At 66.4% G+C, this 111,037-nt stretch carries 112 protein-coding genes (2 of these 112 running past the window's edge); 58 read left to right on the top strand and 54 right to left on the bottom strand.

Annotated elements, in window-relative coordinates:
- The 3 genes from plsX to KAK09_RS02280 form a co-directional block, all read right to left on the bottom strand.
- A protein-coding gene (gene plsX / locus KAK09_RS02290; RefSeq protein WP_210877206.1) for a phosphate acyltransferase PlsX crosses the window boundary here: on the bottom strand, window positions 1-32 show its 5' portion. It extends 1,075 nt beyond the left edge of the window; 32 of the gene's 1,107 nt are visible here — the first part of the coding sequence; its start codon is at window positions 30-32; the stop codon falls past the left edge of the window.
- 25 nt (window positions 33-57) lie between these two features.
- On the bottom strand, window positions 58-264 hold the full coding sequence (gene rpmF / locus KAK09_RS02285; protein ID WP_210877205.1) for a 50S ribosomal protein L32: 207 nt from the start codon (window positions 262-264) through the stop codon (window positions 58-60).
- Between the two features lie 154 nt (window positions 265-418).
- Entirely contained in the window at window positions 419-1,009 is a 591-nt protein-coding gene (locus KAK09_RS02280) for a YceD family protein (RefSeq protein WP_210877204.1), read from the bottom strand.
- Window positions 1,010-1,096: 87 nt separating this feature from the next.
- On the opposite strand from KAK09_RS02280, the gene KAK09_RS02275 reads away from it, so the two are divergent.
- The 4 genes from KAK09_RS02275 (at window position 1,097) to KAK09_RS02260 (ending at window position 5,682) form a co-directional block, all read left to right on the top strand.
- Window positions 1,097-1,555 (top strand): outer membrane protein assembly factor BamE, encoded by a 459-nt coding sequence (locus KAK09_RS02275; RefSeq protein WP_210877203.1) that lies wholly within the window; start codon window positions 1,097-1,099, stop codon window positions 1,553-1,555.
- Window positions 1,556-1,622: 67 nt separating this feature from the next.
- A complete protein-coding gene (locus KAK09_RS02270; protein WP_210877202.1) occupies window positions 1,623-2,360 on the top strand; it encodes a GNAT family N-acetyltransferase in 738 nt (245 codons plus the stop codon).
- A 38-nt stretch (window positions 2,361-2,398) separates the two neighbouring features.
- On the top strand, window positions 2,399-4,213 hold the full coding sequence (locus KAK09_RS02265) for an ABC-F family ATP-binding cassette domain-containing protein (protein ID WP_210877201.1): 1,815 nt from the start codon (window positions 2,399-2,401) through the stop codon (window positions 4,211-4,213).
- 62 nt (window positions 4,214-4,275) lie between these two features.
- Entirely contained in the window at window positions 4,276-5,682 is a 1,407-nt protein-coding gene (locus tag KAK09_RS02260; RefSeq protein WP_210877200.1) for a PIG-L family deacetylase, read from the top strand.
- On the opposite strand, the gene KAK09_RS02255 is transcribed toward KAK09_RS02260, so the two are convergent.
- Window positions 5,669-6,424 carry an SDR family NAD(P)-dependent oxidoreductase gene (locus KAK09_RS02255; RefSeq protein WP_210877199.1) on the bottom strand — a complete coding sequence of 252 codons (756 nt, stop codon included), beginning with the start codon at window positions 6,422-6,424 and terminating at the stop codon, window positions 5,669-5,671. The two genes, KAK09_RS02260 and KAK09_RS02255, sit on opposite strands and share 14 nt — an antisense overlap.
- 176 nt (window positions 6,425-6,600) lie before the next feature.
- On the opposite strand from KAK09_RS02255, the gene KAK09_RS02250 reads away from it, so the two are divergent.
- From KAK09_RS02250 to KAK09_RS02195, 12 genes are all read left to right on the top strand, one after another.
- Window positions 6,601-7,554 (top strand): AAA family ATPase, encoded by a 954-nt coding sequence (locus KAK09_RS02250; RefSeq protein ID WP_210877198.1) that lies wholly within the window; start codon window positions 6,601-6,603, stop codon window positions 7,552-7,554.
- Complete coding sequence (locus KAK09_RS02245; protein WP_210877197.1) at window positions 7,551-8,447, top strand: DUF58 domain-containing protein; 897 nt, start codon at window positions 7,551-7,553, stop codon at window positions 8,445-8,447. Before KAK09_RS02250 ends, KAK09_RS02245 begins: the two co-directional genes overlap by 4 nt.
- Window positions 8,444-8,812, top strand: coding sequence for a hypothetical protein (locus tag KAK09_RS02240; RefSeq protein ID WP_210877196.1), 369 nt, complete (start codon window positions 8,444-8,446; stop codon window positions 8,810-8,812). Before KAK09_RS02245 ends, KAK09_RS02240 begins: the two co-directional genes overlap by 4 nt.
- On the top strand, window positions 8,805-9,758 hold the full coding sequence (locus tag KAK09_RS02235; RefSeq protein WP_210877195.1) for a VWA domain-containing protein: 954 nt from the start codon (window positions 8,805-8,807) through the stop codon (window positions 9,756-9,758). The genes KAK09_RS02240 and KAK09_RS02235 overlap by 8 nt, the downstream gene beginning before the upstream one ends.
- A complete protein-coding gene (locus KAK09_RS02230; RefSeq protein ID WP_210877194.1) occupies window positions 9,755-10,645 on the top strand; it encodes a VWA domain-containing protein in 891 nt (296 codons plus the stop codon). The genes KAK09_RS02235 and KAK09_RS02230 overlap by 4 nt, the downstream gene beginning before the upstream one ends.
- Window positions 10,642-11,292: a hypothetical protein gene (locus KAK09_RS02225; protein WP_272491238.1), complete on the top strand. Its 651-nt coding sequence runs from the start codon at window positions 10,642-10,644 to the stop codon at window positions 11,290-11,292. The genes KAK09_RS02230 and KAK09_RS02225 overlap by 4 nt, the downstream gene beginning before the upstream one ends.
- A complete protein-coding gene (locus KAK09_RS02220; RefSeq protein ID WP_210877193.1) occupies window positions 11,289-12,449 on the top strand; it encodes a BatD family protein in 1,161 nt (386 codons plus the stop codon). The genes KAK09_RS02225 and KAK09_RS02220 overlap by 4 nt, the downstream gene beginning before the upstream one ends.
- Window positions 12,450-12,533: 84 nt before the next feature.
- Window positions 12,534-13,244 (top strand): LuxR C-terminal-related transcriptional regulator, encoded by a 711-nt coding sequence (locus KAK09_RS02215; protein ID WP_210877192.1) that lies wholly within the window; start codon window positions 12,534-12,536, stop codon window positions 13,242-13,244.
- A 2-nt stretch (window positions 13,245-13,246) separates the two neighbouring features.
- Complete coding sequence (locus tag KAK09_RS02210) at window positions 13,247-14,410, top strand: FIST N-terminal domain-containing protein (protein ID WP_210877191.1); 1,164 nt, start codon at window positions 13,247-13,249, stop codon at window positions 14,408-14,410.
- Window positions 14,407-16,650, top strand: a complete 2,244-nt coding sequence (locus KAK09_RS02205) for a hybrid sensor histidine kinase/response regulator (RefSeq protein WP_210877190.1) — start codon at window positions 14,407-14,409, stop codon at window positions 16,648-16,650. Before KAK09_RS02210 ends, KAK09_RS02205 begins: the two co-directional genes overlap by 4 nt.
- A gap of 47 nt (window positions 16,651-16,697) precedes the next feature.
- Window positions 16,698-17,345: a hypothetical protein gene (locus tag KAK09_RS02200; RefSeq protein ID WP_210877189.1), complete on the top strand. Its 648-nt coding sequence runs from the start codon at window positions 16,698-16,700 to the stop codon at window positions 17,343-17,345.
- On the top strand, window positions 17,342-17,683 hold the full coding sequence (locus tag KAK09_RS02195; protein WP_210877188.1) for a hypothetical protein: 342 nt from the start codon (window positions 17,342-17,344) through the stop codon (window positions 17,681-17,683). The genes KAK09_RS02200 and KAK09_RS02195 overlap by 4 nt, the downstream gene beginning before the upstream one ends.
- Window positions 17,684-17,724: 41 nt before the next feature.
- Here KAK09_RS02195 and grxD read toward each other — a convergent pair whose 3' ends face one another.
- The 4 genes from grxD to KAK09_RS02175 all read right to left on the bottom strand — a co-directional run bounded on the left by grxD (window position 17,725) and on the right by KAK09_RS02175 (window position 19,160).
- Window positions 17,725-18,087: a Grx4 family monothiol glutaredoxin gene (grxD, locus tag KAK09_RS02190; protein ID WP_210877187.1), complete on the bottom strand. Its 363-nt coding sequence runs from the start codon at window positions 18,085-18,087 to the stop codon at window positions 17,725-17,727.
- Entirely contained in the window at window positions 18,084-18,332 is a 249-nt protein-coding gene (locus tag KAK09_RS02185) for a hypothetical protein (RefSeq protein WP_210877186.1), read from the bottom strand. The genes grxD and KAK09_RS02185 overlap by 4 nt, the downstream gene beginning before the upstream one ends.
- Complete coding sequence (locus KAK09_RS02180; RefSeq protein ID WP_210877185.1) at window positions 18,332-18,568, bottom strand: BolA/IbaG family iron-sulfur metabolism protein; 237 nt, start codon at window positions 18,566-18,568, stop codon at window positions 18,332-18,334. The genes KAK09_RS02185 and KAK09_RS02180 overlap by 1 nt, the downstream gene beginning before the upstream one ends.
- Window positions 18,569-18,635: 67 nt before the next feature.
- Window positions 18,636-19,160, bottom strand: coding sequence for a type III secretion system chaperone (locus KAK09_RS02175; RefSeq protein ID WP_210877184.1), 525 nt, complete (start codon window positions 19,158-19,160; stop codon window positions 18,636-18,638).
- 176 nt (window positions 19,161-19,336) lie between these two features.
- On the opposite strand from KAK09_RS02175, the gene rarD reads away from it, so the two are divergent.
- On the top strand, window positions 19,337-20,233 hold the full coding sequence (gene rarD / locus KAK09_RS02170) for an EamA family transporter RarD (RefSeq protein WP_210877183.1): 897 nt from the start codon (window positions 19,337-19,339) through the stop codon (window positions 20,231-20,233).
- On the opposite strand, the gene KAK09_RS02165 is transcribed toward rarD, so the two are convergent.
- The gene (locus tag KAK09_RS02165) at window positions 20,194-20,745 is read right to left on the bottom strand and encodes a TIGR00730 family Rossman fold protein (protein ID WP_210877182.1); all 552 of its coding nucleotides are present in this window, start codon (window positions 20,743-20,745) and stop codon (window positions 20,194-20,196) included. The genes rarD and KAK09_RS02165 overlap by 40 nt on opposite strands.
- Before the next feature lie 100 nt (window positions 20,746-20,845).
- Here KAK09_RS02165 and KAK09_RS02160 point away from each other — a divergent pair, with 100 nt between their 5' ends.
- On the top strand, window positions 20,846-22,141 hold the full coding sequence (locus tag KAK09_RS02160) for a LysM peptidoglycan-binding domain-containing protein (protein ID WP_210877181.1): 1,296 nt from the start codon (window positions 20,846-20,848) through the stop codon (window positions 22,139-22,141).
- A gap of 32 nt (window positions 22,142-22,173) precedes the next feature.
- On the opposite strand, the gene typA is transcribed toward KAK09_RS02160, so the two are convergent.
- Both typA and ssb read right to left on the bottom strand, forming a co-directional pair.
- Window positions 22,174-23,994, bottom strand: coding sequence for a translational GTPase TypA (gene typA / locus KAK09_RS02155; RefSeq protein ID WP_210877180.1), 1,821 nt, complete (start codon window positions 23,992-23,994; stop codon window positions 22,174-22,176).
- Window positions 23,995-24,077: 83 nt separating this feature from the next.
- Window positions 24,078-24,575, bottom strand: a complete 498-nt coding sequence (ssb, locus tag KAK09_RS02150; protein ID WP_210877179.1) for a single-stranded DNA-binding protein — start codon at window positions 24,573-24,575, stop codon at window positions 24,078-24,080.
- Between the two features lie 200 nt (window positions 24,576-24,775).
- Between ssb and KAK09_RS02145 the strand changes: the two genes are divergently transcribed.
- The gene (locus KAK09_RS02145; protein WP_210877178.1) at window positions 24,776-25,369 is read left to right on the top strand and encodes a lytic transglycosylase domain-containing protein; all 594 of its coding nucleotides are present in this window, start codon (window positions 24,776-24,778) and stop codon (window positions 25,367-25,369) included.
- A gap of 6 nt (window positions 25,370-25,375) precedes the next feature.
- Here the strand turns inward: KAK09_RS02145 and KAK09_RS02140 are convergent, their stop codons facing one another.
- The 3 genes from KAK09_RS02140 to KAK09_RS02130 form a co-directional block, all read right to left on the bottom strand.
- Complete coding sequence (locus KAK09_RS02140; protein WP_210877177.1) at window positions 25,376-27,031, bottom strand: ABC transporter substrate-binding protein; 1,656 nt, start codon at window positions 27,029-27,031, stop codon at window positions 25,376-25,378.
- A gap of 71 nt (window positions 27,032-27,102) precedes the next feature.
- A complete protein-coding gene (locus tag KAK09_RS02135; RefSeq protein WP_210877176.1) occupies window positions 27,103-27,909 on the bottom strand; it encodes a helix-turn-helix domain-containing protein in 807 nt (268 codons plus the stop codon).
- A gap of 93 nt (window positions 27,910-28,002) precedes the next feature.
- Window positions 28,003-28,842 (bottom strand): AAA family ATPase, encoded by an 840-nt coding sequence (locus tag KAK09_RS02130; protein ID WP_210877175.1) that lies wholly within the window; start codon window positions 28,840-28,842, stop codon window positions 28,003-28,005.
- 157 nt (window positions 28,843-28,999) lie between these two features.
- On the opposite strand from KAK09_RS02130, the gene dksA reads away from it, so the two are divergent.
- Together dksA and KAK09_RS02120 are read left to right on the top strand one after the other, a co-directional pair.
- The gene (dksA, locus tag KAK09_RS02125) at window positions 29,000-29,455 is read left to right on the top strand and encodes an RNA polymerase-binding protein DksA (RefSeq protein WP_210877174.1); all 456 of its coding nucleotides are present in this window, start codon (window positions 29,000-29,002) and stop codon (window positions 29,453-29,455) included.
- A 79-nt stretch (window positions 29,456-29,534) separates the two neighbouring features.
- Complete coding sequence (locus KAK09_RS02120) at window positions 29,535-30,701, top strand: FAD-dependent oxidoreductase (RefSeq protein ID WP_210877173.1); 1,167 nt, start codon at window positions 29,535-29,537, stop codon at window positions 30,699-30,701.
- 6 nt (window positions 30,702-30,707) lie between these two features.
- Here KAK09_RS02120 and KAK09_RS02115 read toward each other — a convergent pair whose 3' ends face one another.
- From KAK09_RS02115 to KAK09_RS02055, 13 genes are all read right to left on the bottom strand, one after another.
- Window positions 30,708-31,253, bottom strand: coding sequence for a pseudouridine synthase (locus KAK09_RS02115; protein ID WP_210877172.1), 546 nt, complete (start codon window positions 31,251-31,253; stop codon window positions 30,708-30,710).
- 38 nt (window positions 31,254-31,291) lie between these two features.
- A complete protein-coding gene (locus tag KAK09_RS02110) occupies window positions 31,292-31,900 on the bottom strand; it encodes a rhodanese-like domain-containing protein (RefSeq protein WP_210877171.1) in 609 nt (202 codons plus the stop codon).
- A 167-nt stretch (window positions 31,901-32,067) separates the two neighbouring features.
- Window positions 32,068-33,579: an anthranilate synthase component I gene (gene trpE, locus KAK09_RS02105; RefSeq protein WP_210877170.1), complete on the bottom strand. Its 1,512-nt coding sequence runs from the start codon at window positions 33,577-33,579 to the stop codon at window positions 32,068-32,070.
- Between the two features lie 12 nt (window positions 33,580-33,591).
- The gene (locus tag KAK09_RS02100; RefSeq protein ID WP_210877169.1) at window positions 33,592-35,430 is read right to left on the bottom strand and encodes a peptidyl-prolyl cis-trans isomerase; all 1,839 of its coding nucleotides are present in this window, start codon (window positions 35,428-35,430) and stop codon (window positions 33,592-33,594) included.
- Between the two features lie 90 nt (window positions 35,431-35,520).
- Complete coding sequence (locus KAK09_RS02095; RefSeq protein WP_210877168.1) at window positions 35,521-35,784, bottom strand: hypothetical protein; 264 nt, start codon at window positions 35,782-35,784, stop codon at window positions 35,521-35,523.
- 129 nt (window positions 35,785-35,913) lie between these two features.
- On the bottom strand, window positions 35,914-37,371 hold the full coding sequence (purF, locus tag KAK09_RS02090) for an amidophosphoribosyltransferase (RefSeq protein ID WP_210877365.1): 1,458 nt from the start codon (window positions 37,369-37,371) through the stop codon (window positions 35,914-35,916).
- Between the two features lie 129 nt (window positions 37,372-37,500).
- Window positions 37,501-38,064, bottom strand: a complete 564-nt coding sequence (locus tag KAK09_RS02085) for a CvpA family protein (protein WP_210877167.1) — start codon at window positions 38,062-38,064, stop codon at window positions 37,501-37,503.
- A gap of 25 nt (window positions 38,065-38,089) precedes the next feature.
- Entirely contained in the window at window positions 38,090-39,454 is a 1,365-nt protein-coding gene (radA, locus tag KAK09_RS02080) for a DNA repair protein RadA (RefSeq protein ID WP_210877166.1), read from the bottom strand.
- A gap of 54 nt (window positions 39,455-39,508) precedes the next feature.
- A complete protein-coding gene (locus KAK09_RS02075) occupies window positions 39,509-40,255 on the bottom strand; it encodes an ABC transporter ATP-binding protein (protein ID WP_210877165.1) in 747 nt (248 codons plus the stop codon).
- A complete protein-coding gene (locus tag KAK09_RS02070) occupies window positions 40,252-41,037 on the bottom strand; it encodes an MlaE family ABC transporter permease (protein ID WP_210877164.1) in 786 nt (261 codons plus the stop codon). Before KAK09_RS02070 ends, KAK09_RS02075 begins: the two co-directional genes overlap by 4 nt.
- A complete protein-coding gene (alr, locus tag KAK09_RS02065) occupies window positions 41,034-42,071 on the bottom strand; it encodes an alanine racemase (RefSeq protein WP_210877163.1) in 1,038 nt (345 codons plus the stop codon). The genes KAK09_RS02070 and alr overlap by 4 nt, the downstream gene beginning before the upstream one ends.
- Window positions 42,072-42,282: 211 nt before the next feature.
- The gene (locus KAK09_RS02060; RefSeq protein WP_210877162.1) at window positions 42,283-42,405 is read right to left on the bottom strand and encodes an entericidin, EcnA/B family; all 123 of its coding nucleotides are present in this window, start codon (window positions 42,403-42,405) and stop codon (window positions 42,283-42,285) included.
- A gap of 43 nt (window positions 42,406-42,448) precedes the next feature.
- Window positions 42,449-44,278: an extracellular solute-binding protein gene (locus KAK09_RS02055; protein ID WP_210877161.1), complete on the bottom strand. Its 1,830-nt coding sequence runs from the start codon at window positions 44,276-44,278 to the stop codon at window positions 42,449-42,451.
- Between the two features lie 282 nt (window positions 44,279-44,560).
- On the opposite strand from KAK09_RS02055, the gene KAK09_RS02050 reads away from it, so the two are divergent.
- From KAK09_RS02050 to KAK09_RS02015, 8 genes are all read left to right on the top strand, one after another.
- Window positions 44,561-45,334, top strand: a complete 774-nt coding sequence (locus KAK09_RS02050) for a 3-hydroxybutyrate dehydrogenase (RefSeq protein WP_210877160.1) — start codon at window positions 44,561-44,563, stop codon at window positions 45,332-45,334.
- Window positions 45,335-45,373: 39 nt separating this feature from the next.
- Window positions 45,374-45,811 (top strand): tellurite resistance TerB family protein, encoded by a 438-nt coding sequence (locus KAK09_RS02045; protein ID WP_210877159.1) that lies wholly within the window; start codon window positions 45,374-45,376, stop codon window positions 45,809-45,811.
- Window positions 45,808-46,557 carry a phosphate/phosphite/phosphonate ABC transporter substrate-binding protein gene (locus tag KAK09_RS02040; RefSeq protein ID WP_210877158.1) on the top strand — a complete coding sequence of 250 codons (750 nt, stop codon included), beginning with the start codon at window positions 45,808-45,810 and terminating at the stop codon, window positions 46,555-46,557. Before KAK09_RS02045 ends, KAK09_RS02040 begins: the two co-directional genes overlap by 4 nt.
- Before the next feature lie 119 nt (window positions 46,558-46,676).
- Complete coding sequence (locus tag KAK09_RS02035) at window positions 46,677-47,450, top strand: ABC transporter ATP-binding protein (RefSeq protein ID WP_336244404.1); 774 nt, start codon at window positions 46,677-46,679, stop codon at window positions 47,448-47,450.
- A 28-nt stretch (window positions 47,451-47,478) separates the two neighbouring features.
- Window positions 47,479-48,198 (top strand): transporter substrate-binding domain-containing protein, encoded by a 720-nt coding sequence (locus KAK09_RS02030; RefSeq protein ID WP_210877156.1) that lies wholly within the window; start codon window positions 47,479-47,481, stop codon window positions 48,196-48,198.
- 57 nt (window positions 48,199-48,255) lie between these two features.
- Window positions 48,256-49,140 carry an ABC transporter permease subunit gene (locus tag KAK09_RS02025; protein WP_210877364.1) on the top strand — a complete coding sequence of 295 codons (885 nt, stop codon included), beginning with the start codon at window positions 48,256-48,258 and terminating at the stop codon, window positions 49,138-49,140.
- A complete protein-coding gene (locus KAK09_RS02020; RefSeq protein ID WP_210877155.1) occupies window positions 49,137-49,943 on the top strand; it encodes an ABC transporter permease in 807 nt (268 codons plus the stop codon). The genes KAK09_RS02025 and KAK09_RS02020 overlap by 4 nt, the downstream gene beginning before the upstream one ends.
- The gene (locus KAK09_RS02015; protein WP_210877154.1) at window positions 49,944-50,525 is read left to right on the top strand and encodes a nucleotidyltransferase family protein; all 582 of its coding nucleotides are present in this window, start codon (window positions 49,944-49,946) and stop codon (window positions 50,523-50,525) included.
- Between the two features lie 69 nt (window positions 50,526-50,594).
- On the opposite strand, the gene KAK09_RS02010 is transcribed toward KAK09_RS02015, so the two are convergent.
- From KAK09_RS02010 to KAK09_RS01985, 6 genes are all read right to left on the bottom strand, one after another.
- Complete coding sequence (locus tag KAK09_RS02010; RefSeq protein ID WP_210877153.1) at window positions 50,595-54,830, bottom strand: translocation/assembly module TamB domain-containing protein; 4,236 nt, start codon at window positions 54,828-54,830, stop codon at window positions 50,595-50,597.
- A gap of 1 nt (window position 54,831) precedes the next feature.
- Complete coding sequence (locus tag KAK09_RS02005) at window positions 54,832-56,637, bottom strand: autotransporter assembly complex protein TamA (protein ID WP_210877152.1); 1,806 nt, start codon at window positions 56,635-56,637, stop codon at window positions 54,832-54,834.
- Between the two features lie 84 nt (window positions 56,638-56,721).
- On the bottom strand, window positions 56,722-59,823 hold the full coding sequence (locus KAK09_RS02000; RefSeq protein WP_210877151.1) for an efflux RND transporter permease subunit: 3,102 nt from the start codon (window positions 59,821-59,823) through the stop codon (window positions 56,722-56,724).
- Window positions 59,820-60,932, bottom strand: coding sequence for an efflux RND transporter periplasmic adaptor subunit (locus KAK09_RS01995; RefSeq protein ID WP_210877150.1), 1,113 nt, complete (start codon window positions 60,930-60,932; stop codon window positions 59,820-59,822). Before KAK09_RS01995 ends, KAK09_RS02000 begins: the two co-directional genes overlap by 4 nt.
- An 87-nt stretch (window positions 60,933-61,019) precedes the next feature.
- Window positions 61,020-63,146: a hybrid sensor histidine kinase/response regulator gene (locus tag KAK09_RS01990; RefSeq protein ID WP_210877149.1), complete on the bottom strand. Its 2,127-nt coding sequence runs from the start codon at window positions 63,144-63,146 to the stop codon at window positions 61,020-61,022.
- A gap of 11 nt (window positions 63,147-63,157) precedes the next feature.
- A complete protein-coding gene (locus KAK09_RS01985; protein WP_210877148.1) occupies window positions 63,158-63,676 on the bottom strand; it encodes a putative pterin-binding protein in 519 nt (172 codons plus the stop codon).
- 179 nt (window positions 63,677-63,855) lie between these two features.
- On the opposite strand from KAK09_RS01985, the gene KAK09_RS01980 reads away from it, so the two are divergent.
- From KAK09_RS01980 to eno, 3 genes are all read left to right on the top strand, one after another.
- Window positions 63,856-64,467, top strand: a complete 612-nt coding sequence (locus KAK09_RS01980; RefSeq protein WP_210877147.1) for a response regulator transcription factor — start codon at window positions 63,856-63,858, stop codon at window positions 64,465-64,467.
- Window positions 64,468-64,566: 99 nt separating this feature from the next.
- Window positions 64,567-65,436, top strand: a complete 870-nt coding sequence (locus KAK09_RS01975; RefSeq protein ID WP_210877146.1) for a DMT family transporter — start codon at window positions 64,567-64,569, stop codon at window positions 65,434-65,436.
- A 78-nt stretch (window positions 65,437-65,514) separates the two neighbouring features.
- On the top strand, window positions 65,515-66,789 hold the full coding sequence (gene eno, locus KAK09_RS01970) for a phosphopyruvate hydratase (protein ID WP_210877145.1): 1,275 nt from the start codon (window positions 65,515-65,517) through the stop codon (window positions 66,787-66,789).
- Window positions 66,790-66,838: 49 nt separating this feature from the next.
- On the opposite strand, the gene KAK09_RS01965 is transcribed toward eno, so the two are convergent.
- From KAK09_RS01965 to ihfB, 6 genes are all read right to left on the bottom strand, one after another.
- Entirely contained in the window at window positions 66,839-68,260 is a 1,422-nt protein-coding gene (locus KAK09_RS01965; protein WP_210877144.1) for a protein adenylyltransferase SelO, read from the bottom strand.
- Window positions 68,261-68,401: 141 nt separating this feature from the next.
- Entirely contained in the window at window positions 68,402-68,962 is a 561-nt protein-coding gene (ilvN, locus tag KAK09_RS01960) for an acetolactate synthase small subunit (protein ID WP_210877143.1), read from the bottom strand.
- 102 nt (window positions 68,963-69,064) lie between these two features.
- Window positions 69,065-70,819: an acetolactate synthase 3 large subunit gene (locus KAK09_RS01955; RefSeq protein WP_210877142.1), complete on the bottom strand. Its 1,755-nt coding sequence runs from the start codon at window positions 70,817-70,819 to the stop codon at window positions 69,065-69,067.
- A gap of 274 nt (window positions 70,820-71,093) precedes the next feature.
- Entirely contained in the window at window positions 71,094-71,744 is a 651-nt protein-coding gene (locus tag KAK09_RS01950) for a phosphoribosylanthranilate isomerase (RefSeq protein WP_210877141.1), read from the bottom strand.
- 6 nt (window positions 71,745-71,750) lie between these two features.
- Entirely contained in the window at window positions 71,751-72,101 is a 351-nt protein-coding gene (locus KAK09_RS01945) for a LapA family protein (RefSeq protein WP_210877140.1), read from the bottom strand.
- A gap of 3 nt (window positions 72,102-72,104) precedes the next feature.
- Window positions 72,105-72,620, bottom strand: coding sequence for an integration host factor subunit beta (ihfB, locus tag KAK09_RS19190; RefSeq protein WP_272491237.1), 516 nt, complete (start codon window positions 72,618-72,620; stop codon window positions 72,105-72,107).
- A 32-nt stretch (window positions 72,621-72,652) separates the two neighbouring features.
- Between ihfB and KAK09_RS01935 the strand changes: the two genes are divergently transcribed.
- The 5 genes from KAK09_RS01935 to KAK09_RS01915 all read left to right on the top strand — a co-directional run bounded on the left by KAK09_RS01935 (window position 72,653) and on the right by KAK09_RS01915 (window position 77,218).
- On the top strand, window positions 72,653-73,585 hold the full coding sequence (locus KAK09_RS01935; protein WP_210877138.1) for a nucleoside hydrolase: 933 nt from the start codon (window positions 72,653-72,655) through the stop codon (window positions 73,583-73,585).
- On the top strand, window positions 73,582-74,049 hold the full coding sequence (locus KAK09_RS01930) for a GNAT family N-acetyltransferase (protein ID WP_210877137.1): 468 nt from the start codon (window positions 73,582-73,584) through the stop codon (window positions 74,047-74,049). The genes KAK09_RS01935 and KAK09_RS01930 overlap by 4 nt, the downstream gene beginning before the upstream one ends.
- Before the next feature lie 89 nt (window positions 74,050-74,138).
- Window positions 74,139-74,792: a protein-L-isoaspartate O-methyltransferase family protein gene (locus KAK09_RS01925; RefSeq protein ID WP_210877136.1), complete on the top strand. Its 654-nt coding sequence runs from the start codon at window positions 74,139-74,141 to the stop codon at window positions 74,790-74,792.
- 59 nt (window positions 74,793-74,851) lie between these two features.
- The gene (locus tag KAK09_RS01920; protein WP_210877363.1) at window positions 74,852-76,249 is read left to right on the top strand and encodes a TolC family outer membrane protein; all 1,398 of its coding nucleotides are present in this window, start codon (window positions 74,852-74,854) and stop codon (window positions 76,247-76,249) included.
- 72 nt (window positions 76,250-76,321) lie between these two features.
- Window positions 76,322-77,218 carry a hypothetical protein gene (locus tag KAK09_RS01915; protein WP_210877135.1) on the top strand — a complete coding sequence of 299 codons (897 nt, stop codon included), beginning with the start codon at window positions 76,322-76,324 and terminating at the stop codon, window positions 77,216-77,218.
- Here the strand turns inward: KAK09_RS01915 and KAK09_RS01910 are convergent.
- Both KAK09_RS01910 and KAK09_RS01905 read right to left on the bottom strand, forming a co-directional pair.
- Window positions 77,203-78,669: a cobyric acid synthase gene (locus KAK09_RS01910; RefSeq protein ID WP_210877134.1), complete on the bottom strand. Its 1,467-nt coding sequence runs from the start codon at window positions 78,667-78,669 to the stop codon at window positions 77,203-77,205. The two genes, KAK09_RS01915 and KAK09_RS01910, sit on opposite strands and share 16 nt — an antisense overlap.
- 69 nt (window positions 78,670-78,738) lie before the next feature.
- A complete protein-coding gene (locus KAK09_RS01905; protein ID WP_210877133.1) occupies window positions 78,739-79,065 on the bottom strand; it encodes a DUF6280 family protein in 327 nt (108 codons plus the stop codon).
- A 215-nt stretch (window positions 79,066-79,280) separates the two neighbouring features.
- Between KAK09_RS01905 and efp the strand changes: the two genes are divergently transcribed.
- Complete coding sequence (efp, locus tag KAK09_RS01900) at window positions 79,281-79,844, top strand: elongation factor P (protein WP_210877132.1); 564 nt, start codon at window positions 79,281-79,283, stop codon at window positions 79,842-79,844.
- Window positions 79,845-79,850: 6 nt separating this feature from the next.
- Here the strand turns inward: efp and ygfZ are convergent, their stop codons facing one another.
- Window positions 79,851-80,588 (bottom strand): CAF17-like 4Fe-4S cluster assembly/insertion protein YgfZ, encoded by a 738-nt coding sequence (gene ygfZ / locus KAK09_RS01895; protein WP_210877131.1) that lies wholly within the window; start codon window positions 80,586-80,588, stop codon window positions 79,851-79,853.
- Window positions 80,589-80,655: 67 nt separating this feature from the next.
- On the opposite strand from ygfZ, the gene KAK09_RS01890 reads away from it, so the two are divergent.
- The 5 genes from KAK09_RS01890 (at window position 80,656) to KAK09_RS01870 (ending at window position 85,259) form a co-directional block, all read left to right on the top strand.
- Window positions 80,656-81,336: a TIGR04283 family arsenosugar biosynthesis glycosyltransferase gene (locus KAK09_RS01890; RefSeq protein WP_210877362.1), complete on the top strand. Its 681-nt coding sequence runs from the start codon at window positions 80,656-80,658 to the stop codon at window positions 81,334-81,336.
- 92 nt (window positions 81,337-81,428) lie between these two features.
- Window positions 81,429-82,292, top strand: a complete 864-nt coding sequence (locus KAK09_RS01885; protein ID WP_210877130.1) for an FAD binding domain-containing protein — start codon at window positions 81,429-81,431, stop codon at window positions 82,290-82,292.
- Window positions 82,289-82,768, top strand: a complete 480-nt coding sequence (locus KAK09_RS01880) for a (2Fe-2S)-binding protein (RefSeq protein ID WP_210877129.1) — start codon at window positions 82,289-82,291, stop codon at window positions 82,766-82,768. The genes KAK09_RS01885 and KAK09_RS01880 overlap by 4 nt, the downstream gene beginning before the upstream one ends.
- The gene (locus KAK09_RS01875; protein ID WP_210877128.1) at window positions 82,768-85,014 is read left to right on the top strand and encodes a xanthine dehydrogenase family protein molybdopterin-binding subunit; all 2,247 of its coding nucleotides are present in this window, start codon (window positions 82,768-82,770) and stop codon (window positions 85,012-85,014) included. The genes KAK09_RS01880 and KAK09_RS01875 overlap by 1 nt, the downstream gene beginning before the upstream one ends.
- Window positions 85,014-85,259 carry a MoaD/ThiS family protein gene (locus tag KAK09_RS01870; RefSeq protein ID WP_210877127.1) on the top strand — a complete coding sequence of 82 codons (246 nt, stop codon included), beginning with the start codon at window positions 85,014-85,016 and terminating at the stop codon, window positions 85,257-85,259. The genes KAK09_RS01875 and KAK09_RS01870 overlap by 1 nt, the downstream gene beginning before the upstream one ends.
- A 3-nt stretch (window positions 85,260-85,262) precedes the next feature.
- Here the strand turns inward: KAK09_RS01870 and KAK09_RS01865 are convergent, their stop codons facing one another.
- Together KAK09_RS01865 and KAK09_RS01860 are read right to left on the bottom strand one after the other, a co-directional pair.
- Window positions 85,263-86,156, bottom strand: coding sequence for a fructose bisphosphate aldolase (locus KAK09_RS01865; protein WP_210877126.1), 894 nt, complete (start codon window positions 86,154-86,156; stop codon window positions 85,263-85,265).
- Window positions 86,157-86,394: 238 nt separating this feature from the next.
- Window positions 86,395-87,582 (bottom strand): phosphoglycerate kinase, encoded by a 1,188-nt coding sequence (locus tag KAK09_RS01860; RefSeq protein WP_210877361.1) that lies wholly within the window; start codon window positions 87,580-87,582, stop codon window positions 86,395-86,397.
- A gap of 127 nt (window positions 87,583-87,709) precedes the next feature.
- Between KAK09_RS01860 and KAK09_RS01855 the strand changes: the two genes are divergently transcribed.
- The 4 genes from KAK09_RS01855 (at window position 87,710) to KAK09_RS01840 (ending at window position 90,517) form a co-directional block, all read left to right on the top strand.
- Window positions 87,710-88,216, top strand: a complete 507-nt coding sequence (locus tag KAK09_RS01855) for a peptidylprolyl isomerase (protein ID WP_210877125.1) — start codon at window positions 87,710-87,712, stop codon at window positions 88,214-88,216.
- Window positions 88,209-88,757, top strand: a complete 549-nt coding sequence (locus KAK09_RS01850) for a peptidylprolyl isomerase (protein ID WP_210877124.1) — start codon at window positions 88,209-88,211, stop codon at window positions 88,755-88,757. The genes KAK09_RS01855 and KAK09_RS01850 overlap by 8 nt, the downstream gene beginning before the upstream one ends.
- A 4-nt stretch (window positions 88,758-88,761) precedes the next feature.
- Entirely contained in the window at window positions 88,762-89,463 is a 702-nt protein-coding gene (locus KAK09_RS01845; protein WP_210877123.1) for a DUF4336 domain-containing protein, read from the top strand.
- Between the two features lie 88 nt (window positions 89,464-89,551).
- Complete coding sequence (locus KAK09_RS01840) at window positions 89,552-90,517, top strand: DUF3179 domain-containing protein (protein ID WP_210877122.1); 966 nt, start codon at window positions 89,552-89,554, stop codon at window positions 90,515-90,517.
- Between the two features lie 195 nt (window positions 90,518-90,712).
- Here KAK09_RS01840 and KAK09_RS01835 read toward each other — a convergent pair whose 3' ends face one another.
- The 7 genes from KAK09_RS01835 to KAK09_RS01805 all read right to left on the bottom strand — a co-directional run bounded on the left by KAK09_RS01835 (window position 90,713) and on the right by KAK09_RS01805 (window position 96,653).
- Window positions 90,713-91,774, bottom strand: a complete 1,062-nt coding sequence (locus KAK09_RS01835; RefSeq protein ID WP_210877121.1) for a dihydropteroate synthase — start codon at window positions 91,772-91,774, stop codon at window positions 90,713-90,715.
- A 3-nt stretch (window positions 91,775-91,777) separates the two neighbouring features.
- On the bottom strand, window positions 91,778-92,704 hold the full coding sequence (locus KAK09_RS01830) for a methylenetetrahydrofolate reductase (protein ID WP_210877120.1): 927 nt from the start codon (window positions 92,702-92,704) through the stop codon (window positions 91,778-91,780).
- Between the two features lie 30 nt (window positions 92,705-92,734).
- Window positions 92,735-93,031 carry a virulence factor gene (locus tag KAK09_RS01825; RefSeq protein ID WP_210877119.1) on the bottom strand — a complete coding sequence of 99 codons (297 nt, stop codon included), beginning with the start codon at window positions 93,029-93,031 and terminating at the stop codon, window positions 92,735-92,737.
- Window positions 93,032-93,271: 240 nt separating this feature from the next.
- A complete protein-coding gene (locus KAK09_RS01820; RefSeq protein ID WP_210877118.1) occupies window positions 93,272-93,898 on the bottom strand; it encodes a 50S ribosomal protein L25/general stress protein Ctc in 627 nt (208 codons plus the stop codon).
- Window positions 93,899-94,055: 157 nt separating this feature from the next.
- Window positions 94,056-94,997, bottom strand: coding sequence for a site-specific tyrosine recombinase XerD (locus tag KAK09_RS01815; RefSeq protein WP_210877117.1), 942 nt, complete (start codon window positions 94,995-94,997; stop codon window positions 94,056-94,058).
- Window positions 94,994-96,526, bottom strand: coding sequence for a hypothetical protein (locus tag KAK09_RS01810; RefSeq protein ID WP_210877116.1), 1,533 nt, complete (start codon window positions 96,524-96,526; stop codon window positions 94,994-94,996). Before KAK09_RS01810 ends, KAK09_RS01815 begins: the two co-directional genes overlap by 4 nt.
- Window positions 96,504-96,653, bottom strand: coding sequence for a hypothetical protein (locus KAK09_RS01805; RefSeq protein ID WP_210877115.1), 150 nt, complete (start codon window positions 96,651-96,653; stop codon window positions 96,504-96,506). Before KAK09_RS01805 ends, KAK09_RS01810 begins: the two co-directional genes overlap by 23 nt.
- Window positions 96,654-96,764: 111 nt before the next feature.
- Between KAK09_RS01805 and KAK09_RS01800 the strand changes: the two genes are divergently transcribed.
- Both KAK09_RS01800 and aroB read left to right on the top strand, forming a co-directional pair.
- Entirely contained in the window at window positions 96,765-97,325 is a 561-nt protein-coding gene (locus KAK09_RS01800; RefSeq protein WP_336244403.1) for a shikimate kinase, read from the top strand.
- On the top strand, window positions 97,322-98,449 hold the full coding sequence (gene aroB, locus KAK09_RS01795) for a 3-dehydroquinate synthase (protein WP_210877114.1): 1,128 nt from the start codon (window positions 97,322-97,324) through the stop codon (window positions 98,447-98,449). The genes KAK09_RS01800 and aroB overlap by 4 nt, the downstream gene beginning before the upstream one ends.
- Before the next feature lie 35 nt (window positions 98,450-98,484).
- Here aroB and tyrS read toward each other — a convergent pair whose 3' ends face one another.
- Entirely contained in the window at window positions 98,485-99,732 is a 1,248-nt protein-coding gene (tyrS, locus tag KAK09_RS01790) for a tyrosine--tRNA ligase (RefSeq protein ID WP_210877113.1), read from the bottom strand.
- A gap of 63 nt (window positions 99,733-99,795) precedes the next feature.
- Here tyrS and KAK09_RS01785 point away from each other — a divergent pair, with 63 nt between their 5' ends.
- The 4 genes from KAK09_RS01785 to preA all read left to right on the top strand — a co-directional run bounded on the left by KAK09_RS01785 (window position 99,796) and on the right by preA (window position 104,790).
- Window positions 99,796-100,908, top strand: a complete 1,113-nt coding sequence (locus tag KAK09_RS01785; protein WP_210877112.1) for an anhydro-N-acetylmuramic acid kinase — start codon at window positions 99,796-99,798, stop codon at window positions 100,906-100,908.
- A complete protein-coding gene (locus KAK09_RS01780) occupies window positions 100,905-102,047 on the top strand; it encodes a trans-sulfuration enzyme family protein (protein WP_210877111.1) in 1,143 nt (380 codons plus the stop codon). The genes KAK09_RS01785 and KAK09_RS01780 overlap by 4 nt, the downstream gene beginning before the upstream one ends.
- A 106-nt stretch (window positions 102,048-102,153) precedes the next feature.
- The gene (locus KAK09_RS01775) at window positions 102,154-103,482 is read left to right on the top strand and encodes an NAD(P)-dependent oxidoreductase (RefSeq protein WP_210877110.1); all 1,329 of its coding nucleotides are present in this window, start codon (window positions 102,154-102,156) and stop codon (window positions 103,480-103,482) included.
- Window positions 103,483-103,485: 3 nt separating this feature from the next.
- Window positions 103,486-104,790 carry an NAD-dependent dihydropyrimidine dehydrogenase subunit PreA gene (preA, locus tag KAK09_RS01770; RefSeq protein WP_210877109.1) on the top strand — a complete coding sequence of 435 codons (1,305 nt, stop codon included), beginning with the start codon at window positions 103,486-103,488 and terminating at the stop codon, window positions 104,788-104,790.
- A 72-nt stretch (window positions 104,791-104,862) separates the two neighbouring features.
- Here preA and KAK09_RS01765 read toward each other — a convergent pair whose 3' ends face one another.
- Complete coding sequence (locus KAK09_RS01765) at window positions 104,863-105,099, bottom strand: hypothetical protein (protein ID WP_210877108.1); 237 nt, start codon at window positions 105,097-105,099, stop codon at window positions 104,863-104,865.
- Between the two features lie 35 nt (window positions 105,100-105,134).
- Entirely contained in the window at window positions 105,135-105,752 is a 618-nt protein-coding gene (locus KAK09_RS01760; RefSeq protein ID WP_418895509.1) for a TetR family transcriptional regulator C-terminal domain-containing protein, read from the bottom strand.
- A 146-nt stretch (window positions 105,753-105,898) separates the two neighbouring features.
- Between KAK09_RS01760 and KAK09_RS01755 the strand changes: the two genes are divergently transcribed.
- The 5 genes from KAK09_RS01755 to KAK09_RS01735 form a co-directional block, all read left to right on the top strand.
- Window positions 105,899-107,149, top strand: a complete 1,251-nt coding sequence (locus KAK09_RS01755; RefSeq protein ID WP_210877106.1) for a Zn-dependent hydrolase — start codon at window positions 105,899-105,901, stop codon at window positions 107,147-107,149.
- Window positions 107,150-107,207: 58 nt separating this feature from the next.
- A complete protein-coding gene (gene hydA / locus KAK09_RS01750; protein WP_210877105.1) occupies window positions 107,208-108,662 on the top strand; it encodes a dihydropyrimidinase in 1,455 nt (484 codons plus the stop codon).
- Window positions 108,663-108,664: 2 nt separating this feature from the next.
- Window positions 108,665-109,504: an ABC transporter ATP-binding protein gene (locus KAK09_RS01745; protein ID WP_210877104.1), complete on the top strand. Its 840-nt coding sequence runs from the start codon at window positions 108,665-108,667 to the stop codon at window positions 109,502-109,504.
- Between the two features lie 243 nt (window positions 109,505-109,747).
- Window positions 109,748-110,611 carry an ABC transporter permease gene (locus KAK09_RS01740; RefSeq protein WP_210877103.1) on the top strand — a complete coding sequence of 288 codons (864 nt, stop codon included), beginning with the start codon at window positions 109,748-109,750 and terminating at the stop codon, window positions 110,609-110,611.
- Window positions 110,611-111,037, top strand: partial view of an ABC transporter permease gene (locus tag KAK09_RS01735; RefSeq protein ID WP_210877102.1) — the 5' portion only. It continues 422 nt past the right edge of the window; the window shows 427 of its 849 coding nt (coding positions 1-427); the start codon lies at window positions 110,611-110,613; the stop codon falls past the right edge of the window. The genes KAK09_RS01740 and KAK09_RS01735 overlap by 1 nt, the downstream gene beginning before the upstream one ends.

Genomic DNA, 111,037 nt, shown 5'->3' with positions numbered 1-111,037 from the left:
CCGGTTCCGCTGTGATGGCTCAGAGCGCCCATTCAGCCGCTGCCCCCGGTCCGTGTCTCAGGCGGCGTCGTCTTCCAGGTCGATTTCCTCAACCATGGCCACGACTTCGCGCTCGGCATAGTGGCCACAGGCGGCACAGACGTGGTGCGGACGCTTGAGTTCGCCGCAGTTGGGGCATTCGTTCGGATTGCCTGCAACGAGCGAATCATGAGCGCGGCGCATGTTGCGGCGCGATTTCGAGACTTTGTTCTGTTGGACGGCCATGTCGCAACCTCAATTCCTGGGGGCCGGCATGGCCCTGTTTCACGGGTGTTCGCGGCTCTTAATCCTGAGCGAGCCGCCGGTTCAACCCCAAATTCCGGTGAGAGCGCGAAAATACAGAGATTTGATGTGGGGGCAAGCGATTCTTGGCGCGTGTTCAGCCCTCACGGGTGTCCTCATCCTTGTTCGCGTCCTCATCTTCCGTCTTGCCCGCAAGCCTGTCGCGCAGGTCGGCAAGTCCGGCAAAGGGGCGGGTATCTTCGTCCGCGAGCGGGCGGATGCCGTCGGGGGCGGCGCGCGTGGTGCCAAGTGCGGCTCCCGCGCTGCGCGGCCAGACCGGCAGGGCCAGTGCCAGTGCCTCGGCGAGAAGCGCGTTGAGATCAAGCACATCGGGCAAGGGTTCGAGCGTGTCGTCCTCGGGTATCTCGACCTCGTCGCTCTGCGCGGGCTCGGGCGTGTCGGGCGAATAGCGGCGTGTCACCGTCTCGTCGATGCGCGTGGTGACCGGATCGAGCGTCACCACGCAGGGCTGCACCACGGTCGCGCCAAGCGTTGCGGTCAGGAGCCAGTCGCGCCCGCCCTCGGCGGTGATCCGCCCGGCCAGGCGTAACTTGCGCAGATCGAGCAACCCCAGATCGTTGGCCAGCGCGGTTCGTGCGGCGGCGTCGGGCACGATATCGAAGGCAGTGGTCTGCCGTTTCAGTTGTGCGAGGCGCAGAAGGCCGCTTGGGGCTATGTCTTGGGGCATGGCGGCGATGCTTCCATTCTTGAACCCGAGGGGCGCATTGATGTAAGCGGGATAAAAGCCGCGCGCGGCCATGACAAGAGGGCAGTGATGACAGCGTTCCCAACCCGTTTCATGCGCAGCCTTGCCTTGTGCGCGCTGCTGGGGGTGGCGTCCTGTGCGGCAACCTACAAGAATCACGGCTACATGCCGCTTGACGAGGATCTCCAGAACCTGATCGTGGGCGTGGACAGTCGTGCCACCGTGGACGATCTGATCGGCGCGCCCGCCCTCTCGGGGATCTCGGGCGAGGGCGATTATTATTATGTGCGCTCGCGCAAGCGCACCTTCGGCATGTTCCGCCCTCAGGAGGTGGAGCGCGAGGTGCTGGCGATCTCGTTCAACGCGGACGACACGATCGCCAATATCGAGAGGTTCGGGCTTGAGGATGGGCAGATCGTGCCGCTGGCGCGCCGTGTGACCGACAATTCGGTGGTCAAGGCGGGCTTCCTGCGGCAGCTTCTGAGCAATATCGGCGCGTTGAACCCGGCGGACGCGTTCGGCGGCTAGGGTCATCGCCGTGTCACGGCGCCGGTGTAATCTCGAGCCTGTGCAGGTTGTCGCGGAAGGCGGTGCCATGGACGACATTCGGCAAGGCTGCTATCTGGCCCGACTGGCGCGCGATCCGGCTGATATTATCCGCGCGCAGGCGCTGCGGGCGCGTGCCTTTCTGGGGCAGGAGGGCGGGCTTGACGCGGACGCGCATGACGCGGCCTGCCTGCATGTCCTGGTCGAGGAAGAGACAAGCGGTGATCTGGTCTGCTGTTTCCGGGTGCTCATGCTCGGAGGCGGAAGCGAGATTGCCCGCAGCTATTCGGCGCAGTTCTACGACTTGTCGGCGCTGGCCGGATTCGAGGGGCGCATGGCCGAGATCGGGCGATTCTGTCTCGCGCCCGACCGGCACGACCCCGATATCCTGCGTCTGGCCTGGGCGGCGATGACACGGCTTGTGGATGCCCACGGGGTCGTGCTGTTGTTTGGCTGCTCCTCGTTCAAGGGGGTGGAGACCGAACCCTATCTTGACGCCTTTGCCATGCTGGGCAAGCACCACCTCGCGCCGCGCCGCTGGTGGCCGCGTGTCAAAGCCCCGAGTGTGTTCCGATTTGCGCAGCGCCTCAGGCTGCACAAGCCGGATCTCAATGCGGCGATGCGGCATATGCCGCCGCTTCTGCGCACCTATCTGATGATGGGTGGATGGGTCAGTGATCATGCGGTGATCGACCGGCAGATGGGCACGCTGCATGTCTTTACCGGCGTCGAGATCTGCGCCATTCCGGCGGCGCGGCAGCGTCTGTTGCGGGCGCTTGCGGGCTGAGGCTTGACGCCGCGCGGGGGCCGGGATAGCCCCCGCCCATGGCACGCGCACCGCTTCTCCAACTTACCGGAATATCGCTCACCTTCGGGGGGGAGCCGGTCTTTGACGACCTGTCGCTGATCGTGCAGCCGGGTGATCGGGTGGCGCTGGTGGGGCGCAACGGCTCGGGTAAATCGACATTGTTGAAGGTCATGGCCGGTCTGGTGGAGCCGGACCGGGGCGAGCGCATCGTCTCGCCCGGTGTGCGCGTGGGTTACATGGAGCAGGAGCCTGACATGGCGGGCTTTGCCACGCTCGGCGATTATGCCACCTCGAACCTTGAGCCGGGCGAGATGTATCGCGTCGAGATGGCGGGTGAGGGTCTCAAATTCGATCCAGAACGCCCGGTCGCGACCGCCTCGGGGGGCGAGCGGCGCCGCGCCGCGCTGGCGAAACTGATGGCCGAAGCGCCGGAACTGATGCTGCTCGACGAGCCGACCAACCATCTCGATATCGAGGCGATCGGCTGGCTGGAAGAGGCGCTGCGCACCACCCGCCGCGCCTATGTGGTGATCAGCCACGACCGCGCATTCCTGCGCGAACTTACCCGCGCAACCCTTTGGATCGACAGGGGAATGGTGCGGCGTCAGGAGGAAGGATTCGGCGGTTTCGAGGCGTGGCGCGACAAGCTGTGGGAAGAAGAGGACATGCAGCGCCACAAGCTTGATCGCAAGATCAAGGCCGAGGCGAGATGGGCCGTCGAGGGCATCAGCGCCAGGCGCAAGCGCAATCAGGGCCGGGTGCGTGCGCTTCAGGCGTTGCGCGCCGAGCGCAGCGCGCAGATCAAGCGGCAGGGCACAGCGGCGATGGCGCTCGAGTCTGGCCCGACCTCGGGGCGCAAGGTCTTCGAGGTGAAGGACATTACAAAGGCTTACGGGGATAACCTCATCTTACGCCCGTTCAGCCTGCGGGTCATGCGCGGCGAGCGGGTGGCCTTTGTCGGACCCAATGGCGTGGGCAAGACGACGCTCTTGAAGATCCTGATGGGAGAGGTCGTGCCCGACAGCGGCACCGTCACCCATGGCACCAACCTCGTTCCGGCGGTATTCGATCAGGCGCGCACGCGGCTCGACCCGGAGATGACCCTGTGGGAAAGCCTGACGGGCGACGCCGACATGCGCGTCTCGGGGCAGGCGGATCAGGTGCTGGTGCGCGGTCAGCCGCGCCATGTGGTGGGCTACCTAAAGGATTTCCTGTTCGACGAGCGGCAGGCAAGAGCGCCTGTCAAGTCTTTGTCGGGTGGGGAAAAAGCGCGGTTGCTTCTGGCCCGGATCATGGCGCGCGAAAGCAATGTTCTGGTGCTCGACGAGCCGACCAACGATCTCGATATCGAGACGCTCGACCTGTTGCAGGAGTTGCTCGACGATTACGACGGCACGGTGCTTCTGGTCAGCCACGATCGTGATTTCCTTGACCGCGTGGCGACCACGACCATCGCGATGGAGGGTGACGGACGCGCGGTGGCCTATGCCGGGGGCTGGACCGATTATCAGGCGCAGCGCGCTGCGACCATACCGGATGCGGCGAAAAACACTTTGAAAGCAGAGGTTAAAAAAGCGGAGTTGACGTCTGAAAAACCCACTGCGTCGCGCCTCAGCTTTACCGAGAAGCACCGGCTGGAGGAGTTGCCAGGTGTGATCGCGCGGCTCGAGTCGGAAATCGGCAAGCTGGGAGGGCTGCTGGCCGATCCCGAGTTGTTCAGCCGCGAGCCGGTCAAGTTTCGCCGCGCGACAGAGGCCCTTACCCAGCGTCAGACGGCGCTGGCCGAGGCCGAGGAGGAGTGGCTCGCCCTGGCCGAAAAGGCCGAGGGCTGAGCCTTGTCGCGGGCGCGGCTCTGCGGCTAGACTGCGCTCGACGGGCAGGAGGGCCGCGCATCATGGGATATGTCGAACCGCGACGCGGGTCGGACTGCGAGGAGATACTGTCCTCCGAGGCGTTCCTGAGCGATCTGGCCGGGCTTGACGGGGCCATCATCGCGGCACTCGAGGCGGCGGGCGAGCCTGCGGTCATCAATGGCAACGTGCTTTACGCCAACAAGGTCGAGAATTTCCAGAAGGCCGCCTTTTCGGCGGAAATGGCCGCCAAGCGTCGGGCGCTGGTGGCGATGGCACAACGCGCGCGCGTCTTTGTCGAGGTGGGCGTGGCGGGAGGGCATGCCGTCTTGCTGGCGCTTCACGCCAATCCCGATCTGCGGGTGGTGGGCATTGATCTGGCGCGGCGGCTGCGCCCGTTCTGGCCGCCGGTGGAGGTCTTCGTTCCGGCGGCGGCGGCCTGGCTCGAGGCGCGCTTTCCAGACCGGTTCCGGCTGATCGTGGCTGATGCGCTTGATGGGTTGCGCGAGGTGGCGCAAACGCGCCCCTTCGGTCTTGTGGACATGGTGCATCTTGACGGGGGCAAGGCGGGGCGGCTGGAGGAACTGGCCGCGCTCTGGCCCGCCATCGCCCCGCGCGCATGGCTCATGCAGGGTGATTACGCCCATGGTCTCGTGCGCGAAGCGACGCGCGAAATGCTTGCGCGCGGGCTTGCGCGCGATCCCTCCGATGGGGTCTTTGCCGAGGCGCGCGACAAGCGGTTTCGCGTGCTGGAGACGGGCCCCGCGATCGCCGCCGAGTGCCCGGACCTCGCGGATTTCGACGGCAAGCGCGTGCTTTTCTGCACTGCGCACCAGGATGACGAGGTGCTGTTCGCGGGCGGATTGCTCGCCGAGATCGCGCCGCGCGCAGACGTGACGGTGGCCTGTTTCTTTCGCCCCGCCGAGGGGCGGGCGGATACCATGACACGCACGGCCGCGATGGCGCGGGTCTGCGCGGCGCTCGGGGTGAGCCATGTGCAGTATCCGTTCGCCATCGAGGGTGGGCCGCGCGCGTTGCGCCGCTTCATTTCTTTGCCCTCGGAGCCGGAGGAACTGCGCGCGCGGCCTCGCCGCGCGCTGGCGCGCCATCCGCTTTTCCCGGTGCTCTGCACCACGGCGGAAGGGGCGATGCGCCTCTATACGCCCGATATCGTCATCACCCACAACGAGGCGGGCGAATATGGCCACCGCGAGCATGTGTTGCTGCACCATGCGGTGCGCGCGGCGGCGGCGCGGGCGGGCGTGCGCACGCTTCTGACCTTCGGCGAGGGCATGGCGGGCACGGGGCTGACCGTAACCCCCGACCCCGAAGCCAAGCGCACGCTCTTTGCGCCCTACCTGCCACAGTGGGATGGGGTCGCGCGCTACGATTTTGCGCTCGGCCCCGAGCGGTTCCTGCGCGTGCCGCTGTTGCCGGTCACTGCATCCTGAGCGCGCCGTCGAGGCGGATCACCTCGCCGTTGAGATAACCGCATTCGACGATGAAGGCCGCCAGCCGCGCATATTCCGCCGGATCGCCGAGGCGTTTTGGAAATGTCACCTCGGCGGCAAGACTTTCCTGCACCTCCTGCGGCAGGCCGCGCATCATCGGCGTGGCGAAGATCCCCGGCGCGATGGCCATCACCCGGATGCCCTCGCGCGAAAGATCGCGCGCCATGGGCAGCGACAGACCCACGATCCCGCCCTTGGAGGCGGCATAGGCGGCTTGGCCCTTCTGCCCGTCGAAGGCGGCAACCGAGGCTGTGTTGACGATTACGCCGCGCGCCCCGTCCGCATCGGGCGCGTTCCCGGCCATCTCGGCCGCGGCGAGGCGCGCCACGTTGAACGTGCCGACAAGGTTGATGTCGATGGTCCGGCGGAAAGCATCCAGAGGGTGCGGCCCGTCGCGCCCGATGGTCTTGGCTCCCGTCGCGATCCCCGCGCAGTTGATCGCCGCAGTGATCCGGCCCATGGCCGCCTTGGCCGTCGCGATGGCGGTGGCGACCGAGCCCTCGTCGGTCACATCCGTCTCGGCGAAGGTGGCGCCGATCTCTGCGGCGACGCTTGCGCCGCGTTCTGCGTCCCGGTCAAACAGCGTGACCTCTGCGCCAAGCGCGCGAAAGTGCCGCGCCGTCGCCTCGCCAAGACCCGAGGCCCCGCCGGTGATGATCGCTGCGGTATCGGTGATGCGCATGGGTGCCTCCTTTAAATGAACAAATGTTCAATACCGCGCGCGGACCACGCCTGTCAAACCAAGTTTGGTGGCGGGGGCCGCGCGGGCTAAGACCAAGGGCTGTCTTTCCCGAGCCATGAATTTGGCGCTAGCCTGACCGGGCCGGCCCTGCATGGGCCCCAATCGGGAGAAGGTGCATGGCGTCTGAGGCACAGGAACGGATGGCCGCGCTCGAGGGCGCGCTCGCGGCGGCGCTGGCGGGGCAGGAGCGGCTGATCGAGCGGCTGATGATCGCGCTCGTGGCGGGCGGGCATCTGCTGATCGAGGGACCGCCCGGCGTGGCCAAGACCCGCGCGGTCAAGGCGCTGGCGGCGGGCGTCTCGGGCCGCTTCGCGCGCATCCAGTGCACGCCCGATCTTGTGCCCTCGGACCTCACCGGCACGCCGGTTTACCACCCCCATGACGGCACGACCGAATTTCTGCCCGGCCCCGTCTTCAGCAATCTGGTGCTGGTGGACGAGATCAACCGCGCCCCCCCCAAGGTGCAATCGGCGCTTCTGGAATCGATGGCCGAGGGGCAGGTGACGGCGGGCGGCGAGACGCATCCCTTGCCCGCGCCTTTCCTTGTGGTGGCGACCCAGAACCCGATCGAGCATGAAGGCACATTCCCGCTGCCCGAGGCGCAGCTTGATCGCTTCCTGCTATATACCGTGCTGCACCTGCCCGACGAGGCGACCGAGCGGCGGATTCTCGATCTGGTGGAGGCCGAGAGCCGCGCGGGCAGGACCGCCGCCAAAGCGCCCGTGCTCGACCCCGGCACGCTGGCGGCGGCGCAGCGCGAGGTGGCGGCGGTGCATCTGGCGCCCGAGTTGTGCGATTACATCGTGCGGATGGTGATGGCCACGCGCGAGGGGCCGCTTGCCGCCGGGATCGAACACGCGGTCTCGCCGCGCGGCTCGCTGGCGCTGGCGGCGGCGGCACGGGCGCGCGCCTGGCTCCGGGGCCGCGATCACGCGCTGCCCGAGGATGTGGCCGAGCTTGCGCCGGACGCGCTTGCGCACCGGATGGTGCTGCGCTGGTCGGCGGTGGCCGAGGGGCGAGCGCCGCGCGCGGTGGTGGCCGATCTTCTGGCCCGGGTGGACCCCTTATGAGCGCGCCGCTCGACCCCCCCGGCGTGGCGCTTCGGGCCGAGGCGCTGATCGCGCTGCGCCACGAGGCGCTGGCGGCGCGACGTGTGCCGGTGGCGGCGGCGCTCCCCGGCGGCGTGGCCACACGCGCGCGCGGGCAGGGGCTCGAGATGTCGGGAACGCGCGCCTATGTTCCCGGCGATGACATCCGCCGGATCGACCGGGGCACGAGTGCGCGCACCGGGCGGCTTCATCTGCGCGAGTTCAGTGCCGAGCGCGACCGCGTGGCCCTTCTGGTGGCGGATTTCCGGCCGTCGATGTTCTGGGGGGTCGGGCGCGCCTTTCTGTCGGTCGCCGCCGCCGAGGTGCTGGCGCTGGTCGGCTGGCGGCTGATCGAGGAGGGCGGGCGCGCGGGGCTGCTGGCGCTGAGCGCCGCAGGCGCGGAGGTGGTGCGCCCGAGGGGACGCGCGCGCGGGATGCTGGAGGTGATCGGCGCCATGGTGCGCGCCCATGCGGCGGGGCTTGCTGCGGCGCGCGGCGGTGCGGTCGATCCGCCGCTCGACACGGCGCTGGAGCAGGCGGCGCGGCTGGTGCCCGCGGGGGCCGAGATCGTGCTTGTCTCGGGGTTCGAGACACCGGGCGACGCGCTCGCTGACCGGCTTGGCGGGCTTGGCCGCAGGCGCGCGCTGCGGCTCATCCTTGTGACCGAGGCGCTGGCCGGGCGCTTGCCCGCCGGGCGCTATCCGATCCGGCCCATGGGCGGCGCGCCCGTCACGCTGCACCTTGGCGGGCCGGGTGAGGCCGCACCGCTGCCCGAGCGCGCAGAGATTGCAGGACACAGCGCGCTGGTGCTCGACGCGGCAGAGCCGCCCGCGCTTGTCGCGCGGCGGCTGGCGGCAGAGGCGCACCAGCCATGAGCAGGGCAACGCACGAGTCGGCGATGCTGGCCGCGCTCCAAGATATCCGCTTGCCCGAGGTGGCGGAGGGCGGCGCGCCCGCTGATCTGGCGGCAGCGGTGGCGCTTGGGGCCGTGCTGGCGCTCGGGGCGGCGGGGCTGGTGCGGCTGCTGTTACGGCGGCGGCGGGCCCGGCGCGCGCCCACGCTCTCCGACCGGCTCGACGCGCTTGGCGGACAGGAGGCGGCGGTGCGGCGCGTGGGGCTTTTGCATCTGGCGCGCGATCACCTGCCCGCGCATTACACAGCCGTCAAGCCGGATCTATACCGACGCGATACAGACCTCGATCTCGACGCACTCGAAGCGACGCTGCGACGCCATGTTTGATCTGGCTGCGCCCTGGGCGCTGGCCCTCCTGCCGCTGCCCTGGCTGCTTGGCCGGCTGCTGCCGCCGCGCGCGGGCGGTGATGGCTGGCTCATGGTGCCGGGGCGCATCGGGGCTGATCTGGCACGTGCGGCACGGGGCGCAGGCGGCACGCGCGGCGGCGCGGTTTTCCCGTGGCTAGTCTGGGGCTTGGTGGTGCTGGCGCTGTCGGGGCCGCGCGATCTTGACCCGGTGCGCGCGCTCAAGCTGAGCGGGCGTGATCTGGCGGTGGTGTTCGATCTATCCGGCTCGATGGTGCGGACGGATTTCTACCTTGACGGCACCGAGATCAGCCGCCTCGACGCGGTCCGCAAGGTCGGGGCCGAGTTCGTTCGGCGGCGCGGCGGCGACCGTCTAGCCCTTGTTCTGTTCGGCTCCGAAGCCTACGTCGCCGCCCCCTTCACCCATGATGTCGAGGCGGTGGCGCGGCGTATCGAGCAGGCGGAAATCGGTCTTTCCGGGCGGGCGACCAATATCTCGGACGGTCTCGGTCTCGCGCTCAAGCGGATGGAGGGATCGGAGGCGAAATCGCGCGTGGTGATCCTGATGTCGGATGGCGAGAACAATGCCGGGCAGACCGATCCGCGCGGCGTGGCGGCGCTTGCGGCGGGGATGGGGGTGCGGGTGCATACCATCGCGCTTGGCCCCAAGGACATCGAGAGCGCCGAGGCGGGCGAGCGCGGCGTGGTCGATGCGGCGACCCTGCGCGCCATCGCCGAGGTCTCGGGCGGGAGCTATTTCCGGGTGCGCGACATGGCGGATCTGGAAGCGGTCGGCGCGGCGCTTGACCGGTTGGAGGCGACCGAGAGCGCGGGGCTTGCCGCCGAGATCCACCGCGACTGGTGGCGTTGGCCCGCAGGTGCTGCGCTGCTGCTCACGCTGGCGATGCTGTGGCGGGGGCCGGGATGAGCGCGCTGGCGATCACGGTATTGCGGCCCGAGTGGCTTCTTGCCCTGACGTTGCCGGGGCTTCTGGCGCTCTGGCTCTGGCGGGGGCGGGGAGCGGCGGGTGACTGGGGGCGCGTGGCCGATCCCGGCCTGATGGCGGCGATGGCGGAGATGGGGCGCGTGGCGGGCGGTGCGGGGCGCGGCGGGGCCTTGGGCGCGGCGCTGGCCCTGGCCGTGTTTCTGGTGCTGGCGCTGGCGGGACCGGCGGTAGAGCGGCGCGATGCGGTCTCGTATCGCAATCTCGACGGTGTGCTCTTTGTGGTCGATCTTTCGGCGGGCTTTGCGGACGGGCCCGGCTGGCCCGACATGCTGGGCGCGGCGCAACTGGCGGTGACGGGGCTGGGCGCGCGGCCCGCGGGCCTGATCGTCTATGCGGGCGACGCCTACACGGCGCTCGACATGAGCGCGGATCACCGTGAACTGGCGCAGACGCTTCTGGTGCTCGACGCCGCAACGGTGCCCGATGAGGGCGCGGCCCCGGCGCTGGCGCTGGCGCTGGCGCATGAGCGGTTGCGGCTGGCCGAGGTGCTGGCGGGCGACGTGGTGCTGCTGACCGGTGGCGCGGGCGCAGACGCGGCGACGCAGGCGGAGGCGGCGCGCATCGCGCAAGCGGGCGCACGGGTCTCGGTCGTGACGGACGCACCGCAAGGCGCGGCGCTGGCGGCGGGCGGGGGCCGGGTTTTCGCGCCACAGGAGGCGGGGGCGCTGGCGGCGTGGCTCTCGGATGGCGCGCGGCCACGGCTGGAGCGGCAGGGCTACCGGCTTCTGTTCTGGCACGATCTGGGGCGGTATCTGCTGGCGCTGGCGCTGGTGCCGTTGCTGGTCCTCTTTCGGCGGGCGGGGACATGAGGGCGCTGGCGCTTGTGGCCGTGCTGGCGGGGGCCGTCGCGCTGGTGCTGGGCGGGGCGGCGCCCTTTGGCCGGGTGGCGCTGGCGCTTGGGCTGCCGCGGATGGCGGCGGCGCTTTTCGACGATCCGGGCTGGCGCGGGGTGGCGTGGTATCGGGCCGGCGAGATGGGCCGCGCGGCGGAGGATTTCGCGGCGGCGGGGGCGCTGCTGAACCTCGGTAATTCGGAGGTGCGGCGAGGGCGTTACGCGGCGGCGCTGGAAGCCTATGACCGCGGGCGTGCGGCGGGCGATTCGCAGGCGACGGCGAATTTCGATCTGGTTGCAGCGTTTTACGCGGGAACGGCGCTTGATCCGGAGACGATTGCGGCTTTTCCGCAACGCGGCGAGGGGCCGGAGGTGGCCGCCCCTATCGGGCGCGGCGACGGGCGCGCCTCGGGCACCGGCGAGGACAGCACCAATAGCGGCGCGAGCGTGGGGCAGGCCAATCTGCGCAGCACCGGGCCGCTGTCGGTGCGACGGGTCTTTGCCGACAGCCATGTGGCCGCCGATGCGCGCTGGCTGCGGCAATTGCGCGACGTGCCGGGCGATTACCTCAAGGCGCGGATCGCGCAGGAGCACAAACGCCGAAAGCGGGAGATCAAGCAATGAGAGCATTGATTCTTTTGCTTTATTTATGGCCTCAAGCGGCCTGGGCGCAGACGCGCGAGGTGCATTCTGGCGAGTTGAGCCTGACGGTGACGGTGGAAGAGAGCGCGCATCTGCCCCATGCGGGCGAGATGATCCTTGTCACCATAGTGGGCCGTTACCGCCGCCATATCACGCTGGAAAAGCTGGAACAGCCCGCGCTCGACGGCTTTGGCTGGACGCAGCTTGGCCCCGATAGCTGGCATGAGGAGCGTGAGCGGGGGCAGCCGGTCAAGGTTTTTACCCGGCGCATGGCGCTCTTTCCCGAGGCGGCGGGGGAGCTGGAGATTGCGCCCTTTGCCCATCGGCTGACGCTTACGGATGAGGGCGATAACTGGTTTGAGCACAGGGTGTACTCGGAAGCGGTACGCGTCGCGGTGCGGCCCGCGCCGGTGCGCCTGTCCGAGTGGTTCCCGGTGCGCGAGTTGCGGATCAGAGACGAGTGGTCGAACGCGCCCGATCAGCTTGCCCCCGGCGAGGGTGTGCTGCGGGTGATCCGGCTGGAGGCGCTTGGTGCGCTGCCCGGCATGATTCCGCCCATGCCCGAGATGCGCTCGCCCTCGGGAGGAGTGTTTGCCCATCCGGTCAGACACCTGGTGGACCTGACCTCGCGCGGGCCGGTCACGGTCACGTTCTGGCGCTGGACGATCCGGCCCGGCAACGGCGTCTCGGCCATCGTCGAACCGGTGGGGTTCGACTATTTCGACAGTGAGGGCCGAGTGGCGCGGCGGGTGGAGATCGGCGCGCAACGCGTGGCTTATGGCGAGGTCGTGCCAATCCGGGCGCAGCGCGTTCCCCACCCGTCTGCGCGCTTGCCGGGCTGGGGCGAAGCCCTTCTGGCACTGGCGGTTTTTGGTGGTGGCCTGATCGGGGCGCTGGCGGGTTGGCAGCCCGGCGGATGGCGCTTTCGGCTGGTCGATCCGCTGGCGCGAGAGGTGCGGCGCGCGGCCCGGACGGGCGATTTGCGAGCGATGCGCCGGGCCACGGTGGCGTTGCTTGCGCGCGACGGCGATGACGACGGGAGGCGGGCGGCGCTTGCGCAACTGGACCGGGCGATCTTCGGGCGCGCGCAGGTCCTACCCGATCTCACGAACCTGTCGCGAGGGATCACATCAAGGTGAGGTTCGCGTCATGGGGGAAACTTGCGCATCTGGCACTTGCAAATCGTGTGCGACCGGATAAAATTTTTCAGGGGAGGAAACGCGATGGTTACAAGAGACGAAATCCGGTCGGGTTTCGCCACGGGATCTGTTTTGATCGTGGATGATCACCCGCTGTACAGCGATGCTCTGGCGGCGGCGATCTGCCTTGTCTATCCGTCCTGCACGGTGGTGCAAACCTCAAGCCTGCGCGAAACGCTGGCGCAGCTTGACGCGGGGCTGGTTCCCGATCTGGTGATGTTTGATCTGCGGTTGCCCGATGTGGCTGGCATCTCGGGCTTTGTGAGCCTGCGCGAGAGGCTGGGGGGCGTGCCGGTGCTGGTCATTTCGGCGCTTGCCTCGGCGGAGCTGGTGCGGGCGCTGATGCGTGAGGGGGCGGCAGGTTATCTGCCCAAGGAGGCCTCGGCGCAGGAGTTGCGCCGCGCCATCGCGCAGGTGGGGGCGGGCCGTTGCTATGTGCCGCAGGCAATGGTGGAGGCGCTGCATGCCCGGCCCGATGAGACCACCGAAGCCGACCGGGCGCTGGCCAACCTGACCCCGCAGCAGCAGAAGATCATGCGTCTGATCTGCGCGGGCAAGGCCAACAAGCAGATTGCCTATGAGCTGTCGCTGGCTGAGGCGACGGTAAAGGCGCATATCACCGCGCTGCTCAACCGGCTGGGCGTGAAGAACCGCACACAGGCGGCGGTTCTGGTCAACAACGCCCGCGCGCAAGGCTCGGGCGATCCCGAGACGCGCGCCTATCTCAACGGTTGAGGATGCGCGACGCCGCCACCAGAACGGGGCCGAAGCATGTCCATGTCGCCGCCTCAGAGGCGGCGGAGGCGGGTGCGGCAGTGGCCGAGGTGGTGGCGCGGGTGGACCTCGCGGCCACCTCTTTCGCGCTGGTCTTCATCCCGAAAAGCCTTGATCCGGGTGCGGTTGCACGTGCCCTCGACGTACATCTGGACGGGGTTCCGGTCTTTGGCTGCACCTCGGCGGGGCAGATCACGCCCGAGGGCTATGCCTCGGAGGCGCTGTTGCTCATGGCGTTTCCGCGCGCGTATTTCCGCTGTGCCTCGGTGCTGATCGATCGGCTGCGCCCGTTCTCGATCTCGGAGATTGCCGCGCGGGTGGAGCGGCTGGATGCGCAGTTTCGCCACACGCCCGGCTGGAACCGGCTGGCCCTGCTTTTTGCCGACGGGATGTCCAAGCAGGAGGATCTGCTGATCTCGACGCTGGAGGCGGTGTTGCCTGACACGCCTGTTTTCGGCGGCTCGGCGGGGGACGGGCTTGAATTCAACGAGACCTTCGTGCTCCATGGCGGGCGGCTGATCAAGGGGGGCGCGGTTGTTCTCATGGTCGAGACGGCGCTGAACTTTCAGGGGGTGAATTTCGACCATTTCCAGCCGACCGGCGAGCAACTGATCATCACCGGGGCGGACCCTGAGGATCGCCTTGTCTTCGAGATCAACGGTGCGCCCGCGGCGCCGGAATATGCGCGGATCGTGGGCTGTGCGCGCGGGGATCTGTCGCCGCGCATCTTCGCAGAGAACCCGATCCTCGTGCATCACCGGGGGCGATATTACGTGCGCGCCATCGCGGACGCGACCGAGACCGACGCGCTGTCGTTCATGGCGGCGATCGACGACGGGGTGATCATGACGCTGGGGCGCGGGCGCGGCATGATCGAGAGCCTGCGCGCGGGGCTTGATCTGAGCGATGCCGAGGGTGCGCCGCCCGATTTCATCCTTGGCTTTGACTGCGTGCTGCGCCGCCTGGAGGCCGAGCAGAAACAGATCGCGCGCGAGGTCTCGGACGTGTTTCGCGCGCGCCGGGTTCTGGGCTTCAACACCTATGGCGAGCAGCATGGCGGCGTCCACATGAACCAGACTTTTGTCGGCGTGGCGTTCTTCGGGCCCGCGCGGGGCGGGCCGGTATGAGCGTGATCGACGCGTCACAGCCGCCCGAGGTGCGGCTGGAGCGGCAGGAGCGGATCATCGCCGCGCTGATGCGGCGGGCCGACCGACAGAACGAGCTGAGCCTTTCGGCCTATAGCGCCTTTCAGTCGGCCATCGAGTTGCAGGCGCAGGTGGCCGCCAAGACCCGCGATCTGGAACGCGCGGCGAGCGAGCTTGAGTCCATGCGCGGCGACCGCGAGCGCACGCGGCGCAACCTGCACGAGGCGCTGTCGGCCATGCACGAGGGCTTTGCCCTGTTCACCGAGGGCAGGCTTGATATCTGCAACGATCTGTTCCGCAACCTGCTGCCCGATATCGCCGAGCGGGTGAAGATGGGGCTGAGCCTGGATGGTTATTTCGAACTGATGGTGCAGAGCCGTTACCTTGTCTCGACCGACCGCAAGATTCACCGCCCGGCGGTGCCGATGGGGGACGACAGCGAGGCGGGGATCGTCATGTCGATCCTGATCGAGATTTCGGGCGATATCTGGTATCAGCTTGGCCTTCAGCGCACATCGTCGGATAATGTGGTTCTGCTTCTGACCGACATCACGCCGATCGTCCGGCGCAACCGGTCGGAGCGAAAGACGCTGATCGACCGGCAGGCGGATTACCTTCAGGCGGTATTCGAGCACATGAGTTCGGGGGTCTGCACATTCTCGCCCGAGGGCGCGGTGATGATGCAGAACCGGCAGTTTCGCCACTTGCTTGACGTGCCGATAAGCGAACTTGGCCGGGGCACGACGCTGGAACGGCTTTTGGCCTTCATGCAGGCGAAGGCGCTCATCCGTGACAATGCCTTTCTCGAAGTGGCAAACTGGCGAGAGCAGTTGAAGAAAGCCGGCTGGCTTCGCCGCCGGGTGCGTCATGGCAAGGGCCGGGTGCTCGATGTGCAGGCCAACACCTTGCCCGATGGCGGGTTTCTGGTGGAATTGAAGGACGTCACGCTTGAGACGCGGGCGACCGAGATGCTGGAAAACCGGGTGATGGAGCGCACGGCGGAACTGACCCGCGCCAATGCGCGGCTGACCGAGCAGTTCGAGCAAAAGGCACGGGTGGAGGAGGAATTACGCCTGGCCAAGGAACGGGCCGAGGCGGCGGTGTCGTCCAAGACGCGGTTTCTGGCGGCGGCGAGCCATGATCTGTTGCAGCCGATCAACGCGGCGAAGCTGCTGATCTCGACCTTGCAGGAGGCGGCGCAGGGGTCGCATCTGCTGCCGATGGTGGACCGGCTGCACCGGGCGTTTTCCTCGACCGAGCAGCTTTTGCACGCGCTTCTCGACATCTCGCGGCTCGACAGCGCCGACCCGGATGCGGTTACGCCCTCCGAGGTCAATCTGGGTGCGATGATGGAAAGCGTCTTTGCCGATCAACTGCCCCTGGCCGAGGCCAAGGGGGTGCGGCTCGACGTGGTGCCCGCGCATGTCTTTGTTCGCTCGGACCCGGTCTATTTGCACCGCTCGATCCAGAACCTCGTGGTGAACGCGATCCAGTATACAGAGGCGGGCGGCAGGGTTCTGTTGGGCGCGCGGCGGCGGGGCGCGTGCGCGGTGCTGGAGGTCTGGGATACCGGCATCGGCATAAGGCGCGCCGATCAGGCGCGGATCTTCGATGAGTTCGCGCGCGCGGGCGAGGCGCGTGTCGGTACCGGCATGGGGCTTGGCCTGTCGGTTGTGGATCGCGCCTGCCGGCATCTGGGGCATGCGCTCGGGGTGCGTTCCGCGCCGGGACGCGGTTCGGTGTTCAGCATCGCGATGGAGGTGATGGACTGGCAAGCGCGGCGCGGCGATCCGGTGGTTATGATCCCGGCCACGAGCGAAGGGCCGTTCGACCATGACGTGCTGGTGATCGAGAACGACGCCGATGTGCTTTTTGCCTTTGCCGAGCGGCTCCGGCTCTGGGGGGCGCGGGTGACGGGGGTGGGCAGCGGCGCCGAGGCGCTGGCGCGGCTGGCGGAGGGGGTGCGCCCCGATATCGTGCTGGCCGATTACCACCTCGATGTGGGCGCGACAGGTCTCAATGCGGTGGCGGCGCTGCGCGACATTTGCGGTCAGCACCTGCCCGCGATCCTGGTGACCGCCAACCGCTCCGAGGCGCTGCGACGCGAGGCGGCGCGCGCCGATATCGCCGTGATCTCCAAGCCGGTGAAGCTTTCGCATCTGCGCCCGCTCATTGACTGGGCGGTGCGGCACGGCGGCGATACCGACAAAAGTCTCAAATGACAGCGCTGCACGATCCCCTAGGCTTGGACCAGAAAAGGAGGCCCCTCATGATCCTGCGCGCGGTTCTGATCCTTGGAGTGAGTTTCGGAGGCATGGCGGTGGCGGAGCCGGTGCCGGCCTATGATCTGCTGTTCCGCGAGGGCACGCTCGACACGATCGACCGGCGCGGCGCGCTGCTCTATCGCCGCACGGTCGAAAATGCGCGCGATCCGCAGAGTGCGGACAATGCCACCGGCGAGATCGCGCTTGGCTTTGCCACCGAGGACGGGGTGGAGTTGGCCGAACTCGATTTCCGGCAGGGCGAGCGTCACCGGATCATGGGCCGCTTTCCCGCGAGTGTCGGGAACCCGATGATCATGGTCTTTTACGAACAGGTCGTGCGCGACATGGCTGCGACGGCAGGGGGCAGCCCGTTCTATATCCGAAACCGCGTCAAGGAGGCGATGACGCAATCCGTGGAGGTCGTGCCGGGCACGGCGGAGGTGGCGGGCCGCGCGGTGGCCACGCAGACGGTGGTGCTGCACCCCTTCGAGGGGGATCCGAACCACGCGCGCATGCAGGGCTTTGGCGATCTGGAACTGACGGTCACGATGTCCGATGAGGTGCCGGGATGGTATCATGCGCTTGTGGCTACCACGCCCGACGGGGCCTATCGTTCCGAGACGGTGCTGACCGGTGAAGGGGTGAAGCCATGAGATGGGCGGTGATCCTCACGCTCATGGCTACCGGCGCGGGGGCGCAGGATCTGGCTGCGCGGCTCAACGATTACCCGACCGAGGCGCGGGCGGATTACATCTTTGCCTGCATGGCGATGAATGGACAGAGCCGCGAGGTGCTGCGGCGCTGTGCCTGTTCCATCGACGAGATCGCCGCCATCCTGCCCTATGAGGATTACCTTGCCGCCGAAACGGTGCTTTCCATGCGCCGGGTGGGCGGCGAGCGCATGGCGGTGTTCAACAGCGCCCCGTCGGCCGACAACGCCATCGCCGCGCTGCGCCGGGCGCAGGCCGAGGCGGAACTGATCTGCTTCTGAGCGGTTACCGGCGTTCGTTTGGCGGGGCCACGGGCCATCGTTCAGGCGTTGGCCTCGCGGATCTTTTCGGCGGCGGCCTTGTCATAGGCGACGCCGTTGGCGTCGAAGAGTTGATCCAGTTCGCCCGAGAGGGTCATCTCGGTGACGATGTCGCAGCCGCCCACGAATTCGCCCTTGACGTAAAGCTGCGGGATGGTGGGCCATTCGGAATAGTCCTTGATGCCCTGCCGGATGTCCTCGTCGGCAAGCACGTTCACATCCGCGAAATCCACGCCCATGTAATTCAGAACCCCCGCCACGCGGCTGGAAAAGCCGCATTGCGGCATTTCCTTGGTGCCCTTCATGTAGAGCACGACATCATGGGCGGCGACGGTTTCGGCGATGCGGGTCTTGGGGTCGGTCATTTTCTGCGGTCCTTCGGGATGAAGAGTTTGGCATAGGTTTGCGGATCGCGGGGGATGCGGTAGCTCATGGAATGGCCGCCGCCCGCCCCACCGGAGGAATAGTGCGATTCGATCACGCTGTGGCCCTGGCCCGGCTCGGTGCCGCGCCCGATGGCGCGGTCCTGCCGGATGGCTTGTGCCGCGCGCAACACGGCGACGATCAGCACAAGCACCGCAAGCAGCGTGATCAGCCCGCCCCCCGACATCAGCCGGGGGCCTTGGTCGTCAGCGCGAGCGCGTGGATCGTGCCGTTCGGCCCGTCCATCTTGCCCTTGAGCGCGGCGTAGACAAGGCGTTGCTGCTGCACGCGGTTGAGGCCGCGAAAGCTCTCGTCGATGACCTCGGCGGCGAAATGCACGCCGTCATCGCCCTCGACGGTGATCTTGGCATTGGGCAGGGCCTCGCGGATGAGGGCTTCGAGATCGGAGGCGAGCAGGGCCATCGGGCATGTCCTCTTGGTGTCGTCTGCGCCAGATGTAGCCTCGCAGGGGCGGGCGCGCAAGGGAGGCTCAGATCTCCTCGCCCTTGCTGAGCAGGTCGTCGATCAGCGCGCGCTGCAACGCGCCGCTGTCGCCGTCGCCATATTGCAACGCGCCGCCCGAATAGAGCGTGCCGTAGCTTTGCGCGAGGTTCACGACCTGGCCGATGCCGGAAATGAGCTGGTTCTTTTCCAGCGGTTTGAGCGGGTGGATGAAGGCGGACCACAGCACGTCCCTGGCGATGGCATAGCGCGCGTCGAGCGCGCTGTCGAAATTGGCCTGCATGAGGCGGGTCATTTCCTCGGGCGTGACCTCCTCGGCCTTGCGCACGGGGGTAATGGCGCGCATCCGGTCGGCGGATTCGTCGGTAACGATGAGGACGGTGACCTCGTTGACGGTCAGTTGCCACATGCTGCCGTTGGTCTGTGCCTCGGGGTCGAGCGCGCGGATGATCGCATCGAGCCGCTCAAGCGTCATGGGCGGCTCGGGCGTGTCTTCTGCGGCAAAGAGGGGCAGGGGCAGCAGAAGGGCGAGAAGGGCAAGAAGGCGGGTCATGGGAAATCCTTGCTGAGAGGCTGTATGGAAGCCTGCCACAGAGGTGGCGCGCGCGCCACGGCACTCGCCAAAACGTGAAGGACGCGGGCCGCTTTCCGGGCCGGATCGCCGCCCGCTCGCGGGCCCTTTCGGAACCGACGATTTCATGCCAGAGGTGGCGCGGGAGGAGGGCGGAGATGCGCGAAGCGACGAAAGGGATCATCGCGATGGTCGCGACCTGCACGGTCTGGGGCCTCTCGGGGATCTACTACAAGCTGCTGGAACATGTGCCGCCCATCGAGATTCTCGCGCATCGCACGCTTTGGTCGCTGATCTTCTTTGCCCTGGTGCTGACGGTCCAGGGCCGCCTCGCTGCGCTCTTCGGGGCTATCGGCACGCGGCGCGCGCTGATGCTGACCGCTCTGGCGGCGCTGATGATCTCGCTCAACTGGTTTGTCTTCATCACCTCGATCCAGATAGGCCGCGCCATGGAGGCCTCGCTTGGCTATTATGTCTTTCCGCTGGTGGCGGTGCTTCTGGGCGCGGTGGTGCTCAAGGAGCGGCTGGGGGGGGCGCAACTTTTGGCGGTGGCCCTGGCGGCGCTGGCGGTGGTGACGCTGTCGCTCGGACTGGGTGTGCCGCCCTGGATCGGGCTGGTCCTGTCGCTGAGCTTTGGGTTATATGGCCTTGTAAAAAAGGGACTTTCAGTCGGACCTGTGGTGTCGGTGACGGCCGAGGTGATGCTTTTGTCCCCCATTGCCATCATTGTGCTCTGGCTGGCACACGCCGATGGCGGCGGGGCATTTGGCGGGTCCTGGCGTGACAGCGGGTTGCTGGCCTTCTCGGGGTTCCTGACCGGCGCGCCGCTGATCCTGTTCAGCTATGCCGCGAAACGGGTCACGCTGGCCACGGTCGGACTGGTGCAATACCTCAATCCGACCCTTCAGTTTCTGGTTGCAACATTCTGGTTTCTGGAACCTTTCAGCCCGTGGCATGGGGTGGCCTTCGGGATGATCTGGGTGGCGCTGGCGATCTACACCACGGCAAGCTGGCGTCAGGACAGGGCCACACGCAGGGCCGTGGTCAGATCCTGAACGGTATCAACGGCTTGCACGAAATTTCTGAGACTTTCATCGGCAAAACCCTGCGCGATCACATGATCCAGGAGAGTCATGAGAGGTGTCCAGTATCCTTCTGTATTCAAAAGAAAAACGGGCTTGTCATGCAAGCCGAGTTGGCGCCAGGTCAGCACCTCGAAGAATTCGTCGAGCGAACCCGCGCCGCCGGGCAGCACGACGACGGCGTGGGAATTCATGAACATGACCTTCTTGCGCTCGTGCATGGTCTCGGTCACGACATAGCGGGTCAGGTCGCGCTTGCCGACCTCGCGGCGCACCAGATGGTCGGGGATGACGCCCATGGTTTCGCCGCCTGCGCCTTGCGCCGCGCGCGCAACCAGACCCATCAGCCCGACATCGCCCGCGCCATAGACAAGTTGCCAGCCATTCTCGGCCAGCATGCGCCCGGTGGCCTCGGCGGCGGCGGAGTAGGCGGGATGAGATCCGGCGCGTGCGCCACAAAAGACACAGACGGCATTTTGTGGCATGGGGAACTCCGGTGTGAAAAGGGTTGCTTTGACCCGTGATACCCTTGTTGATATGCTCCTGCAACCGGGCGCGGAGTCCCGGCTGGGGAAGACGGAAAAGATGAGCAAACTCGGCGGTTTGGGAGCTGGGCCAAGGTTCGGTATCGCGGGCATCGTGGTGGCTGTTGCGGTGGCGCTCGGGGTTTATCTGTCGGGCCAGAGAGGGGTGGAACCGGAGGCGCAGCCGCCACGGGCCGTCGCCCCGGAACCGCAACACGGCACCGGAAGCACCGGGGTGACGGAAACCGGATCGCAGCCCGAGCCTGCCACCACGTCCGAGCCTGCCGCAGCCCTGCCCGAGCCACCCGCCATCGACACGTTCCGGCTGGACGCGGACGGCCAGACGATCGTGGCCGGGCGCGCAACGCCCGGCGGCACGGTCGCGGTTCTTGTGGATGAAGCGCGCGTCGCTCTGGCCGAGGCGGACGGGGCGGGCAAGTTCGTGGCGCTCTTTGCGTTGCCGGCCTCTGACGTGGCGCGCAGCCTGACGCTGGCGCTTTTGCTGCCGGACGGCGACGAACTGCGCGGGCGCGATGAGATCCTGATCGCCCCGACGCCGGCCCCGGTGGCGACGGCCGCCGCTTCGTCCGAGAACGTGGACGAGATCGCATCCGGGGTCGTGGCCGAGAGCGAGGATCCGGCGGCCCGCACGGCACCTGAATCCGCTGCCCCGCAGGACAGGCTGGCCGGGCTCGACCCGGCTGTCGAGACAGAGGCCGACGCCGTGGCGCCCGCAGAGGCCGCGCCATCGCAGGCGCCCCCTGTCACCGCGTCCGAGCCGGACCTGGAGCCGGAGAGCGCCCCTGTCGCGCCCGTCGTGATCCTGTCGGGCGAGGATGGTGTGCGCGTACTTCAGGCCCCCGCCGCGCCAGAGCCTGAGGCACAATCCGTGACGCTCGACTCGATCGGTTATTCCGACGGGGGCGCGGTCGAACTGTCCGGGCGCGCCTCTGTATCCGAAGGTTTTGTGCGTATCTACGTTGACAACCGGCCTGTCACCACCTCGCGCATTCAGGCCGATGGCTCCTGGCGCAGCGACCTGCCGGAGGTGGACAGCGGTGTCTACACGCTGCGCATCGACGAGGTTGGCCCCGCCGGTGACGTTACCTCGCGGATCGAGACCCCCTTCAAGCGTGAGCCGGCGAGCGAGCTTGCCGCGTCCCCCGAGAGCGCCGCGACGCCCGACACGCCGCGCCTGTCGGTTGTCACGGTGCAGCCCGGCTCGACTCTTTGGGCGATCTCTCGGGAAAGATACGGCCAGGGCATTCTCTATCTGCGGGTGTTCGAGGCCAATCGTGACCGGATCCGCAATCCTGACCTGATCTATCCCGGGCAGGTGTTCGAATTGCCGGACTGAAGGCGCCCCCTTTGGCGGGGGCGCCAGCGGCCTCAGCCCTGTTTCGAGGCGCGCTTGCGCTCGTGCGGGTCAAGGTGGCGCTTGCGCAGGCGGATGGCGTTCGGCGTGACCTCGACCAGTTCATCGTCGTTGATATAGGCGATGGCCTCTTCTAGGCTGAGGGTGATCGGCGTGGTCAGGCGCACGGCCTCGTCGGTGCCGGAGGCGCGCACGTTGGTCAGCTTCTTGCCCTTGAGCGGGTTCACCTCAAGGTCGTTCTCGCGGCTGTGCTCGCCTATGATCATGCCGGTATAGACCGGGGCCTGCGCCCCGAGGAAAAGCCGCCCGCGTTCTTCGAGGTTCCACAGCGCATAGGCCACCGCCTCGCCGTTTTCCATCGAGATGAGCACGCCCGCGCGCCGCCCCGGAATGGACCCGCGATGCGGCGCCCAGCCGTGAAAGACGCGGTTGAGCACGCCGGTGCCGCGCGTGTCGGTCAGGAACTCGCCGTGATAGCCGATCAGCCCGCGTGAGGGCACATGGGCGACGATGCGGGTCTTTCCCACGCCAGAGGGTTTCATCTCGACCAGATCGCCCTTGCGCGCGCCGGTGATCTTCTCGATCACCGCGCCGGTATATTCATCGTCCACGTCGATGGTCACCTCTTCGATCGGCTCCAGCCGCTCGCCGTTCTCACCTTCGCGCATGAGCACTTGCGGGCGCGAAATGCTGAGCTCAAACCCCTCGCGGCGCATGTTCTCGATGAGAACGCCCATCTGCAATTCGCCCCGGCCCGCCACCTCGAATGCCTCGCCGCCCGGTGTATCCGTGATCTTGATGGCGACGTTCGATTCGGCCTCTTTCATCAGACGCTCGCGGATTACCCGGCTCTGGACCTTCTTGCCGTCGCGGCCTGCGAGCGGGCTGTCATTGATGCCGAAGGTGACGGTGATGGTCGGCGGATCGATCGGTTGCGCGGCAATCGGGGTATCGACGGCCAGCGCGCAGATGGTATCGGCCACGGTGGCCTTGGACATGCCCGCTATGGACACGATATCGCCCGCGCCGGCCTCTTCGATATCCTGTGAGGACAGGCCGCGAAACGCCTGAATCCGGGTGACGCGGAACTGTTCGATCTTCTGGCCGATGCGCGAGAGCGCCTGCACGGTCTGGCCCACCCGCAAACGGCCCGCTTCGACGCGCCCCGTCAGGATACGCCCGACAAAGGGATCGGCCCCGAGCGTGGTGGCGAGCATGCGGAAATCCTCATCCACATGCCTGAGCTGCCGGGGCGCGGGGACGTGGTTGATGATGAGGTCAAACAGCGCCGAGAGATCCTTGCGCGGGCCGTCAAGCTCGTGATCGGCCCAGCCCTTGATGCCCGAGGCATACATGTGCGGGAAATCGAGCTGATCCTCGTTGGCGCCGAGATTGGCGAAAAGGTCGAAACATTCGTTGAGCGCGCGGTCGGGTTCGGCGGCGGGCTTGTCCACCTTGTTGAGCACCACGATGGGGCGCAGCCCGAGGCGCAGCGCCTTGGAGGTGACGAATTTGGTCTGCGGCATCGGGCCTTCGGCGGCATCGACCAAGAGGACGACGCCATCGACCATGCTCAGGATGCGCTCTACCTCGCCGCCGAAATCGGCGTGGCCGGGGGTATCGACGATGTTGATGCGCGTGGTTTTCCACACGACCGAGGTGGGCTTGGCAAAGATGGTGATGCCGCGCTCGCGCTCGATGTCATTGCTGTCCATGGCGCGCTCATCGACCGCCTGTCCGACGCGGAAGGCGCCGGACTGCTTGAGGAGTTCGTCCACGAGCGTTGTCTTGCCGTGGTCGACATGGGCGATGATGGCGATATTGCGCAGATCCATGGGGCGGTGTCCTGATGCTGTTTCGCCCGCGCCTTAGACGCCGCGGCGCAGAAAGGCCAGAGGCAAAGCCCGCGCGGGCGCCCCTAGAACGGGATTTCGTCATCCATGTCGCGCGCGGGGCGGCTGGCGGGAGCGGGGCCGCCGCCATAATCGCTGCCGTAGTCGCCGCCGCCATAGCCCTGATCCTGACCGCCGGAATAGCCGCCCCCTCCGCTACCGCCCCCTTCGCCACGCCCATCGAGCATCACGAGCGTTCCGTCAAAACCCTGAAGCACCACCTCGGTGGAATAGCGGTCCTGGCCGGACTGATCCTGCCATTTGCGGGTCTGCAACTTGCCCTCGATATAGACCTTTGAGCCCTTGCGCAGATATTGCTCGGCCACGCGCACAAGCCCTTCCTGAAAGATCGCCACAGAGTGCCATTCGGTCCTTTCGCGCCGCTCGCCGGTGTTCTTGTCTTTCCAGGTCTCGGAGGTGGCGATGCGCAGGTTGCACACCTTGCCGCCGTTCTGGAACGTGCGCACCTCGGGATCGCGGCCCAGATTGCCGACGATGATTACCTTGTTGACGGACCCGGCCATGTTTCCCTCCTGCCGCTTGCGGATGTTCCCTGACCGGTTACATCATCGTATCAGGGTGAAGGAAGGGTTAAAATCATCCCCGGACCGGCGATTTCCCGCGTGCACCCTGTAACATGGGCGAAACATGGGTGAAAATGCTCGAGTTTGGGGGGAAAATCCATATGGTTTGCGCGGAAAAACGAGTGTGGGGACAGCAGGACATGCGCGGCATCATTCTGGCGCTTGTTGCGGGGGTTTCGCTGCCCGGGGGCGTTGAGGCCGAGACGCTTTCCACCAAGGGGCGCGTCGGCGTGTTTCAATCGCAGACCCGGGTTCTCGATAGTCGGGCGAGCCAGCAATACAGTAATTCGGTGCGCCTTCAGCCGCAGAATTTCAAGGCGCCGACGATGTGGGATGATCTCGATCCCACGCCGATGTTCCGCAGCGCCTATCGCGGACCCTATCTGGAGATTGCGAAACAGGCAGCGCGGCGCCACAACATTCCCGAGAGCCTGTTTCTGCGTCTGGTTCAGCAGGAATCGGGCTGGCGGGCGGATGCGGTCTCGCACAAGGGCGCGATCGGGCTGGCGCAGCTCATGCCCGGAACGGCACGGATGCTGGGGGTGAACCCGAACGATCCGCGTCAGAACCTCGAAGGGGGCGCGCGCTATCTGGCCGAGCAATACCGCAAGTTCGGCTCGTGGCGGCTGGCGCTGGCGGCCTATAATGCCGGGCCGCAAGCGGTCGAGAAATATGGTGGTGTGCCACCGTTCAAGGAGACGCGGAATTACGTCAGGGTGATCCTGGGGAGTTGAACGCGCTCAGGGCGCAAAGCCGATCCGGTGCAGATGGATTTCATGCGCAGGGTGTTTTTCAGCGTTGAGCACGCGCCCGTTGTGATGGGTGAAGAGTGCGCGCCAGTAGGGCTGCACGATCACGCCTTCCTCGCGCAGGATGGCTTGCAGGCGGGCCATCACCGCGCGCCGCGCATCGGTGTCGATGAGGCCCGAGGCCTCGTCAAGCAGCGTGTCGAATTCCGCATGGCTGAAGCCGGTCTCGTTCCACGCTGCGCCCGAGCGATAGGCGAGGTTCAGCGCCTGCACGTCAAGCGGGCGGTGGTTCCATTGCGTGCCGGAGAAGGGATAGGCGCGCCAGTTGGTCCAGAAACTGGCCCCTGGCACGATGCGCCGCTGCACCCGCAGCCCCGCGTCGCGCAGTTGCGCTGCCACCGCATCGCCGGTGTTGCGCTGCCATTCGTCATCGACGGTCACGAGCTCGTGGCGAAAGCCCAGAAGCCCCGCTTCGGTCACAAGGCGGCGCGCCTCGGCGGGGTCATACGGGGCGGGGCCAAGATCGGCATGGGCGGGGTGCAGGGGGCTGACATGATCGTTTTCGGCCACCGAGCCGCGCCCGTCATGGCCAAGCTCGAGGCAGATCGCATTGTCGATGGCCATCGCGAGCGCGCGGCGCACGCCCCGGCGGGCATAGGGATTGGTGCCCACCATCCGGTCGGTCTGCGTGCCACGAAAGACGATGGTGGCCGCGCTCGGCGTTTCGGTCGCCTGCCAGCCGATCGCGTCCATGGCGGGGATGAAGGTGCCGACGCTTTCATAAAGCAGGTCGATCCTGCCTGCCTCGGCGGCCGCAAGCCAGGTCGAGGGGTTGGTGCCGAGGTCGATGAACTCTACCCGGTCGAGCCACGGCCCGCCGTAAACCGCGCTGCCCCACCAGTCATGGGCGGTGTTGCGTTCGAGGATGCAGCTTTCGCCGACGGTCAGGCTGAGTGGGCGGAACGGACCGGTGCCGATGCCATGGGCAAAGGGATCGCCGCCCTCGTAGCTTGGGTGGGTGATGGCGGCGGGGTAGTCCGAGAAATTGGCAATGAGCGCGATATCGGGAGTGGCGAGGGCCAGATCGACGGTGAGCGGGTCGGGTGTGGTGATCGCCCCGGCGCGCGCGTGGCCCGTAGCGGGGTCAATGAGCCCCACGCATCGCGTGGCCATGGAATTGCCCGGCGCGGTGCTGTCGCACCAGCGCGTGATATTGTGGGCCACGTCGGCGGCGGTGAAGGCGTCGCCATTGTTCCAGCGCACGCCGGGGCGCAGACGGAGCCGGTAGCGGGTGGCGTCTTTGCTGATCTCCCAGCCCTCGAGCAACATGCCGTGAAAGGTGCCGTCGCGGTGGTATTCCACGAGATATTCGAGAAAACCGCGCGTCTGGTTGGCCATCTCGCTCCAGTCATAGGTGCGCGGATCGCGCAGCGCCTTGACGCTTTGCTGGATTCGCAGCGTGCCGCCGCGCACAGGTGTGGCGGCACGGGCGGGCAGGGCAAACCCGCCGAGCAGATGCGCCGCCGCCGCGCCAAGCCCGAGGGCCGTGGCACGGCTGAGAAACTCGCGTCGCCCGAGACGCCCCGCGCGCAGATCACGCACAAGATCGGTTGTCACGGGATGGCGGCGTGGGGCAGGGCGCGTCATGGCAAGGCTCTCGCAGCGGTTCCGTCGTCATTAGACCTTGCCTGCAATACGGGCGCAACCCGTGAGCGGGGTTAAATCGCCAGTCGCGCGGGCGGGCGTGCGCGACAGGCGGCGCGCAATTCCGAAGGGGTCTTCCCGCTATGGTGCACGATGAAGCGCGAGAAATAGGCGGCGCTGCCGAAGCCTAGGCTGGCGGCGATCTCGGCCATGGGGCGCTCGGTGGTCTCGATCAGGTCGCGCGCGGCGTGAAGGCTGCGTTGGGTCAGCAGATCGGCTGCGCTCTGACCCGAGAGCTTGCGGCAGGTGCGGGTGAGATGGGTGGGCGTGATGCCGAGGGTGCGGGCGTGATCCGCCATGCTCTTTCCTTCCCGGTAATGTCGTTCGACCAGCGCGGCATAGGCGCGCACCAGCCGTTCCGGGGCCGAGGGGCGCGTCTCCTCCGGGTGGGTGATGAGGGCGCGGCGCAGCCAGACGCTGATTTGCGCGGCGAGCGCGTCGCGCACCTCCTCCGCGAAGGGGCGCGCGTCGCTCTGCGCACGGCTCATTGCCTCGAAGAGCACGGTCAATTCGTTCTGGCCCGCCACGTCGCGGATGCGCAGATGATGCGGGCGGTCGGGCATGGGGGCGGCACTCTGGCGGGGGATTTCGCATACGAGGCCGAACCCGGTCTTGCCCGGCTCGATGGAGAACATCGTGCCTGTGGGCAGCACGAGCGCGTTATGCACACCAAGCCCGCGCCGCACCCCCTCCACAATGGCAATGCCCTGTCCGCGCGTGATCCAGACAAGGGCATGGCGGGCGCAGGAATGTTGCAGCGAAAGACGCCACTCGCTGCCGCGTGCCCATTGCGCAAGCGTCATCACCGACGCGTGGTCCATCTGCGCTCTCCTTTCCCCGGAAAGATCGCGTCCGAACCATGTCTGACACGGGTTGTCTGCCCTGTCAGGAAAAAACCGCGACATTCCCGGCTGTCATCTCTGCCGTCGCGCCATGAAGGCAAGCCGCTCGAAGAGATGCACATCCTGTTCGTTCTTCAGAAGCGCGCCGTGAAGTTTCGGCAGCGCATCCGCCCCGTCGCGGCGCAGATCCTCGGGCGCGAGATCCTCGGCGAGAAGCAGCCTGAGCCAGTCGAGCACCTCGGAGGTGGAGGGCTTTTTCTTCAGCCCGGGCTGCTCGCGGATCTCGTAGAATTGCGTGAGTGCGGCGGTCAGCAGCGCCTCCTTGATTCCGGGATGATGGACGGCGACGATTCGCTTCATGGTCTCGGGATCGGGGAAGCGGATGTAGTGGAAAAAACACCGCCGCAGGAAGGCATCGGGCAGTTCCTTCTCGTTGTTCGAGGTGATGATGATGACGGGGCGGTGGCGGGCGCGGATTGTCTCGCCGGTTTCGTAGACGTGGAATTCCATCCGGTCGAGTTCCTGCAACAGGTCGTTGGGGAACTCGATATCGGCCTTGTCGATCTCGTCGATGAGCAGCACCACGCGCGCCTCCGAGGCGAATGCCTCCCAGAGCTTGCCGCGGCGGATGTAGTTGCGCACGTCATGCACGCGCGCGTCGCCCAACTGGCTGTCGCGCAGGCGCGAGACGGCATCGTATTCATAAAGGCCCTGCGCCGCGCGCGTGGTCGATTTCACATGCCACTCGATAAGGCGCATCCCCATGGCCTGCGCGACCTGGCGTGCAAGCTCGGTCTTGCCCGTGCCCGGCTCTCCCTTTACCAGAAGCGGGCGTTCGAGCGTCACCGCAGCGTTGACGGCAACGGTCAGGTCGTCGGTGGCCACATAGGCGTCTGTTCCCTCGAATTTCATCAGTGTATCAATCCTTTCGCGCGGCAGGGCGGCGGCTTTCGGGGCGAAACTAGATGGTTCACGGCGTCACATCAATGCCGTGTGATTGGCTAGTGACAATCCCCGGCCCCAAGTGTAGACGGGCGCTCGAGGGCATAGATTGTCTTAGGAGTTCATGATGCCAGATACTGGCCTTGATGAGGGGATCGAGATGAAAGCCGAAGTGTTCTTGCCAGAGGATTACCAGCCGGCAGAGGACGAGCCGTTCATGAACGAGCGGCAGCTTGAATACTTCCGTCGCAAGCTGGTGCGCTGGCGGCTGGAACTGCTCGAAGGCAGCCGAGAGACGATCGTGGCGCTTCAGGACGGCACCCGCGCGATTCCGGATGTGGCTGACCGCGCCAGCGAGGAGACCGACCGCGCGCTGGAACTGCGGACCCGCGACCGCCAGCGCAAGCTGGTCACCAAGATCGACGCGGCGCTGCGCCGGATCGAGGATGGCGAATTCGGCTATTGCGAGAAGACGGGAGAGCCGATCAGCCTCAAGCGTCTTGACGCGCGCCCCATCGCCACGATGACGCTGGAGGCGCAGGAACGCCACGAGCGGCGCGAAAAGGTGCATCGCGACGACTGAGGCGATTGCTTCGGATCGTGGCAAGGATCATTCGCGCCGGGGCCCGTCTCCGGCGCGTGTCGTTTCGGGAAAGGGATGGATGCGGCTCGACGAGATGAAAATCGCCGTGATCGGTGCGGGGATAGGCGGGCTTGCGGTGGCGCGCGCGCTGGCGCTGCGCGGCGCGGACGTGACGGTGTTCGAACAGGCCCCCGAGATCGCCGAGGTGGGCGCAGGGCTTCAGATCAGCCCCAACGGATTTGCCGTGCTCGCGGCGCTCGGGCTGGGGGACGCCTTGCGCTCGGTGCGCGGCGCGGCGGTGCATCTGTGCGATTATCACGGGGGTGAGGTGCTGCGGCTCGATCTCGGGCGGCTGACACGGGCCGAGTATCACTTTGTGCATCGCGCCGACCTGATCGACCTGCTGGCCGAGGGGGCGCGCGCAGCGGGCGCCCGGTTTCGCCTGTTGCAGAAGGTGACGGACGTGGGGCCGGGGGCGCGTCCGCGCGTCGAGACTGCAAGTGGTGCCGCCTTCGAGGCCGATCTGGTGATCGGGGCGGACGGGCTGCATTCGGTGGCGCGCACGGCGCTGAACGGGATCACCGCGCCGTTCTTTACCCGGCAGGTGGCGTGGCGCGCGCTTGTCCCCAATGCGGCGGGGCGCGGCGCGGAGGTGCGCGTGCATATGGGACCGCTGCGCCATGTGGTGAGCTACCCGCTGCGCGAGGGCAGTCTTCTCAACCTTGTGGCGGTGCAGGAACGCGCGGCGTGGACCTCGGAAAGCTGGAGCCAGACCGACGATCCGCAGGCGCTGCGCGCGGCCTTCAACGATTTCGGGGCGGAGGTGCGCGAGATGCTGGCCGCTGTGGAAACGGTGCATCTGTGGGGCCTTTTCCGGCATCCGGTGGCGCGGGTCTGGCAGCGGGGCGGGGTGGCGATTCTGGGCGATGCGGCGCATCCCACCTTGCCCTTCATGGCGCAGGGCGCCTGCATGGCGCTTGAGGATGCCTGGGTCCTGGCCGATGCGCTGAGCCGGGCAGAGACGGTGGAGGCCGGGCTTGCGCGCTATCAGGTGCGGCGGGAGGGGCGCACGCGTCGGGTGGTCGAGGCGGCAAGCCGCAATGCCTGGAAATATCACCTCAGTTTTCCGCCGCTCCGCTGGGCCGCGCATACCGCGTTGCGCGCAGGCGGCGCGCTGGCTCCCGAGCGGATGATCCGGCAATTCGACTGGATATATGCCCATGACGTGACGCGCGAGGCGGCCTGAGCGGGATCAGGCGTCGCGCCATTGCCCCGGAACGAGACCGTCGAGCGTCCAATCCCCGATCCGCCAGCGCACGAGGCGCAGCGTTGGGTGGTCCACATGCGCCGTCATGCGGCGCACCTGCCGGTTGCGTCCCTCTGTGATGGTCAGTTCCAGCCAGCAATCGGGTACCGATTTGCGCCAGCGCACCGGTGGATCGCGCGGCCAGAGAGCGGGCGGATCGATGCGGCGGACGCGGGCGGGGCGGGTGGGACCGTCATTCAACGTGACGCCCTGGCGCAGCGCGTCAAGCGCGGCCTCATCGGGCAGGCCCTCGACCTGCACCAGATAGGTTTTCGCGGTCTTGAAGCGGGGTGAGGCGATGCGCGCCTGTAACTTGCCGTCATCGGTCAGCAGCAGAAGCCCCTCGCTGTCGCGGTCGAGGCGACCGGCGGGATAGACGCGCGGCAGGTCGATGTAATCGGAGAGCGTGGCGCGGGGGCTGTCCGACGTGCCACTGTCGGTGAATTGCGAGAGCACGCCGTAAGGCTTGTTGAAGAGAATGAGGCGGGTCATGCCCGCCTCATGCCTTACCCGCGATGATGCGGCAAGGCTCAGTTATGGCCGGGGCGCAGGCCTTCGCGGATCTTGTAGGTCCAGGGCAGGCCTGCATTGCGCCAGCCGTTGAGGTCGCGCGCGCCGTTCTCGCCCCTGTCGCCCTCGAACCCATCGACGATGTTGTAGAGATCGACGCTTACGCCCGCCGCGGCCAGTTTGGCGATGGCGGTGGCACTGCGCGAACCCGAGCGGCAGGTGACGAGCACAGTGTCGATACCGCGCGCGGCGTCGCTGGCGAGCCAGGCAACGAATTCCTGGATGAAACCGGGGTTGTCCACCATCTTGTAGCTGCCCTTGCTGAACTCGGGCTCAGCGGCGAGGAATTGCGCGGGGATATGGGCGGCGGTGGGCGTGGCATAGCCGATCAGCGCGATCTCGGCGGGGGTGCGCACATCGACGAGCGCGACATTGGGATTGGCTTCGAGGACGCGGGCGGCGTCGGCGGCGGTTATATAGAGTCCGGCGGCGATTTGCTTGGATGCCGGCAGGCTGTCGGCGGCGACCGGATCGGAGAGTGTGAGCGGTTCGGCGACAAGGGCCATGGGCGAAAGGGCAAGGCCGAGGGCCAGAAGCGCTGTGGCGGCGCGGCGGGGCAGGGCGGTCATGGCGTGTCTCCTGATATATTCCCTAGTTGGAATATATATTCACCCAAGCTTTGGTGCCTTGACATGGATCAAGGGTGCCGGGGGATCTCCGCTACCAATCGTGCGAAAAAATTCTTCTTCCGAAGAATTTTCTGGCGAGAATTTCAGGATGAAATTCTCGCGCCCCCTCAGCCGTTGCCGCTGCCGTCGAACCGCGCCGCATCCGCTGCCGCGCGGCGGATGGCGTTGGATTTGTGGACGGTTTCCATATATTCGGCCTCGGGGTCGCTGTCATAGACCACGCCGCCACCGGCCTGAATATAGAGCTTGTCTTCCTTCACCACCGCCGTGCGCAGCGCGATGCACACATCCATGTCGCCGCCCGCGCTGAAATAGCCCACGCCGCCGCCATAGACGCCGCGTTTTTCCGGCTCCAACTCGTCGATGATCTGCATGGCACGCACCTTGGGCGCGCCCGAGACGGTGCCCGCGGGCAGACCGGCCAGCAGCGCCGAGAGCGCGTCATGCTCCGGTGCCAACTCGCCCACCACATTCGAGACGATGTGCATGACGTGGCTGTAGCGTTCGATGATGAACTGCTCGGTCGGGCGTACGGTTCCGATCTTGCAGACGCGGCCCGCATCATTGCGGCCCAGATCGAGCAGCATCAGGTGCTCGGCCAGTTCCTTCTGGTCGGCCAGCAAATCGGCCTCGAACGCGCGGTCCTCCTCAGGGGTGGCGCCGCGCGGGCGGGTGCCTGCGATGGGGCGGATCGTCACCTCTTGCCCGAAGACGCGGACGAGGATTTCGGGGCTGGCGCCGATCACCTGGAACCCGCCGAAATTGAAATAGAACATGAAGGGCGACGGGTTGGTGCGCCGCAAGCTGCGGTAGAGCGCGAAGGGCGGGCGGTGAAAGGGCTGTGTCCAGCGTTGCGAGGGCACCACCTGAAAGATGTCGCCCGCACGGATATAGTCGCGGGCCTTTTCCACGGCGGCCTTGTAGTCCTCGCGGGTGAAGTTCGACACCGGCGCCGCGTCCTCATGGGCCGCGCCGAGACTGCGGCTGGCCTGCGGGAGGGCGCGGTCGAGATCGCGCACCGCGTCCATCACCCGTTCGGCGGCCTGCGCATAGGCCGCGCGTGCCGATTGGCCCGATCCCGCCCAGGCCGGGGCCACGACGATCACCTCGCCCTTGACCCCGTCGAGTACGGCCACGACCGAGGGCCTTATCATCACCGCGTCCGGCAGGCCGAGCGTGTCGGGCGGCATGTCGGGCAGGTGTTCCACCAGGCGGATCATGTCATAGCCGAGATAGCCGAAAAGCCCGGCACTTGCGGCGGGCAGGTCTTCGGGCAGTTTGATGCGGCTCTCGGCAATGAGCGCGCGGAGGTTGGTGAGCGGGTCGCAATCCTGCGCTGCGAAGGCGTCCGGGTCGAAGCGGGCGGCGCGGTTGATGCGGCTTGTCTGCCCGTGGCACTGCCAGATCACATCGGGTTTCATGCCGATGATCGAATAGCGGCCGCGCACCTCGCCGCCGGTGACCGATTCCAGCAGGAAGGCGTCGCGCGCAGCACCCGTCAGCTTGAGCATGAGCGACACAGGCGTATCGAGATCGGCGGCAAGGCGCGTGTACACCACCTGGTTCTCGCCCGCCTCATAGGCGCGGGCGAAGCTGTCGTAATCGGGCGTCAGGTCCAAGGCGGGCAGTCCTCAGTTGAAATTCGCGTGAACGGCGTTGAGCGCTGCCTGATCGAGCGAGACGCCCGCACGGGCGCGGATATCATCCGCGAGAAGCTGGAACAGATCCTGCCCGAGATCGCCGGTCACCTGATCCGCCAGGGCCGTCGCGATCGTGGTCAGGTCGGGATCGTTCTCGGGTGGCGGGGCGATGCTGTCGAGCCGCAGGATGAAGAGGCGGCCGTTGCCGTCGATCATGTGCACCTCACCCTCGTCCATCCCGAACACTGTTTCGATGAAGGACGCAGGCGCGTCGGTGCGATAGTCGCGGCGGGTAAGGTCCGTCACTTCGGTGGTCGCGAGGCCGTGATCGGCAAAGCTGGCCCCGTCGCGCAACGCCTCGATCGCCGGGGCGGCCTGCTCTCTGAGCGCGGCCACCGTGGCCTCGGCGCGCCACCCGGCGAGCACCGCGTCGCGCACATCGTCGAGAGGCTGGATGCGCGGGGCCTCGATGCCTTCGAGACGCAGCGCGAATACGCCGCCATCCTCAAGCTGGTTCACCCTGGGATAACCGCCCTCGCGCGCCTCCTGAGCGGCGCGGCGGAAGGCGGGGTAGCCGGCGATCCCGTCGGTCATGCCCGGATGCCAGGCGATCTCGCCCTGAACCAGGTCGGTTTCGCGGGCCAGATCCTCGAGCGAGGCCCCCCCTGCGAGCAGGTCGTCGGCGGTCTCGCCCAGACGGTCGATGACGCGGCGCGCGCGGTCGAGGGCCAGTGCGTCGCGCAGATCGGTCCGGGCATCCTCGAACGGGGTGCTCTGGGCGACGAGCACGGCATTGACGCGGAAAAGCGCGGGGCCGATGCTGGTTTGGATCGGGCCTACGACCTCGCCCACAGGGGCTGCAAACACGGCGGCGGCGGCGGCGCCAAGGTCATCGACAGTGACATCGCCAAGGTCGATATCGGCCATGTCGAGGCCACGCTCGGCCACCAGCATTTCCAGGCGGATGCCTTCGGCGATGCGGTCCATCGCGCGGGTGGCGGCGGCCTCGTCGGCAAAGACCAGACGTTCGACAAGGCGGCGCTCGGGCAGGTTGAATTCCTCGGCGCGCTCTTCATAGGCGGCGCGGAGCGCGTCATCGTCCACCTCGACGGTGTCGATCAGCATTTCGGGGGTCACCCAGGCATAGGTCAGGCGACGGGCCTCCGGGGTGGTGAACCGAGCCTTGTGCGTCTCGTGATAGGCGCGCAAATCGTCCTCGGAAGGCTCGGGCAGGCCGGTCGCAAGATCGCTGCGCGAGAGTGTGGCGAAGCTCAGGCTGCGTCGTTCGCCGAGCCAGTCGATCATCGCCTCGGTATGGGCGGCAGGCGCGCGCAAGCCGGCAAGGGCCGCCGCCTGCACCAGCGTCGAGGCGGTTTCGGCGCGGATGCTCTGTTCGAACTGCGCCTCGTTCAGCCCCGATTGTTGCAGGGCAAAGCGATAGGCCTGTCGATCGAAGCTGCCGTCAAGGCCCTGGAAGGCGGGAATCGAGAGGATCTCTCCGCGAAGGATTTCGTCGCCCACGGAAATGCCCAGGGCGCCCGCCTCGTGTTCGAGCGCCGCGCGGGCGACAAGCTGCGCGAGCACGCGCTGGTCAAGACCGGCCTCGCGGGCCTGGGCGAAGCTTGCCGGCGCGCCGCGTTGCGCGGCAAGGGCGTTCATCTCGTTGCGCAGCGCGCGGGCATAGGTGTTCACGTCGATCTTGGCATCGCCGACACTGCCGACGCTGCGCACGGTGCCGCCGAGATTGGTAACCCCGAACCCGGCAAGCCCGATGACGAGCAGCCCCATCAGAACCCACATCGCGCCCCTGGAAATGCCCTTGCCTGCCATGCGTGTCCTCGCTCTTGATCGACGCCGGGGCATCGCGCCCCTCCGCGGACCTGTCTATGCGGTGAGGGGGGACGGGGCAAGGGTGTGCGCTCAGCTGCGGGGCATTTCGAGCCGATGCGCGCGCCCCCGCGTGGCGAGGATCACCACCCCCTCGCCGATGGCGGCGACGGTGGCGTTGCCGATCTGCGCGCCGGTCTCGACCGAGCGGATCTTGCCGTTGTCGAGCCGCAGCAGGGCGCGCGCGGTATCGGGGCCGTGCATCGTGCCGAGAAGAACGAGCCCGCCTGGGGGCAGGGCGTTCTGCTGGGTGGCCGCCGCATGGATCGCGGCGGGGATTTCGGGCTGTTCGGACATGATGCGCCTTCGTGACGTGATGTGACAGGCCATCTAGTCAGACGCACAGGCCGTGGAAAGGGGGGATGCTGCGATGCGGCGTAATTCCGCCGGGACCGTGCGTTCATCCGCCCTTGCGCGCGATCATGCCTACTCGGCAGCGGTCTTGAGGGCAAAGCCCTTTTCGATCATGTCCGAGGGGGCAACCGGGTAGTCACCCGAGAAACACGCATCGCAATATTGCGGGCAGGCCGCATTGCGCCCGCTGGCCTGTCCGACGGCGCGGTATAGCCCGTCGAGCGTGATGAACTTGAGACTGTCCACGGCCAGATGTTCGCGCATCTCCTCTTCGGACATGGTGGCGGCCAGGAGCTTTTCACGCTGCGGTGTGTCCACCCCGTAAAAACAGGGCCAGGCGGTCGGCGGCGAGGCGATGCGGAAATGCACCTCGGCCGCGCCGGCATCGAGGATCATTTCCTTGATCTTGCGGCTGGTGGTGCCGCGCACCACGCTGTCATCGACAAGGACCACCCGCTTGCCCTTGATCAGGGCGCGGTTGACGTTGAGTTTCAATCGCACGCCCATGTTGCGGATCTGCTCGGTCGGCTCGATGAAGGTGCGGCCCATGTATTGATTGCGGATGATCCCCATGGCGAAGGGAATGCCCGATTCGTGGCTGAAGCCGATGGCGGCGGGGGTGCCGCTGTCGGGCACGGGGCAGACGAGATCGGCATCGACGGGGGCCTCGCGCGCCAGTTCCACGCCGATCTGGTGGCGCGTCTCATAGACCGAGCGCCCGCCGATGAGCGAATCGGGGCGCGAGAAATAGACATGCTCGAAGATGCAGAACTTGGACGGTTGGCGGCGGAAGGGGAAATGGCTCTCGACGCCGCTCTTGGCGGAAATCACCACCATTTCGCCCGGTTCGATCTCTCTCACAAGGCGCGCGCCGATGATGTCGAGCGCGCAGGTCTCGGAACTCAGCACCCAGCCATCGCCCAACTGCCCCAGCACCAGCGGGCGCACACCCAGCGGATCGCGCACGCCGATCAGCTTGGAGCGGGTCATGGCCACGATCGAGAACGCCCCTTCGACCCGGCGCAGCGCATCTTCCATCCGCTCGGGGATGTTGCGTTGCAAGGAGCGGGCCATGAGGTGAATGATGCACTCGCTGTCCGAGCCGGACTGGAAAATCGAGCCGCGCTCGATCAGTTCGCGGCGCAGCGCATCGGCATTGGTGATGTTGCCGTTATGGGCAATGGCCGCGCCGCCCATGGAGAACTCGCCGAAGAAGGGCTGCACGTCGCGGATCGCGGCGCCCTTGGAGCCGGCGGTGGAATAGCGCACATGGCCGATGGCCAGCGGCCCCGGCAGGCTTTCCATCAGCGAGGCGCGGGTGAAGTTGTCGCGCACATAGCCGAAGCGGCGCACCGAGTTGAACCCCTGTTCGGAATCATGGCTGACGATGCCGCCGGCCTCCTGCCCGCGATGTTGCAGCGCGTGCAGGCCGAGGGCGACGAAATTGGCGGCATCGGTCAGGCCGATCACGCCGAATATGCCGCATTCCTCCCGCAGCTTGTCATCGTCGAACGGGTGGGCGGGGGGCATCTGGGGGGACAAGGGCGGTCTCCGAATCCGTGCTGTTCGCTTGGGCCCTCTCATACGCGCTTGGGTGGCCCATGTCACGAAACTATCATGATCCCTGGCGGGCGCGCGCACCTTGGGCCGCGGCGGATGTCAGAGAGCGGTGCTGTCGCAGGCGCCGACAAGCTGCTCATACTGGCGGGTGATCCAGCCGAGCGCCTGTTCGGGGTCGCGCCCCTCGATCGCGCCGGTCAGTTGCGCGAAGATCCGTGCCGACCGGCTATCGTCAATCATGGCGATGGCTTGTGTGCTTACCACCGTGTCGTAGACGAAATAGGCGATGGCGATCAGAAGCACGCCGCGCGCCACGCCAAACACGAAACCGAGGCCCTGATCGATCCCGCCAAGCGCCGAGCGTTGCACCAGCGAGGAAAACAGCGGCGTAATCAGAGAGGCGACGATGAGCGCCACGGCAAAAACCGCGGCGAACGCCCCGATCATCGACAATTCGCAGCTGTCGGCGATGAATTCGCCCACCACGGGGATTTCCTTGACCAGCGGCTCGACCTGCGGCGCGAAGACGAAGGCCGCAAAGCCCGCCACAACCCAGCCCGCGATGGCGAGAGACTCGCGCACGAAGCCGCGCGAATAGGCCAGAAGCGCCGAGAGCACTATGAACAGTGCCACGACCCCGTCGATGATGGTAAACCCTTCCATGGTCCTGTCCTGTCCCTGCGGTCGCTTACCCTGCGCCGAAAACCTCGCCAACGAACGACACCAGATCGCCCATCCGGGTCAGGCTGAGGCCGCTGTCACCGCCGGGCTTTCCCCCCGACGGCACAATTGCGCTGGTGAAACCAAGTTTTTGCGCCTCTTTCAACCTGTTTTCGGTCTGGCCCACGGGGCGCAGCGCCCCGGACAGGCTGATTTCCCCGAAAATCACTGTTTCCGTGGAAATCGCCACGTCTTCGCGCGCGGAAAGCAGCGCGGCGGCCACGGCAAGATCGGCGGCGGGCTCGGTGATGCGCAAGCCGCCCGCCACGTTGAGATAGACATCAAGCCCGGCGAAGGGGATGGCGCAGCGCGCCTCAAGCACGGCGAGGATCATGGCCAGCCGTGCGCCGTCCCAGCCGACCACGGCGCGGCGGGGCTGGGCGTGGGGCGTGGGTGCTACCAGCGCCTGCAACTCGACCAGCAGGGGTCGCGTGCCCTCGACGCCCGCGAAGACGACCGAGCCGGGGGCCGGCGCGCCACGCCCCGAGAGAAACAGCGCCGAAGGGTTGGCGACCTCGGCCAGACCGTTGCCGGTCATCTCGAACACGCCGATTTCGTCGGCGGGGCCAAAACGGTTCTTGACCGAGCGCAGGATGCGGAACTGATGCCCGCGTTCGCCCTCGAAATAGAGCACGCAATCGACCATGTGCTCGACCACGCGGGGGCCTGCGATCTGGCCGTCTTTGGTGACATGGCCAACCAGCACGACGCTGGCGCCGCTGCGCTTGGCGAAGCTGGTCAGTTCGTGGGCGGCGGCGCGCACCTGGCTGACGCTGCCGGGGGCGGCCTCGATCGCGTCCGACCACATGGTCTGGATCGAATCGATGATCACCAGATCGGGCTTTTCCGCCTCCAGTGTGGTCAGGATGTCGCGCAACGCCGTGGCGGCGGCCAGCCGCACGGGGGCCGTTCGCAGGCCCAGCCGTTCGGCGCGCATCCGGACCTGCGCGCGCGCCTCTTCGCCGGTGACATAGACGGTTTTCAACCCCGCCTGGGCAAAGCGCGCGGCGGCCTGCAACAACAGCGTGGATTTGCCGATGCCGGGATCGCCACCCACCAGAATGGCGCTGGCGGGCACCAGCCCGCCGCCGAGAACCCGGTCAAGCTCTGCCATGCCCGACAGGGTGCGCGGCGGTGACGGTTCGTCGGCGGCCAGATCGCTGAGCGCGATGGTCTTGCCGCGCTGCGCGCCAAGGCCGCGCCCCCTTGGGCCCTCGGACAGCGGGGCCTCCTCGATGATCGCGTTCCACTCGCCGCACGCATCGCAGCGACCGGACCAGCGGTTATGGGTGGCGCCGCAGGCGGTGCAGGTAAAGGATGTGGGCCTGGCCATGGCCCTGACATGCCCCAGAGCGCACGGGGCGTCAAATGCGAAACGCGGTCGGGTTCAGCGCACCGATTCGATCGGCCCTTCGGCACGGCCGTGGATGAACTGATCGAGATAGGGATCGCCCGACTGGTCCATATCGCCGACCGGGCCGGTCCACTGGATCACCCCGTCATGCAGCATCGCCACATTGTCGGCGATGGCGCGCACGCTGGTCATGTCATGGGTGATGGTCATGGCGGTGGCGCCCATCTCGACCACGATTTCGCGGATCAACTCGTTGATCACGCCGGCCATGATCGGATCGAGGCCCGTTGTTGGCTCGTCGAAGAAGATGATTTCGGGTTCGGCCGCGATGGCGCGGGCGAGGCCCACGCGTTTCTGCATGCCCCCGGACAGTTCCGCCGGAAACTTGTCGGCCACGTCCGGTTTGAGGCCCACGCGGCGCAGTTTTTCGATGGCGATCTCGCGCGCTTCTGTCACGGGGCGCTTGAGCGAGCCGCGCAGCAGGCGAAACGCCACGTTCTGCCAGACGGGAAGAGAATCAAAGAGTGCGCCGCCCTGAAACAGCATTCCGAATCGCGCGAGAAAGGCGTCGCGGTCGCCGCGGGTCACGTCCTGCCCGTCCAGCGTGATGGTGCCGCTGTCGGGGGCCACAAGGCCCAGAATGCATTTCAGCGCGACCGATTTGCCGGTGCCCGAACCGCCGATGATCACCATCGATTTGCCCGACTCGATCGTCAGGTTGATCCCACGCAGCACCTTCAGCGCGCCGAATGACTTGTGAACGTCATGCAGTTCGATCATGCGGAAAAGAACACCTCGGTCAGGACATAATTGGCGGCGAGGATGAGAACGCTTGCCGCGACCACCGCCGTTTTCGTGGCGCGGCCCACGCCCTGCGCGCCGCGCCCCGAATTCATCCCGTGATAGCAGCCCATCAGCGCGACGATGAAGCCGAACACCGCGCCCTTGATCAGGCCCGAGATCACGTCCCACGATTCGAGGAAATCAAACGTGGTCTTGAGATAGGCCCCCGCCCCGAAATCGAGCCGTCCGACGCCAACCAGAAACCCGCCCATGATGCCGATAACATCGCCCACGCCCACCAGCACCGGCACGGCAAGGGTGGCGGCCAGAACACGGGGCAGGGTGAGGTATTTCATCGGGTTGGTCGAGAGGGTGGTGAGGGCGTCGATCTGCTCGGTCACCTTCATCGTGCCGATCTCGGCGGCGATGGAGGAGGCCACGCGCGCGGCCACCATGAGGCCGCCCAGAACGGGCCCAAGCTCTCGCGTGAGGCCAATGGCGACGATTGAGGGCACGACGGTTTCCGCGTTGAAGCGCGCGCCGCCCGCATAGATCTGCAAGGCGAGTGCGCCGCCGGTGAAAAGCGCGGTGAGACCCACGACGGGCAGCGACAGCCAGCCGATCTGCACCAGAGCTTGCAGGAACTCGCGGGTGTAGAAGGGCGGGCGGGCAAGGTGGCTGATGGTCTCGGCGGCATAGAGCGCGAAGCGGCCCACGCCGGCCAGCCCCGCCAGCGTGCTGCGTCCGATGGCCGCGAGGAACCCGAGCACGAGGGTCATCCGCCGATATGGCGTCGCGTGTGGCGCGCCCCCAGTGAGGTCAGGATTTCATAACCGATGGTGCCCGCGTTCTCGGCCAGCGTGTCGATGCCCTGATGGGGGCCAAGCAATTGCAGGCTTTTGGGATCGTGGCCGAGATCGGTGATGTCGACGCCAATGAGGTCCATCGAGATGCGGCCCGCAATGGGGCAGGGGGTATGCTCGGCCCAGAGGCTGGTGCGCGGCCCCATGGCGCGCAGGATGCCGTCGGCATAGCCCGCCGCGACCGTGGCGATGCGGGTGGGACGGGCGGCGATGAAATCGCAGCCATAGCCGACACTTTCCCCTTCTTCGAGGTCACGGCACTGGATCACCGGGATATCGAGCGTCACCACGGGCCGCGCCTCGGTGAAAGGCGCGCCGCCATAGGTGCCGATCCCGGGGCGGGCGAGGTCGAAATGGTAATCGGGGTGCAGCAGGATCGCGCCGGTATTGGCAAGGCTGCGAGGGATGTCGAGACCGTCGGTCATCTCGCAGAAAAGCGCAAGTTGGCGGGGGTTCATGGGGTGGTCCGGCTCGTCGGCGCAGGCCAGATGCGACATGAGCATCACCGGCGATTGCGCCAGCGCGATTTCGCGCACCGCCTGCCATTCGGCGGGTTCCATCCCCAGCCGGTTCATGCCGGTGTCAAGCTGGATGCCGAAAGGTGCGCCGGGCAGGGCCTCGACGTGGCGAATGAGCTGCTCGACCGAGTTGAGCATCGGGACAAGGCCGCAATCCCCGATCATGTCCGCATCGCCCGGCATGTGGCCCGAAAAGACATGGATCGACACGTTCTGTCCCAGCACCTCGCGCAGCGCCGCGCCTTCCTCGGCCACGGCCACGAAGAAATGTCGCGCCCCCGCCCGCGCCAGCGCGCGCGCCATGCGCGCCGCGCCCAGACCATAGGCGTCGGCCTTGACCACGGCGGCCGTCTCGCCGGTGTTGATCGCGTCAAGCGCGCGCCAGTTGGCCATGGCCGCGTCAAGGTCGATGGTGAGGGTGGCTGTGCTCATGAGGCCCGGTTTTGACAGGATGGCATCGGGCGTCAAGGGGAAAGCATGCTCTGCCCACGAACCAAGGCGCGCGGTGCCCGGACCATGGCGGATTGCATCCCTGCGAACCTGACCTTGCCCGGCCTTCGAGCCGGAGCCTTGTGCGCGGGCGGGCAGGGTGCCGGATCACGCCGGGAACGGGTGTGGCCGGTTGCTTGGGGCGGCAGGTGTTTCAGAGCGCGTTCTTGACGCCGCGCGCGGCACCCGAAATGTCACGCCCGACGCCCTCTACGGTGTTGCAGGCGGCAAGTCCGGCGGTTCCGGCGATAAGGGCTAGAATGATCAGTTTTCGCATGTTCGGTGCCTGTGCCTCGTTGTCTGCTCGCGTTGTGACCGCCTCAGTCGGTTGTCGTTTGCCACCACACCTCGGGGAGGAAATGCAGCCCGTCCCCGTAAATCGGCAGCCGATCCTCAAGATAAGTCAGATCGACCCTGTGGGCAATACGACCTACGGCGTATTGATGGATCGGTATGACATAGCGCCCCGCCGTCAACACCCGGTCGAGCGCGCGCGTGGCGGCGATGAACTCGTCCTGCGTCCGGGCGGTGAGCATGGCGCCGATCATCGCCTCGGCAGCGGGAGAGCGCATTCCCATGAGGTTCCGGCTGCCGGGCTGATCGGCGTGCTCGGAGCCCCAGTAGAACATCTGCTCGTTGCCGGGGCTGAGCGAGAGCGCGCGGCGCATCATCGTGAGGTCGAAATCGAATTGCGCCTCGCGCTCGGCATATTGTGCCTTGTCCACGGTTTCGACCGCTAGGCGGATGCCGAGACGGTCAAGGGCCGCAGCGTAGATATCCATCATCGCACCGGCCTGCGCCAGAAGCCCGTCCTGTTGAAGAAGCACCGTCAATTCAAGCGGTTGGCCGTCTCTTCCCACAAGGCGACCGTCCTCGATGCGCCATCCCGCCTCCTCCAGCAGGGCGCGCGCGCGGCGCAGGGCCGCGCGGTTGCGCGCGGTGCCGTCGCCCTCGGGCAGGGCATAGCCTTCAAGCGTGCCGGGCAGGAGCGTGTCCTTGAAGGGCAACAGCAAGTCGCGCACGCGGCCCGTCGCGGGGCCGGGGCGCATGGCCAGGTCGGAGCCGGAGAAATAGGAGGTGATGCGCGGCTGTCGCCCGCCGGTCAGCGTGTCGTTGATATATTCGAAATTGAACGCGGTGATCAGCGCCTCGCGCACGCGCCAGTCATCGAGCGGCGCGCGCCGCGTGTTCATGACAAAGCCGGTCATGCCAGAGGGCTTGGCGTGCGGAATTTCGCTCAAGCTGATCTCGCCGCGCTGGACGGCGGGGAAATCGTATTGCGTGGCCCAGGCCTCGGCGTTGAATTCGCGCACATAGCTCAGCAGCCCGGCCTTGAACGCCTCTTTCATCACGGTGTTGTCGCCGTAGAACTCGATCCTGATCTCGTCGAAATTGGCGGTGCCGCGCCGCAGCGGCAGATTGCGGCCCCAGTAATCGGGGTTGCGGGTGAGCCGGACAAAGCGCCCGGCCTCGTAATCGGCCACCACATAGGGGCCGGTGCCCATCGGAATATCGGCCAGCCCGCCCTCGGCGATGTCGCGGCCCTGCCATTGCGCCTTTTGCAGGATCGGGCGCAGACCGGCCAGCAGCGCCAGTTCGCGGTCCTCCTCGGAGAAGGTCAGGCGGATGGATCGCGGCCCCGTGGCCTCGATCCGAGCGACCTTGTCCATGAAACTGCGATAGCGCGGGTGCCCGCGTGTGCCCAAGGTCTCGTAGGACCAGATCACATCCGCGACGGTGACGGGGGCGCCGTCAGAGAATCGGGCCTCCTCGCGCAGGGTGAATTCGACCCAGGAACGGGCGGCGTCGGTCTCGACCGATTCGGCCAGAAGGCCGTAAAGGGTGAAGGGTTCATCCCAGGACCGGCCCATCAGCGACTCGTGCGTGAGATGGGCCAATTGCCAGGGCGGGGTGCCGCGCAGGATGAAGGGATTGAGCGAATCGAAGCTGCCGATATTGCCGGTGACGACCCGCCCGCCCTTGGGGGCATCCGGGTTGGCATAGGGCAGCGACACAAAATCCGGTGGCAGGGCCGGGGCGCCATACATAGCTATGCCATGGGCCGGTTCTGCCCGCGCCAGAGGGGCGGCGGGCAGGAGGGCCAATGCGACCAGAAGTGAACGCCCTGCGCGGAAAATATCCCGGATCATTTCAGCAACAATTCCTGCTCTGCCTTGTTTCCTTGGCCGCCAACGTAAAAGCGGGTTCACGTCTTTTCAAACTTTTAGCTTGGACTGCGGCGCGGGATTGCTTATAAAGGGGGCACTGCTCGATAGGTTTCTTGCCTGTATGAAACCTGCCTCAATGACTATACCCCGGCCTTGCGCCGGGGTTTTTTTTGGCCGCTCTCCGACCCGTGATCGCCAAACCCCCGTGCATTTCGCCTATGCAGCACATATGCTGCACACGCAACAGACATTGGGAGACTGGGCATGAGTGTCAAAGGCAAGACCGCCATCATTACCGGATCGAATTCTGGCATCGGCCTCGGGATTGCAGAGGAACTCGCGCGGGCGGGTGTGAATGTCGTGCTGAACTCGTTCACCGATTCGGCCGAGGATCACGCCCTGGCGGCCCGCATCGCGCAGGAGACCGGCACGCAGGCGCGCTATATCAAGGCCGACATGTCGAAGCCCGACGAGTGCCGCGCGCTGATCGAACAGGCGGGTGCCTGCGACATCCTTGTGAACAACGCCGGCATCCAGCATGTCTGCCCGATCGACGAGTTTCCCGCCGACAAATGGGATGCGATCATCGCCATCAACCTCAGCTCTGCCTTTCACACCACTGCCGCCGCGCTGCCCGTGATGCGCAAGGCGGGCTGGGGACGGGTGATCAATATCGCGAGCGCGCATGGTCTGACGGCAAGCCCGTTCAAATCGGCCTATGTGGCGGCCAAGCATGGCATTGTCGGGTTCACCAAGGTGACCGCGCTGGAAACCGCGCGCGAGCCGATCACTGCGAATGCGATCTGTCCGGGTTATGTGCTGACCCCGCTGGTGGAGGCGCAGATCCCCGACACGATGGAGAAATACGGCATGGACCGTGACGAGGTGATCGAGAAGGTCATGCTGGAGCGCCAGCCCTCCAAGGAATTCGCCACCACCGCGCAGATGGGCGGCACCGCGCTTTTCCTGTGCTCGGACGCGGCGGCGCAGATCACCGGCACGACGATCAGCGTCGATGGCGGCTGGACTGCGCTCTGAGCCATTGGCGAGGGCGGGTGGCTGGGCTAAGGATAGGTCATGTTCGCTGATTTCCTGACCCGGCTTCTGGCGCCCGCCCCCGATCCGCTGAACGATGCCGATGCGCGGCTGGCGCTTGCGGCGCTGCTGGTGCGGCTGGCGCGCAGCGATGGCGATTACGCGCCCGAGGAGCGCGCGCGCATCACCGTGATCCTTGTCGGACGCTACGGTCTTGACGCCGCTCAGGCCGAGGCGCTGCGGACCGAGGCCGAGGTGCTGGAGGCCGAGGCCCCCGACACCGTGCGCTTTACCCGCGCGATCAAGGACGCCGTGCCGCATGAGGCGCGCGCGGCGGTGATCGAGGCGCTTTGGCAGGTGGCGCTCGCCGATGGCACGCGCGAGGCGCATGAGGATTCGCTTATCCGGCTGGTGGCGAACCTGCTTGGCATCACCGATCAGGAAAGCGCGCGCGCGCGCCAGAAGGTGGCGCGCGGGTGATCGCGAGCCTGCCCATGTATGACCGCCCCGAGACGGCCGCAGCCAATGACCGGCTCTGGCAGGGCGTGCGCGCGCGGCTGGGGCAGGGGCCGGCGCAGCTTGCGCGCGGGGGCGATCCGTGGGCACATTGGCAAAGCCCCGATCTGATCCTGTCGCAGACCTGCGGGCTGCCCTATCGCGCGCGGTTGCATGACCGGCTGAGCCTTGTGGCCACGCCGGTCTATGACCTGCCCGACTGCCCGGAGGGTTTTTATTACAGCGTTTTCGTGGTGCGTGCGGGCGATTTGCGCGCGGCGCCGCACGATTTCGCCGGGGCGGCCCTCGCCTGTAACGAGCCGCTGTCGCAATCGGGCTGGGCTGCGCCGCAGGCCCATGCCGCAGCGCAGGGCTTTGCCTTCGGGCGCATCCTCATGACCGGGGCGCACCGCCTGTCGGGGCAGGCGGTGGCCGAGGGGCGCGCCGATATAGCCGCGATTGACGCGCTGACATGGGCGCTCATGCAGCGCCACGATGCCATCGCCCGCGATCTGCGCGTGATCGGGCGCACCACGCCAGGCCCCGGCTTGCCCTATGTCACCGCACGGCACCGTGATCCCGAACCGATCCGGGCGGCGCTGGCCGGGGCGCTGGCGGCGCTGTCGGCGGCGGATCGCGCCACGCTTGGTCTGCGCGGTATCGTTTACCTTTCTCCCGAGACCTATCGTGCGTTGCCCATCCCGCACCCACCTGCCGCCGATTTGGGCTGACCGGGCGTCACTTCGGACGCCAGAGCCGCCATTTCACCGCTTTGCAAGTTGCAATGGGCATAAATTTCCGTCCTATTGTCACAAAACAGTAAAGATATCGTCCATCAGGGGGGATGCGCGTGTCTGAGACGCCGGTCATCGAGATCCGAAACCTGCACAAGGCCTATGGCGCCCTGGAGGTCATCAAGGGCGTGGATATCACCGCGCCCAGGGGGCATGTGATCTCGCTGATCGGTTCGTCCGGGTCGGGCAAATCCACCATCCTGCGCTGTGCCAACCTGCTTGAGGACAGCCAGCAGGGCGACATCCTGTTCAACGGTGAGCCGGTGCGCTGGCGGGGCACCGGCCTGAACCGCCACCCCGCTGATGCGAAACAGGTTTTGCGCATTCGCACCAATCTCAGCATGGTGTTCCAGCAATTCAATCTCTGGGCGCATATGACGATCCTGCAAAACGTGATGGAGGCCCCAGTGACGGTGCTGGGGCGCGCCCGCGCCGAGGCGGAGGAGGCCGCGCGCGGCTATCTCGACAAGGTGGGGATCGGCGACAAATGCGATGCCTACCCGGCGCAACTGTCGGGCGGCCAGCAGCAGCGCGCCGCCATTGCCCGCGCGCTGTGCATGGAGCCGGAGGCGCTTTTGTTCGATGAGCCGACATCGGCGCTTGACCCGGAGCTGGAACAGGAGGTGATCCGCGTCATCAAGGATCTGGCGGGCGAGGGCCGCACCATGATGATCGTCACCCATGACATGAAGATGGCCCGCGATGTGAGCGATCATGTGGTGTTCCTGCATCAGGGTCTGATCGAGGAAGAGGGCGCGCCCGCAGATTTGTTTGGTGCACCCAGATCCGAGCGGCTGCGGGGCTTTCTCAGCTCCACCATGGCCGTCTGACAACCGTCAACCAAAAAGGGAGAAAACCATGAGGAAACTACTGATCTCCACCGCAGCGATGGCCATGATGGCCAGCGCGACGATGGCGCAGGACGTGGTGCGTCTGGGCACCGAGGGCGCCTATGCGCCGTGGAATTTCATCAACGATGCCGGGCAGATCGACGGCTTCGAGCGCGATTTGGGCGACGAATTGTGCAAGCGCGCTGCGCTCAACTGCGAATGGGTGACGAACGATTGGGACAGCATCATCCCCAACCTCGTTTCGGGCAATTATGACGCGATCATCGCGGGCATGTCGATTACCGAGGAACGCGCGCAGGTGATCGCCTTTACCCAGAACTATACGCCGCCAGATCCCTCGGCCTATCTTGGCATGTCTGACGATGTGGACCTTGAGGGCGGTGTGATCGCGGCGCAGACCGGCACGATTCAGGCGGGCTATGTCGCGGAATCGGGCGCGACGCTGGTGGAATTCGCCACACCCGAGGAAACCGTCGCCGCCGTGCGCAATGGCGAGGCGGACGCGGTTCTTGCCGACAAGTCCTATCTTGCCCCCATCGCCGAGGCCGATGCCGACCTGCGCTTTGTGGGCGAGGACGTGCCGCTTGGCGGCGGTGTCGGCATGGGATTGCGCCAGTCCGACGATGAATTGCGCGCCAAGTTCGACGCGGCGATCACCTCGATGAAGGCGGATGGCACACTCAACGCGCTCATTGCCAAATGGGAAGTGGCCTCGACCTTCGAATGACGCCTTGCTGCCCTCGCGCCATCCGCGCGGGGGCCATTCAGCCCGACGGAGGCCGCCATTTTTTCCTTCTGCTCCGATCCTGCCACGCTTGAGGGCTGGCGCTGGTTTGCCTGCTACCTGACCACGCCGAAACACGCCAATCTCTACGTGGCCGTGGGCACGGTTCTGCTGCTTCTGGCGGTCACCGCGCCCGCAGCGCTTGCCTTCGGCTTTGGCGGGGCGATGGCGGCGCGCTCGCGCATCGCGCCGCTCAGCTGGATTGGCAAGGGCTATATCGCGATCGTGCGGGGCGTGCCGGATATCGCGTTTTTCCTGTTCTTCGTCATCGCGTTAGATCAGATGTTCGAGGTGGTGCGCCACAAGATCAAATGCCCCGACTGGGAGGCCGAGATCTGGCAGGGCAGTGATTTCGTGGTCTGCCCGGCGGCCAAGCTGCCGCTGAGCAATGCGGCACAATGGGTGCATGACAGCTATGCGTTCTTTCTTGCGGTTCTGACCTTTGCCATCGTCTTCGGCGCTTTCGCCGCCAATGTGCTTTATGGCGCCATGCGCGCCGTGCCGCGCGCGCAGCTTGAGACGGCAGAAGCCTACGGCATGTCGCGCAGCCAGAGTTTCTGGCGCATCCTCGTGCCGCAGATGTGGGTCTATGCGCTGCCAGGCCTCAGCAACCTCTGGATGGTTCTCACCAAGGCGACGCCGCTGCTGTTTCTGCTTGGAATCGAGGATATCGTCTATTGGGCGCGCGAACTGGGCGGCACCGCCAATCCGCGCTTTACCGCCTATCCCCATGGCGACTGGCGGATGTGGTATTTCCTGGCGCTGCTGGTTTTCTACCTCGGCCTCACGCGGGTGTCCGAGGTGGTGCTGGAGCGGGTGATGGTGCGCCTCAACCACGGTCAGGCGACAACGGGCGGCGAAGCGCAGCGGAGGGCGGCCGCATGAGTTGCTGGCAGACGATCCAGGACTACGGGCTGCGGTCGCTGGGCTATGGCGAGCGGCTTTTGCCGCGCGGGGGCTATACACTGTGTGAGCATTTCACCCTGATCGGCTCGGGGATGATCTGGAACATCTATTTCGGCGCGGTGGCGCTGTTCGCCGGGTTCTTTCTGGCGACGGTGGTGGCGCTCGGCAAGGGGGCGCGAAACCCGCTGATCCGCAAGCCGTCGGAATGGTTCATCTTCGTGTTTCGCGGCTCGCCGCTCTTCATCCAGTTCTTTTTCGCCTATTTCCTGTTTCTCTCGCTCAAGTCGGTGCATCCGTTCTTCAACGCCTTCACCTCCGCGTGGCTCGGTGCGCTGATCGTGCTGTTTCTCAACACCGCCGCCTATTCGGGAGAGATCTTCTATGGCGCGCTGCGCTCGATCCCAAAGGGCGATGTGGAGGCGGCGGATTCCTATGGCTTTTCGGGCTGGCCACGGTTTCGCCGGATCGTCTGGCCAACCATGCTGCGGCTTGCCTGGCCCGCCTACACGAACGAGGCGATCTTTCTGTTTCACTCCACCACGCTGGTGTTCTTTTCCGGCTTTCCAGCCTGGCAACAACGCGGCGACGCGCTTTATTACGCGCGGTTCTTCGCGGACAAGACCTTCAACCCCTTCGTGCCCTATCCGATCCTGGCCTTCTATTTCATCCTGCTGACGCTGGCGGTGATCGGGTTTTTCGGTCTCGTCAACCGCCGCCTCAACCGCCATTTGCCGCAGGAGGCGCGACGGGGGTTGAAGCTGCGGCTCAACCTGATCCGCTAGATGGCTGTCGCGGTGCTTCTTCCGGCGGCGGGGGCGTCGCGGCGCATGCGCGGACGCGACAAGCTGCTCGAGGTGGTGCGCGGCCGAGCGCTTTTGCGCGAGCGGGCGGAGGTGGCGCTCTCGGTCAGTGCCGATGTGCTGGTGACGCTGCCGCCCGGCGGGGGGCAGCGCGCGGCGGTGCTCGAAGGGCTGCCGGTCGCGCGTCTGAACGTGCCCGATGCTGCCGAAGGCATGGCGGCCTCTTTGCGCGCAGGCGCGGAATGGGTGCAGGCGCGGGGCGCATCTGCGTTGATGGTGCTCTTGCCCGACATGCCGGACCTGACTGCCGGGAACTTGAAGACTGTCCTGCAAGCCTTTGATGAAAAGACGATCCTTCGCGCCACATCCGAGGATGGACGGCCCGGTCATCCGGTGATCTTTCCCACCGCGCTCTTGCCTGAGTTGGCGATTCTCTCGGGGGATGAGGGCGCGCGCGCGCTGCTACGGGACCGTCCGGTTACATTGCTCCCCCTGCCCGGAGAGCGCGCGATCACGGATCTCGACACGCCCGAGGCCTGGGCGGCGTGGCGGGCGGGCGGGTGACGCAGAACCACCTTGCAACTGGCGTCGCAGAGCGTAGCGGATCAACCTCGATGCTGATGTGGAGCGGTCTCAGTAGTCGCGCTCGAAGAAGATGCCGATGCCGCTGTCGCCATCGTTCGAGGCGCCGCCCTTGACGGTGAGTGAACGGGTGAGGTCGAGATTGAGGTTGATGCGCTGCTTGCCGGTGCTGTCGGCGGTCACTTCGGTATAGACCTTGTCCGAGAGATAGGTGCCTGCGCTGACCTGGGTATCGCCGTCGGCGGTCTGGCTCACATCGAGATCGGCCAGCCCCAGCCCGCCGCGCAGCCGCCCGACCAGATCGCCGCCCCCGCCCGAGAGCGTGGCCACCGCCGAGGCAAGCTGGGCCGCTTGCAAGGGCGAGATGTCGCCAAGCCCGCGCCCGAAGATAAGGCGCGCGACGATCTCTTCCTGCGGCAGATCGGGATTTGAGGCGAAGGTAACTTCGGGTGCGCTGGCCAGCCCCTCGATGATCACCTGCACTTCGGTGTCGTCAATCCGTGTCCGGGCTACGAAGCGCAGCCAGGGATCGAGTGAGCCTTGAATGGTCACGCGCCCCTCGGTCAGGGTGAGACGCTTGCCGAGAATGTCGAGGCGGCCGCGGCGCAGTTCGAAAAAACCTGCGGGCGAGACATCGGCCGAGGTGCCGCCGATGCGCAGCCGCCCGCCAAGTTCGGCGTCGAGGCCACGCCCGCGCACGAAGATGCGCGACGGCGCGTTGATGGTGAGCGCGAGCTGGAACGCGCGGCGCGGGGCACTGGCGGTTGTCTCTTTCAGAAGGCCGGCGCGTTCGCGGGTGAGGCGGGAGGCGGCGCTTTCATTGATGTGGCGCAGATCGGGGAGCGAGACCGAGGCGGGACCAAGCCCCGAGGGGATGCGGATGTTGGTTTCCTCAAGCGTGATCTCGCCGCCGATGCGCGCGCCGCCGGTCAGCGGCCCGTTGAGCGTTACCGCGCCATTGGCGGTGGTGGTGTAGATCAGCCGGTCGCTGAGCACCGTGCCAAGAAGCGCCACGGTCAGATCGCCCGCGTAATCGGGAACAAGCGAGACCGGGCCGGTGATACGCACCGCGCCGCCGTCGCGCAGGCGGGCGGTGAAATCGGTGGTGGCGCGGGATTGGCCAAGCGTGGCGCTGCCGCTGAGGTCGTCGATGGCCAGCCCCGCATCGGGGAGCGAGACTTGTGTGCCAGAGGTGCGTACCGTGCCCGAGAGCGCGGCGAGCGCGGGCGCGCCCTGCGCGCGGAGGTCGAATTCGGCGGTGCCCGAAAGGGCATTGGGTTGGATGAACCGGTTGATGAGGGCAAGCGGCAGGCGGCCCGAGGTGGCAAGGTCAAGCCGCGCGCCATGGTCGAGCACATCGCCCGAGACGCGCGCGGTGGTCCCGCCCGGCCCGGTGGCGTCGAGCGCGAGGGCTATGCGCCGCGCCTCTGGTCCGACAAGCGTGACCGTGCCGCGTGTGGCGAGAGGGCCGGGAAACTCTGGCAGGAAAAGGCCGAGATTGGCGAGGCGCGCATCGAGCGTCACCGGCCCGCCCGCGCCGTCGCCGCGCGCATCAAGCGTCAGTTGCGGTGTGGCAAGGCGGATTTCGGTGATCTCGATGCGCTCGGGCGTGCGGCCCGCATCGGCGCTCAGCTCAAGCCGCCCGGCGATGAGGCGGTCGAGATCGGCAATGCCGGTGGCGAGGTCGCGCCCGGCGAGGGTGGTTTTCACGCGCAGGCTCTCGCCTTCGCCGGAGCCTTCGGCCGTCAGATCGAGGCTGCCCGCAAGGCGCTGACCCGAGAGCGCGTTGAAGCGGGCAAGGTCAGCGATGCGCGCGCTAAGCGTGCCGGTGGCGGCGGGCGTTTCCGGGTTGACGGTGCCGGTGGCGGCAAGGGTCGCACCCATGGCCTCGGCTTCAAGCGCCGTGAGGGTGATCGTGCCCCCGGCGTCGCGCGCGACGGTGCCCTTGGCCGTGCCCGCGCCCGACAGGTGCGCATCGAGCGGGGAAAGATCAGTGAGGCCAGCATCGAACGTGACCTCGCCGGTCTGCGCCGCGATCTCGCCCGTGCCAGAGGCGGTGAGGCGGAGCTTGTCATAGGCAAGCCGCAGCGCGCGCAACGTGGTGGTGGCGCCGTCATGGGTGGCGTTGACATGAAGCGTGCCGGTGCTGGCGATGAGCGGGTCAAGCTGGGCGATCCCGAGGGCGAGGCCGGTGCTTTGGGCGTCGAGGGTGATCGTGCCGGTCTGGTTCTCGATCACGCCTTGCCCGGTGAGCGTGGCGTCGATCCGGCCCGCGAGGGGCTGGCCGGTCAGGGCGGCGAAGCGCGCGAGATCGGATATTTCGGCGGTAAGGCGGCCTGCGACAGGCAGGCCGGGCATCTCAGGCGAGAGTGTGCCGGTGAGATCGAGCACCGCCCCCATGGCCGTGATTTTGAGGCCGGTGAGGGTTACATCGCCGCCCGCCTGCCAGCCCACATCGCCCGCCACGCGCGCAGGCCCGTCAAGGCGGCGGTCGGCGAGGCCGAGATCGGCGAGCGCAGCGGTGATGGTGAGCGCGCCGCTCTGACCCGAGAGGCGGCCCTCTGCCGTGCCGGTAAATTCGGCGTTCCGGATCAGGAGACGGTCGAGCGTGGTGCCGGTGGTGTCGCGGCGCGCGGTGAGGGCGAGCGTGCCGGGGGGCGCGATGAGCGGGTCAATCTGCGGGATGCCAAGCGCAAGGCGGTCCGTCTCACCGGTGATCGTGAGGTCGAAAGCGCCGCCCAGAAGCGAGCCGGAGCCGGCAATTGCCGCGCTGGCGCGGCCTTCGAGCGGCTGGCCCGCGAGCGGGGCAAAGCGCGCGAGGTCCTCGGCGCTGAGGGCCACACGGCCCGTAACCGGAAAGCCGTCGGTGAGCGCCGCGATCTCGGCCGAGCCGGAAAGCGTGGCGTCGCCTGCGTTGGCGCGAAAGGCGCGCAGCACGAGCGGTCCGCCTTCGCGCCAGTCGATCGTGGCATGGCCGGTCAGGGCAGGGCCGGTCGCCTGAGCAAGGGCCGGATCGGTTGGGGCCAGGCCGAGAAGGGAAAATTCCGTCAGCGCGGTGACACCGCGCGGCGGGATACGCAAGAGCGCGCCGCGCGCGCGAACGGTTGCGGTCTCAAGCCGCAGATCGGGTTGCGTGAGGCCCGAGAGCGTGGCCTCAAGGCGCCAGCGGTCGCCGCGCGCGGCGTCATAGCGGGCGGTGAGGGTCGCGCCGGTGATCTCTGTGGGTGGATCGGCCACAGGCAGGCGCACAGGTGCTTCGCCATTGCCGATCTCACCGGTGAGGTTGAACCGTTCGGGCCAGTTCGCCGCGTCGAGGGCAAGGTTGCCTTCAAGGCTGAATTGCGCCGCCGAGAGTGACAGGCGGTCGATCTCGGTGCGGCCGGTGGCGGTGCGGCTGCCGGTGATGGCCAGCGCGCTCTGTGGCCCGAAGAAGGGGCGGAACTCCTCGGGCAGGAGCGGGGTCAGGTCGCCGTCGAGCGTGGCGGAAAAGCGCGAATTCGCGTCTGCGGGGGCGGTCACGGCGACGCGTCCGGTCAGGCGGTCAGTGCCGTCGGTGGCCAGCCGGATATCGGCGGCGTAATCGTCGAGCGGCGCGGTGCCGGTGACCGAGAGGGCGAGCGCAGGCGCGCCGGGAAGGTTGAGGAGCGTGGCGGCGATGCCGCCCGGAGCCTCGTCCACCGCCAGATCGAGCGCGAGCACCCGGGTCGCGTTGGCAAAGCCTGCGTCGAGCGTGATCGCGCCGCGCCCGTCAAGGCGGCGGGCCTCCAGCGTGGCGCTGCCTTCGCCCGAGCCGAGCGTGATCGCGCCTGTGATCGAGAGGCGGATTTCCTCGCCCAGAAGGGGCGCGCCGAGAATCACCGTCTCGGCGGTCAACTCGCCGATATTGATGGAGACGGGGAGTTCGGGCAGCGAGAAGGGTCGCGCCTCGGCGATCTCGGGGGTGATCTCTGGGCCGGGTTGCGGGGGGCGGACGATCTCGATTTCCTGCGCCGTTAGGCGGTTCACCTCCACCCGCCCGCGCAGGAGTGCCGCGCGCGACCAGTCGAGGGTGACGCCGGAAAGGCGCAGCCAGACGCCTTCGGCGTCGGCAATGGTCATCTGTGCCATGGTGGCCTGCGACGACAGCGCGCCGACAAAGCCCCGGATGCGCACGTCGCGGCCGACGGCAGAGAGGTTGTCCTCCAGAAGTTGCTCGAGGAAGCCGCCGCTGTCCTCATCGACCTGCTGCGCCGGGAGTGGCGCTGCGAAAAGGGTCAGGACGAGTGAGAGAAGAAGGAGCGCGCGCATCTCAGAACGCCTGCCCGATGCCGATGTATATTTCGAACTGAGAGCCTGCGTCGCCGTCGAGGGGTGTCGCCAGATCGACGCGGATCGGCCCCACGGCGGTGAAATAGCGCCCGCCAAGCCCCGCGCCGCCATGCCATTCGCCGCGCCCGTTGCCCGCCGCCTCTTCGCCGATGAAACCGGCATCGGCGAAGACCACGGCCTGAATGATGTCGGTCACCATGGTGCGCACCTCGCCGGAAAAGCCAAGGAACGAGCGCCCGCCCACGGTGATGCCGGGGCCGAGATCAACGCCGAGATTCTGATAGCCCTGCCCGCGCACGGTGCCCGCGCCGCCCGACCAGAACAGCGTGTCGGCGGGCAGGTCGATGAAGTCGCCGCCCGCCACGCTGCCCAGTTGCGCGCGGCCCGCGAGCGTCACGCGGCGGGTCTCTCCGAAGGTGAGGTAATCGCGCAGATCGACGAAAAAGCGGCTGCCGGCGCTGCCCTTGTCGGGGCTGACGAAGGGGGTGGCGGAGAGGTCAAGGTAGCGTCCGCGCGTCGGGTTGAGCGGGTCGTCGCGCTGATCCCATGTCAGGCGCGCGGGCAGAAGGATATGCGACAGCGTGCGCGTGCCCAGATCGTCGGTGATCTCGGAATAGCGAAAGGCCAGAGCCGCCTCGCCCGAGAGCGTGTCGGAGAAGATATGGGTGAGGCCGCCGCCGATCTCGGCCTTGCTCTCGCTGTAATCGGGTTCGTTGTTGTCCTCGAGATTGGCAAAGACGAAGGAACCGGTATCGGGGGTGAAGGTGGCGGGGCGGTCGAGGCGCGCGCCGAGGCGAAAATCCTCGCCGCCCGAATCGCCGCCGATGCCGCCGATGAGCGCGTCGATGCGCAGCCGTTCCGCGCCGCCCAGCAGGTTGCGGTGCAGCCAGAAGCCGGAAAGGGTGACGCCTTCGGAGGAGGAAAGCTCTGCGCCTGCGCCGATGCGGCGGGGTTGTGCGTCGCTCACGCGGGCCGCGATATCGAGTGTGCCGTCGGGATTGGGTGTCTCGGCCTCGGTCAGGCGGACCGAGCGGAAGGCCCCGGTGCGGCGCAGGCGGTTGGCGGATTTGTCAAGCAGCGCGGGCGAGAATGTCTTGCCCGTGGGCAGGCCCGCGATGGCGCGGATGCGCTCTTCGCGCACGCGGCTGGGGGTGCGCCCGCGTCGGATGTGCAGATCGCCGAAGCGCAGGCGCGGGCCGGGGGCAAGGGCAATGACTGCATCGAGCGTGGCGCGGGCGTGATCGGCCACGATGTCCTGACCGGCCACGGCGGCCTTGGCGTGGCCTGCGTCGCGCCAGCCGGTGACGCCCGCGCGCGCCGCCGCGCCGATCAGGTTGCCTCGGGCGGTCTCGCCGGTGCGAAAGTCGGCCGGCAGGGCGGTGCCAGGGGCGAGCGGTGCCACCTCGGCGCGCCCGAAGGTGAAGCGCGGACCAGGTTCGACGGTGATCTCGATGCGCGTGATCTCGGCGGGTGCATCCAGTGGCGGAATCGTCGCGGCCTCGCGCCCGTCCACCAGGATCGAGATCACCCCGCCATAGAAGCCGGACGCATAGAGCACACCCAGTAGCCGCGCGTAATCCGCCTGTGCCGCGGCCAGAAGATCCTGCGCAGTGCTGTCCTGCTGGGCGACAGTCGCGACGGCAAGAGAACCCTCGCGCATCGCCTTGGCAAAACCGCTGGCCCCTTCGGGGGTCCGGAGCGTGATCTGCGCAGCCAACGCGGGCGGCGTGGCAAAGCCAAGCGCCACTGCCGCGCAAAGACAGGATCGGGCAAGAATCCCCCGCATGACACACCCCTCGGCAGACCCGTTCAGTCTATCGCATTCGGGCGTATGAAAGGCCAGAGCGGCCTACGCCCGATGCGCGGAAAATCACTCGGCCGGCTGCGGGGCGGCGGCGGAAAGCTCGTCCTCGAGCGCCTTCTCGATCGCCCCGCGCGGGCGGGTGAAGCGCGCGAGCAGGTCGTAGAGAATCGGCGTCACGAACAGCATCAACAGCGAGGCGAGCCCCAGACCGGCGATGATCACCGTGCCGACGGCGATGCGGCTCTCGGCGCCTGCGCCGGTGGCCAGCACCAGGGGCAGCGCCCCGAGAATGGTGGAGATGGCCGTCATCATGATGGGGCGCAGGCGCAGCACCGAGGCCTCGATTACCGCGTCGCGCACGGCACGGCCTTCGTCGCGCAACTGGTTGGCGAATTCCACGATCAGGATGCCGTTCTTGGCGATGAGGCCGATGAGCAATATGATCCCGATCTGGCTGTAGACATTGAGCGACAGCCCCCCCGCCGCCATCGCGTAGATCGCGCCTGCGATGCCGATGGGCACGGTCAGCATGATCACCACCGGGTGCAGGAAGCTTTCGAATTGCGCGGCGAGCACAAGATAGACGATGATCAGTGCCAGCACGAACACCACGCCGACCCCGCCCGAGGTATCCTTGTAGGTGCGCGACTGGCCATCATAGCCAAGCTTGGCCTCGGGGGGCAGTATCTCGGCGGCGATCTCCTCCAGCCGATCGAGCACGGTGCCCAGCTCCGCGTTCGGGGCGAGCGCGCCGGAAAGCTGGATCGAGGGCAGGCGGTCGAACCGCTGGAGCGAGGGGGCGGCGGCGTTTTCGGTCAGGGTCACGAGCGCGCCAAGCGGCACGAGGGTGACCCCATCGCCCGCGCGCACGAAGATGTTTTCGATATCGGTGGGGGTGCGGCGGTCTGCAATATCCGCCTGAACGAGCACGGGATATTCCCGGCCCCGGCTGACGAAGGTGGTTACCTCGCGCGAGGCGAGCATGGTTTGTAGCGTGGCCGCGATCACATCGGCGGAGATACCCAGATCGTCGGCGCGCGCGCGGTCGATGCTGATGTCGAGCTGCGGCAGGTTCTGCTCGAAGTTGATCTCGGGGTTCACGAGTCCCTCGACCTCTTCGGCGCGGCGCAGGAATTCGCCGGCCCATTCCTTGACGCTCTCGAAATCGGGACCGCCGATCACCACGCGCACGGGCGTCGAGTTGCCGCGAAGGCCAAGCCCGGCCGGCGTCACCGGAAAGCCGCGCGCGATGGTGACATTGTTCATTTGCGGGGCCAGTTCGCTGACGATGGCCGAAACCGGGCGGTCACGCTCTTCCCAGGGAGCAAGGCGGAACACCACGAACGAGCGCCACGGCCGCCCGCCCCAGCCGGTGAAGGAGAACACCGTCTCGACCTCGCCGCTGTCGAGATAGGGTTGGAGGATGTCTTCGACCTGTTTGGCGGCCATGTCGGAATGGGCGAGGGTCGAGCCCTGGGGGGCCGTGAGCGGCACGAAGCCCACGCCGCGATCCTCGCGCGGGGCAAGTTCGCGCGGCAGGTTGTCATAGAAGAGCGCCGCGCCCGCAGTGATGGCAAGCGCCACGGGCAGCACCACGAGCGGCATGGCGATGGCGCGGGTGAGAGCCGCGCGATAGGCGCGCTGGTAGAACGGCGCGCGGCGCGGCGCGGTATCGGCGGCGTCGCGCACGGCGCGCGCGCTCAGCACCTTGGAGGCAAGCGCCGGGCAGGCGGTGAGGGCGACGAAGGTGGAAATCGCCACCGTGCCCGCCATGACCCAGCCAAATTCGACGAAGAGCCGCCCGACCTGTCCGGGCATGAACGACAGCGGCACGAAAACCGCGATCAGCGTGAGCGAGGTGGCGATGACCGCGAAGGTCACCTGCCGCGCACCCTTGAGACTTGCCACGATGACCGATTCGCCCTCCTCGATCCGGCGCTGGATGTTTTCCAGCACCACGATGGCGTCATCGACCACGAGGCCGATGGCCAGAAGCAGCGCGAGAAGCGTCAGCGTATTGAGCGAGAACCCCCACAGACCGATCAGAAGGAATGTGCCGATCAGCGCCACGGGAATGGTGATCGCGGGAATGAGCGTGGCGCGGAGGCTGCGCAGGAAGACGAGAATCACCCCGATAACGAGTGCCAGCGAGATGAACAGCGCGGTGACGACCTCTCGGATCGAGGCGCCGACGAAAAGCGCGTCGTCGGAGCCTATGATGATCCTCATGCCCTCGGGCAAGGTGGGGGTGAGCGCCGCGATCTCTGCGCGCACGGCCTTGGAGATGGCGAGCGTGTTCGACTGGCTCTGACGTAGCACCCACAGCCCCACGGCCTCGGTGCCGTTGGTGCGCACGATGGTGGAATCGTCGGCCACCCCCGGCTCGACCCGTGCCACATCGCCCAGGCGCACCGGATAGCCGGCCACCCGGTCAAGCACCACGTCGCGGAAATCCTCGACGCTCAGCAGGCGGCTGTTGAGGCGCACGGTGAGTTGCCGGTTGAAGGATTCGACCTCGCCTGCGGGCAGTTCCACATTGGCGCGGCGCAGCGCAGATTCGACATCGGCCACGGTCAGGTTGCGCGCGGCGAGCGCGCGCCGGTCGAGCCAGATACGCACGGCAAACGGCCTGTCGCCTGCGATATCGACATTGGCCACCCCGTCGAGCGTGGCGACGCGGTCAGCGATGAAGCGGTCGATATAATCGGTGATCTCGGGGGTGGTCATGCGGTCCGAGGTGATGGCAAGGCGCATGACCGGATCGGCGTCGGCGTCGCTCTTGACGACCTGCGGCTCGTCCGCCTCGTCGGGCAGATCCCCACGCACCCGTCCCACCGCGTCGCGCACGTCATTGGCGGCCACGTCGATATCGACCCCGGACTCGAATTCGATGGTCACGCGCGAACGGCCCTGGCGGCTTTCCGAGGTGATGGTGCGGATACCCGAGATCGAGGCGACGGCACCCTCTACCGTCTCGGTGATGTCGGTGTCGATCACCTCGGGTGCGGCGCCGCGATAGGTGGTGGTGACGGTGACAACCGAATTGTCCACGTCCGGCAGTTCCCGGATCGGCAGGTCGCGCAGCGCGGCAATGCCGAAGATTATGATCAGCAAGCTCGCCACCGCGGCGAGCACGGGGCGGCGCACGGAGAGGTCGGAAAGGGTCATGTCGGCTGTTCCGGGGCGGCGGCGCTGCTTTCGGCGGTGGCGTCGCGGTCTCGGGCGACAATGTTGAGCGGCGCGCCGTCGCGCACCCGCGCGAGGCCGCGCACGACGACTTCCTCGCCCGCAGAAAGGCCCGAGGTTATGGCGATCACCCCGTCGCGACGCTGGCCAGTGGTAACGGTGCGCCGCCGCGCCACGTCATCTTCGGCCACGAAGACATAGGTTTGCGCGGCCTGAAAGACGATGGCCTCTTCGGGCACGGTGATATGCTCGGATTCCGCAAGCACAAGCGTAAGCGACAGGAACATGCCCGCCGGGAGTGTGCTGTCGGGGTTGGGGATCACGGCGCGGGTGCGAAAGGCGCGGCTGATCGAGTCGATGCGGCTATCGACGGCGGCGATTGTGCCGGTAAAGCTGCGGTCGGGGAAGGCGGCGGCGCGGGCGACGAGGGTCTGGCCCTGCACAACCTGCGCAAAGATGGTCTCGGGCAGCGAAAACTCTACCTCAACCTCGCCCAGATCGTCGAGCCGCGCGAGCACCTGGCCCTCGGAGACGCGCGCGCCCACGTCATAGCTTGTCAGCCCCACAACGCCCCCGAAGGGTGCGGTGATCACGCGGTCTGCAAGGCGGCGACGGGCGCGATCGGCGGCGGCCTCGGCCTCGGCCAGACGTGCCACGGTCTCTTCCAGCGCGGCCTGCGAGACGGCATTGGTCTGACGCAGGGTGCGGATACGTTCGAGCGACTGGCTGCGTTCGGTCAGCACTGCCTCGGCCTGTGCAAGATCGGCGCGCTCGATGGTGTCGTCGAGGCGGGCAAGGATCTGGCCCTCGGTCACGCGGGCGCCGGGGGTGATGTTGAGCTCGACAAGGCGGCCGTCAGCCTCGGGCACGATATCGATCGAGCGCAGCGCGCGGGTGGTGCCGACGGCCTCGATAGTGCGCTGCATGACGCGCGCCTCGGCGCGGGCAAGCTCGACGCTGACGGGGCGCGGGCCCTGTTGCTCGGCGGTGGGGGCATCGTCACCGGCAATATTGGCGCGCCAGTATTCATAGCCGCCGTAGCCCAGTCCCGCGAGAAGCAGAAGGAACAGCAATTGCTTGAAAATGGACATGTCCGGTCGGTCCTTCACTGGCCGCGTGCCGTATCGGCGTATACCTATCCCAAGCGGATCAAAAGGCAAATCCCTGTGAGTTTGTGCTCAGACGGTTGAGCGGTAAGGTGCGAGCGCGGCGCGGGTAGCGTGCCAGAGCGCGGGCAGGGTGGACAGCAGGGCGAGTGTCTCGTCTTCGCGGCCCGCGTCTAGAGCGGCTTCGATGAGGGACAGATGGGCATGAAGTGCGGTCGCGCCGCAGGTCGCGGCGGTGCCGCCAAGGCGGTGAACCTGCGGGCCAAGATCGTCGGGCACCCTGTCCGGGTGGGCATCGGCCAGCGCCGCAAGAATTACCCCGGCCTCGTGCTCCAGCCCGTCGAGAACGGCCATCATCTGCGCGCGTGGCAGGGTTTCGACAAGCTGGGAAAGATGTGCGGTATCCAGCAGCGGCGGCGTGGTCGTGGCCTGGTGCACGAGGGTGCGCAACCGCTCGCGCGAGAGCGGCTTGGTTTCGATGCCGTCCCCCCCGGCGGCGCGGATGCGTGCGCGCGTGATCTCGCTGCCATGGGCGGTCAGCGCGATGATCGGCGTGGACACGTTCGGCCCCTTGCCCTCGCGGATGCGGCGCGTGGCCTCGATCCCGTCAAGACGCGGCATGTCGATATCCATCAGCACAAGATCCACGGGCACCTTGTCCGCCTGCCGGACGCCCTCCAGCCCGTCATGGGCCAGGATTGCCTCGTGCCCGTCGCGCAACAGCATGGCGGAGATGATCAGACGGCTGGCGGGCGTGTCCTCGACCACCAGCACGCGCAGCGGACGGGCGGCACCGCCGCGCGTGGCAGGGGGGGCGGCGCGCTCGGACCCGACCGGCGGAAGCGCGACCCGGACGCTGAAGACGCTGCCCGCGCCCGGCGTGCTTCGCGCTTCGATACAACCGTCCATCTGTGTGACAAGCTGGCGCGCAATGCCAAGCCCAAGCCCGGTGCCTTCGGGCTGTGTGCCCTTGGGTTGCGGCAGTCGGACGAAATCCTCGAACACGAGGGACAGGTCGTCCTCGGGAATGCCGACGCCGGTATCGACCACATCAAAGGCCATCCGGCCATCGGCAAGCCGCTTGGCCGAGAGGGTGACGGTGCCGCCGGAGGTGAACTTGATGGCGTTGGACAGAAGGTTGAGCAGCACCTGCGCTAGCCGCTGCCGGTCACCCAGAACCTGCCCCAGCCCGCCCTCGCCGATCTCGAGCAATAGCCGGTTGCCCCGCGCCGAGGCAGCGGCGCGCTGACCGTCGATGATCTCGGTCAGCAGCGCGTCGAGATCGAAGGGCGCGGGGCGCAGCGCGATCTGGCCTGTCTCGGACTGAAGCCCGGCAAGCGCCTCGTCAATATGAGCGCGCAGCGCGGCGCCCGAAGCGCGCATGATCCGCAAGAACCGTGCCTGTTCGGGGTTTAGCGGGCTGTCCTCGAGCAGTTCGAGCGCGCCCAGAAGTCCGTTCAGGGGCGTGCGCATCTCATGGCTGATCATGCCCAGGAACCGTGCCCGTGCCTGTTCCCCGGCCAGTTCCCGTTCGCGCGCGGCGGCGGCTACGGCCTCGGCGACAAGCCGCCCGCGATAAAGCCGCCAAAGCTGCACCATGAGTGCGCCAAGGGCGGCCAGCATCACCAGGCTGAGCGCGGTGAGCGTCACGATCTGCTCGGTCAGCTTGGCGCGCTCGGCATCGGCGCGGCGCGCGTCTATGCTGATGGACTCGAATCCCAGCGACCGGATCGGTACGGTCATGCGCGTTGCCAGATCGCTCAGCCGGTCCCGCCCGTTCAGGATCGCGGCGTCGGTGCTGTCGATCAGCGGCAGCATGTCGCCCAGAAGCGCGACCAGCAAGCGCATGTCGTCCGCCGCCGGCTGGGCGGCAAGAATGCCGCGATAGGTCGGACTTGTGCGCATCGTCATGGCGCGGCTGTAAAGCAGGTCGAACTGGCGGCGTGCGGCCTCGGTGGTTCGCGGGTCGAGCGGGTCGAGCCGTTCCAGCGCGAGGCGAAACTTCATCTGATCAACTTCGAGTTGCGATATGGTCCAGGGCAGGTTGTCGCGCTCGGCGGTGCCGTAAGCGTCAAGACGGCCCAGAACCTGGGTGGTGATGGCGACCGCCGCCACCATGCTGGCCACCGCCAGCCCCGCCAACAGTGCCATCGCCGCGCGCTCGCGGCCGGGCAGAAGGCGACGGGAAAGCGATTGCATCGTGTCGCGCCTCAGCGCCCTGCAAGACGAACGGTGATCCGTTCAAGCTGCCAGATCGAGCGCGCATAGACGGTTTCCGTGCGAAACTTCGGATCGGAGTCGTAGTTGTAGACAAGCCAGAACGGCCCCATGTCACGCAGGCTCATCGCGACACCGTTGCGTGTCAGGGCTATCACGGGATAGTCGGGCCCGATTTCCTGTGCGGGCAGGGTCATGGTATAGTCGTTGACTGCTTCGAACTCGAGATGGCTGGCCGTGACGTCGAGATAGGCGAGCAGGGTGCTCAGCGCCACGCCGCGAAACCGCTGTGGCCCGTCGGTCCAGATAGTGCGGGTCACGAATTCGGTCTGCGGCAGGTCCGCCAGCGCCGCGCGATCTAATTCCAGGCGTTGCTCCGGCTCCCCGTCTGCTGCCACGATCTCGACGCTCAGCACGTCCGCTTGCTGGGCACGCAGGGGTGCGCTGACCGACAACAGCAGCGCCAGAAACGCCAGTGTCGTTATCGCAAGGCGGCGCGACGGGCGGGCCATGGGGCATCTCCTTGGTTGACAACAGGCGCAGTTTGGCGATTTTCAGCCGATTGGCCAGCCCCCCTATGCCTTTGCACCTGAGGGGCGGCGCAGAAGGCCGATCACGGATTTGTCATCTTGTGCGCAGGAAGCTAACGTGACGATACTGGTGCGGATGGCGCGATAGAGGATCAACAGTCATGCCTCGGATCATTCTGGCCGACGATCACGATCTCGTGCGCGAGACCATAGCCGCCTATCTGCGCACGGCGGGCGGATTCGAGGTGTCGGTGGCTGACAGTCTCGATGGCGCGCTGGCGCTGGTCGCCGCTCCGGGGCACGCCGATCTTGTGCTGCTCGATTTCAGGATGCCGGGCATGGAGGCTCTCGAAGGATTGGCCAGGATGCGCGCGCGGACGCGCAGTCCGGTGGCGATTCTCTCGGGGACCGCGCCGCCGGATGTGGCGCGCCGCGCACTGCGCTCGGGTGCGGCGGGGTTTCTGCCCAAGACGCTCGCGCCGCAGGCTCTGATCGCCGCGGTTCGGCAGATGCTGGTGGGCGAGACCTATGCACCTTGCGAGTTCCTGCGTTCGGATGTCGACACGGAACAGCAGACGCGGCTCGGGCTGACGGCGCGCGAACGTGACGTGCTGACGGGGGTTTCCGAGGGCAAGTCCAACAAGGAGATCGCGCGCGACCTCGACATCCAGGAGGTGACGGTCAAGCTGCACCTGAAGTCTCTGTCGCGCAAGCTTGGGGCGCGCAACCGCACCCAGGCGGCGATGATGGCGCGCGATCTGGGGCTGACCTGAGGCGACAGGCCGCGTTGCGTGCGCTGCATGGCTTGGCGGCTTTCGCGCGTGCAGGCGACGGGTTAGGAAGGTCTGAGGCCCTCACGAAAGTACCCGAGAATGGAAAACCTGCGCGGCAGCGTCCTGATGGTTCTGGCCATGTTCGGCTTTGCGCTTGAGGACATGTTCATCAAGCGCCTGACCGCGGGTCTGCCGGTGGGGCAGATCGTGATCATGATCGGGCTTGGCGGCGCGGTTGTCTTCGGCGCGATCACGCGGGCGCAGGGGCGCAGGCTGTGGTCGCGCGACCTGCTGGCGCGATCGGTGCTGTTGCGAAATTTCGGAGAGTTGACGGGGACCATGGGCTTTGTGCTGGCCATTGCGCTGACACCGCTGTCTTCGGCGTCGGCGATTCTTCAGGCGACACCGCTGGCGGTAACGCTCGGTGCGGCGGTGTTTCTGGGCGCGCAGGTCGGCTGGCGGCGGTGGAGCGCGATCCTCGTGGGGTTTGCCGGCGTGCTGATGGTGATCCGGCCAGGGCTGGCGGGGTTCGAGCCGGCCTCTCTCTTTGCGGTGATGGCGGTGATCGGCCTTGCCATTCGCGATCTGGCGACGCGGGCGGTGCCGCGGGCAATCTCGTCGATGCAGCTATCGACCTATGCCTTTGCCACGCTGGTGCCGACGGGCGCGCTGCTTTTACCCTTTGGGGCAGCGCCGGTGATGCCCGAGGGCGTAGAGATCCGCGATCTCGTTCTGGCGCTTGTCTGCGGTGTGGCGGCCTATTACGCCATCGTCGCGGCGATGCGGGTGGGCGAGGTCGCGGTGGTCACGCCGTTCCGCTACACGCGGCTGGTTTTTGCGCTGATCATCGGGGTCATGGTGTTTGGCGAGCGGCCCGATATCTGGACGCTGATCGGGGCGGGGGTGATTGTGGCCTCGGGTCTCTATACGCTCATGCGCGAGGCGCGGCTGGGGCGGCGGCGGGGATAGGCGCGCCGATGCCGCGTTTGCATTGCGCCGGTTTCTTGCTATGGGGCGAGCAGGTTTTTCAGTCCGGGACACGAGACCATGAGCAGCATCATCGACATTCACGCGCGCGAAATCCTTGATAGCCGGGGCAACCCGACGGTGGAGGTCGAGGTCACGCTCGAGGACGGGACCATGGGCCGCGCCGCCGTGCCCTCGGGGGCGTCCACGGGCGCGCATGAGGCGGTGGAGCGGCGCGACGGCGATGCCGCGCGCTACATGGGCAAGGGCGTGCTGGAGGCTTGTGCGGCGGTGAATGGCGAGATCGCCGAGACGCTCTTGGGCTTCGATGGCACCGAACAGGTGGCTATCGACATGGCGATGATCGAACTGGACGGCACGCCGAACAAGTCACGGCTGGGGGCGAATGCGATTCTCGGCGTGTCGCTCGCCACCGCGAAGGCCGCCGCCGATTACAGCGCGATGCCGCTTTACCGCTATGTGGGGGGCGCGTCGGCGCGGGTGCTGCCGGTGCCGATGATGAACATCATCAACGGCGGCGAACATGCCGACAACCCCATCGACATTCAGGAATTCATGATCATGCCGGTCGCGGCGGAGAATATCCGCGACGCGGTGCGCATGGGCTCAGAGGTGTTCCACACCCTGAAGAAGGAGCTGTCGGCGGCAGGGCTGGCCACGGGCGTGGGCGATGAGGGTGGCTTTGCGCCGAACCTTTCGAGCACGCGCGACGCGCTCGATTTCATCCTGCGCTCCATCGAGAAGGCCGGATATGCGCCGGGCGAGGACATCCATCTTGCCCTTGATTGCGCGGCGACGGAATATTTCAAGGGTGGCAAGTATGAGATCTCCGGCGAGGGGCTGAGCCTGTCGAGTGAGGAGAATGTTGCCTATCTGAGCGCGCTCTGCGCCGATTATCCGATTATCTCGATCGAGGACGGCATGGCCGAGGACGATTGGGAGGGCTGGAAGATGCTGACCGAGGCGCTGGGCGGCAAGGTGCAGCTTGTGGGCGACGATCTGTTCGTCACCAACCCCGAGCGGCTGGCCATGGGGATCGAGAGGGGCTGCGCCAATTCCATGCTGGTCAAGGTCAACCAGATCGGCACGTTGACCGAGACGCTTCAGGCCGTCGAGATGGCGCATCGCGCGCGCATGACCAATGTGATGAGCCATCGTTCGGGCGAGACCGAGGATGCCATCATTGCCGATCTGGCGGTGGCGGTGAATTGTGGGCAGATCAAGACCGGCAGCCTTGCGCGCTCGGACCGGCTGGCGAAGTATAACCAGTTGATCCGCATAGAGGAAATGCTGGGAGAGACGGCGATTTACGCGGGCCGGTCGATCCTGCGCTGACGCGGGCATCACGCGGCATCCGGGCGCTGTCCGCTGTCTGGCGAGGCGTTCAGGTGCCGCAGAAGGTCTGGCGCACCACCTCGGAGGGTCGGGGCGGTCGTGTCAGGTCTGCCGCTTCGGGCTGATCCTCGAACGGGCGCGAGAGCACATGAAGCAGCCGTTCGAAGGGCGCGAAATCCCCGGCCAACGCCGATTGGATCATCTCTTCCACCTGGTGATTGCGCGGGATCAGGGCCGGGTTCGCGGCACGCATGAGGCTTTCGGGGTCGGCCTCGCGCGCGATCCGGGTACGCCAGCCCTCCTCCCATGTGTCAAACGCCATCGGGTCGAGAAACTGGTCGCGCGCCCCCCCCGAAACGAGCGCACGGAACGTGTTGGTGAAATCCGCCTGCCCATCGGCCATGCGCGCCAGCAGATCGCCCACAAGCGCCGCGCCCTCGGGGCCTGCCTTGGCAAGGCCGATCTTGGCGCAAAAGGCGCGCCGCCATTCGGCCTCGATCCGGTCGGGCATGGCGTGGACAAGGGCTGTGAACTCCTCGACCGCCGCACCGGCGTCGGGCATGAGCGGCACAAGCGCTGTGGCGAATTGCGCCATGTTCCACACGATGACATTGGCCTGATTATCATAGGCATAACGGCCATGGGCGTCGATCGAGCTATAGACCGTCTGCGGGTGGTAGGTATCCATGAAGGCGCAGGGTCCATAGTCGATCGTCTCGCCCGAAATGGCGGTATTGTCGGTGTTCATCACCCCGTGGATGAACCCCACCGAGAGCCAGCTTGCCACCAGCCGCGCCTGCCGTCCGATCACCTCTGACAGAAGGTGCGCAGGATCCTCGACATGCGGGTAATGCCGCGCGACGGTGTAATCGTAGAGCGTGCGCAGGCTGGCCAGATCGCGGCGCGCGGCGAAATACTGGAAGGTGCCGACGCGGATATGGCTTGACGCGACGCGCGTAAGCACGGCACCGGGCAGCGCGCCCGCCTCGCGCCAGACCTGCTCTCCGGTGCTGACGGCGGCCAGCGCGCGGGTGCTGGGAATGCCGAGCGCGTGCATCGCCTCGGACACCACATATTCGCGCAGAACCGGGCCAAGCCAGGCGCGCCCGTCACCCATGCGGGAATAGGGCGTGGGTCCGGAGCCCTTGAGCTGAATGTCGCGGCGCTGGCCCGTGTTGTCCACAAGCTCGCCCAGGAGCAGCGCGCGCCCGTCGCCAAGCTGCGGCGAGAAGCCGCCGAACTGGTGCCCGGCATAGACCTGCGCCAACGGCTCGGCCCCCTTGGGGGTCTCGTTGCCGGAGAAGGCGGCGGCCAGCGCCGCCTCGTCCCCCCCGGCGATCCCAAGCTCTGCCGCCAGCCCGTCATTGAACCGGATCAGGCGCGGCGCGCACACCCGCGTGGCGACCTGCCGCGTGTAGAACTGCTCGGGCAGGCGGGCATAGCTGTTGTCGAACGGGATGGCGAGATGCACGCTTTTCCTCCTTGGGTTGAGTGATCAACCTAAAGCGCCATAACAGAGGTGCAAGCGTCAATCCAGCCATCATGGCCCATGGACCGTCCGCTTGCAGATCCATGATCTGCCTTGGCAGGGCGGCATGCGCTCGCACGCGGGTCAGATCCCGCGCGACATCGCCGCCACGCCCGTGCGCGCCATCTCGACCAGCCCGAGCGGGCGCATCAGTTCGGCAAAGGCATCGATCTTTTCCGGCGCGCCGGTGATCTCGAACACGAAACTGCCAAGCGTGCTGTCGACCACCTTGGCGCGGAAGATATCCGCCAGGCGCAGCGCCTCGACACGTTTCTCGCCGTCGCCCGCGACTTTCAGCAGAGCCAGTTCACGCTCGACGCTCGGCCCTTCCACCGTCAGATCGTGCACCTCGTGCACGGGAACGATGCGGCCAAGCTGCGCCTTGATCTGCTCGATCACCTGGGGCGTGCCGGTGGTGACGATGGTGATGCGCGAGGTGTGGCCGGTATGGTCCACCTCGGCCACGGTGAGGCTGTCGATATTGTAGCCGCGCCCCGAGAACAGGCCGATCACGCGGGCGAGCACCCCCGGTTCGTTATCCACGATCACGGCAAGCGTATGGGTCTCCTGCACATCCGAGAAGGTGGGCCTCAGGTTATAGGCCGAATGCTTGGACGAGCCTTTCTTGATCTTCAGGGGGGACATGATGATTTTTCCTGTCTTTCTGGCGCTCCGCGGCGTCGGCGTCTTGATCTTTCCGGACATACTCTCGGGGGGGCAGGCAGTCCCCCCACCGGCGCGCTGGCGTCACACAAGCACCGCGCCGCCTGCCTTGATTGCGTCCTTGGTGCTGGCCTCGCCCAGCAGCATCTTGTTGTGCGGCTCTCCCGACGGGATCATCGGGAAGCAGTTCTCGTGTTTCTCGACAAGGCAGTCGAAGATCACCGGCCCGTCGTAATCGAGCATTTCCATGATCGCGTCGTCGAGGTCCGCGGGATCCTTGCACAGGATGCCCTTGGCGCCAAACGCCTCGGCCAGTTTCACGAAATCCGGGAGCGCCTCGGACCACGAGGACGAATAGCGCTCGCCGTGAAGAAGTTCCTGCCACTGGCGCACCATGCCGAGGCGTTCGTTGTTGAGGATGAACTGCTTGACCGGCAGGCGATACTGGATCGCGGTGCCCATCTCCTGCATGTTCATCAGCCAGGACGCCTCGCCTGCGACATTGATCACGAGGGCCTCGGGATGGGCGATCTGCACCCCGATGGAGGCTGGAAAGCCATAGCCCATGGTGCCAAGCCCGCCAGAGGTCATCCAGCGGTTGGGATCGTCAAACCCGAGATACTGCGCCGCCCACATCTGGTGCTGGCCCACCTCGGTGCAGATATAGCGGTCACGCCCCTTGGTCAGGGCCTCGAGGCGCGCAAGGGCGTATTGCGGTTTGATGGTGGGGCCGGATTGGGTGAATTTCAGGCAATCGACGCGACGCCACTCATCAAGGCGTTCCCACCATTTCGCTATGGCCTCGGCATTCACCTTGCGCCCGCGCGCCTTCCAGACCTTGAGCAGATCCTCGAGCACATGGGCGATGTCGCCGATAATGGGAATATCGGTCTTGACCACCTTGTTGATCGAGGACGGGTCGATGTCGATATGGGCCTTGATCGAGTCGGGGCTGAAGGCGTCGAGCCGCCCTGTGATCCGGTCATCGAAGCGCGCGCCGATATTGATCATCAGGTCACAGCCGTGCATGGCCATGTTCGCTTCGTAAAGCCCGTGCATCCCCAGCATCCCCAGCCAGCACTTGCCGCTCGCGGGATAGGCGCCAAGGCCCATCAGTGTCGAGGTGATCGGAATACCCGTGGCCTCGACCAGTTCGCGCAAAAGCTGGCTTGCGGCGGGGCCGGAATTGATCACGCCGCCGCCCGTATAGAAGATCGGGCGCTTGGCCTTCTCCAGCGCGGCCACCAGGTCGGTGATGGCGTCGAGGTCGCCCTTGCGCTGCGGCTGGTAATGCGACACGCGCACCTTCTGCGGCGGTGTATACTCGGCCGAGGCGAATTGCACGTCCTTGGGAATGTCGACCAGCACCGGGCCGGGACGGCCCGAAGTGGCGACATGGAACGCCTCGTGGATCGTGGCCGAGAGCCGCGCGGTATCGGACACGAGCCAGTTATGCTTGGTGCAGGGACGGGTGATACCGACGGTATCGGCCTCTTGAAAGGCGTCATTGCCGATCATGAAGGTGGGCACCTGGCCCGTCAGCACCACGAGGGGGATGGAATCCATCAGCGCATCGGTCAGGCCCGTCACCGCATTCGTCGCGCCGGGGCCCGAGGTCACGAGCACCACCCCCGGCTTGCCGGTCGAGCGCGCATAACCTTCGGCGGCGTGCACGGCGGCCTGTTCATGCCGCACGAGGATGTGGCGTATGTCGTTTTGCTGGAAGATCTCGTCATAAATCGGGAGAACAGCACCGCCCGGATAGCCGAATATGACGTCCACGCCCTGATCCTTGAGGGCCTGCACCACCATTTTCGCGCCGGTCATCTGACGTATCATCGCTCTTGCTCCGTATATGGCGTCATCTCAATCCGCATAAAAAAGCCCCCGGTCGGATGGCGGGGGCGCATGGGGTGCCGATATGGTCTTCCGTTACCGGCCCATGCGCCTTTTGCCTACGATAAGGACAATCCCCGACATGGACCGCCGACTCCCTTGCTGCGTGGCGGCGACATTAGGAGGGGGGGCAGGGGGCGTCAAGCGGGGTTTGCGGATAAAATGTCGCGTGGCGCGCAAATTCTTTTCATTTGTTGCGTGAAGCGGGGTGGCTGCGTCATCCGGCCTGCTGCGCCGCCGCGAGAAAAGCCGCGATGCGGGCCGAATCCTTGACGCCCGGCGCCGATTCAACGCCCGAGGAGACATCGACCTGGCGCGCGCCGGTACGGGCGATGGCGAGGCCGACGTTTTCCTGGGTCAGGCCGCCGGCAAGCAGCCACGGGCATGACCAGTCCACCTGCGAGATCAGGGACCAGTCGAAGGCTTCGGCATTGCCGCCCGGGCGCGTCGCGCCCCTGGGCGGCTTGGCATCCACCAGCAATTGATCGGCGACCGCGCCATAGCGGTCGATGAGCGGCAGGTCGTCACGCGTGGCGATGCCGATGGCCTTGATCACCGGCAGGCCGAACCGCGCGCGCACCTCGGTCACGCGGGCAGGGGTCTCGGTGCCGTGAAGCTGGAGGAAATCGACCGGCACCGTGGCGCAGAGCGCGTCGAGCGTGGCGTCATCGGCATCCACCGTCAGTGCCACCTTGGCCACGCCGGGCGGCACGTCGAGCGCCAGCGCGCGGGCGGCGGACAGTGACAGGTTGCGCGGCGAGGGCGGGAAAAAGACAAAGCCCACATAGGCCGCGCCGCCCGCGACGGCGGCGGCGACATGGTCCGCTGTGCGCAGCCCGCAGACCTTGACACGGACAGGGGTGGCCATCCTCTTTCAGCTAGCCTTGTCGAGCAGGGCGAGCACCTCGTCGGTGTCCCTGGCGCGCTCGCCGCGCAGGCGGGCAAGCTCGGCGCGCAGGCTGGCCAGTTCGCGCGCCTGACGGGCGGCGGCGACACGCTCGCCCGCCTCGCGGATCCATTCCCAGATGAAACCCACGATCAAGCCAAGGGCGATGCCGCCGAAGATCACCACGAAGAGCGGCAGATCATAGGTCGGGTTGAGCACGGCGAGACCCGCCAGTTCATCCGGCAGCACCCGCAGCGTGACCACGCCGCGGTTTGCCAGTGCGATCAGCACCAGCGCAAGCCCGAAAATGGCGATCGAGGCGTAGCGGATATAGCGCATGGCTTACTGACCGTTGAGCCGGTCGCGCAGCAGTTTGCCGGTCTTGAAGAAGGGAACGTGCTTTTCCTCGACATCGACGCTTTCGCCCGTGCGGGGGTTTCGACCGGCGCGCGCGTCGCGCTTCTTGACCGAGAAGGCGCCAAAGCCGCGCAACTCGACCCGGTTTCCTTCGGCGAGCGCGTCGGTGATCTCGTTGAAGATGGTATTCACGATCCGCTCTACATCGCGATGATAGAGGTGCGGGTTTTCTTCGGCGATCTTCTGGATCAGTTCCGATCGGATCATTCGGTGGCTCCCCTCGGCATGGCAGACAGTCTGTTTGCCGGGACTATAGCCAGTATCGCGCGAAACCCAAACGGAAAGCTGCGGCCAAGGGGTGGAAAAGGCGGAAAATTTCCCGCACGATCCGAACGGCGGTGCGGGATCGGGGCCACGCACCGGGCGGCAAGCCGCCGCAACCGCAAGGGGCGCGCGTGATTCGGGGCCTCCTCGGTGGACATTCGGTCGCGCCCACCCCATGCTGCGCGCGCCACCGGCGAAAGGAGACACGCGTGCGGCAGATCATCATCGACACCGATCCGGGGCAGGATGATGCCGTGGCGATCCTGCTGGCGCTGGCCTCGGGGGATGCGCTTGAGGTGCTGGGGCTGACTTGTGTCGCGGGCAATGTGCCGCTCGATCTGACCACCCGAAACGCGCGGCGGGTCTGCGAACTGGCCGGGCGGCGGGATGTGCCTGTGATGGCGGGTTGCGACAGGCCCATGGGGCGGGCGCTGGTCACCGCCGAGCATGTGCACGGTCAAGACGGTCTGGCGGGGCCGGACTTGCCCGCGCCGACCATGCCGCTTGATCCGCGCAACGCGGTCGATTTTCTGATCGAGACGCTGCGCGCGGCCGTGCCGGGCACGGTCACGCTGGTCCCCATCGGGCCGCTCACCAATATCGCAACGGCGTTTCAGCGCGCGCCTGATATCGTGGCGCGGGTGGCCGGGATCGTGATGATGGGGGGGGCGCATCGTGCGCTCGGCAATGTCACCCCGGCGGCAGAGTTCAACATCCATGTGGATCCGCAGGCCGCCGATATCGTGCTGCGGTCGGGCGCGCCCGTCACCATCGTGCCGCTCGACGTGACCCACAAGGCGCTGGTCACGTCCGAACGCAACGCCGCGTTTGCGGCGCCTGGCACCAGGGTCGGGCGGGCGGTGGCGGCGCTGACCGACCCGAGGGGCCGCGAGAGCGCGCGCCATGGCGGGCAGGGGGTGCCGCTGCACGACCCCTGCACGATCGCCTGGCTGCTGGCGCCGGATCTCTTTGCGGCGCGCGAGGTGAATGTCATGGTCGAGACCGGATCGGAGCTGACCATGGGCATGACGGTGATGGACTGGTGGGGGGTGACCGGGCGCGCTGCCAATGCGCGGGTTCTCCACGATATCGACGCGGACGGATTCTTTGACCTGCTGACCGCACGGCTGGCGCGGTTATGACGGCGCTCACGCTTGCGCGGCCCGACGATCTGGCGCGGCTTCTGGCAATGGTCATGGCACGCGAGGCGGAGCGCGGGCAGGCGGTGGATGAGGCGGCGCTCGGTGCCGCGCTGATGCCGCTGCTGGAAGGAAGTCCGCATGGCGCGGCCTATCTCGTCGGGCCGCCGCGCGCGCCGATTGGCTATGTGCTGTTGTCGTTTGGCTGGTCGGTCGCCTCGGGTGGGCTGGTGGGGCGGGTCGAGGTGCTGCATATCCGCCGCGCGGTGCGTGGACGCGGGATCGGGGCCGAAGTGCTGGTCAGCCTGCCGCGCGCGCTTGCGGGTGTGGGCCTGCGCGCGCTGGACGTGGCGGTCGCGCGCGAGAATACACGCGCCCGCGCCCTGTTCGAGCGTCGGCACTTCGTGGCGCGCGACGACGAGGTGACGATGCGGCTGGCCCTGCCCGAAGGTCGGCGCGACGGATAACCCCGCCGCTCGTGTGTTCCGGCGATTGCCGAGTCCGTGCGGATGTGTCAGAAGCGTGCCCAAGGTGACAACAGACAAGAGGTCGACCGATGACCGATTATGCCGCGCGGCGTACCACGATGGTGGATACGCAGATCCGCCCCTCCGATGTGACGAAATTCCCGATCATCGACGCCATGTTGCGTGTACCGCGGGAAAGCTTCGTGCCCGCGCGCCTGCGGGAGGCGGCCTATCTGGGCGAAAACCTCGATCTGGGCGATGGCCGCGTGATCCTTGAGCCGCGCACGCTTGCCAAGATTCTGGACGCGCTCGGGATCGAGGGCGACGATCTGGTGCTCGATATCGGCCCGATGCAGGGCTATTCGGCGGCTGTGATCGCGCGCATGGCCGAGGCCGTGGTGGGTCTGGAAGAGGACGCGGTGCTTGTCGAGGAGGCGCAACGCCTGCTGGTCGAGGCGGGAGCCGACAATGTGGTGATGATCGCCGGCCGTCTTGCCGATGGCGCACCGGATCACGGACCTTATGACGTTATTGTCCTGGAAGGCGCGGTGGAGAATCTGCCCGAGGTGATCATTGATCAACTCAAGGAAGGCGGGCGTATTGCCTGCCTGTTCTCCGAAGGGCCGCTTGGCGTGGTGCGCATCGGTTACAAGATTGACGGTCAGGTGACCTGGCGGCATGGGTTCAACGCCGGCGCGCCGGTTCTGCCGGGATTCGAGAAACAGGCGGCGTTCACCCTCTGAGGGCGCTGACAGGAGACGGGGAGACAGCGGGCTTGATTGGGCGGTTGAAACGGGTCGGGATGCTTGGCCTTGCGGGGCTGGTGCTTGTTGGCACGCTCGGGGCGGCGCGGGCCGAGACGCTCGGTGATGCGCTGCGCGACGCCTATATCAACAGCGGTCTGCTGCAACAGAACCGGGCGCTGTTGCGCGCCGCCGACGAGGACGTGGCGCAGGCCGTGGCCGCGCTGCGCCCGATCATCGACTGGACGGCGGGGATCACGCGCGATTTCAACCGTGTCAGGTCGGGGTCTTCCAACACGTTCAATCCCGGCTCGAACGGCACGGCCGAGACCACGGCCAATGTCGGCTTTACCGCGTCCCTTCTGCTTTATGATTTCGGGCGCAGCGATTTCCTGACCGAGGCGGCCAAGGAGACGGTGCTGGCCACGCGCGAGACCCTGCGCAGCGTTGAGCAACTGGTGCTTCTGACCGCCGTGCAGGCCTATATGGACGTGATCCGCAATCGCGAGTTTGTCGATCTGCGACGCAACAACCTGCGGCTCTTGCAGGAGGAATTGCGCGCGGCCAATGATCGTTTCGAGGTGGGCGAGGTGACGCGCACCGATGTGGCGCAGGCCGAGGCGGCGGTGGCACTGGCGCAAAGCGGGCTTGCGGTGGCCGAAGGCGATCTTGCGCGCGCCATCGAGGAATTCCGCGAGGCGGTGGGGCGTGATCCGGGGGCCTTGCGCGCGCCGGGAGATTTGCCCTCCATCGGCGACAACCTAGACGCGGCCAAGTCCGCCGCAATGCGCCGCCATCCCGATATCCTTGGGGCGCAGCGCAATGTGACCGTGGCCGAACTGAACGTGAATGCGGCGGCGGCGGCCAAGCGCCCCTCGGTGAACCTTACGGGGCGGCTGGGTGCGAACGAGGAACTGACCGGACAGGGCTTTTCACGCGGGGGCAGTGTCGGGGTCGAGTTGCGCGGCCCGATCTATCAGGGCGGGCGGATCAGTTCGCTGGAGCGGCAGGCGCGGGCGCAGCGCGACGCGCAGCTTGCTCGGCTGCATCTCGCCGGACTTCAGGTCAAGCAGGATGTGGGCAATGCCTATGCCAATCTGCGCGCCGCGCGCGCCGCGCGTGCCGCCAATATCGAGGGGGTGCGCGCCGCGCAGGTGGCCTTTGACGGCACGCGCGAGGAGGCCAGGCTTGGCGCGCGCACGACGCTTGATGTGCTCGATTCCGAGCAGAACCTGCTGGATGCGCAGGCCAACCTGATCTCGGCCAATGCCGATGTGGTGACAGCCGCCTATTTCGTGCTCGCCGCCATCGGCGAACTGACGGCGCAGGATCTCAATCTCGGGGTCCAGATCTATGACCCGGCGGCCTATTACGATCTGGTCAAGACAGCGCCGGTTCCGATCAGCCCGCAGGGCCAGAAGCTTGACCGGGTGCTCCGCGCGCTTGGCAAGCAGTGAAAACTTTCTGAAACGGTTGTGTGAGTAGTGGCGCGGGGGTAAACTCCTACGAGGGCAGGTGTGAGGGCAGGCATGTCGGATCCGGTGACAAATGTCGATATCGAGGACGTTCTGGCCTCTATCCGTCGGCTTGTGTCCGGAGGGGCCGACCAGATGCGTCATGCGCCCGAAAGCGGCGCAGTGACCGAACGGCTGGTTCTGACCCCCTCGCAGCGCATCGACGACGACGAACGCGGTGACGTGCCCGAGGATCAGGCCCCTGAGGATCAGGCCCCTGAGGATCAGGCCCCTGAGGATCAGGCCCCTGAGGATCAGGCCCCTGAGGATCAGGCCCCCGAGGATCAGGCCCCCGAGGATTGGCCTGAGCAGCCGACGCCCGATGTCTCTGGCGCGTTCGATCCGGATGACATGTTCGGGACGCAAGCGGTGGCCGAGGGGCCGATGACCGGGATGGTCGAGGTTGAATTGGCGGATGCGATCGGTCAGGAGGATGAGCCCGTCCTCTTGTCAGAGACTGAAGATGCGCCCGATTCTGACGCGGCCCTTCCCGAAGATGAGCAGGCCGCAGCGCCATTTGCCGCCACCGCCGATCTTTGGGAACCCGATGGCGACGACGAGGATGCCTTTGCCGACGGCGCCGAGGCGCCGGCGCTTCAATGGCGGGACGCCGACCATGACGAACCCGTGCCCGAGCCGCCCTCTTTCGATCCTGACGAGATACTCGCAGACGAGGCCGTTTCGGCGATGTTCGACGGAGAAACCGGGCCGCAGCCAGAGGAGGACGCGGCAGAAATCGCTGCCTTTGCACTGGACGAGGCGGTGCTGGACGAAGATGCCTTGCGCGATCTGGTGGCCGAGATTGTCCGGCAAGAGCTTATGGGCACTCTCGGAGAACGGATTACCCGCAACGTGCGCAAGCTGGTGCGCCGCGAGATTCACCGTGCGCTGACAAGTCAGGATTTCGACTGAGCGGACGGCGCGGCGAGCGCGAGCAACCGGTCGAGATCCATCCATGTTTCCAGGTGGCTGGCAAGCGCGTCGAGCGCATGATCGACCGTTTTCTCATAGAAAAGGTCCGACACCGTGTCCAACTCCGCCAGGAAGGCCGCGCGAAAGGCGTCCTCGGCAAACAGCCCGTGCAGATATGTGCCCTGAATGCGCCCGTCGGGCGATTGCGCGCCCTCTCGCCGATCGCCCACGATGAGCCAGCCGCGCGCGCAATCGGTGCCGGTCGTCTCGCCCAGATGGATTTCGTAGCCGCTCACCGGCGTGCCCCATGTCGCGTGCTGCGCCGTCGTGAGGCCCAGCCGCTTGCGCGGGCGCAACACGGTTTCCACGTCGAGATGGCCCAGCCCCTCGACCGTCCCGGGCGGCCCTTCGATCCCGTCGGGATCGGCGATGCGGCGGCCAAGCATCTGGTAGCCCCCGCAGATGCCCAGCACCCGGCCCTTGCGGCGGATATGGGCGGCGAGGTCGATATCCCAGCCGTTGCGCCGTAACGTTGCCAGATCGGCGATGGTGGATTTGCTGCCCGCCAGCAGGATCAGATCGGCCTTGGCGGGCAGGGGTTGGCCTGCGGGCACGATCTCGACGGTGACGTCGGGTTCGTTGCCCAGCGGGGTCAGATCGTCGAAGTTGGAGATCATGCCCAGATGTGGCACCACGATGTGCAACCCGCCCTCGCGCTGAACACTGGTCAGGTCCTGCACATCCTCGGGCGGCAGGCGCCAGGCGTGCTCGAACCATGGCACCACGCCGAGCGAGGGCCAGCCGGTGAGGTCTGAAATGGCGCGCTCGCCTTCGGTGAAAAGACTGATGTCACCGCGAAACTTGTTGACCGCAAAGCCCCGGATCATCGCCGCGTCGGCAGGGTCGATGACCGCCTTGGTGCCGACGATCTGCGCGATCACGCCGCCCCGGTCGATATCACCCACGAGGATCACAGGCACGCCTGCGGCACGGGCAAAGCCCATATTGGCGATGTCGCCTGCGCGCAGGTTGATCTCGGCGGGGCTGCCCGCGCCCTCGACCAGCACCAGATCGGCGGTTTGGCTCAGACGGGTGAAACTCTCCAGCACCGCGCCCAGAAGGCGGGGCTTTTCGCGGGTGTAGTCGCGCGCTTTCAGGCTTCCGACGGGATGGCCCTGCACGATCACCTGTGCGCCGCGCGTGCCCTCTGGCTTGAGCAGGACGGGGTTCATGTCGGTGTGAGGTGCGCGGCGCGCGGCACGGGCCTGAAGCGCCTGCGCGCGCCCGATTTCGCCGCCATCCTGCGTGACGGCGGCGTTGTTGGACATGTTCTGCGGCTTGAATGGTGCGACGCTGAGGCCGCGCCGCAGGAAGGCGCGCGCCAGCCCCGCGACAAGCAGCGACTTGCCCACATTCGACCCCGTGCCCTGAATCATGATCGCCCGTGTCATCGCGCCCCCGGCAAACAGAAGACCCCGCCGCAAGCGACGGGGCCTGAATTTCTGAAAACAGCCGCCTGCTCAGGCGGCTTCGGCCTCGGCCTGCGCGGCGGCGTTGCGACGCTCGCTCTCCTCGCGCGAAAGGGCGACCGATGTGCGCACGCCCTTGGCGACGAAGTCCATCAGGCCCTTGACGACACGTTCGTTCGGGTCGATTCCGGCACAGCTGAGCACCTCGCGCCCGTCGCGCGAGCGCGCCCAACGGGCGATCTGTTCCGGACCGTTGCCATATTTCTTGTCGTCAGAGATGGCATCGTCCAGAGCGGCCAGCACGACGGCCGCGAAAAGTTTACGCGCACGGTTGCCCTGTTCGGCATTGAACGCCGTGCCGTCAACGAAATCCTTCATCATTCGTCCTGTTCTTATTGCTCTTGTGTTTTGGGCGTGCAGGTGGTTATGACGCCTTTCGTTCGATTCGGATAGAGCACAGATGCATAACATCTATGCAACACGCGCATGGCTTTCGCATATTCGAAACGAAATCTGGTTGTCTTGCCACCCTTCATCCCGCGATATATAGGAGCGGGCAACCTCATATCAACCTTTTGCCATGGTTTGACCCAATGCCCAAGATCAACGGAAACGAGATTCGCCCCGGCAACGTGCTGGAGCATAATGGCCACCTCTGGGCGGCGGTGAAGGTCGATCACGTCAAGCCCGGCAAGGGCGGCGCCTTTGCCCAGGTCGAGATGAAGAACCTGCGCAACGGAAGCAAGCTCAACGAGCGGTTCCGCAGCGCGGACAAGGTCGAACGGGTGCGGCTGGAGCAGAAGGACCAGCAGTTTCTCTACGAGGAGAACGGCAAGCTGGTGTTCATGGATACCGAGACCTATGAGCAGATCGAATTGCCCGCCGACATCCTTGGCGAGCGCCGCCCGTTCCTTCAGGATGGCATGACGATCACGGTGGAATTCCACGAGAGCGAGGCGCTCAACGCGACGCTGCCGCAGAAGGTGGTGTGCCGCATCGTCGAGACCGAGCCGGTGGTGAAGGGGCAGACCGCCGCCAACAGCTTCAAGCCCGCGATCCTCGACAATGGTGTAAAGGTGATGGTGCCGCCTTTCGTCGGGCAGGACGAGGAGATCGTCGTCAACACCGAGACGATGGAATATTCCGAGCGCGCCTGAGCGCGCTCAGCAATCCAGCGGATCGACCCGCGCCGCGCCCGCGCTCATGCCGGGGGCGGCGCGATCTTGCCGCAGATATGCAATGCCGCGCCCTCCGGACTGGGTGTAGAGCACGCCCGCCTTCTTGCCTCCCTCAGTGGTGATCTCGGTGCCCACGGGCGCGTCGCCATGCACGGCCACCAGCGCCAGCCCTTTTTTCAACTCGGTTTTATGCTTCATGCGGGCGGTGACCTCCTGGCCCACATAGCAGCCCTTGCGGAAATCGACGCCACCCAGCCGCTCGAACCCGGCCTCGAGGATATAGGTCTCGGGCGTCAGCTCGATTCCGGTCTCGGGGATGCAATGGGCCACGCGGATACGCTCGAAATCGGTGCCGTCCTCGCCTGCCTGCGCGCCATAGAGCCGCCAGCCCAGATCGGGGTGGCGCGGATCGCGCAGCGCACCCGCCGGTGCCGGTCCGGTCCCGCGCCGGACCTTCAGATTTGTCCCGGTGATGGTCACATCGGCGCGCAGCTTGTAGAGTGTGAGGCGCTGCATCAGTGACGAGGCGAGGGACTCGGCCACGTCGAGCCAGATGGCATCGCCGTGGCGCAGCAGGAAGAAATCGGCCAGATACTTGCCCTGGGGCGTGAGCAACGCGGCATAGACAAGGCCTTGATCCAGCCGTTTGAGATCGTTGCTCACCAGCCCTTGCAGAAAGTTTTCGGCATCGCTGCCGGTAATTTCGAGAATGTGTCGCGCCATGCCCGTTCCCTTGTGTTCCCAAGCCCAATATAGGCAATGGATGGACGGGCAACAGGGGGGAGAGGCGATGCGCGCCACGCTTTCGGTGGTGATCCCGACGCTCAACGCGGGCCGTGGGCTGCCCGACTGTCTGGCCGCGCTGTTCGAGGGCGTGCGCGAGGGGCTGATCCGCGAGGTGATCGTGAGCGATGGCGGCTCGACCGACGAGACCTGCGTCATGGCCGAAGCGGCGGGCGCGGTCATCGTGACCGGCGCGCCCTCGCGCGGGGGGCAGTTGCGGCGCGGCGCGGATGTGGCCCGGGGCGCGTGGCTGATGTTCGTGCATGCCGACACCATTCTGCCCGAGGGCTGGGCCGAGGTGGCGCGCGCGCAGATGGCCCAGGGCGGCGCGGCGGCGTTCCGGCTGTCCTTCGATGCGCGGGGGCTTGCGCCGCGATTCGTGGCGGGTTGGGCCAACCTGCGCTCGGGCCTTCTCGGGCTGCCCTATGGCGATCAGGGGCTGCTGATTTCGCGAGAGGATCATGACCGCGCGGGCGGCTATGCCGACATCCCGCTGATGGAGGATGTGGCGCTGGCGCGCGCGTTGAAAGGGCGGATCGCGCTTCTTCCGCTGGCGGTGCGCACATCGGCGGCACGGTTTCAGCGCGAGGGCTGGCTGCGGCGGGGCGCGCGCAATCTGTGGCTGCTCATGCGCTATCTCTGCGGCGCGGATCCGGTGCGGCTGGCCGAGAGATACCGGCGCGGCTAGGCTGTTTGCGTATTTGATCAAGTTGCGGGATAGTCGGGGTAGCGGCGCTGAGTCCCACGAGGGCGGCGCAGAAATAAATCAGGGAGCAAGCCATGCGATTTGAAGCGCCACGCAGCGTGGAAGAGGCGGTGACGGCCTTGGCCGGTCAGACGGGGGCTCATGTTCTTGCGGGCGGCACCGATCTGTTGGTCAAGCTGCGCGCGGAGATGATCGAGCCGGAACTGATCGTCGATATCAAGCGCATCGCAGGGATGCGCGATGTTGTGGCCGAGGATGGCGGCTGGCGGATCGGTGCTGCGGTATCGGGTGCCGAGATGGGCGAGCATGCGGGGCTGTGCGCCGACTGGCCCGGTGTGGTCGAGGCGGTGGGGCTGATCGGCTCGACGCAAGTTCAAGGGCGGGCCACATTGGCGGGCAATCTGTGCAACGCCTCGCCTGCCGCCGATTCGGTGCCGGCGATGGTGGCGGCGGGGGCCGTGGTGCGGGTGGTTGGCCCCAAGGGCACGCGCGATGTGGCGGTGATCGACATTCCCAAAGCCCCCGGCAAGACGACGCTTGCGGCGGGCGAGTTCATCGCCTCGGTATTTCTGCCCGCGCGGGGGGCGCGGTCGGGCGATGCCTATCTGCGGTTCATCCCGCGCACCGAGATGGATATTGCGGTGGTGGGCTGTGGCATTGCGCTCAGCCTTGATGCGGCGGGCCGGGTGGCGGCGGCGCGGGTGTCGCTGGGGGCGGTTGGCCCCAAGGTGATGTTGGTGGACGCGGCGGCAGAGGCGATTCAAGGCCGGGTGCTGGATGAGGCGGCGCTGGCCGATCTGGCGGCGGTCTGTTCCGCAGCGGCCACCCCGATTGACGACAAACGCGGCACGGTCGATTTCCGCCGCCATGTGTCGGGCGTTCTGGCCCGTCGCGCGGCGGTGATCGCAGAGGCGCGCGCGAAAGGAGAGCAGGCATGAGCCGGATACATGTGACGACCACGGTCAATGGCGACGCGACCGAATTTCTCTGTGATGCCGAGGCGACGCTGCTGGATGTGCTGCGCGACGAATTGGGCCTGACGGGCACCAAGGAGGGCTGCGGCACCGGCGATTGCGGCGCCTGTTCGGTGACGGTGGATGGGCGGCTGGTCTGTTCGTGCCTGATGCTGGGGGCCGAGGCCGAGGGGCGCGAGATCACCACCATCGAGGGCATGGCGGCAGGGGACACGCTGCATCCGTTGCAGCAGAAATTCATCGAGATGGCGGCGCTGCAATGTGGCATCTGCACGCCGGGGATTCTGGTGGCGGCGAAATCGCTGCTGGAACGGAACCCGGACCCGAGCGAGGAGGAGGTGCGCTATTGGCTGGCGGGCAACCTCTGCCGCTGCACCGGCTATGACAAGATCATCCGCGCTGTGATGGAAACGGCGGCGGATATGCGGAGGGCGTCGTGATGGCATTGGATGACACCAAGAAAACCAAGGATTTCAAGGTGGTGGGCACGCGGCCCAACCGGCCTGACGGCATCGACAAGGTGACGGGGCGCGCGCGCTTTGGCGCGGATATGGTGGCGCCGGGGATGCTGACGGGGCGCATCCTGCGCAGTCCTCATGCGCATGCGCGCATCCTGCGCATTGATACGTCAAAGGCCGAGGCGCTGCCGGGGGTCAAGGCGGTCGTCACGCGCGCGGATTTCGGCGATGTGCCGGATCATGTGGCCAATGTGATCGACAATTGCATGGCGGGTGACAAGGCGCTCTATGACGGGCATGCGGTGGCGGCGGTTGCCGCCAATTCGGCAGCGGTGGCGCGCAAGGCGCTGAAGCTCATCGAGGTGGAGTATGAGGTGCTGCCGCATGTGACGGATGTGGACGCGGCGATGAAGCCCGGCGCGCCGGTGCTGCACGAGGGCTGGCAGCAGGAAACCGTGCCCGCGGGCTATTCGGGCAATGTCATCTCGCGGGTCGAGTTCGGGCATGGCGATGTCGAGGCGGGGCTGGCCAAGGCCGACCGTGTGGTCGCGCGGACCTATCGCACCGGGGCCACGCATCAGGGCTATATCGAGCCGCATGCCTGTCTGGCGACGATGAGCGCGGATGGGCAGGGCGATCTCTGGGTGTGCACCCAAGGGCATTACATGGTGCGCAATGTCTGTGCCGCGATCCTCGGGATGGAACAGGGGCAGTTGCGGGTGACGGCCAGTGAAATCGGCGGCGGGTTCGGCGGCAAGACGGTGGTGTTCCTTGAGCCGGTGGCGCTCATGCTGGCGAAAAAGTCGGGTCGCCCGGTCAAGATGGTGATGAGCCGGTCCGAGGTGCTGCGCGCCACGGGGCCGACGGCCTCGACCTCGATTGATGTGCGGATCGGCATGAAGAAGGATGGCCGGATCACCGCCGCCTTTGCCGAATTGCGCTATCAGGGCGGGGCCTATCCCGGCTCGCCGGTCGATATGGGGTCGATGTCGGCCTTTGCGCCCTATGATCTGGAGAATGTGAAAACTGTCGGCTGGGATGTGGTGAGCAACCGGCCCAAGGCGGCGGCCTACCGCGCACCCGGCGCGCCGATGGCGGCCTTTGCCGTGGAGAGCGCGATTGATGAATTGGCGCGGGGCTTTGGTCTTGATCCGCTGGCGGTGCGGTTGATGAACGGGGCCAAGGAGGGCACGCGCGCCTCTTACGGTCCGACCTATCCGGCGATTGGTCTGATCGCCACGCTGGAGGCGGCGCATACGCATCCGCATTGGACCGCCCCCTTGGGCGAAAACCAGGGGCGCGGTGTGGCCTGTGGGTTCTGGTTCAATTTTGGTGGCGATACCTGCGTCAGCCTCAATGTGACACCGGACGGCACGGTGACGGTCTCGGAGGGCAATCCCGATATTGGCGGCTCGCGCGCCTCGATGACGATGATGGCCGCCGAGGAACTGGGCATTCCCTATGATCAGGTGCGCACGATCATTGCCGATACCGGATCGCTGGGCCAGAACGAGGTGACCGATGGCAGCCGCGTGACCTTTGCGGTGGGTCTGGCGACGATCGAGGCGGCGCGCGCCGCCAAACGCGAGATGTGCAAACGCGCCGCGATGATCTGGGGCATCGACGAAGAGGCGGTGGAATGGGAAGACGGGGCCGCGCGCCCTGCCGGTCCCAATGCGGGCAAGTTCCCGCCCATGACCATCAAGGAAATCGCCGCCGTGGCCAGCAACACCGGCGGGCCGATTGCCGGGCATCACGAGGTGACGGCGGAGGGGGCGGGTGTCAGCTTTGGCACGCATATGGTGGATGTCGAGGTTGATCCCGACACCGGCGCCACCAGGATCCTGCGCTACACGGTGTTTCAGGATGCCGGGCGCGCGGTGCATCCTTCTTACGTCGAAGGGCAGTTTCAGGGCGGGGCCGTGCAGGGTATCGGCTGGGCGCTCAACGAGGAATATATCTATGGCGAGGATGGAATCCTGCAAAACGCAGGCTTCCTTGATTACCGGATACCCGTGGCCTCTGACCTGCCGATGATCGACACGGTGATTCTGGAAATTCCCAATCCGGGGCATCCCTACGGGGTGCGCGGTGTCGGGGAAACGCCGATTGTGCCGCCGTTGGCGGCGGTGGCCAATGCGGTGTCGGCGGCGGCGGGGGTGCGGATGACGCGCCTGCCGATGTCGCCGCCGCGTGTTCTGGCCGCGATGCAGGCGGCAAAGGGCTGATGGTCAAGGTGCTGCTCTGGGGATCGCTCGCCGATCTTGCCGGGGGGGCGCGCGAGGTGGCGGTCGAGGCCGCCACCCTGCGTGAATTGCTCGACGGGTTGGCGCGCGATCACCCAGGCTTGCGGCCCGAGCTGGATCGCGGCGTCTCGGTCTCCATCGACGGGCGCATCTACAACGACAGCTGGTTCACGCCGATTGGCCCCGAGAGCGAGGTGGTGCTGCTCAAGCGCTTGCAGGGCGGCTGAACCTCAGCCCGCGACCGAGGCCGCGCAGATCTCGTCAATGGTGCGTGCGATGGTCTCGTTGAACTCGGCATTCGATTGCTGCGCCGACAGCCCCTCTGTCAGCGCGCGCGAGAAGCTGGCGATCACACCGCAGTTCTGGGCCAGCCGTGCGTTGGCCTCTTCCCGGCTGTATCCCCCCGAGAGCGCCACGACCCGCAGCACGCGCGGGTGATCCACCAGCGGTGCATAGAGGTTGGCCACCTCGGGCAGGGTCAGCTTGAGCATGACCTTCTGTCCCTCGGGCAGCGCGTCGAGATGGGCCTTGAGGTTGGCAAGCAGCAGGTTCTCTGCCTCGGCCTTGTCAGCGATGGAAATGGTTATTTCCGGCTCGATGATCGGCACGAGGCCAGCCCCGAGGATCTGGCGGCCCACCTCGAATTGCTGTTTCACCACGGCCTCGATGCCGCCTGCATTGGCCGCGTCGATGACCGAGCGCATCTTGGTGCCGAAAATCCCGGCCTGATTGGCGCGCGCGAGCAACGCATCAAGATCGGGCATGGGCTTCATCAGCTTCACACCGTCATTCGTCTCGGCAAGGCCCTTGTCCACCTTGAGGAAGGGCACGACGCCGCGTTCTTCCCACAGGAATTGCGCCGAAGGCTTGCCCGCGATCTCGCGGTCCATGGTCATCTCGAAGAGAATCGCGCCGATCACCTTGTCGCCGGTAAAGGCCGGAGCCTGCGCGATGCGCGCGCGCATCGCGTGGATGAGGTCGAACATTTCCGCTTCCGAGGAATACTCTGACTCCGCGATCCCGTAAAGCCGCAGCGCCTTTGGGGTGGAGCCGCCGGATTGATCGAGCGCGGCGATAAAGCCCTGACCTTCGGCAATCTTCTGTCTCTGCTCGGCCTTCGACATGGCGGAAATCCCTTTGATCAAGCACAGTTCGCGCTCTCTTAGGCGAGGCGGGCGCGGCGTGCAATCTTGGTGGCGCTAACAGGGTCCGCGCCGCGCCTGTGGCGGGCGTCGGAGCCTCCGGCGGGGATATTTTCAGCCAGAAGAAACCCGCGCCCGCCTCGCTTCTTCTGGCCTGAAATATCCTGGGGTGAATTGGCCGCAGGCCAAGAGGGGCAACGCCCCTTTCCCCGGTCTTTCGTCAGGCACCATGAAGAGCGGCGACGCCGGGCAGCACCTTGCCCTCCATCCATTCGAGGAAGGCGCCCCCGGCGGTGGAGATATAGGTGAAATCCTCGGCCGCGCCGGCGCGGTTGAGCGCGGCGACCGTATCACCGCCGCCCGCCACCGAGACAAGCCGCCCCTCGCGGCTGAGCTGTGCCGCGTGGCGTGCGGCGGCATTGGTGGCGGCGTCGAAAGGCGCGATTTCGAAGGCCCCGAGCGGCCCGTTCCAGATCAGCGTTCTCGCACCCTCAAGCGCGGCGGTGATCCGCGCAACCGCGCGCGGACCGGCGTCAAGGATCATCGCATCCGCCGGGCAGGCATGGGCCCCCACCACCTCGTGCGCGGCCCCTTCTGCGAATTCGCGCGCCACCACCACATCGGCGGGCAGAAGGATCGTACAGCCCGCCGCCCCCGCCCGCGCCATGATCTCGCGCGCGGTTCCGGCCATGTCATGTTCGCACAGCGATTTGCCCACATCGAGGCCAAGCGCGGCAAGGAAGGTGTTGGCCATGCCGCCGCCGATCACGAGGCAGTCCACCTTCGCCACGAGATTGCCCAGCAGATCGAGCTTGGTCGAGACCTTGGCGCCGCCGACCACCGCCGCCACGGGCCGTTTGGGCGCGCCAAGGGCCGCCTCGAGCGCCTGCAATTCTGCCTGCATCAACCGCCCCGCACAGGCGGGCAGCAGATGCGCAAGCGCCGTGGTCGAGGCATGCGCGCGATGTGCCGCCGAGAAGGCGTCATTGCAATAGATGTCGCCAAGGGCCGCGAGGCGGGCGGCGAACTCGGGATCGTTCGCCTCCTCTCCGGGGTGAAAGCGGATGTTCTCCAGCAGCAGAACATCGGCGGCGCGCGCCTCCTCGGTCAGGTTCTCGGCCCCCTCCAGCGTCTCGATCAGCCGCACCTTGCGCCCCAGGGCAGACTCCAGCGCGGGCACCACCACGCGCAGCGACATGGACGGGACCACCTTGCCCTTGGGCCGGTCGAAATGGGCGATCAGCATGGGCTTGCCCCCCCGCTCGAGAATGTCGTGAACCGTGGGCACGATGCGCTCGATCCGGGTGGCGTCGGTCACAACGCCGTTTGCGACCGGCACGTTGATATCCACGCGCACCAGCACGCGTTTGGCCCCAAGGTCCATATCGTCCAGCGTCTTCCAGCCCATCGCGGCGGCCTCCTCATGCGATTTCACGCCTGTCATGGCGCGGGGCATGGGCCACGTCAACCTCCTGCCCTTGGCAATCGCGCCCGGACCCCCTAGACCTGTGGCAAAGCCGACAAAGGAGCATGACATGGCCGAGATCAACGACCCCGAAAACACCATCCTGATCGAGTTGAAGGATGGCACTGTCAGCATCGAGCTTCTGCCCGATATCGCGCCGCTGCATTGCGCGCGGATGAAGGAACTGGCGCGCGCCGGGGCCTATGACAACGTGGCCTTTCACCGGGTGATCGACGGCTTCATGGCGCAGACTGGCGATGTGGAACACGCCAACATGGAAAAGGATTACAATCCGCGGCGCGCAGGCACCGGCGGCAGCGCCCTGCCTGACCTCAAGGCAGAGTTCAGCGGCATCCCCCATGATCGCGGCACGATCGGCGCGGCGCGCAGCCAGAACCCGAATTCCGCCAACAGCCAGTTCTTCATCAACTTCAAGGACAATCATTTTCTCAACCGGCAATATACCGTCTATGGCCGGGTGATTTCGGGGATGGAGCATGTGGACGCCATCACCCGTGGCGAGCCGCCCGCGAACCCCGACCGGATGATCAGCGTCAAGGTGGCCGCCGATGCGTAAGCTCGTTCTCGCCTTCGGCCTTCTGGCCTCCGGCCCCGCATTCGCAACTGGCCTTGAAATCGAGATCAAGGGCGTGGCCAACGGCACCGTCACCATCGACCTGCTCGAGGATGTGGCCCCCGGCCATGCCGCGCAGATCGCGGCGCTGGCGCGCGAAGGGGCCTATGACGGGGTGGTGTTCCACCGCGTGATCGACGGCTTCATGGCGCAGACCGGCGATGTGGAGTTCGGGCGTGCGGGCGGCGACATGCGCCGCGCGGGCACCGGCGGCAGCAACCGGCCCGACCTCAAGGCAGAGTTCTCCGACGTGCCGTTCGAGCGCGGCGTGGTGGGCATGGCCCGCAGCCAGAACCCCGACAGCGCCAATTCGCAATTCTTCATCATGTTCGCGCCTGCGACGCATCTCAACGGGCAATATACCGTGGTCGGGCGCGTGACCGGCGGGATGGAGATCGTGGACAAGATCAAGCGCGGGCGCGGCCCCAATGGCGCGGTCACGGGAGAGCCGGACGTGATGACAAGCGTTCGGGTCATAGACTGAGCGCATGACCGCGCCCGCCCTTGCGCCGGTGCCCCTGTCAGAGGGGCTGTGGGCCATTGAGGGCGCACATCTGTGCTGGCGGCTTGGCGTGCCGATGCCGCTGCGCACGGTGGTGGCGCGGGTTGGGGGCGGGGGGCTCTGGGTGCACGCGCCGGGGCCGCTTACGCCGGACCTGATCGCCTGGCTTGAACAGCAGGGCCGGGTGGCGCATCTGGTGCTGCCCGGCGCGCCCCTATTGCCGTGGCTCCAGGACTGGCAGACAGCCTTCCCCGAGGCGCGGCTCTGGCCGCGCGACGGTCTGTCCGAGGCGCCGTGGCGGCGCGAGATCAGGCCGCTCACGCTGCGCCACGGCGAGGCGTGCGAACATGTGTTCTGCCACCTGCCCTCGCGTTCGGCGATCCTGTCACGGCTGGTCATCGCGGTCGATACCGCGACGCTGCCGCCTTGGGCGCGGCCGCTTGTCTGGCTTGCGGGCATCGACGACAGCGACGGCAAGCCGCCACCGGGCCTTGCCGCGCGGCTTGGCGGGCGCAAGGCCCTGGGCGATCTGGTCGATCAGGTGCTTGACTGGGGGCCGGAGCGGCTCATTCTGACACATGGGCGGATCTATGCGCGCGACGGCGCGGGCGAACTCTCGCGCGCGATGCGGCGGATCATGCGCGACCGGCTCTGGGATCGGGCGTTGACCGAGGCGAAACGGCGCTGACACACGCTCACATCTGCGTGGGGTGGGCTGGCCCGAATCCCGCCAGCACCGCATCATCCCTGCACGAGACCCCCTTGCAGGAGCGCCCATGTCCCGCCTCATCGCCTTTCTCGCGACCATCTTCCTTGCCGTGCCGCTGGCCCATGCCAACCCGACCTTCTGGCGCGGGGAATGGCCGCAGACCGATTTCTCGCGCACCACGATCACGGACTGGTCCGAAATCCGCTCGGGCGGGCCGCCCAAGGACGGCATCCCCGCCATCGATGCGCCGAAGTTCCTGCGCGCCAAATCCGAACGCAGGATCGCCGGAAACGAGCCGGTGATGACACTGGAAATGGACGGCCAGACCCCGCGCGCCTATCCGATCCGCTATCTCATGTGGCATGAGATCGTGAACGATCAGGTGGGCGGTATTCCGGTGGCGGTGACCTACTGCCCCCTGTGCAACTCGGCACTGACCTTCGATCGCCGGGTGCAGGGCCGGGTGCTGAGCTTTGGCGTCTCGGGCAAGCTGCGGATGTCCGACATGGTCATGTATGACCGCGAGACCGAAAGCTGGTGGCAACAGGCGCTTGGCGAGGGGATTGTCGGACAGATGACCGGCGTTCAGCTCGATATGCTGCCGGGCTGGATGGAAAGCTGGGATCAGTTCCGCACCCGCAACCCCGAAGGGTTGGTGATGGCCGAGCCGGATTTCAACCGCTCCTATGGGCGCAACCCCTATCAGGGCTATGATAGCTCAAGCCGTCCGTTTCTGTATGAGGGTGAGGACCCGCCCCATGGCGTTCCGCCGCTCGAACGGGTGGTGCGGGTCGGGGATCGGGCCTGGCCGATGACCCGGATCCGCCGCGAGGGCGGCGTTACCGAAGCCGGTGTCACTATTTCGTGGGAGGCGGGGCAAGCCTCGGCGCTTGATCACGGCACGATCGCCAAGGGCCGTGACGTGGGCACGGTGCGGGTGCGCGACGCACAGGGCCGTGACGTGGCGCATGACGTCATGTTCGCCTTTGCCTTTCACGCTTTCTGGCCGGATGGAAGATGGATGGTCCGCTAGCGCGGGTCGGAGATGTCGAGAGGCATTCCCGCCGGCGCCACTGTGCATGATGGACGGGATCCCGGATCAAGCCCGGGGCGGGTACTTCCAGGTCAATGCAACATGCTGTGGCTGTCGCGCCCGACCCGGTCACAAGACAAACAAGCCCCGGCCATCGCCGGGGCTTGCATGTGTCCGGGGCGCAGGGGCTCTGGTTCAGGCGCGGCGGCGGCGGCTGCCGGCGCGGCCGCCCCGGCCCGTGGCCTCTTCGCCGGGCTTGATCGGGGCCTTGTTGAACTTGATCCAGTTGCCGCCGTGGGGGTCGGCATTCATCAGGAAGTTGGCGGCCATGATCGCCTCCATCTCCTTGCCCGCGCGGGCCTGCGTGCTGCCCAGACCAAAGAGCTGGCAGAAGGTTTCGTCATCCATATCGTCCGGCAGGATGAGACCGGCAGCGGCGATTTCGGCCTTTTTGGCGGCAATCTCGGCCTGTTTCACCGGCAGCGCGATGGGGTTCATGATGGCGCTTGTCATGCCCGCCTCGATCGCCATGGGCAGGAAGGCGTTGTTGATGCCGTGCCGGTTGGGCAGGCCGAACGAGATGTTCGACGCCCCGCAGGTGGTGTTGACGCCCAGTTCCTCGCGCAGGCGGCGCACGAGGGTAAAGACCTGACGCCCGGCGGTGGCCATGGCGCCCACGGGCATGACGAGCGGATCGACCACGATGTCATGGGCGGGGATGCCGAAATCTGCGGCGCGCTCTACGATCTTCTTGGCCACGGCAAAGCGCACGTCCGGATCCTCGGAGATGCCGGTGTCATCGTTGGAGATGGCGACGACGGGGACGTTGTATTTCTTGACCAGCGGCAGGACGTATTCAAGCCGCTCTTCCTCGCCGGTGACGGAGTTCAGCAGCGGACGGCCATGCGCCGCCTTGAGCCCCGCCTCGAGCGCGGCCGGCACAGACGAGTCGATGCACAGCGGCACATCCACCAACCCCTGCACCAGTTCGATCATCCGCGTCATCAAGGGCGGCTCGGTCTCGTTGGGGTTGGGATTGGAATTGTAGACCACGCCCGCATTGATATCGAGCACGGTCGCGCCCGCCGCCGCCTGGGCCAAGGCATCCGCCTCGACGGTTGAAAAATCCCCCGCCTCAAGCTCGGCGGCGAGCTTCTTGCGGCCCGTGGGGTTGATGCGCTCGCCGATTACGCAGAACGGCTCGTCAAAGCCGATGACAGCGGTCTTGGTCTTGCTCTCGACGATGGTGCGGGTCATGTCCTATCCTTGTTTGCTGGCCGGAACGCCCGAGGCGCCGCCGTTCTCGATGGCCCATTGGGCATTGGCCTTGATCCCGCCAAGCGGGAAGAAATGCACCCGCTCGATCAGGCTTTCGGGGTTGTCGGCCTTGTGCGCGGCAAGTGCCGTCAGAACCTCGGCAGGCTCATAGGGCAGCAGCAGCCTGGAGACATCCATGGCGCGTTTCTGCAAGACTTTCAAAGACGGACCCACGCCGCAGGCAATGGCGAACTTGATCAGCGTCTGCAATTTCGCCGGCCCCGCGATGCCGATATGGATGGGCAGGCGGATACCTGCCGCGCGCAGCCCCTCGGCCCATTTGACGATCGGTTCCGCGTCAAAGGCGAACTGCGTGGCAAGCGCCATCTCGGCATCGGTGGTCTCCGAGAACCGCTGTTTCCAGTGCAGGGCGTCCTCGACGTTCTTCATGCTGCCGTCTGGGTCGATGTCTCGGTTGCCCTCGGGGTGCCCCGCCACATGGAGCCGCCTGAATCCCGCGCGGTCGAACTCGCCCGATTCCAGAAGCTGCATGGAGGAGTGAAACTCGCCATGCGGCTCGGATACACCGCCGGCAAGCAAAAGCGCCTGCTCGACCCCCGCCTCGCCCTGATAGCGTGCGATCCAATCGGCCAATGTCGCGCGGTCCTTGATGATGCGCGCCGGGAAATGCGGCATCACCGGATAGCCCTCGCGCGAGATGCGCCGGGCAGTGGCCACCATGTCGTTGATCGGCGTGCCCTCGATATGGGCGATATAGACACGGGTGCCGCTTGGCAGCAACTCGCGGAAATCCTCGACCTTCTCGGCCGTGCGGGGCATCACCTCGATGGAATAGCCATCCAGGAACGCCTCAAGCTGCCCGCTCGCCGGGGTCGCGGTCTCACGTCGCCTGAAATTCAAAAGTGCCATCGCGGCCTCCCATAGCGATCCGGGGCGCATTCATGCCCAGCCATCATTGGCGATCAGCGCCTTGAGGCGATTCTGATCGTACTGGGCATCAAGCCGGGCAGCCTCGTTACGGGCCACTTCCTCCTGATCCCCCTCGACGGCATAGGGTTCGGCCTTGCGCCACTCGGCAAGATAGGCGTCGGTGCCTGCCGCCCCCGTCTTCATCGCGGCGCGGTCGATGGCCTGCTCGAAACGCTCGGGCAACTGCACCTTGGCGCCACGGCGCCCCTTGCCGACGATGACCTGTGCGGGAATATCCCGCCAGTAGACGATGGTGACATCAACCATGGCCGATTCCTTTTCCGTGCCCCCTCAGTAATCCACTGTCCCGCGCGTGCGGGGTCGGATTTCGACGCAAAGGGATCAAGCAGCGACGTCGGGAGTCTAACCGCACCGCGCGGCGTGGGCCATGGCGCGGGATCGGAAAAATTCTCAAGATCATCATGGGCCGTGCGCTTTGTCTGCGCGCATGAAAAAACCGGGCATGGCGGTCTGCCTTGCCCGGTTTCCTCGATGTTCAGGACGCATTCAGACCTCTGCGGTCTCGTCCTCGTCCTCGTCCTCGCCTTGCGAGCGCAGCGCCGAGGGCGCCGAGATGTTGCAGATCACGAAATCGCGGTCCTTGATCACCGGCTCGGCCCCTTCGGGAAGCTCGATCTGGCTGATCGTGACCACGTCGCCGACCCTTTCGACCTTCGACAGGTCCACGGTCAGGTGATCGGGAATGTCGCCCGCCAGCACGTTGAGTTCCACCTCGGGGCGCACCACCGTCAGAACGCCGCCCTTGCGCAGCGCCTTGCACTGGTCCTCGTTGATGAAATCGACGTGGATAAAGAGGTTGATCCGCGTGGTGCGGCGCAGGCGCATGAAATCCACATGCGTCGGCAGATCCTTGACCACGTCGCGCTGCACGTCGCGGCAGATCACGCGCACATCCTCGTGGCCATCGACCTTGAGGTTGAAAAGCGTCGATTTGAACCGCCCCTTCTTGAGCCGCTTGAGCAGCACATTGAACGGCATCTGGATCGGCAGCGGATCGCGGTCCCCGCCGTAGACAACCCCCGGAACCATGTTCGCGCGACGCGCTGCCCGAGCGGCGCCCTTGCCCGTCCCCGTGCGTTCCTGGGCGTGAAGATCAGGAATTTCTCCAGCCATGTTTTCTCTCCTTGCATGGTGCGGGATGCCTCCAAGGCTGTCACCCCGCATGAAGACGCGCTGTTACCCCAAGCCGGTCTGCTTGAAAAGGGGCAAAATGTCCGCATCCCTGGCTGCATCCTGTCGTGAACCCATCTATCGCGAGGCCCGCCGCCCCTTATGGGATGTCCTCGATCTTCTTGCGCCGCGCGGCATGGGCCAGCGGATGATGCTCTTCGACAAGCGCGCGCAGGCGGGCATCGAGCACATGGGTATAGATCTCGGTCGTGGCCACGTCGGCATGGCCCAGCAGCGTCTGGATTACCCGCAGGTCGGCCCCGTTTGCCAGAAGATGCGTGGCGAAGGCATGGCGCAGCCGGTGCGGGGTGACCCGTGCGGGATCGACGCCCGCGGTCAGGGCGATTTCCTTGATCAACCCGTAAAAGCGGTGGCGCGTGAGGTGCCCTGCCTTGCCGCCCGAGGGAAAGAGGTGGGGCAAGGTTGCGCGCGCCCTGTCGGCGTCGCGCAGCCGCAGCCAGTGATCGAGTGCAGCGCGGGCGGGTGGCGAGAGCGGCACGAGCCGCTCCTTCCCCCCCTTGCCGCGCACCAGCAACATCTCGGGGTTGCCGCGTGCCGCCGCCACAGGCAACTCCACCAACTCGCTCACCCGCATGCCGGTTGCGTAGAGCAGCGCCACCAGCGCGCCGTTGCGCGCTCGCTCGATCGCGCCGCGCCCCACCTGCGGGGCGGTCTCGAGAAGGCGTTGCACCTCATCCACGCTCAACGTGCCGGGCAGGTGGCGCACACGCCCTGGCCCCCTGAGACGGATCGCCGGGTTGTCGGCGCGCCAGCCCTCCTCGGCGGCGAAGCGGTAGAACTGCCGGATCGACGACAGCCGTCGCGCGCGCGTCGATTGCGCCAGCCCCGCCGAATCGCAGGCAACAAGATAGGTTTCGACATCCGCCTGGGTGGCGGTGAGAAGCGGCGTCTTGCGGTGCCCGAGCCAGTTCGCGAAATCCCGCAAGTCGCGGCCATAGGCCAGAAGCGTGTTGCGCGCGGCCCCCAGTTCGGCGGCTTGCGCGTCGAGAAAGGTGCTGATGCGGGTGTCGGCCGCGCTCATCGGGCCGGGCCAAGAAGCAGCAGCTGAAGCGCGGCGCGGCGCGCGGTATCTTCCAGTCCCAGGGCGCGCAACGTCGAGAGGGAGGCGCGCGTAGCTGAAGGCGCTGCGCGGGCCGGGGCCCCGTCAAGCTGCGCGGTCGCGGCAAGGATCGCCTCGCCCAGACGCCCGGTCTCGATCAGCGGGCGATGTTCGGGCGCGGCGGCGGTGCTGGCGAATGCCTCGGTGATCGCCAGTTCGAGCGGGGTTTCGGCATGGGAGATCTCGGGCTGGCCTGCGGCGATTCCCGTCAGAAGCCGCTGGCGCGGCGTCGAGGGGGGCAGGATCTCGGCGGTGCGTTCATAAAGGGCCGATAGCGCCACGATCTCGAAGGCCAGTGGGCGGATGGCTGCGGGCAGGGGTGCCGCCAGCAGGCGTTCGGCCACAAGATCGGCCAGAACGATTTCGAGCCGAACCGCGCGCGCCGCCTCCCATGCCGGCGGCAGGGCGCGGGCGAGTGCGTCGGCATCACTGTTGGTCAATGCCGTATCGAGCGCCTGCACCGCCGCCACGCGTTCCCACACGCCACCCGAAGCGGCGGGCCTGCGTGCGGTATACAGCCCGAAAAGACGCGTTCCGGCGATGGCGCCGGTCTCGGCCAGTCTCTCGGCGGCCTCGATCTCGGCCTTCCAGCCTGCCGTGCCGCGGAGATCGGCCATGGCGAAGGCGCGTGGCAGATTGCGTGTGCCCAGCGGGGCTCCGATAGCCTCGAACAGGCGGAAACGGAGCGGTGTCATGGCGGCGGGCGTGTCGGGCGGGGCGATCTCGTCGATCAGTTCCGGTTCAAGATATAACGCCAGCAGCGTCACGTCAGGATCGCCGAGTGCGCCCGTCACCTCGGCCCCGTGAAGGATCAGCGCGGCGGTATTCCAGTCACCCGCGCGTGCAAGGCAATAGATCCGCGCGTCCGGATTGCGGCTCAGGTGCGGGGCGGCGGCGAGCGCGGCGCAGGCACCATCCTCGCCGCCCTCGAGTAGCGCCAGATCGAGCCAGGCGTCGAAAAGAGCGGGCGTCGCCCCGCCGGCGCGCTCGACGAGAGCCAGTGCGGGTTCGATCGCGCCAAGGCGCCGAAGCGCGGCCAGGCGCGATGCCAGGAAAAGCGCCTCGGGCCCGGTATCCGGAGGGGCATCGGCCTCGGTCAGCAACAGTGTGTAATAGAGCGCCTGCATGGCCGGCAGGGGACGCTCGGGCAGACCGTCGAGATACCGGATCAGTGCCGCAGTCGTGCTGTTTTCCCAGAGGCTTGCAGGAAGGCCCGAGACCGAGCCGGGCAGCAAGCCCACAGCGTCGGCGTGCGGCGCGTCAAGCGCGGTCACCGTTACGCCGGGCTGATCGGCGCTGTCGGCCACGGGTGGACCGATCGGGGCAGGAAGGGTGATCACGGCCCCGATCTCGTCCAGCCAGTCTATCGCCGAAAGCGGGGTCTGCGCCTCGGCAAAGCCGGCCCATAGCAGCCCCAGAACGGCTGCGCTACTTCGTCTCAAGGATGACATCCTGCCGAATTTCGGATTGAGGGGGCGTGAAATCCGCCCCGAAGAAGGGGCCGAGATACGCATAGCCCGCAAGGGCGATAAAGCCCAGAACCGCGAGATAGATCAGCCATTTGATAAGCCGAAACATGGGGTGCCCTGCCTGTTTGCCTTGTGCTTTTTCGCCACTTATAGCTGGCATTCATCACAATATCACGCCATTGAGTGAAAAACTTCGCGAACAGGCAGGGGAGCGCCGAGCGTGGCGGCCGACAAGGACTGTAAACTGAAGAAATCGGTGGTCCTCGTCGGCATGATGGGGGCTGGCAAGACCGCTGTCGGCAAGGCGCTCGCGGCGCGGCTTGGCGTGCCCTTCATCGATTCCGATGCCGAGATCGAGAAGGCCGCGAACATGACGATTGCAGAGATATTTCAACGCGATGGCGAGGCGTTCTTTCGCCGCCGCGAGACCGAGGTGATCGACCGCCTGCTTGAGACGCATCGTGGCATCCTGTCCACGGGCGGCGGCGCGTTTCTGGCCGAGCATAACCGGCGCCTGATGTCGGAAAAAGGGGTTTCGGTCTGGCTTGATGCCGATCTCGATCTACTCTGGTCTCGGGTTAAAGGCAAGAATACCAGACCTTTGCTGCGCACATCTCAACCAAAGGAGACGCTGCGCGAGATCTATGAGGCGCGCGTGCCGATCTACGCGCTGGCCGACCTGACCGTAAAGGCGCATCGCGCCTACACAATCGAGCATATGGCCGACAAGGTGGCCGAGGCGCTGGCGACACGACCGGACGTTCTGGAGAAGGTGACATGATCGAAACGGTGCATGTGGGGTTGGGCGCGCGCGCCTATGACGTGGTGGTGGGGCCGGGCCTTCTGGCGCAGGCGGGTGCGCGCATCGCACCGCTTCTGCGGCGGCCACGCGTGGCCGTGGTCAGCGACGAAACGGTTGCGGCGCTGCATTGGGAAACCTTGCGCAATGGGCTGGAGAAAAAGGGCATTTCTGCCGTGTTTCTGACCCTGCCGCCCGGTGAGGCGACCAAGTCCTGGCCCCGTCTGGAGCAAGTCGTCGAGTGGCTTCTGGAGGAGAAGATCGAGCGCGGCGACATGGTGGTGGCGTTCGGCGGTGGGGTGATCGGCGACCTGGTGGGCTTTGCCGCCTCGATTCTGCGGCGGGGCGTGCGCTTTGTTCAGGTGCCGACAAGTTTGTTGGCGCAGGTGGACAGTTCGGTGGGGGGCAAGACCGGAATCAACGCGCCGCAGGGCAAGAACCTGATCGGGGCGTTTCATCAGCCAAGCCTTGTCCTGGCCGATACCGAGGTGCTCGGGACGCTGAGCGAGCGGGACTACCTGGCCGGTTACGGTGAGGTGGTGAAGTATGGTCTGTTGGGTGATCGCGATTTTTTTCAATGGCTTGAAGGCCATGGCTCATGTGCGGCCAAAGGCGATATGGCGGCGCGTATCCACCTTGTGAAACGTTCGGTCGAGATGAAGGCGGAGATTGTCGTGCGCGACGAGACCGAGCAGGGCGACCGGGCGCTTCTCAATCTGGGTCATACATTCTGTCATGCACTGGAGTCGGCGACACACTATGATGGGATGCGGCTTCTGCACGGTGAGGGGGTGGCGATCGGCTGTGCGCTGGCTTTCGCGCTTTCGGCACGGCTGGGCTTGTGTTCGCAGGAGGAACCGAGCCGGGTGCGTGCGCATCTGAGAGACATGAAGATGAAGGTCGATCTATCTGATATCGAAGGGGAATTGCCGGATACAGACAGACTGATCGACCTCATGGGGCAAGACAAGAAGGTTGTCGATGGCAAACTGCGTTTCGTGCTGGCGCGCGGGGTCGGCGCGGCGTTCGTCGCCTCGGATGTGCCGACAGAGGCGGTGCGCGCGGTGCTCGACGCGGCGCGGTGGGATGGTGCTCCGAAGTCTTGAAAGACTTCGGACCGATTTCTTTCGAAGCCATCGGATCAGTCGGCGAGCTTGACCAGCGCGTGTCGCTTCTTGCCCGCCGAGAGCTTGATCGGAGAGGCGAGGGCGGCGGCGTCGATGATCAGGCCCGCGTCGGCAAGGGGCGCATCGTCGAGCCGCGCGCCGTTCTCGGCGATCAGGCGCTTGGCCTCCTTGCCGGATTTCGCAAGCCCCGCGCGCACGATCAGCTGCACGATCGAGAGGCCCGAGGCCAGTTCCGCAGACGTGACCTCGACGGTGGGCAGGTCGTCGCCCACGCCGCCCTTCTCGAACACCTCGCGGGCGGTGGACTCGGCGGTCTGTGCGGCCTCGGGTCCGTGCAGCAGCGTGGTCACTTCATTTGCCAGAATGATCTTGGCCTCGTTGATCTCTGCCCCCTGAAGCGCGCCAAGGCGGTCGCACTCCTCGACCGGCAGTTCGGTGTAGAGCTTGAGGAAGCGGCCTGTGTCGGCGTCGGTGGTATTGCGCCAGAATTGCCAGAACTCGTAAGGGCTGAGAAGATCGCCGTCGAGCCAGACCGCGCCGCCTGCCGATTTGCCCATCTTGCGCCCGTCCGAAGTGGTCAGCAAGGGCGAGGTCAGGCCGTAGACCTCGGCATCGAGCACGCGGCGGGTGAGGTCGATACCGTTGACGATATTGCCCCATTGATCCGAGCCGCCCATCTGGAGAATACAGCCGTGGCGGCGGTAAAGTTCCATGAAGTCATAGGCTTGAAGGATCATGTAATTGAACTCGAGGAAGGAGAGCGATTGCTCTCGATCAAGCCGCGACTTGACCGATTCAAACGACAGCATCCGGTTGACCGAGAAATGCCGCCCGATATCGCGCAGGAAATCGAGATAGTTCAGCCCGTCGAGCCACTCGGCATTGTTGAGCATGAGCGCGCCACCCGCCTCGTAGGACAGGTAGCGGGCAAAGACGCGGTTCATGCCCGCAATATTGGCGTCGATCTGGGCCGGGCTGAGGAGCGGGCGCTCATCCGAGCGAAAGGACGGATCGCCCACCTTGGTCGTGCCCCCGCCCATCAGCGTGATCGGGCGATGCCCTGTCTTTTGCAGCCAGCGCAGCATCATGATGTTCAGCAGATGCCCGACATGAAGCGATTTCGCGGTGGCGTCATAGCCGATATAGGCCGTCACCGTGCCCGCCCGGAGCGCCTCGTCGAGCGCCGGAAGATCGGTGCAGTCGGCCAGATAGCCGCGCGCCTGCATGATATGCAGGAAATCCGATTTCGGGTGATAGGTCATGGTGCTTGTCCCGTCTGCGATTGCGCGGCATGTATAGGCAGTCGGGCGGTGAAGGAAAAGGGCATGTTGAAAGCGGGGCGGCTCTGGGCCTTGGGCGCGATGTCGGGCACCTCGCTTGACGGGGTGGACGCGGCCATGATCGAGACCGATGGCCATGAGATATTCGGATTTGGCCCCTCCGCCTATCGGCCCTATTCGGCACAGGAGGCGAAGGTGCTGCATGCCGCCCGTGGCTGCTGGCCCGGCGCACCGGAGGTGGCTGCGGCCGAGGCCGTGGTTGAGGCGGCGCATATCGAGGTGTTGGGCGGATTCACGGGCGCGGCGCTTGTCGGGTTTCACGGGCAGACGCTGGCACACGAGCCGCAGGGGCGCGGCACCCATCAGGCGGGGGATGGCGCGCGCCTGGCGGCGGCGCTTGGCCTGCCGGTGGTCTGGGATTTCCGCAGCGCCGATGTGCGGCTGGGGGGAGAGGGGGCGCCGCTGGCGCCGTTCTACCATTTCGCCTGCGCGCGCTGGATCGGGGCCACGCGGCCGCTGGCCTTTCTCAATCTGGGCGGCGTGGGGAACCTGACATGGGTGGACCCGCGCCGCGCGCGGCCCGAGGACGATGGCGCGCTGCTGGCGTTCGACACAGGGCCAGCCAACGCGCCGCTCAACGACCTGATGCGCGCGCGGCGGGGCGTGGCCTGTGACCGTGACGGGGCGCAGGCGCGGCGGGGCAAGGTGGCGCAGGGCGCGCTGGAGTTGTTTCTCGACGAACCGTATTTTGCGCGGATTCCACCCAAATCGCTTGACCGCGACGCGTTTGCCGAGATGATCGCGCTTGTGGACGAATTGAGCGATGCGGATGCGGCGGCGACACTGACGGCGATGGCGGCCTCGGCGGTGATGCGCGGGATGGAGCATTGTCCGATGCGCCCCGAGCGGGTGCTGGTCTGCGGCGGCGGACGGCGCAACCCGGTGATGATGGCAATGCTGGCGGCCGCGCTGGATTGTCCGGTGGGGCCCGTCGAGGATGTGGGGCTGGACGGTGACATGCTCGAGGCGCAGGCCTTCGCGCATCTGGCGGTGCGGGTGGCGCGGGGGCTGCCCACCTCGTGCCCCGGCACGACCGGGGTTCGCGCCGCGGTTGCGGGGGGCACGCTGAGCCGCCCCATGGAAAGGGAAACGACATGAGCAATACGGATCTGAGCCCAGCCACCATCGCCGCGCAGGCGGCAGGCGCGACCGATCGAGAGACAGGCGGCGTGGTGCCGGGGATCAGCCTGGCCACGACCTATCTGCGGGGCGAGGATTACGGGCTGATCCGCCCCGAGAATGTCTATGGGCGCGACCATAACGAGACCGTGCGACAGGCCGAGGAGGTGATTCGGCAGCTTGAAGGCGCGGCGGCAAGCCTGCTGTTTCCGTCCGGCATGGCGGCGGTGGCGGCGGTGTTCCGGGCGTTGCCTTCGGGCGCGCGGGTGGTGATGCAGACCGGCATCTACTGGGGCACGCTGAAATGGGTGCGCGAGTATTGCGTGCGCCGCGCGATCCTGCTCGACGAGGTGGAGGCGAGCGACGCGGGCGCGCTGGCGGAGGCGTGCCGCTCCTCGGCGGATATGGTCTGGATCGAGACACCGTCGAATCCGTGGTTGCGCACCGTCGATATCACGGCGGCGGCGGGCATGGCGCACAAGGCGGGCGCGGTGCTGGTGGTCGATGGCACGGCGGCGACGCCGGTGCTGACGCGGGCGCTGGAACTGGGGGCGGATATCTCGATGCATTCGGCGACGAAGGCATTGAACGGACATTCGGACGTGCTGGCCGGTGCGCTGTCGTGCCGCGAGCCGAGCCTGCCGATGTGGCAGGAGATTGCCGTGGACCGGCACGATGCGGGGGCCATTCTCGGGCCGTTCGAGGCGTGGCTTCTGATGCGGGGGATGCGGACATTGCCCTTGCGGGTAGAGCGGATGTGCGCAAGCGCGCTGGCGCTGGCGACCTGGCTGGAGGCGCATGACGGCGTGGCGGCGGTGTTCTATCCGGGGCTGGCAAGCCATGACGGCCATGACGTTGCGGCGCGGCAGATGCCGCATGGCTTTGGTTATCTGCTGTCATTCCTCGTCAGGGGCGACCGGGCGCGGACGCTCGACGTGATGGGGCGGCTGCGGCTGTTTCATCGGGCAACCTCGCTGGGCGGGGTGGAGAGCCTGGTGGAGCATCGCCACACCATCGAGCCGCATACCGGGATACCGGAAAACCTGATCCGGGTCTCGGTCGGGATCGAGGATATGGCGGATCTGCGGGCAGATCTGGCGCAGGCGCTGGCGGAGTAGCGGCGGGTTTTGCGTCGATAAATTTTACCGATTGATAAAAAATTTAAACGTGGAATACTGATCCTGGCCAGAAGGCACCCGAGAGGCACCAACAGGAGAGGATCAAATGGCTGCGAATGCGCTTACGCCGGGCATTGTCGCGGGTCGGCTGACGCCCGAGGACTACGCCCGGAATTTCGCGGACCTGCACCCGAGGCTTGATGCGCATGAGGCGCGGGTAGAGGCGGACCGCTGTTATTTCTGTCATGATGCGCCCTGCATCACGGCCTGTCCCACCAGCATCGACATCCCGCTTTTCATCCGGCAGATCGCCACCGGCACGCCAGAGGCGGCGGCGGCCACGATTTTCGATCAGAACATCCTTGGCGGCATGTGCGCCCGTGTCTGCCCGACAGAGACGCTTTGCGAGGAAGCCTGCGTGCGCGAGGCGGCGGAGGGCAAGCCGGTCAAGATCGGGCAATTGCAGCGCTATGCCACCGACACGCTGATGGCGGCGGGCGGCCATCCGTTCACGCGCGCGGCCCCCACGGGGCGGCGCGTGGCGGTGGTGGGGGCGGGGCCTGCGGGGCTGGCGTGCGCGCACCGGTTGGCGATGAAGGGGCACGAGGTGGTGATTTTCGATGCCCGCCCGAAGCCCGGCGGGCTGAACGAGTTCGGCATCGCCGCCTACAAGACGCCCGATGGGTTCGCGCAGGCGGAGGTGGCGTGGCTTCTGGAGATTGGCGGGATCGCGCTGCGCGCGGGCACCGCGCTCGGGCGTGAGCTGACGCTTGAGGCGCTGCGTGCCGAGTATGACGCGATATTTCTCGGGATCGGCCTTGGCGGGGTCAACGCGCTTGGTGCGCCGGGCGAAGAGAAGGAGGGCGTCGAGGACGCAACAGGTTTCATCGCGGAATTGCGGCAGGCGGGCGATCTTCGCGCGCTGCCGGTGGGGCGCGACGTGGTGGTGATCGGCGGCGGCATGACGGCGATCGACGCGGCGGTGCAGGCGAAACTGCTTGGCGCGCTCAACGTGACACTGGTCTATCGCCGCGGCCGCGCGCGGATGAACGCAAGCCGCTATGAGCAGGATCTGGCGGCCTCGAAAGGCGTGCGCATCATCACCAATGCCAGCCCCGTCGCGGTGCATGGCAACGGCGCGGTGCGCGAGATCGAGTTCGAATATACGGATGACGATCTGCGGCCCACGGGCGAGCGATTTCGCCTTGCCGCTGATCAGGTGCTGCGTGCCATCGGCCAGAGGCTTGCGGGCGCGGACCTGCCCGAGCGGGAGGGCGGCAAGATCCGCGTGAGCGGAGCCGGACGCACCAGCTTGGCGCGCGTCTGGGCCGGGGGCGATTGCGCCGCGGGCGGCGACGATCTCACGGTGACGGCGGTGGCCGAGGGGCGCGATGCCGCCGAGGATATCCATGCAATGCTGATGGCGGAGGGCTGAGCCATGGCTGACCTGACCACGACCTTCATCGGGATCACATCCCCCAACCCGTTCTGGCTGGCATCGGCCCCGCCCACGGACAAGGAATACAACGTGCGCCGCGCCTTCGAGGCGGGCTGGGGCGGGGTGGTCTGGAAGACCCTGGGCGAGGACGGGCCGCCCGTCGTCAATGTCAACGGCCCGCGCTATGGCGCGGTCTGGGGGGCGGATCGGCGGCTTCTGGGCATGAACAATATCGAGTTGATCACCGACCGCCCGCTTGACGTCAATCTTGAGGAGATCACCCGCGTCAAGCGCGACTGGCCCGACCGGGCGCTGGTGGTGAGCCTGATGGTGCCGATGAACGAAGGCGCGTGGAAGGATATCCTGGCCCGTGTCGAGGATACCGGCTGCGACGGGGTGGAACTCAACTTCGGCTGCCCCCACGGGATGAGCGAGCGCGGCATGGGCAGCGCGGTGGGGCAGGTGCCCGATTACGTGCAACAGGTGACCGAATGGTGCAAGACCCATTCCGGCCTGCCGGTGATCGTCAAGCTCACCCCCAACATCACCGATATCCGCAAGCCCGCGCAAGCGGCGAAAGATGGCGGCGCGGATGCGGTGAGCCTGATCAACACGATCAATTCGATCACCTCGGTCGATCTCGATCTCTTCGCGCCCGAACCCACCATCGACGGCAAGGGCGCGCATGGCGGGTATTGCGGCCCGGCGGTGAAACCCATCGCGCTCAACATGGTGGCCGAGATCGCGCGCACGCCCTCGCTTGCCGGGCTGCCGATCTCGGGGATCGGTGGTGTGACAACTTGGCGCGACGCGGCCGAGTTCATTGCGCTCGGTGCGGGCAATGTGCAGGTCTGCACGGCGGCGATGACCTATGGCTTCAAGGTGGTGCAGGAGATGATTTCGGGCCTGTCGCAGTATCTTGACGAAAAGGGGCTGGGATCGGTGGAGGCGCTTGTCGGGCGCGCGGTGCCGAACCTGTCGGACTGGCAGAACCTCAACCTCAACTATGTGACCAAGGCGCGGATCAACGAGGAGGCCTGCATCAAGTGCGGGCGCTGCTATGCCGCCTGCGAGGACACCAGCCATCAGGCGATCGCCATGTCGCCCGAGCGGGTCTTTACCGTCAAGGACGAGGAATGCGTGGCCTGCAATCTGTGTGTCAATGTTTGTCCGGTGGCGGGCTGCATCACCATGGTCGAGATGTCACCGGGCACGGTCGATCCGCGCACCGGGCGCGCGGTTGAAGGGCAGCACGCCGACTGGACGACGCATCCCAACAATCCGGGTGTTTGCGCTGCAGAGTGAGGCCCCCGAGATTTTTCGTTCGAAAAATCTCGGGGTGGCGAGAAAATTCGTCCGAATTTTCTCGCCCGCGCCTCAACAGATCACGCGCAGATGGCCGTCATGGCAGATGACGAGATACTGATCGCCGCATTCGATCAGGTGAAAGCCACGCGCCCGCACCTCGGCGACAAAGGCGTCATAGCCGATCTCGCGGTGAACGTCCGTTTTCTTGCGGCGCACGACGCCGCCCGTTTGCGCGGCCCTCGCGCCGAAGATCCGGGTGCACCAGGCGGGATTGACCGGCATGGGTCTGGGACTGAAATCTCTCATGCCCCGATCTTTGACCCGGCAGGGTTAATTGCCGGTTAAGGCGTGAGCAGTTTTCGGAACATCGCCTCCAGATGCGCCTCTGCGCCTTGCCAGAGGGCGTCGCGGTCGGGCATCAGCACCGCCAGTTGCGCCTCGAAATCGGCGTAATGCTGCGTTGTGGCCCAGATCGACACGATGAGATGCCCCGGATCGACCGGCGCAAGGCGGCCTGCGGCCACCCAACCGGCGATCAGCCGGCATTTGCGGTCGAAGAGCGGCTTCAAGCCGCTTTCGAGATGCGGCGCCATGCGCGGTGCGCCTTGCAAAATCTCATTGGCGAACAGGCGGCTTTCTCGCGGGAAATCGCGGCTCATCTGCAACTTGCGGCGGATATAGCCGAGGAGTTCCTGCATGGGCTCGCCGTCCGCTTCCATCCGTTCGAGCGGCTCGAGCCATGTCCGCATGAGCCCGTTGAGCAGGGTCACGTGGATATCCTCCTTGCCGGTGAAATAGTAGAGAATATTGGGTTTCGACAAGCCCGCAGCTTCGGCGATCTGGTCGAGCGTCGCGCCCCGATAGCCGTGCTGCGAGAACACGTCGAGGCCTGCGTCGAGGATGCGCTTGCGGTTCTTCTGCTGGATGCGGCTTGGCTTTTTCGGGCTGGTGTGGTCCAATTTTGCTGTAACCTTCATCAGGCGCACGCGCCGAATTTGACAGATCCCAGACGAGCCTTGACAGGTTGGGGGCGATTGGTAATCGTGACTTTACCAAATGGTAAAAAAGCGGCAAGCCAAGTTGTCAACAGCAGGAGGATAGTGTGATGTCCGCAGCAGGCGAGAATCTTCGGATCAATGGAGAGCGGCTGTGGGACAGCCTGATGGAAATGGCGAAGATCGGCCCCGGTGTGGCGGGTGGCAACAACCGCCAGACCCTGACCGATGCCGATGCCGAGGGGCGCGCGCTGTTCCAGACCTGGTGCGAGGCGGCGGGGTTGAGCATGGGTGTGGACGAAATGGGCACCATGTTCGCCACCCGCCCCGGCACCGATCCTGACGCGCTGCCGGTCTATGTGGGCAGCCATCTCGACACCCAGCCCACGGGCGGAAAATATGACGGCGTGCTGGGCGTGCTGGCGGGGCTGGAAATCATCCGCACCCTCAACGATCTGGACATCAAGACCAAACATCCCATCGTCGTCACCAACTGGACCAATGAGGAAGGCACCCGCTTTGCCCCCGCGATGCTGGCCTCGGGCGTGTTTGCGGGCGTGCTTGATCGCGACTGGGCCTATGGCCGGGTGGATGCGCAAGGCAAACGCTTTGGCGACGAGTTGGAGCGGATCGGCTGGAAAGGCCCCGAGACCGTCGGCGCGCGAAAGATGCACGCGTTTTTCGAGCTGCATATCGAGCAGGGGCCGATTCTGGAGGCCGAGGGCAAGGATGTGGGCGTGGTCACCCACGGGCAGGGGCTGCGCTGGATCGAATGCACCGTGACCGGCAAGGGCAGCCATACCGGCTCGACGCCGATGTACATGCGCCGCAATGCCGGCCGGGCGCTGGCGCGGGTGACGGAGCTTGTCCATGAGATCGCGCTGCAATACCAGCCCAATGCGGTGGGGGCCATCGGCCATATCGATGTCTATCCCAACAGCCGCAACATCATCCCCGAAAAGGTTGTTTTCACGGTCGATTTCCGCTCTCACGTGCTTGAGACACTGGAAGCGATGGTGGAAGAACTCAACGAGACTGCACCGGGGATATGCGCTGATATCGGGGTGAAATTCAGCTCCGAGATCGTCGGCTTCTTCGACCCGCCCGCCTTTGACGAGGTTCTGGTGGGACGGGTGCGACAGGCGGCGGAGCGTCTGGGCTACAGCCATGCGGATCTGATCTCGGGGGCGGGGCACGATGCGTGCTGGATCAATCGGGTGTATCCCACCACCATGGTGATGTGCCCCTGCAAGGACGGGCTCAGCCATAACGAGGCCGAGGAGATCACCCCCCGCTGGGCCACGGCTGGGGCGGAGGTTCTCTTTCACGCGGTGGTCGAGACGGCGGAGGTGGTGGTGTAACGACCGGGCGCGCGTATCGAAGACAGAGGGGCGATTCGCACCCCAAAGGGAGACCAGCATGAGCATCATCATCAGGAACGGCACCATCGTCACCCATGACCGCAGCTACAAGGCCGATCTGCGGATCGAGGGGGAGCGGATCGCCGAGATCGGCGAGGGCCTCACCGGCGGCACAGAGCTTGACGCCACTGGCTGTTATGTCATGCCCGGGGGCATCGATCCGCATACGCATCTGGAGATGCCCTTCATGGGCACCTATTCCAGCGACGATTTCGACAGCGGCACGCGCGCGGCGCTGGCGGGCGGCACCACCATGGTGGTGGATTTCGCGCTGCCCTCGCCGGGTCAGGGACTGCTGGACGCGCTTCGGATGTGGGACAACAAATCCACCCGCGCGCATTGCGACTACAGCTTTCACATGGCGGTGACATGGTGGGGCGAGCAGGTCTTTGACGAGATGAAGACGGTGATCGAGACGCGCGGTATCACCACATTCAAGCATTTCATGGCCTACAAGGGCGCGCTCATGGTCAATGATGACGAGCTTTACGCAAGCTTCCGCCGTCTGGCGGAGCTGGGCGGCATCGCCATGGTCCATGCCGAGAACGGCGATGTGGTGGCGGAGTTGTCGGCGCGCCTTCTGGCCGAGGGCAATACCGGACCCGAGGCCCATGCCTATTCGCGCCCCCCGCAGGTGGAAGGCGAAGCCGTCAATCGCGCGATCATGGTGGCGGACATGGCGGGCGTGCCGCTTTATGTGGTGCATGTCTCCTGCGAGGAGGCGCATGAGGCGATCCGGCGCGCGCGCCAGCAGGGCAAGCGGGTCTGGGGCGAGCCGCTCATTCAGCATCTGACGCTGGACGAGAGCGCGTATTTCCACCCCGACTGGGACCATGCCGCGCGGCGTGTGATGTCGCCGCCCTTCCGCAGCAAGGCACATCAGGAAAGCCTCTGGGCGGGGTTGCAGGCGGGCTCGCTTTCGGTGGTGGCCACGGATCACTGCGCCTTCACTACCGAGCAGAAGCGCTTTGGCCTGGGCGATTTCACCAAGATCCCCAACGGCACCGGCGGGCTTGAGGACAGGATGCCGATGCTCTGGACACACGGGGTGGGGACAGGGCGGCTCACGCCCGAGGAATTCGTGGCGGTGACCTCGACCAATGTGGCCAAGATCCTCAACTGTTATCCGAGGAAAGGCGCGCTCATCCCCGGCGCAGATGCCGATATCGTGGTCTGGGACCCGGAGCTGGAAAAGACCATCACTGCCGTCGCGCAGGTCTCGGCCATAGATTACAACGTCTTCGAGGGGCAGAAGGTGAAGGGGCTGCCGCGCTATACGATCACGCGCGGGCATGTGGCGGTGACCGAGGGTGCGATGGACAGCCGAGAGGGTCATGGTCAGTTCGTCGCGCGCGAGGGCAACGGCACGGTGAACCGGGCGCTGTCGAAATGGAAGGACCTGACCGCGTCGCGCCCCGTGGAGCGCAGCGGCATTCCGGCAAGCGGGGTCTGAGCATGGGCGCAGGCACCGGGCAGGCGAGGGCAGGGCATGGCACGGCACCGCGGGCAGACCCGGCCGAAACCGTGATCGCGGCGCGTGACCTGGATCTGACCTTCGAGACAGGTGACGGCCAGGTGCACGCGCTCAAGGGGATCACTCTCGACATCCGCAAGGGCGATTTCGTGAGCTTCATCGGCCCTTCGGGCTGTGGCAAGACGACCTTTCTGCGCTGTATCGCGGCGCTGGAACAGCCCACCGGCGGCAGCCTCAGCGTCAACGGCATGACGCCGGACGAGGCGCGGCGCGCGCGGGCCTATGGCTATGTCTTTCAGGCGGCGGGGCTTTATCCATGGCGGACCATCGGGCGCAATGTTTCCTTGCCGCTCGAAATCATGGGCTTTTCGCGCGCCGAGATCGCCGAGCGGGTGGCGCGGGTGCTCGATCTGGTCGATCTGGCGGGGTTCGAGAAGAAATTCCCCTGGCAGCTTTCGGGCGGGATGCAGCAGCGCGCCTCGATCGCCCGGGCCCTGGCCTTCGACGCCGATATCCTGCTGATGGACGAGCCCTTCGGCGCGCTCGACGAGATCGTGCGCGACCATCTCAACGAGCAATTGCTGCAACTCTGGGCACGCACCGACAAGACCATCGGCTTTGTCACCCACTCGATCCCCGAGGCGGTCTACATGTCCACGCGCATCGTGGTGATGTCGCCGCGGCCGGGGCGGATCACCGATGTGATCGACAGCCCCCTGCCGCGCGATCGCCCGCTCGACATCCGCGACACGCCTGAATTCCTGGAGGTGGCCCATCGGGTGCGCGAAGGGCTGCGCGCGGGGCATGCCTATGATGACTGAACGCAAGGACGCAACGGCCCGACAGAGGGCGGGCATCCGCCCTCTGCCGGAACTGTCCCGCGCTTTGGGCAAGGGTGCGGGCCCCTTTTTCACCGTTCGCGGTCATCGGCTCTCCAGCCTGTACCGCGAGGGCATGAAACCACGAAATCCTTTCATCGTTCTTAAAATACTCAAAAAACCGCGCGGGCCCCGCAATGCGGGACTTGAGTATTTGTGGAACAGTGAAACCGGGGCGGGGCGGCCATGAGACGCACGGTTCTACCTGTTCTGACCGTGCTCGCCGCGATCCTCGTGATCTGGTATGCGGGGGCCGTCTGGCTCAATGCGGCCTGGGCGCAGGATCGCGCGACGCGCGCCGGGGTGGAGTTGAGCCTTGTCGAACTTGTCGCCGACACCTGGGCGCAGGACAAGCCCAAGCTGCCCGCGCCGCATCAGGTGGCAGCAGAGCTGTGGCGGACCACCGTGGAGCAGAAGGTCACGTCGCGGCGCAGCCTCATCCATCATTCCTGGGTGACGCTTTCGGCCACGCTACTGGGATTTGCCCTTGGCACGGTTCTGGGGGTCGCTCTGGCCATCGGGATTGTCTACAACCGGGTGATGGACATGAGCGTGATGCCGTGGGTGATCGCAAGCCAGACCATCCCGATCCTCGCCATCGCGCCGATGATCATCGTGGTGCTGAACGCGGTGGGGATTTCGGGGCTTCTGCCCAAGGCGATGATTTCCATGTATCTGTCATTTTTTCCGGTGGTGGTGGGCATGGTCAAGGGGCTGCGCAGCCCCGGCATCATGCAACTCGATCAGATGACGACCTGGAACGCCAGCCCGGCCCAGATGTTCTGGAAGCTGCGCCTGCCCTCGTCGATGCCCTATCTGTTCACCTCGATGAAGGTGGCGATGGCGGCCTCGCTCGTGGGGGCGATCGTGGGCGAGTTGCCGACGGGTGCTGTGGCGGGGCTGGGGGCGCGGCTCTTGGCGGGGAGCTATTACGGCCAGACCATCCAGATCTGGAGCGCGCTGTTCATGGCGGCGGCGCTGGCGGCGTGCCTTGTCGCGCTTATCGGTGCGGTGCAGCGGGTGGTGCTGCGGCGGATGGGGATGGCGTGATGGGCTGGATCGTGGCAGGATTCGCAGCCTGGGCCATCGGCTTCTGGATCAATGTGCGGCTGGCGCGCCTGCCGAGGAGCCGGGTAACGGGCCTTGCCGTGCCGGTGATCTTTGGCGTGACGCTGCTGGTGATCTGGGAATGTTTCGTGCGTGGCCTTGGCGTGCCCTCGGTCATCCTGCCGCCGCCGAGCGCCATCGCCGTGCGGTTTGCAGCCTCGACCCATATCCTGTGGCAGGATTTCGTGCAGACCGCGATAAAGGGGGCGCTCACGGGCTATGTGCTGGGTTGTGGCGCGGCGTTCCTGATGGCGGTGGCGGTGGACAGGTTTTCGTTTCTGCAACGCGGCCTTCTGCCTGTGGGAAATTTCGTCGCCGCGCTGCCGATCATCGGCATGGCGCCGATTCTGGTCATGTGGTTCGGCTTCG

It is taken from the genome of Roseovarius autotrophicus (assembly GCF_018069895.1).
Taxonomy (GTDB): Bacteria; Pseudomonadota; Alphaproteobacteria; order Rhodobacterales; family Rhodobacteraceae; genus Roseovarius; species Roseovarius autotrophicus.
Note: the sequence above shows the minus strand (reverse complement) of the source record. Positions and strands in the feature narration are given on the sequence as shown.

Bases quoted from the DNA above. Each gene is read 5' to 3' on its own strand.
- rpmF (WP_210877205.1), bottom strand. From the start codon at position 264: ATGGCCGTCCAACAGAACAAAGTCTCGAAATCGCGCCGCAACATGCGC.
- KAK09_RS02280 (WP_210877204.1), bottom strand. From the start codon at position 1,009: ATGCCCCAAGACATAGCCCCAAGCGGCCTTCTGCGCCTCGCACAACTG.
- KAK09_RS02275 (WP_210877203.1), top strand. From the start codon at position 1,097: ATGACAGCGTTCCCAACCCGTTTCATGCGCAGCCTTGCCTTGTGCGCG.
- KAK09_RS02270 (WP_210877202.1), top strand. From the start codon at position 1,623: ATGGACGACATTCGGCAAGGCTGCTATCTGGCCCGACTGGCGCGCGAT.
- KAK09_RS02265 (WP_210877201.1), top strand. From the start codon at position 2,399: ATGGCACGCGCACCGCTTCTCCAACTTACCGGAATATCGCTCACCTTC.
- KAK09_RS02260 (WP_210877200.1), top strand. From the start codon at position 4,276: ATGGGATATGTCGAACCGCGACGCGGGTCGGACTGCGAGGAGATACTG.
- KAK09_RS02255 (WP_210877199.1), bottom strand. From the start codon at position 6,424: ATGCGCATCACCGATACCGCAGCGATCATCACCGGCGGGGCCTCGGGT.
- KAK09_RS02250 (WP_210877198.1), top strand. From the start codon at position 6,601: ATGGCGTCTGAGGCACAGGAACGGATGGCCGCGCTCGAGGGCGCGCTC.
- KAK09_RS02245 (WP_210877197.1), top strand. From the start codon at position 7,551: ATGAGCGCGCCGCTCGACCCCCCCGGCGTGGCGCTTCGGGCCGAGGCG.
- KAK09_RS02240 (WP_210877196.1), top strand. From the start codon at position 8,444: ATGAGCAGGGCAACGCACGAGTCGGCGATGCTGGCCGCGCTCCAAGAT.
- KAK09_RS02235 (WP_210877195.1), top strand. From the start codon at position 8,805: ATGTTTGATCTGGCTGCGCCCTGGGCGCTGGCCCTCCTGCCGCTGCCC.
- KAK09_RS02230 (WP_210877194.1), top strand. From the start codon at position 9,755: ATGAGCGCGCTGGCGATCACGGTATTGCGGCCCGAGTGGCTTCTTGCC.
- KAK09_RS02225 (WP_272491238.1), top strand. From the start codon at position 10,642: ATGAGGGCGCTGGCGCTTGTGGCCGTGCTGGCGGGGGCCGTCGCGCTG.
- KAK09_RS02220 (WP_210877193.1), top strand. From the start codon at position 11,289: ATGAGAGCATTGATTCTTTTGCTTTATTTATGGCCTCAAGCGGCCTGG.
- KAK09_RS02215 (WP_210877192.1), top strand. From the start codon at position 12,534: ATGGTTACAAGAGACGAAATCCGGTCGGGTTTCGCCACGGGATCTGTT.
- KAK09_RS02210 (WP_210877191.1), top strand. From the start codon at position 13,247: ATGCGCGACGCCGCCACCAGAACGGGGCCGAAGCATGTCCATGTCGCC.
- KAK09_RS02205 (WP_210877190.1), top strand. From the start codon at position 14,407: ATGAGCGTGATCGACGCGTCACAGCCGCCCGAGGTGCGGCTGGAGCGG.
- KAK09_RS02200 (WP_210877189.1), top strand. From the start codon at position 16,698: ATGATCCTGCGCGCGGTTCTGATCCTTGGAGTGAGTTTCGGAGGCATG.
- KAK09_RS02195 (WP_210877188.1), top strand. From the start codon at position 17,342: ATGAGATGGGCGGTGATCCTCACGCTCATGGCTACCGGCGCGGGGGCG.
- grxD (WP_210877187.1), bottom strand. From the start codon at position 18,087: ATGACCGACCCCAAGACCCGCATCGCCGAAACCGTCGCCGCCCATGAT.
- KAK09_RS02185 (WP_210877186.1), bottom strand. From the start codon at position 18,332: ATGTCGGGGGGCGGGCTGATCACGCTGCTTGCGGTGCTTGTGCTGATC.
- KAK09_RS02180 (WP_210877185.1), bottom strand. From the start codon at position 18,568: ATGGCCCTGCTCGCCTCCGATCTCGAAGCCCTCATCCGCGAGGCCCTG.
- KAK09_RS02175 (WP_210877184.1), bottom strand. From the start codon at position 19,160: ATGACCCGCCTTCTTGCCCTTCTCGCCCTTCTGCTGCCCCTGCCCCTC.
- rarD (WP_210877183.1), top strand. From the start codon at position 19,337: ATGCGCGAAGCGACGAAAGGGATCATCGCGATGGTCGCGACCTGCACG.
- KAK09_RS02165 (WP_210877182.1), bottom strand. From the start codon at position 20,745: ATGCCACAAAATGCCGTCTGTGTCTTTTGTGGCGCACGCGCCGGATCT.
- KAK09_RS02160 (WP_210877181.1), top strand. From the start codon at position 20,846: ATGAGCAAACTCGGCGGTTTGGGAGCTGGGCCAAGGTTCGGTATCGCG.
- typA (WP_210877180.1), bottom strand. From the start codon at position 23,994: ATGGATCTGCGCAATATCGCCATCATCGCCCATGTCGACCACGGCAAG.
- ssb (WP_210877179.1), bottom strand. From the start codon at position 24,575: ATGGCCGGGTCCGTCAACAAGGTAATCATCGTCGGCAATCTGGGCCGC.
- KAK09_RS02145 (WP_210877178.1), top strand. From the start codon at position 24,776: ATGCGCGGCATCATTCTGGCGCTTGTTGCGGGGGTTTCGCTGCCCGGG.
- KAK09_RS02140 (WP_210877177.1), bottom strand. From the start codon at position 27,031: ATGACGCGCCCTGCCCCACGCCGCCATCCCGTGACAACCGATCTTGTG.
- KAK09_RS02135 (WP_210877176.1), bottom strand. From the start codon at position 27,909: ATGGACCACGCGTCGGTGATGACGCTTGCGCAATGGGCACGCGGCAGC.
- KAK09_RS02130 (WP_210877175.1), bottom strand. From the start codon at position 28,842: ATGAAATTCGAGGGAACAGACGCCTATGTGGCCACCGACGACCTGACC.
- dksA (WP_210877174.1), top strand. From the start codon at position 29,000: ATGCCAGATACTGGCCTTGATGAGGGGATCGAGATGAAAGCCGAAGTG.
- KAK09_RS02120 (WP_210877173.1), top strand. From the start codon at position 29,535: ATGCGGCTCGACGAGATGAAAATCGCCGTGATCGGTGCGGGGATAGGC.
- KAK09_RS02115 (WP_210877172.1), bottom strand. From the start codon at position 31,253: ATGACCCGCCTCATTCTCTTCAACAAGCCTTACGGCGTGCTCTCGCAA.
- KAK09_RS02110 (WP_210877171.1), bottom strand. From the start codon at position 31,900: ATGACCGCCCTGCCCCGCCGCGCCGCCACAGCGCTTCTGGCCCTCGGC.
- KAK09_RS02100 (WP_210877169.1), bottom strand. From the start codon at position 35,430: ATGGCAGGCAAGGGCATTTCCAGGGGCGCGATGTGGGTTCTGATGGGG.
- KAK09_RS02095 (WP_210877168.1), bottom strand. From the start codon at position 35,784: ATGTCCGAACAGCCCGAAATCCCCGCCGCGATCCATGCGGCGGCCACC.
- purF (WP_210877365.1), bottom strand. From the start codon at position 37,371: ATGCCCCCCGCCCACCCGTTCGACGATGACAAGCTGCGGGAGGAATGC.
- KAK09_RS02085 (WP_210877167.1), bottom strand. From the start codon at position 38,064: ATGGAAGGGTTTACCATCATCGACGGGGTCGTGGCACTGTTCATAGTG.
- radA (WP_210877166.1), bottom strand. From the start codon at position 39,454: ATGGCCAGGCCCACATCCTTTACCTGCACCGCCTGCGGCGCCACCCAT.
- KAK09_RS02075 (WP_210877165.1), bottom strand. From the start codon at position 40,255: ATGATCGAACTGCATGACGTTCACAAGTCATTCGGCGCGCTGAAGGTG.
- KAK09_RS02070 (WP_210877164.1), bottom strand. From the start codon at position 41,037: ATGACCCTCGTGCTCGGGTTCCTCGCGGCCATCGGACGCAGCACGCTG.
- alr (WP_210877163.1), bottom strand. From the start codon at position 42,071: ATGAGCACAGCCACCCTCACCATCGACCTTGACGCGGCCATGGCCAAC.
- KAK09_RS02060 (WP_210877162.1), bottom strand. From the start codon at position 42,405: ATGCGAAAACTGATCATTCTAGCCCTTATCGCCGGAACCGCCGGACTT.
- KAK09_RS02055 (WP_210877161.1), bottom strand. From the start codon at position 44,278: ATGATCCGGGATATTTTCCGCGCAGGGCGTTCACTTCTGGTCGCATTG.
- KAK09_RS02050 (WP_210877160.1), top strand. From the start codon at position 44,561: ATGAGTGTCAAAGGCAAGACCGCCATCATTACCGGATCGAATTCTGGC.
- KAK09_RS02045 (WP_210877159.1), top strand. From the start codon at position 45,374: ATGTTCGCTGATTTCCTGACCCGGCTTCTGGCGCCCGCCCCCGATCCG.
- KAK09_RS02030 (WP_210877156.1), top strand. From the start codon at position 47,479: ATGAGGAAACTACTGATCTCCACCGCAGCGATGGCCATGATGGCCAGC.
- KAK09_RS02020 (WP_210877155.1), top strand. From the start codon at position 49,137: ATGAGTTGCTGGCAGACGATCCAGGACTACGGGCTGCGGTCGCTGGGC.
- KAK09_RS02015 (WP_210877154.1), top strand. From the start codon at position 49,944: ATGGCTGTCGCGGTGCTTCTTCCGGCGGCGGGGGCGTCGCGGCGCATG.
- KAK09_RS02010 (WP_210877153.1), bottom strand. From the start codon at position 54,830: ATGCGCGCGCTCCTTCTTCTCTCACTCGTCCTGACCCTTTTCGCAGCG.
- KAK09_RS02005 (WP_210877152.1), bottom strand. From the start codon at position 56,637: ATGCGGGGGATTCTTGCCCGATCCTGTCTTTGCGCGGCAGTGGCGCTT.
- KAK09_RS02000 (WP_210877151.1), bottom strand. From the start codon at position 59,823: ATGACCCTTTCCGACCTCTCCGTGCGCCGCCCCGTGCTCGCCGCGGTG.
- KAK09_RS01995 (WP_210877150.1), bottom strand. From the start codon at position 60,932: ATGTCCATTTTCAAGCAATTGCTGTTCCTTCTGCTTCTCGCGGGACTG.
- KAK09_RS01990 (WP_210877149.1), bottom strand. From the start codon at position 63,146: ATGCAATCGCTTTCCCGTCGCCTTCTGCCCGGCCGCGAGCGCGCGGCG.
- KAK09_RS01985 (WP_210877148.1), bottom strand. From the start codon at position 63,676: ATGGCCCGCCCGTCGCGCCGCCTTGCGATAACGACACTGGCGTTTCTG.
- KAK09_RS01980 (WP_210877147.1), top strand. From the start codon at position 63,856: ATGCCTCGGATCATTCTGGCCGACGATCACGATCTCGTGCGCGAGACC.
- KAK09_RS01975 (WP_210877146.1), top strand. From the start codon at position 64,567: ATGGAAAACCTGCGCGGCAGCGTCCTGATGGTTCTGGCCATGTTCGGC.
- eno (WP_210877145.1), top strand. From the start codon at position 65,515: ATGAGCAGCATCATCGACATTCACGCGCGCGAAATCCTTGATAGCCGG.
- ilvN (WP_210877143.1), bottom strand. From the start codon at position 68,962: ATGTCCCCCCTGAAGATCAAGAAAGGCTCGTCCAAGCATTCGGCCTAT.
- KAK09_RS01955 (WP_210877142.1), bottom strand. From the start codon at position 70,819: ATGATACGTCAGATGACCGGCGCGAAAATGGTGGTGCAGGCCCTCAAG.
- KAK09_RS01950 (WP_210877141.1), bottom strand. From the start codon at position 71,744: ATGGCCACCCCTGTCCGTGTCAAGGTCTGCGGGCTGCGCACAGCGGAC.
- KAK09_RS01945 (WP_210877140.1), bottom strand. From the start codon at position 72,101: ATGCGCTATATCCGCTACGCCTCGATCGCCATTTTCGGGCTTGCGCTG.
- ihfB (WP_272491237.1), bottom strand. From the start codon at position 72,620: ATGGGGTGGGCGCGACCGAATGTCCACCGAGGAGGCCCCGAATCACGC.
- KAK09_RS01930 (WP_210877137.1), top strand. From the start codon at position 73,582: ATGACGGCGCTCACGCTTGCGCGGCCCGACGATCTGGCGCGGCTTCTG.
- KAK09_RS01925 (WP_210877136.1), top strand. From the start codon at position 74,139: ATGACCGATTATGCCGCGCGGCGTACCACGATGGTGGATACGCAGATC.
- KAK09_RS01920 (WP_210877363.1), top strand. From the start codon at position 74,852: ATGCTTGGCCTTGCGGGGCTGGTGCTTGTTGGCACGCTCGGGGCGGCG.
- KAK09_RS01915 (WP_210877135.1), top strand. From the start codon at position 76,322: ATGTCGGATCCGGTGACAAATGTCGATATCGAGGACGTTCTGGCCTCT.
- KAK09_RS01910 (WP_210877134.1), bottom strand. From the start codon at position 78,669: ATGACACGGGCGATCATGATTCAGGGCACGGGGTCGAATGTGGGCAAG.
- KAK09_RS01905 (WP_210877133.1), bottom strand. From the start codon at position 79,065: ATGAAGGATTTCGTTGACGGCACGGCGTTCAATGCCGAACAGGGCAAC.
- efp (WP_210877132.1), top strand. From the start codon at position 79,281: ATGCCCAAGATCAACGGAAACGAGATTCGCCCCGGCAACGTGCTGGAG.
- ygfZ (WP_210877131.1), bottom strand. From the start codon at position 80,588: ATGGCGCGACACATTCTCGAAATTACCGGCAGCGATGCCGAAAACTTT.
- KAK09_RS01890 (WP_210877362.1), top strand. From the start codon at position 80,656: ATGCGCGCCACGCTTTCGGTGGTGATCCCGACGCTCAACGCGGGCCGT.
- KAK09_RS01885 (WP_210877130.1), top strand. From the start codon at position 81,429: ATGCGATTTGAAGCGCCACGCAGCGTGGAAGAGGCGGTGACGGCCTTG.
- KAK09_RS01880 (WP_210877129.1), top strand. From the start codon at position 82,289: ATGAGCCGGATACATGTGACGACCACGGTCAATGGCGACGCGACCGAA.
- KAK09_RS01875 (WP_210877128.1), top strand. From the start codon at position 82,768: ATGGCATTGGATGACACCAAGAAAACCAAGGATTTCAAGGTGGTGGGC.
- KAK09_RS01870 (WP_210877127.1), top strand. From the start codon at position 85,014: ATGGTCAAGGTGCTGCTCTGGGGATCGCTCGCCGATCTTGCCGGGGGG.
- KAK09_RS01865 (WP_210877126.1), bottom strand. From the start codon at position 86,156: ATGTCGAAGGCCGAGCAGAGACAGAAGATTGCCGAAGGTCAGGGCTTT.
- KAK09_RS01860 (WP_210877361.1), bottom strand. From the start codon at position 87,582: ATGGGCTGGAAGACGCTGGACGATATGGACCTTGGGGCCAAACGCGTG.
- KAK09_RS01855 (WP_210877125.1), top strand. From the start codon at position 87,710: ATGGCCGAGATCAACGACCCCGAAAACACCATCCTGATCGAGTTGAAG.
- KAK09_RS01850 (WP_210877124.1), top strand. From the start codon at position 88,209: ATGCGTAAGCTCGTTCTCGCCTTCGGCCTTCTGGCCTCCGGCCCCGCA.
- KAK09_RS01845 (WP_210877123.1), top strand. From the start codon at position 88,762: ATGACCGCGCCCGCCCTTGCGCCGGTGCCCCTGTCAGAGGGGCTGTGG.
- KAK09_RS01840 (WP_210877122.1), top strand. From the start codon at position 89,552: ATGTCCCGCCTCATCGCCTTTCTCGCGACCATCTTCCTTGCCGTGCCG.
- KAK09_RS01835 (WP_210877121.1), bottom strand. From the start codon at position 91,774: ATGACCCGCACCATCGTCGAGAGCAAGACCAAGACCGCTGTCATCGGC.
- KAK09_RS01830 (WP_210877120.1), bottom strand. From the start codon at position 92,704: ATGGCACTTTTGAATTTCAGGCGACGTGAGACCGCGACCCCGGCGAGC.
- KAK09_RS01825 (WP_210877119.1), bottom strand. From the start codon at position 93,031: ATGGTTGATGTCACCATCGTCTACTGGCGGGATATTCCCGCACAGGTC.
- KAK09_RS01820 (WP_210877118.1), bottom strand. From the start codon at position 93,898: ATGGCTGGAGAAATTCCTGATCTTCACGCCCAGGAACGCACGGGGACG.
- KAK09_RS01815 (WP_210877117.1), bottom strand. From the start codon at position 94,997: ATGAGCGCGGCCGACACCCGCATCAGCACCTTTCTCGACGCGCAAGCC.
- KAK09_RS01810 (WP_210877116.1), bottom strand. From the start codon at position 96,526: ATGTCATCCTTGAGACGAAGTAGCGCAGCCGTTCTGGGGCTGCTATGG.
- KAK09_RS01805 (WP_210877115.1), bottom strand. From the start codon at position 96,653: ATGTTTCGGCTTATCAAATGGCTGATCTATCTCGCGGTTCTGGGCTTT.
- aroB (WP_210877114.1), top strand. From the start codon at position 97,322: ATGATCGAAACGGTGCATGTGGGGTTGGGCGCGCGCGCCTATGACGTG.
- tyrS (WP_210877113.1), bottom strand. From the start codon at position 99,732: ATGACCTATCACCCGAAATCGGATTTCCTGCATATCATGCAGGCGCGC.
- KAK09_RS01785 (WP_210877112.1), top strand. From the start codon at position 99,796: ATGTTGAAAGCGGGGCGGCTCTGGGCCTTGGGCGCGATGTCGGGCACC.
- KAK09_RS01780 (WP_210877111.1), top strand. From the start codon at position 100,905: ATGAGCAATACGGATCTGAGCCCAGCCACCATCGCCGCGCAGGCGGCA.
- KAK09_RS01775 (WP_210877110.1), top strand. From the start codon at position 102,154: ATGGCTGCGAATGCGCTTACGCCGGGCATTGTCGCGGGTCGGCTGACG.
- preA (WP_210877109.1), top strand. From the start codon at position 103,486: ATGGCTGACCTGACCACGACCTTCATCGGGATCACATCCCCCAACCCG.
- KAK09_RS01765 (WP_210877108.1), bottom strand. From the start codon at position 105,099: ATGAGAGATTTCAGTCCCAGACCCATGCCGGTCAATCCCGCCTGGTGC.
- KAK09_RS01755 (WP_210877106.1), top strand. From the start codon at position 105,899: ATGTCCGCAGCAGGCGAGAATCTTCGGATCAATGGAGAGCGGCTGTGG.
- hydA (WP_210877105.1), top strand. From the start codon at position 107,208: ATGAGCATCATCATCAGGAACGGCACCATCGTCACCCATGACCGCAGC.
- KAK09_RS01745 (WP_210877104.1), top strand. From the start codon at position 108,665: ATGGGCGCAGGCACCGGGCAGGCGAGGGCAGGGCATGGCACGGCACCG.
- KAK09_RS01740 (WP_210877103.1), top strand. From the start codon at position 109,748: ATGAGACGCACGGTTCTACCTGTTCTGACCGTGCTCGCCGCGATCCTC.